The organism is Achromobacter sp. GW823-FHT04E03 (genome assembly GCF_058796095.1).
This window is the reverse complement of the sequence record NZ_JBXAIJ010000003.1, coordinates 112454-223970: the sequence shown is the minus strand read 5'-3', so window position 1 is coordinate 223970 and position 111517 is coordinate 112454. Positions and strand designations below refer to the sequence as shown.

Below are 111517 nucleotides of genomic sequence, written 5' to 3'. Positions count from 1 at the left end.
CGGCGCCTCGCTGCCGCAAGTCGTTCTATTTCGCGGATTGCCGTCGGTCATCCTGCTGCTGATCTGGGCCCGCGCCGGCCGCCAGTCCATCATCCCCGTCAGCTGGAAACTCCACCTGTGGCGCAACCTGTCCGGCGTCACCTCGATGTGGCTGGGCTTTTTCGCCATCGCCCATCTGCCCCTGGCCACCGCCACCAGCCTGAACTACACCGCGCCGCTGTTCATCGCCTGCTGGATGCTGGGCTGGGGCGGCGCGCAGCGCGACCCCGTGCGCATCGTGGCGGTGGCGCTGGGGTTCCTGGGCGTGATCGCGGTGCTGCGGCCCAGCATCAACGAGGACCAGTGGCTGGCTGCCCTGCTGGGGATGACCGCCGGCGCCATGTCGGCCATCGCCATGATGCAGATCCGCCAGTTGGGCCGGGTCGGCGAACCCGAATGGCGCACGGTGCTGTTCTTCTCCGTGGCCGTTTGCGTGTCCAGCCTGGCCGGACTGTTGTTCGAGGGCTGGGGCCACGCCGACTGGACCGGCTACCTGTCGCTGCTGGGCGTGGGCGTGACGGGCCTGTTCGGCCAGTTGGCCATGACCCGCGCCTTCGGCCTGGGGTCGGCGCTGCTGACGGCGGCGCTGCAGTACAGCACCATCATCTTCGCGGCCCTGCTGGGCATGGGTTTCTGGGGCGAACAGCTGGACGCCCTGGCCTGGGCCGGCATGGGCTTGATCATTTTCGCGGGCCTGTTGTCGATCTGGCGCACCATGCGCGATCCCAAGCCGGCCTGAGCCGCGGTCGCCCAACACCCTTACAGGAGCACACCGAATGACGATGACCCTGATTTCCGCCGCCGACCTGGCCGCGCGCCTGGATGCGCCGGACGTGCGCGTGTTCGACGTGCGCCACGACCTGACCAACCATGCGGCGGGCCGTCAGGCCTATGACGCGGGCCACATCCCCGGCGCGCGCTACCTGGACCACGAAACCGAACTGGCCGCGGCCCGCACCGGCAAGAACGGCCGTCATCCGCTGCCGTCGCGCGCCGCGTTCGGCGCGCTCATGGCCGCCCACGGCGTGACGCCCAAGACCCTGGTGGTGGCCTATGACGCCAGCGGCGGCATGTACGCTGCGCACCTGTGGTGGATGCTGCGCTGGCTGGGGCATGACCAGGTGGCAGTGCTGGACGGCGGCTGGCAGGCCTGGACGGCGGCCGGTTTGCCGACCACGACCGAAGCGGGCGCCGCCGTGCGCGCGGGCCAGCCCGTCGAGCCGGGCGCCTCGCTGGCGGGTTCGGTGGATGCGCAGGCGGTGCTGGACAACATTCCCCGCCAGGCCTTCACCGTGATCGACGCGCGCGCGGCCAACCGCTACCGCGGCGAGGTCGAGCCCATGGACCCGGTCGCCGGCCACATTCCGGGCGCGCTGAACCGCCCCAACGGCGAGAACCTCCAGGCCGACGGCCGTTTCAAGCCGGCCGCGCAGTTGCGCGAGGAATTCGCCACGCTGCTGGACGGCCGCGATCCGGCTGCCATCGTGCACCAGTGCGGCTCGGGCATCACGGCTTGCCACAACCTGCTGTCCATGGAGATCGCGGGCCTGTCCGGTTCGCGCCTGTACCCGGGCTCCTGGAGCGAGTGGTGCAGCGATCCGTCCCGCCCGGTGGCTACGGGCGCTCAGTGACCCGAGGCCTGGGCCTGACGCCCGGGCCTGGACGCCCGGGCGTCGGCAAAGACCCGGGAACCCAGAAAGTCCACTAGCGCCCGGACCTTCGGCGACGGGTGCTTGCTGGCGGGCCACAGGATGTGGAAGACGTTGGTCCGCTCCGATTTTCCTTTCAGGACCTGCACCAGGCGGCCGTCCGCCAGGGGTTCGCGGATGGCGAAGTCCGGCAGGTAGGCAATCCCCAATCCTTGCAGCGCGAAGCAGGCGCGCGTCTCGATGTTGTTGCAGATCATCGAGACGGGCAACTGCAGTTCAGGCTCGTCGTCGGCTTGCCGCAGGGCCCAGGTCTCCAGCTTGCCGCTGCTGGGAAAGCGGTAGTGCAGGCAGCTGTGGCGCAGCAGGTCGGCCGGCGTTTTGGGCGTGCCGCGGCTGGCCAGGTAGGCGGGGGAGGCGACCAGCAGGATCTGGAAGGCGCCCAGGCGGCGCGCCGACAGGCGTGAGTCGGCCGGCTCGCCCGTGCGCACCACGGCATCGAAGCCTTCTTCGATCACGTCCACCATCCGGTCGGTGAAATCCAGGTCGAGTCCGATCTCGGGATACTCGCGCATGAACTCGCCCAGCACCGGCAGCACCAGCCCGCTGACCAGCGGCAGGCTGACGCGAAGGCGTCCGCGCGGCGCGGCGGCGGCCTGCGACAGCTCCAGTTCGGCCGCTTCGATCTCGGCCAGGATGCGGCGGCTGCGTTCCAGGAACAGCGCCCCCTCGGCCGTCAAGGTGACGCTGCGCGTGCTGCGGTGGAACAGGCGCACGCCCAGTTTTTCTTCCAGCCGCGCCACGCTTTTGCCGATGGCGGATGCCGACACGCCCAGCAGCCGGCCGGCGGCGACGAAGCTGCGCGTTTCGGCGACCTGCACGAATACGACAAAGCCATTGAGGCTATCCATCTGTTTCCTCGATTGCGGACATATAGTTCCGCATAAGAAGGAAATGTAGCCTACTTTTTCTTTAATCCGGGGGACTCTATCGTCTCGGCACCAAGCTTCAATCAAGGTGCCTGAGATGAAAAAAACCACGAATTCCCCGCGTCCGCGTACTGCGCCCACGCATCCCCCCGCCGGTCGCGACCGCCTGCCGCTGGGCGCCTTGCTGGCGCTGGCGATGGCCGGCTTCATCACCATCCTGACCGAGGCGCTGCCGGCCGGGCTGCTGCCGCAGATGGCGCAGGGCCTGGCCGTGTCCCAGGCCAGCATCGGCCAGACCGTCACCATCTACGCGATCGGGTCGTTGGTGGCGGCGATCCCGCTGGTCGCCGCGACCCAGGGCGTGCGGCGGCGTCCGCTGCTGCTGGCGGCGATCGCCGGGTTCGTGCTGGCCAACACGGTGACCGCGCTGTCATCCGGCTATGTGCTGACCCTGGCCGCGCGCTTCCTGGCCGGCGTGTCGGCGGGACTGTTGTGGGCGCTGCTGGCAGGTTACGCCGCGCGCATGGTGCCCGCACATCAGCAAGGGCGCGCGATCGCGGTGGCGATGCTGGGTGCGCCGCTGGCGCTGTCGCTGGGCGTTCCGGCCGGCACGTTCCTGGGCGCGCTGTGGGGCTGGCGCGCAGGCTTTGGCATCATGAGCGGGCTGGCCTTGGTCCTGATGGTCTGGGTGCGTTTGCGGGTGCCGGACTTTGCGGGACAGGCCCGGGGCCGGCAACTGCCGCTGCGGCGCGTATTCCTGCTGCCCGGCGTGCGCCCGGTGCTGTTCGCGGTGCTGGCGTTCGTCCTGGCGCACAACATTCTCTACATCTATATCGCGCCGTTCCTGGCATCGCTGGGCATGGCTGCAAACACCGAGCTGGTGCTGCTGGTGTTCGGACTCAGCTCCCTGGCCGGCATCTGGCTGATCGGGACGTTGATCGACCGTCATCTGCGGGCGCTGACTTTGGCCTGCATCGCCCTGTTCGGCCTGGCCGCGCTGGCGCTGGGTATCGCGGGCGGCATGCCGGCCATGCTTTATCTGTCGGTGGGGGCTTGGGGCGTGGCGTTCGGCGGCTCGCCGACGCTGTTCCAGACTGCGCTGGCCAAGACGTCGGGCGATGCCGCGGACGTGGCGCAGTCCATGCTGGTGACCGCGTGGAACACGGCGATTGCCGCAGGCGGGATCGTCGGCGGCGCGTTGCTCGAACGCCTGGGCGTGGCCGCGTTCGTACCGGTGCTGCTGGCGCTGTTGGCGGCGACGCTGGCGGTGGTCTGGGCCGCCAGGACGCACGGCTTTCCGGCCAGCCCTACCAGATGGCAGCCAGCTTGACCCGACCCGAGATGCTCTCGGCGATTTCCAGGAAGTGGTCCAGGGGCGGCGTTGCCAGCCCCGGAACCTTGGCCATGTCGTCCCAGCGCCTCAGGCGGATCGCATCCGGCGCGCCCGGCATGCTCGCGAATTCCACCGCCTGGCTCGCATCGAAACTGCCCCCCTGCAGCGCCAGGCTGCGTTTCGAATCCTCCGAGAGCGACGCTTCATATTGCGGTTCCACATAGCAGAGGTAGCGCTTGGCTTCCACGTGCAGCCGGATCGGGTCCAGCACCGCCGAGCTGAACAGGCCGCGCAGGAAGGGCAGGACGAAGTACTGGTGCTTGTCGTCGATGCCGCGCAGCGTCGGCGTGCCAGGCCGGTCGGCGATGAGATGGCCCAGGTCGTGCAGCAGGCTGGCGGTGATCAGGTGGGCGCCGGCGCCGTTGCGCTCGGCCAGCGCCGCGGTCTGCAGCGCATGCCGCAGGTGGCTGACGGATTCGCCGTCATAGGAGCGGTGCCCGCGCTCCAGGAAAATCTGCTCGATATCTTGCAAGGTCAAGGCCATGGTTGTCTCCTGGGTGGCCGCATAGGGGAGGGCGGCGCTCAGCCGGCGGCTGGCGCCATCTCCAGAAAGCGCGCGATCAGCTGCACCGGTTGGCGCTCGCGCAGGCAGTACAGGTATTCGTGCATCACGATGTCGGCGCCCTCGATGTCCAGGGCCGCCAGATCGGGATGGGACGGGATTTCGCGCGATGGGATCAGGCTGATCCCCAGGCCGCACAGGATGGCCTGGCGGATGGACTCGCGGCTGCCGATTTCCAGCGTGCGGCTTACCGTGACGCCGGCCGCCTGCAAGGCGTCCTCCGTCAGCTGCCGCGTCATGGAGCCGGGTTCGCGCAGCAGCAGCGCGTGTTCGGCCAGGTCGGCCAGGCGGACGTGGCCGTGGCGCGCCAAGGGATGGTCGCGATGCGCCACCACCCGGATGGGGTCGGCCGCGATCATGCGGCGGTACAGGTGCTTGTCATCCATCAGAAACGACGACGTGGCAATCTCGATGCGATAGTCATGCAGCGCCTGCAGCATGCTTTGCGAATTGCCGATAGCCAGCGTCAGGTCTATGCCCGGATAACGCTGGTTATAGGCGCGCACCGTGTCCATGATGTAGTAGGGGCCGGTGGCGCCGATGCGCAGATTGCCTTCGCGCAGGTCGCTGGCGTCGCGCAGCCGGAAGTCGATCTCGGTTTCCTGCTGGACCAGCTTTTCCACCATGGGCATCAGGCTGTGGCCGGCGTCCGACAGGCGCATGCCGCGCCCCTGGCGGTGGAACAGTTCGACGCCGTAACGCGACTCCAGCTGGCGCAATTGCCCCGTCACCGTGGGCTGGCTGACGCCCAACTGGGCGGCGGCCTTGGTGACGGTGCCGCAGCGGGCCACGGCGTAGAAGGATTTGAGTTCGGCGACAAGCACGGTGCAGGGGGCGGAATAGGGGCGCAATGCGCAAGACCGCCAGTACACCAAAATAATTTGATGTTTTTATTACTGCATTTGCGCGAAGTGTCATAAACACTCAATACGCGTCTTCCATACTGCCTTCGTTCCCAAACCGGAGGCCCCATGGCCGAACGCGATACCGCATTTCTCTCTGTCAGGCATCTGGTGAAGCGCTTTGGCAGCCACACCGCGCTGTCGGACGTCTCGCTCGACATCCGCGCCGGGGAGTTGGTGTGCCTGCTGGGCCCCTCGGGCTGCGGCAAGACCACCTTGCTGCGCGCCATCGCCGGCCTCGAGCGCCAGGACAGCGGCACCATCGTGCTGTCCGGGCGCGACATCTCGCACGCCGAACCGCAGGCGCGCGACTACGGCATCCTGTTCCAGTCGTACGCGCTGTTTCCCAACCTGACGGTGGCCCAGAACGTGGCCTACGGCCTGAGCGGCAAGCGCGCCCACCGCAACCACGTCGCCAACCGCGTCGAGGAAATGCTGACGCTGGTCGGCCTGGCGGGCGCGGCGGATAAATATCCGGGACAGATTTCCGGCGGACAGCAGCAGCGCGTGGCCCTGGCGCGCGCGCTGGCGCCATCGCCGTCCCTGCTGCTGCTGGACGAGCCCATGTCGGCGCTGGACGCCCGCGTGCGCGAGCATCTGCGCATCGAGCTGCGGGCCCTGCAGAAGCGCCTGTCCATCACCACGCTGATGGTCACGCACGACCAGGAAGAGGCCATGGTGATGGCCGACCGCATCGCCGTAATGAATGGCGGCATCATCGAGCAGTACGGCACGCCGCGGGAACTCTACCGCCAGCCCGGCTCGGCCTTCATCGCCGATTTCGTGGGCGAGGCGAACTGGCTGCCGTTCGAACGCGTGGACGCGCACCGCGCCCGCGTCGGACGCCAGGAGCTGGCCGTGGACGAGGCGCTGGACGCCGCCAGCGGCAAGCTGTTCGTGCGCCCGGAAGCGGTGCGCGTCAGCACCGCGCGCCCGGATCAGCCCAACGCCATGCTGGCCGATGTGCTGGACGGCGTGTTCCTTGGCCGCGGCTATCGCCTGGCCTTGCGCCTTGAGGGCGTGCCCGGCAGCACGGTGCATTCCATCGTGTCCCCCGAAATCGGAGACGCCCTGCTGGGCCCTCACGCCGCCAGCCGCTGCTGGGTGGAGCTGCCGCGCCATGCGATTCGCGCCTACGCTTGATCCGGCCATGAACCGTTCCTCCAACGCCGCCGCGCCGGCTGCTGGAATTATCGCAGCGCCCATGCAGGCCCCGGCGCTGGGCCGCCGCCCGCTGCCGGCCTGGGTTGGCGCCTTCGGCCTGGCCACCGGGCAGGGCGCCCTGGCGCTGGGCCTGTTGCTATTCCTGGCGCTGCCGCTGGCCGCCATCCTGCTCAAGTCTGTGACCGACAGCGATGGCGCCTGGGCCGGGTTATCGGTGCTTGCGGACATCATCGGCGGCGACGGCTTCATGGCCATGGTCGCGCGCAGCCTCGCGGTGGGCGTGGTGACGACCTTGCTGGTCGTGCCCTGCGCCTATGGATTCGCCTATGGCCTGACCCGCACGCGCCTGCCGGGCAAGGGCCTGCTGCGCACCGTCGCCTTGCTGCCGCTGCTGGCGCCGTCGCTGCTGCCGGGGATCGCGCTGGTGTACCTGCTAGGCAACCAGGGTCTGCTCAAGAGCCTGACGGGCGGCGCGACCATCTACGGTTTCTGGGGCATCGTCGTGGGCGAGGCTTTCTATACCTTCCCGCACGCGCTGATGATTCTGCTGACCGGCCTGGCCCTGGCCGACGGCCGTCTTTATGACGCCGCGCGCGCCATGGGCGCCGGCCCCTGGCGCACCTTCCTGACCGTGACCCTGCCGGGCACCCGCTACGCCGTGTTTTCGGCCTGCTGCGTGGTGTTCACGCTGACGGTGACCGACTTCGGCGTGCCCAAGGTCGTGGGCGGCGATTACAACGTGCTGGCGATGGAAGCCTACAAGGCCGTGGTCGGCCAGCAGAACTTTCCCAAGGGCGCGGCCATCGGCATCCTGCTGCTGCTTCCCGCGATCCTGACCTTCGCCCTGGACCGGCGGCTGCGCGCCCGACAAGGCGCTCAGCTGAGCGGCCGGGCCCAGCCCTATGCCGCGGGCGTCAACCGCCGCCGCGATGCCGCGTTCCTGGCGCTGGCCGGCGTGCTGGCGGCGTTCCTGCTGCTGATCATCGGCGTGGCGGTGTGGGCGTCCTTCGTGAAGATGTGGCCCTACAACCTGTCGATGTCGCTGCGTTCGTACGACTTCGACAATATGGACGGCGGCGGCTGGCTCGCCTGGCGCAACAGCCTGCAGTTGGCGTTCTGCACCGCCCTGGCCGGCACGGCCGTGGTCTTCACCGGCGCATGGATGATGGAGAAGGTGCCCGCCCGCGGCCAGCTCGCGCGCGGCCTGCGCGGCATGGTCGGCATGCTGGCGCTGATGCCCATGGCGGTGCCGGGCCTGGTGCTGGGCCTGGGCTACATCTTCTTCTTCAACAGCCTGTCGAACCCGCTGAACGTGCTGTACGGCACCATGCCGCTGCTGGTCCTGTGCACCATCGTCCACTTCTACACCAGCGCGCACCTCACGGCTGCCACCGCGCTCAATGCGCTGGACCCCGAATTCGAAGCGGCCTCCGCGTCGCTCAAGGTGCCGCGCCTGACGACCTTCCTGCGCGTGACGCTGCCGATGTGCCTGCCGGCCGCGCTGGACGTGGCCCGCTATCTGTTTGTTTCCGCCATGACCACGGTGTCCGCGGTCGTGTTTCTGTACAGCCCGTCGACGGTGCTGGCCGCGGTCGCGGTGCTGAACATGGACGACGCCGGCTTCATCGGTCCCGCCGCCGCCATGTGCACCGTGATCATGGCCAGTTCGGCCGTCGCTGCACTGGTCCTGCACCTGGCCAGCCGCGCGCTGGTGGCGCGCAGCCAGGCCTGGCGCCGCCCCGCGGCCCATTGAACGATTTTTCAAGGATGACCCTCATGACTGTTTCGCCTTTGCCCGTCCGCCTGGAGGCGGTGATCTTCGACTGGGCCGGCACGCTGGTCGACTTCGGTTCCTTCGCGCCCACCAAGGTGTTCGTGGACGCGTTCTCGCAGTTCGGCGTGGAAATGTCGCTGGCGCAGGCCCGCGGCCCGATGGGCATGGGCAAGTGGGACCACATCCGCACGCTCTGCAATGAGCCGGTCATCGCCAGCCAGTACCAGGCCCAGTTCGGTCGCCTGCCCACCGATGACGACGTGACCGCCATCTACGAGCGCTTCCTGCCGATGCAGCTGGACAAGGTTGCCCAGTATTCGGCGGCGATCCCCGGCGCGGCAGAACTGTTGCGCGCTCTGCGCCAGCACGGCCTGAAGATCGGCTCGTGCTCGGGCTACCCCGCCAGCGTCATGCGCCGCGTGGTCGAGCGCGCCGCCACCGAAGGCCTGGAGCCCGATTGCATCGTCGCCAGCGACGACGTGCCGCGCGCGCGCCCGGCGCCCGCGATGGCGCTGAAGAATGTGGTCGAACTCGGCCTGTCCGACGTGGCCGCCTGCGTCAAGGTCGACGACACCGCGCCCGGCATCGAAGAAGGACGCCGCGCCGGCATGTGGACCGTGGGCCTGCTGCTGTCGGGCAACGCCGCCGGCCTGACGCTGGAGGAATACCTGAGCCTGGACGACGCAGGCCGCCAGAAAGCGCGCACCGCCGCCAGCCTGGAGCTGTCGCCCGCCGCGCCGCACTACCTGATCGATACCGTCGCCGACCTGCCTGGCGTGATCTCCGATATCGAAGCCCGCTTGTCCGCAGGCCAACGCCCCTAACCCTCTCACCTGTCTGCACCGCTTGCCGGGGCCGGTTCGCGCCAGCCCCGGGGGCCTCCCTCAGCCTTTTTCCGCCTACCCACGGAGTACTTCATGAATCGCTACAAGCTGCTTGCACTGGCCGCCGCCCTGACGGGCGTGATGGGCGCCGCCTCCGCCGAGACCACGCTGACGGTCTACACCGCGCTCGAAGCCGACCAGATCAAGGCCTACCAGGCCGCGTTCGAGAAGGCCAATCCCGACATCAAGATCCAGTGGGTGCGCGACTCCACCGGCATCATCACCGCCAAGCTGCTGGCCGAAAAGAACAACCCCAAGGCCGACGCCATCTGGGGCCTGGCCGGCACCTCGCTGGGCCTGATGGACAAGGAAGGCATGCTGCAGCCCTACGCCCCCAAGGGCCTGGACCAGATCGCCGCCAACATGCGCGACGCCAAGGCCGAGCCCAGCTGGGTCGGCATGGACGGCTTCGCCGCCGCCATCTGCTTCAACACCATCGAAGCCGAAAAGCAGAAGCTGCCCAAGCCCACTTCGTGGCAGGACCTGACCAAGCCGGTGTACGCCGGCAAGATCGTGATGCCGAACCCGGCTTCGTCGGGCACCGGCTTCCTGGACGTCAGCGCCTGGCTGCAGATCTTCGGTGAAGAGAAGGGCTGGGCCTACATGGACGCCCTGCACAAGAACATCGGTTCGTACACGCACTCGGGCTCCAAGCCCTGCAACATGGCTGCCGCCGGCGAATTCCCGATCGGCGTGTCGTTCGACTACCGCGCCGCCAAGCTGAAGGCCGACGGCGCGCCCGTCGAAGCCGTGTTCCCCTCGGAAGGCCTGGGCTGGGAAGTGGAAGCCACCGCCATCATGAAGGGCACCAAGAACCTGGAAGCCGCCCGCAAGCTGGCCGATTTCTCCGCCAGCCGCGAAGCCAACGAACTGTACAAGGCCAACTTCGCCGTGCTGGCCATCCCGTCGATCGCCACGTCCAATCCGAACCTGCCGGCCGACCTGATGCAACGCATGATCAAGAACGACTTCACCTGGGCCGCCACCAACCGCGACCGCATCATCGCCGAGTGGACCAAGCGCTACGACGGCAAGTCCGAGCCGAAGAAGAAGTAAGTCCGTTTGACCGCGGCGGCGCCGGACGCCGCCGCGCCCCGGGGGCGCCCGCCAGGGCGGCTCCCGCCGCATTTCCCTTTGCAATGTTCCACAGATGAAAAATTTCGACGTAGTCGTGGTGGGCGCCGGCATGTTGGGCATCGCCCACGCCTGGGCCGCCGCCAAGCGCGGCCTGTCGGTGGCCGTGATCGAGCGCAGCCGCCAGGCGCATGGCGCCACCATCCGCAATTTCGGCCAGGTCATCGTGACGGGCCAGGCCCCCGGCATGATGCTGTCGCACGCCCAGCAGGCGCGCGAGCTGTGGCTGGAACTGGCGGACCGCGCGGGTTTCCATGTGCGCGCCAACGGCGCCCTGGTGCTGGCGCGCAATGCCGAAGAGGCGGACGTGCTGCAGGAATTCGCCGACACGCGCATGCGCCAGGAAGGCTATCGCGCCGACCTGCTGTCGGCCCGCGAGGTGGCCCGGTTGTACGGCGGCCAGCTCGCGCACCACTGCGCGGGCCTGCAAGGTCATGACGATCTGCAGATCTATTCGCGCGAGGCGCTGCCGGCCATCACGCGCTACCTCGCGGAATCGCTGGGTGTGCAGTTCATCACCGGCACGCTGGCGCGCGCGGTCGAGGGCGGGCTGGTGTGTACCTCGGCTGGCGAATTCAAGGGCGGACACGTGTTCGTCTGCCCCGGGCATGACTACCTGACCCTGCTGCCTGAGCGCTTTGCGCCGATGAACCTGGAGGTCACGCGCCTGCAGATGTTGCGCGCCGCGTTCGAGACTCATCCCATCGCGCTGGACCGCCCCTTGCTGACCGGCCTGTCCTGCGTGCATTACGGCGCATTCTCGGACCTGCCGTCGGCGCTGGCGTTGCGCGACGTGATCCAGGCGCGCACGCCCATGCTGCTGGAGAACGGCATCCACCTGCTGATCAGCCCCACGCCTTATGGCGAACTGATCATCGGCGATTCGCACCGCTACGGCCAGGACGCGCCGCCGTTCAACGACGAGGCGGTCGACAACGCCATGCTGGACCTGGCGACCCAGGCGCTGGGCGCGCGCCTGCGCGTGCTGGAGCGCTGGCAGGGCGTCTATGGCGCGCATGGCCCCGCGCCGTTCTCGGTCATGCCGGTGGACCCGGCCACGACGGTTGCGGTGATGCACTCGGGCGTGGGCATGACGGTGGGACTGGCCATCGGCGAGCGCACGGTGGCGGGTGTGCTGGGCCGCTGATCGCGGCAGCCGGAAAGAAGAAAGGCCTCGCATGTGCGAGGCCTTTTTGCATGGGACAGGCGCCGAAGCCAGGCTTCAGACCCGCTCCTGCATGATGCGGCGATACCATTCATGGAAGTGCTGCATGCCGTCTTCCATGGGCGACTGGTAGGGACCGGTTTCGTTCACGCCGCGCAGCATCAGCGCCTTGCGGCCCGCGTCCATGCGCTCGGCGATCTCGTCGTCCTCGATCGCCGTTTCCATGTAGGCGGCGCGCTGCGCCTCGACGAACTCGCGTTCGAAGGCGGCGATTTCCTCGGGGTAGTAGAACTCGACCACGTTCACAGTTTCCTGCGGGCCCTTCGGGTACAGCGTGGAGAGCACCAGCACATGCGGATACAGCTCGATCATGTGGGTCGGGAAGTACGTGACCCAGACCGCGCCGAAATCAGGCGCATCGCCTTCGCGGAACGCCAGCAGGCGGTCGTGCCATTGCTTGTACACGTCGGACCCCGGCTGCGCCAGGGCGTTGTGCACGCCGACCTTCTGCAGGCTGTACCAGTCGTTGAACTCCCAGCTCAGGTCGTCGCAGGTGACGAAGCGGCCCAGGCCCGGATGGAACGGACCGACGTGGTAGTCCTCGAGATAGACCTCGATGAAGGTCTTCCAGTTGTAGTTGCACTGGTGCACTTCGACGTGGTCCAGCACGTAGTCGCCGAAGTCGAATTCCGGGCGCGAGAACAGCGGCGCCATGTCGGCGGCCGGATCGCGCGGGCCTTCGAACAGCAGGCCATGGCAGTCGCGCAGGCGGAACTTCTGCAGGTTCATGCAGGGCGTGGTGGCGAACTGGGGCGCGCCCAACAACTCGCCCTGGTTGTTGTACGTCCAACGATGCAAGGGGCAGACGATATTGCCGCCGGTTGCCTTCAGATTGCCATGCGTATTGCAGTTGCCGGCCACATTGCCGGTTTCGCCGCCAAGCATCAGCGCCTGGCGGTGGCGGCAGACATTTGAGATGAGTTCGACGCCTTGCTGGTTGCGAACCAGCACGCGTCCTCCGTCTTCCTGGACCAACGTACGCCAATCCCCGATTTCGGGCACCACTTTCTGGTGGCCGACGTATTGTGAGGATTGCTTGAAAATGAGTTCTTGCTCGCGGGCAAAGAGGGCTTCGTCAAAATACGCGCTGACGGGTAGCTGGGTGCGAGCTGGCACTACATGTGCCATCCGACCGATGTCGGTCATGATTCCCCCCGCTCGGATAAAAAAGCCAGGACGGAGGGGCTTTTGCCTGGCGGCTTTGAAATCCGCAGGATGCGTTCCGTGCTGGCGCGAAGAAAAATCGGTGTCTGGCCGATCAAATAAGCCGTGAATTGTACCCCAAGCCCTTACCCCGCGCCCGTGAAGATCTGCGAAGCTTCGTGAAGTTATGCCGTAGCCGTCGTGCACGCGCTGCGCGAGGCATAACCCCTTGAAGATGTAGGCCTTTCAGACGAAGCGCCGGGTGGCCGGATGGCGTCTCATCAGCCAGCTGCTGGCCGCCGACAACATGAACACGGCCACCGCCAGCATGGGCAGCGTCCAGGCCTCGTTGCGCGCGCCCGTCAAGGCGCCGGCGCGATGCGCCACGTCCAGGAACAGTGGATGGATCAGGTAGACGCCGAAGGTCAAAGGCGCCAGCGAGGCCAGCCGCGGCAGGCGCGGCGACCCAACGATCCACTGGAATGCGGCCAGCGACATGAACGGCACCGTGAGACTGAAGTAATCGTAGAAGTAGGTATCCAGCGCGCGGTTGCTCGACATCGTGTACACGCCCAGCGCGGTCGCGGCGACGCTGGCCGCCAGCATCAGGCCCGGACGCGGGATGCGCATCTGGCCGTCGAAGATCAGGCGGCCCGCCACGAAGTAGCCCAGATAGGGCAGGAACCAGGTCAGGAAGAAGCCCGCGGGCGCGCCCAGCGCGCGGCGGTACAGCGCGTCCAGGATCGCCACGCCCAGGATGCCGACCACCCACAAGGCGCGGGCGCGCGGCGTGCTGCGCGCATACAGGACGCGCACCAGCGGCGCGAACAGATACAGGCCCACGATCATGTACAGGTACCACAGGTGGTAGTACGGCTCGCCCTGCACCAGCTTGCGCGGCCAGAACGAAAAATCGATGCGGCCGTCGTCCCACCAATCCAGCGCCGTGCGCCAGGCCAGATAGAAGAACGTCCAGAACAAGAGCGGCGCGCAGATCCGCGCCATGCGCCGGCTGTAGAACTGGCGCGCGTCCTGCGGCTTGTCGGGATCCAGCAGCAGGGCGCCGCTGACCATGACGAACACGGGCACGCACCAGCGCGCCGCCGAGTCGTACAGATTGGCCGCCAGCCACGCTCCCCCGCCGTACACCGCGGGGTTGCTTACCACCATGGCGGCGCTGTGCAGCAGCACGACGGCTACCGCCGCCAACCAGCGGGCGGCATCCAGGCGCGCATATTTCTCTTCGGCGTACGGCATCGGGCTCCCATGGCGGTGTCTACTTTTTCACCATAGCAGCGGGCAGCGTCCTGGTTCTGTATCCAGGAGTTAGAGGGCATATCGACGCGCATGAAAAACCGGCAGGGGCGCTGGAGCCCTCTGCCGGCGGACGCCGCGCGGCGCGGCGCATTACGGGCGGGCGCGGGCCCGCCTACGTTTTGTCACGAAACCAGCCGCGCCATCATTGCAGGACGATATTGGCCTGCTTGATCAGTTGCGCCACGATCGGCTGTTCGGTCTTGATCTGCTTGTCCAGTTCGGCAGCCGTGCCCGAGCGCGGGTCGATGCCCATGTCCAGCATGCGCTTCTTGATGGTCTCGTCCTGCAGGGTCTCGGCCAGGGCCTGCTGCAGCTTTTCCATCACGGGGGCGGGGGTGCCCTTGGGCGCCACGAAGCTGAACCAGGCGGTCATGTCGAACGCGGGATAGCCTTGTTCGGCCAGCGTCGCCAGCTTGGGCTGCGTCGCCAGGCGGCCCGGGCTGGTGATGGCGAAGACCTTGACCTTGCCGGCATCGGCCTGCGGCATGCCGGTGGCCACCATGTCGAAGAACAGGTCCACGTCGCCGCTGACCAGGGCGGGCAGGGCCTGGGTCGCGCCCTTGAAGGGCACGTGCAGGATGTCGATGCCCGCGCGTTCCTTGAAGAGTTCGCCCGCCAGGTGCGAGGACGTGCCCGGGCCGAAGGTGGCGAAGGTCAGCTTGCCTGGATTCTGCTTGGCGTAGGCCACCACGTCCTGGGTGCTGTTGAACGGCCGCTTGGGGCTGGACAGCAGGACCAGCGGCCCGACGCCGACCATGCCGATGCGGGCGAAGCCATCGGGATCGTAGGGCAGTTCCTTGTACAGATAGCGGTTGGTGACCAGCGTGGAGTTGGTCGCCATCAGGATGGTGTAGCCGTCCGGCGCTTCGCGCGAAACAAAGGCCGCCCCGATCGAGGTGCCGGCGCCTGCCTTGTTCTCGACGATCATGGGCTGGCCCAGCGTCTTGGCCATGCGCTCGGCCAGGATGCGGGTCAGCACGTCGGTGGCGCCGCCGGCGGGGAAGGGCGAGACCACCTTGATCGGCCGGGCCGGATAGGTTTCGGCCTGGGCGCCCAGTGCGGCGGCGCTGAGCAGCAGGGTGGCCAGCAGTTTGAAGCTAGTGCGAATCATGTTTTCCCCTTGAAATCGCGTGCATGAGTGGATGGTCGGGCCTGGCTTGGCGCTGCGGGTAGCGCTTGCCAAGTCTCCTTGGGTGCATTAAATTCCGTAAAATGGAATTTAATTTTGTTATTCGAAATAAACTATAAAAACGAAGCGAATAGAAATGCAATCTTTTTCTGACGCCAAGCGCATCGCCCATCCCGCCGCCAAACCGGACGGCAAGGTCGAACTCAGCCTGCCCGCGCGCCGCAAGCGCGCCGCCGGCGCGGGCGGGGGCGCCAACTCGCCTGATTTCATTACCGCACTGGCGCGCGGGCTGGATGTACTGCGCTGTTTTCGCCATGGCGTGACGGCCTTGGGCAATCTGGACCTGGCGCGCCTGACCGGTTTGCCCAAGCCCACCATCAGCCGCATCACCTACACCCTTACTGAATTGGGTTATCTGCGCTATCACCCGGACACCGGCAAATATTCGCCTGGCTATGGCGTGCTGGCGCTGGGCTTCGGCCTGCTGGCCGGGCTGGAGGTGCGCGAACTGGCCAAGGCCTCGATGACCGAGCTGGCGCGCGCCACCGGCGGCGCGGTGGCCCTGGGCGCCTTCGATGGCGATGCCATGACCTACGTCGAGGCCATCCATGGGTCTTCGGCGCTCTACCTGCGCCTGCCCGTCGGCTATCGCGCCAGCCTGGACAGCGCCATGGGCCGGGCCTACCTGGCCAGCCTGCCGCCCCAGGCCTGCGCCGACGCGTTGGCCCGGCTGGGCGAGACCGCGCCGGACGCGGCCGCCATGGAGCGCGCCCGCGCCGAACTGCGCGACACGGGCTGCTGCTACGCCATCGGCGAATGGCAGTCGGGGATCAATGCGGTCGCCGTGCCGTTTGCCTCCATCACGGGCGAGGGCGTCTTCGTCATGAGCTGCGGCGGGCCCGCCAGCCTCTTGCCCGAGGCGGACCTGCGTACGCGCGTGGCGCCGCTGCTGCAGGGCGCCATTGCGGGGCTGGCAGGCGCTGCGGCCTGAGACGCGCCGCGCGCGGCGGCAAGCCCGACGGCCTTGCGGGTATCTCGTACAATTCACGGATTGATCCACCCCTAGCGCCCTCGGAGACCCGTTTGGCCAAATCTTCACAAGCCGATCCGCAGATCGATGACCGTCCCTTGCCCCAGGATTTCGAAACGGCGCTGGCCGAACTCGAATCGCTGGTAGCGGCCATGGAAGACGGCTCGTTGCCGCTGGAGCAGTCGCTGGCCGCCTACCGGCGCGGCGTGGCGCTCACGCGGGTCTGCCAGGAACGCTTGGCGCAGGCCGAACAGCAGGTCAAGGTCCTGGAGGGCGACTTGCTGCGTCCGCTGGACCCGGCGGCGCTGGATGACGAATAAGAACCCGATGAAGCAAATTCAACTCGCCTTCCCGGAATGGTTGCAAGGCCGTGTCCAGCACGTCGAAGATGTCCTGGACGATCTGCTCCCCCCGGCGGACGCGTTGCCCGCGCGGCTGCATGAAGCCATGCGCTACGCCGTGCTTGGCGGCGGCAAGCGGGTGCGCGCCGCGCTGGTCTACGCGGCGGGGCAGGCCTGCCCCGTCAGCGGCAGCGTGCTGGCCGTGCAGGCCTCGCTGGACCGCGCCGCCGCGGCGGTGGAACTGATCCACGCCTATTCGCTGGTGCATGACGATCTGCCCTGCATGGACGACGACACGCTGCGCCGCGGCCGTCCCACCACCCACGTGAAGTTCGACGAAGCCACCGCCATGCTGGCGGGCGATGCGCTGCAACCGCTGGCCTTCGATCTGCTGGCTTCCATGCCGATCGCGCCCGCGCTGATCGTGCAGGCCACTCAGTCGCTGGCGCGCGCCGCCGGCAGCCAGGGCATGGCCGGCGGCCAGGCCATTGACCTGTTCAGCGTCGGCCGCGCGCTGTCGCGCGACGAGCTGCAAACCATGCACAGCATGAAGACGGGCGCCATGCTGGCTTGCAGCGTGGCCCTGGGCGGCATCGTGGCGGGCGCCAGTTCGGCCTCGCGCCAGGCGCTGGACGCCTACGCGCAGGCGGTGGGCCTGGCCTTCCAGGTGGTCGACGACATCCTGGACGTGACCGCCGACAGCGCCAGCCTGGGCAAGACGCCGGGCAAGGACGCCGCCGAGAACAAGCCCACCTATGTATCGCTTCTGGGCCTGGACGGCGCGCGCGCGTTCGCCCAGGAACTGCGTGAGGACGCGCTGGCCGCCCTGGCTCCGCTGGGCGAGGCCGGATCGCGCCTGGCTGAACTGGCCGACTTCATCGTCCTACGAGACCGCTGAACCGGGACCAGCCCGGGCTGGAGGCAGGCCGGGCCAACGAACCACATAAAAGCATGACGACAGATTTACTGGACCGCATTCAATCCCCGGCTGACCTCAAGCGCCTGGATCGCCGCGAGCTGAAGAAGCTGGCCGACGAGCTGCGCGGCTTCGTGCTGGAATCGGTGTCCAAAACGGGCGGGCACCTGTCGTCCAACCTGGGCACGGTCGAGCTCACCCTGGCCCTGCATCAGGTGTTCGACACGCCGCATGACCGCATCGTCTGGGACGTAGGCCACCAGTCCTACCCGCACAAGATCCTGACTGGCCGCCGCGCCGGCATGGCCAAGCTGCGCCAGCAGGGCGGGATTTCGGGTTTCCCCAAGCGCAGTGAATCCGAGTACGACGCCTTCGGCACCGCGCATTCGTCCACTTCCATCTCCGCGGCGCTGGGCATGGCGGTGGCCTCGCGCAACGCCGGCGTGCAGCGCCAGCACATCGCCATCATCGGCGACGGCGCGATGTCCGCCGGCATGGCCTTCGAAGCCATGAACAATGCCGGCGTCACGCCCAACATCAACCTGCTGGTGATCCTGAACGACAACGACATGTCGATCTCACCGCCAGTGGGGGCGCTGAACCGCTACCTGGCGCGCCTGATGTCGGGCCGCTTCTATGCGGCCGCCAAGAACGTCGGCCGCGCGGTGTTGCAACACGTGCCGCCGGTGCTGGAACTGGCGCGCCGCTTCGAAGAGCATGCCAAGGGCATGGTCACGCCGGCCACGCTGTTCGAGGAATTCGGCTTCAACTACGTCGGCCCGATCGACGGGCACGACCTGGACGCGCTGGTGCCCACGCTGCAGAACCTCAAGGCCCTGGAAGGCCTGCAGTTCCTGCACGTGGTCACCAAGAAGGGCCAGGGCTACAAGCTGGCCGAGGCCGACCCGGTGCTGTACCACGGTCCGGGCAAGTTCGATCCGGCCGTCGGCATCCAGCAATCGAAGGCGCCGGGCAAGCGCAGCTTCACGCAGGTGTTCGGCCAGTGGCTGTGCGACATGGCCGAACAGGATTCGCGCCTGGTCGCCATCACGCCCGCCATGCGCGAGGGCAGCGGGCTGGTGGAATTCGAAAAGCGCTTTCCGCAGCGCTACTTCGACGTGGGCATCGCCGAGCAGCACGCCGTGACGTTCGCTGCGGGCATCGCCTGCGAAGGCCAGAAGCCCGTGGTCGCGATCTACTCCACCTTCATGCAGCGCGGCTACGACCAGTTCATCCACGACGTGGCCCTGCAGAACCTGGACGTGACCTTCGCGCTGGACCGCGCCGGCCTGGTGGGCGCGGACGGCGCCACGCATGCGGGCAATTACGACATCGCCTTTCTGCGCTGCGTGCCCAACATGGTCGTGGCCACGCCCTCGGACGAAAACGAAACGCGGCTGCTGCTGTCGACCTGTTATCAGTATCCCGGCCCGGCGTCGGTGCGCTATCCGCGCGGCGCGGGCTGCGGCGCGGCTGAAGCGCCCGGCCTGGACACGGTCGAGCTCGGCCGCGGCGTGGTGCGCCGCGAGGGCCGCAAGATCGCCATCCTGGGTTTCGGCATGCTGCTTCAGGCCGCGTTGGGCGCGGCTGAAAAGCTCGATGCCACCGTGGCCGACATGCGCTTCGTCAAGCCGATCGACCGCGAACTGATCCTCGACCTGGCCAGCCGCCATGACGCCCTGGTTACGCTGGAAGACGCTTCCATCATGGGCGGCGCCGGCAGCGCGGTGCTGGAAACGCTGAGCGCGGCGGGGGTTGCGATCCCGGTCCTGCAACTGGGCCTGCCCGACGAGTTCATCGACCACGGCGAGCAGTCGGCGCTGTGGGCCGGCATCGGCCTGGACGCGGCGGGCATCGAAAGCGCGATCCGCGCCCGTTACGCCAATCTGCTGGGCTGAATCCGGCCCGATTCCGCGGGCAGGGGCCAGGCCACTGTCCGCGGCAATGAAACACACTGTTCCGGCCCCGCCAACCTACGGATAAAAGGGTTTTCCCTGGCGATCCGCGGACTATGGGCGATAATGGCCCCCTTCTCAAAGATTCCTAGGCCCGTGCGTTTTCACGACTGATTGCCTAGACAGGTAAGCCGAAATGAATTCTCCGATCGACCCCGCCATCGTGATGCCCGACGTCCAGAGTTCGGCGGACACCCGGCACATCCCGATTCAGCGCGTGGGCATCCGTGGCGTGCGCCACCCCATGTTGATTGAAAGCGGCGACGGCTCGCCCCAGGGCACCGTGGCCAACTGGACGCTCACGGTGGCGCTGCCGCCCGAAGAAAAAGGGACGCACATGTCCCGCTTCGTGGCCCTGCTGGAAAAGTACCGCAGCATCCCCATGACGCCGACCCTGTTCCGCGCCATGGCTGCCGACATGCTGCCGCTGCTGCATGCCGAGCGCGGCGACATCACCGCCGCCTTCCCGTACTTCATCAACAAGTCCGCCCCGATTTCCGGCGTGCAAAGCCTGTTGGACTACGAAGTGCAATGGATCGCCCGCGCCCAGGGCGACGAGGTCGAGTTCGAGTTGATCGTGCAGGTGCCCGTCACCAGCCTCTGTCCCTGCTCCAAGGCCATCTCCGAATACGGCGCGCACAACCAGCGCTCGCACGTCACGGTGTCGGCCATCCTGAATGCCGACATCGGCATGGACGGCGTCATCCGCCTGATCGAAGAAGAAGGCTCGTGCGAACTGTGGGGCCTGCTCAAGCGCCCGGACGAGAAGTACGTCACCGAGCGCGCCTACGACAATCCCAAGTTCGTCGAGGACCTGGTGCGCGACGTGGCTGCCCGCCTGAACGCGCATCCCGGCATCGCCCGCTACCGCGTGGAAGCCGAGAACTTCGAATCCATCCACAACCACTCGGCCTACGCCGTCGTGGAAGGCTGAGCTTTCCGTGAGCCATCCGGCGGCCAATGACTGGCCGCTCATCGCGGGGCTGCAGGAGTGGGAATCGCGGCTGGCCAGCAATCTGGCCGGCCGCGGCCGTTTTGGCGTGGCCCTTTACGAGTTCTTCCGCTTTGGCGTGAAGCAGGCCTGGGCCTGCCTTTTCGGCGGCCTGATGTGCGCGCTGCTGCTGGGCACGCACTGGTGGTATCCGAAAGACGCCGCGCTGGCCCGCTACGACTTCCTGACCCTGGCCGCGCTGGGCATCCAGGCGCTGCTGCTGGCGCTGCGCATGGAAACCTGGAGCGAAGCCCGCGTGATCCTGCTGTTCCATGTGGTGGGCACGGGCATGGAAGTGTTCAAGACCGCCGCGGGTTCGTGGATCTATCCCGAGGCCAGCGTGCTGCGCATCGGCGGCGTGCCGCTGTTCACGGGCTTCATGTACGCGGCGGTGGGCAGCTATCTCGCCCGCGTCTGGCGCCTGTTCGATTTCCGCTTCCGCGCGCATCCGCCGCTGGCGGCCTGCGTGGCGCTGTCGGTGCTGATCTACCTGAACTTCTTCGCGCACCACTACATCATGGATATCCGGTGGGCGCTGTTCGCGCTGACCGCCATCCTGTTCGCCCGCACCTGGGTGTATTTCCGCATTTGGCGAGTCTACCGCCGCATGCCGCTGCTGCTGGGTTTCGTGCTGGTGGCCCTGTTCATCTGGTTCGCCGAGAACATCGGCACCTTCGCCAACGCCTGGCGCTATCCAAACCAGTCGCAGGGCTGGCAACTCGTGTCCATCGCCAAGCTGGGCTCATGGTTCCTGCTGATGATCATCAGCTACGTGATGGTCGGCGTGGTCAACCGTCCCCAGGAAATCGATGTTGCCGATTTGCCTCGGCAGGCGGGGCAGGGCGATGGAAATAGTCCGTCCCTTATTTCCTGACCTGCCTCTGGCTTGCGTCTGACCGCTCAATCGGTGATAATCGAGAGCTTTCTTGCTCGACCGCCCATGGTTTTTGGGTAGCGGGCTGCCCCTTGCGGGCCACTGTTCAAGATGCATATTGCGATCCGCCCCTGATGGAAAGCGGGGGCGCAGGACGGTCGGCCAGCGAGACATCCTCAAGGAGTTTTACTCATGCGTCACTACGAAGTGGTGTTTATCGTTCACCCCGACCAAAGCGAGCAAGTGCCCGCCATGGTCGAGCGTTACCAAGCGCTGGTCACGGGCCAAGGCGGCTCGGTTCACCGCCTGGAAGACTGGGGTCGCCGTCAACTGGCCTACCCGATCCAGAAGCTCGTCAAGGCTCACTACGTCTGCCTGAACATCGAGTGCGGCCAAGCCACGCTGGATGAGCTGGAACACTCGTTCCGCTACAACGACGCCGTTCTGCGCCACCTGGTCATCAAGACCAAGAAGGCTCAAGCCACGCCCTCGATCATGATGAAGTCGGTCGAACGCGAAGAAGCCCGCAAGGCTTCGGCTGAAGCAGCAGCGCCGGCTCAGGCCGAGTAAGCAGGGCTCACGCAGAGCTCATCCCATGAAGTCCCCTCGGTGCCTGGCAGGATGAACAAGCTGGAACTCAGCGCCCGCGTTCTCGAATGCGAGCCTTTGCGCCACACTCCCGCCGGTTTGCCCGCACTGGAAATGGTGCTGGCGCACGAGTCCGAAGTCATCGAAGCAGGCCACCCGCGCCGCGTCGAACTGACTATCGCGGCCGTGGCACTGGGCGATCTGGCGTTGCTGCTGAAGGACACCGCGCTAGGGTCCGAATTGCTGGTGCAGGGGTTTCTGGCTCCCACCCGCAAGGACTCGGTGAAGGTCAAGCTGCATTTGCAGCAGGCACGCAGGATCAGCGGCAGCGCAGGGCGCGATCCGCTGGTGGCTTGAAGGGAATTGGGCAAGAGGCGCGATGAGCGCCTTCTGATTACGGATAGGTTATGGGGGTTTGGGCCCGTTTTGGGTAGAACCCGGCCCCCTCAAACAAAGAGGCACATATCATGGCTTTCTTCGGAAAACGCAAGGAAAAACGCAAATTCACGCAGCAGAACCCGCTCTTCAAGCGTCGTAAGTTCTGCCGCTTCACCGCTGCCGGCGTGGAAGAGATCGACTACAAGGATCTGGACACCCTGCGCGACTTCGTGCAAGAAAACGGCAAGATCATCCCGGCTCGCCTGACCGGCACCAAGGCAATCTACCAGCGTCAGCTGGACACCGCCATCAAGCGCGCGCGCTTCCTGGCCCTGTTGCCTTACACCGACAACCACAACTAATCCGGGGCACTGAAATGCAAGTTATTCTGCTCGAAAAAGTCGTCAACCTGGGTAACCTCGGCGAAGTCGTCCGCGTGCGTGATGGCTACGCTCGCAACTTCCTGATCCCCCAGCGCAAGGCCCGTCGCGCAACCGACGCCGCCCTGAAGGAATTCGAAGCGCGCCGCGCCGAACTGGAAAAGGCCCAGGCTGAAAAGCTGGCCGCCGCCCAGGCTCTGGGCGAGCGCGTCGCCGGCTTCCAGCTGAAGATCGTCCAGAAGGCTGGCGTCGACGGCCGTCTGTTCGGCTCGGTCACCAACGCCGACATCGCTGAAGGCCTGCGCAAGGCCGGCTTCGAAGCCGTGGAAAAGGCGCAAATCCGCCTGCCCAACGGCCAGCTGAAGTCGATCGGCGAGTTCCCGGCCCAGGTTGCCCTGCACGCCGACGTTCTGGTCGACGTGACGATCCTGGTCGAAGGCGAACTGTCCTAAGCCGGTACCCGCAGTAAAAAAGAAGCCGGCCCGCGCGCCGGCTTTTTTTCTTTTTGTCCATCGCGTATTGCGTGTAGTCTTCGGACTCCACGATCCAGGCCCCGCGCCGCATTCCTCAGAGGACGTCTTGACTCAGCCCCCCGTTCACCACAACGCGCCCCCCGGCCTGCGAGCCTGGTTGGATAGCGTGGATGCGTCGCGTGAACCTTCGGTGAGGGATGTGACGATAGATGGCGTGCGCTGCATCATCAAGCGCCGCCGTCCCGGCATCGGTCAGGGCGTGAGCTACGCGCTGCGCTATGTGCGCGCCCTGTTCCTGGGCGTGGGATGCAAGATTTTCCTCGGCGAGTTTCCACGTCCGGGCGTGTTGCTGCGCAACGGCCTGACGCACGAGTCGCAGCGCCTGGCGCAACTGCTCAAGGCCGGTTGCCGCGTGCCCGAGGTCTGGTGGCAGGAGCAAGGCCTGCTGGTGCTGGAATACGTGGGCGAAGACCTGGCCGACCTGATCCGCAACGAGGACACGACGTCCCGCTTGTGGCTGGCGCGCGCCGCGGCAGCAGATCTGGCCGCTTTCCATGCCCGCGGCATGTGGCATGGCGGCGCCCAGATCCGCAACATCACCCTGCAGGACGGCGAGCTGTGGCGCATCGATTTCGAAGAGAACATCGGTTCGACCCTGTCGCGCCCGCTGGCCCAGGCCTATGACCTGTTCCAGATGCTGGCCTCTCTGGTGTCTTTGCGTAAATTGCCGGACGACGTGGCCCGCACGCTGGGTAAACTGGCGTTCGAAGTCTATTTCGAAAGCAACCCCGACCCCGAGGTCCGAGCCCGCCTGACGCGCCTGGCGCGCGTGCTCTGCGGCATTGCCGCGCCCTTGCGCGTGGTGCTGGGCCGATTGCCCTCGCGCGATATCCAGGGATTCTTCCGCGTCGCGGACATCCTGCAGCCGTTACTATTGAAGTCATGAATACACCTGCCGACTCCCAGCTCGAATACCTGCGCGTTCCCCCCCATTCCATCGAGGCGGAACAGTCGGTTCTGGGCGGCCTGCTGCTGGACAACGCAGCCTGGGACCGCATCGCCGACGTGCTGGTCGAAGAGGATTTCTACCGGCACGACCACCGGCTTATCTGGCACCATATTGCCCGCCTGATCGGGCTGGCGCGCCCGGCGGACGTCATCACCGTCCACGAGTCGCTGGTCAGCGCCGGCAAGGCCGAGGATGCCGGCGGCCTGGCCTATTTGAACGCGCTGGCCCACAACACGCCGTCGGCCGCCAACATCCGCCGTTATGGCGAGATCGTGCGCGAGCGCGCCATGCTGCGCAAGCTGGTCGCGATCGCCGACGAGATCTCCGCGGCCGCCATGAGCCCGCAGGGCAAGGAAGCGCGCCAACTGCTGGACGAGGCCGAGTCCAAGGTGTTCCAGATCGCCCAGGAAGGCGCACGCGGCGCCGCGGGCTTCCAGGAAATCCAGCCGCTGCTGACGCAGGTGGTGGAGCGCATCGACGAGCTCTATCACCGCGAGAGCACCTCCGACGTGACCGGCGTGCCCACGGGCTTCACCGATCTGGACAAGATGACCTCGGGCATGCAGGGCGGCGACCTGATCATCGTGGCCGGCCGCCCGTCCATGGGCAAGACCTCGTTCTCGATGAACATCGGCGAACACGTCGCCATCGAGGAAGGGCTGCCGGTGGCGGTGTTCTCCATGGAAATGGGCGCGGTCCAGCTGGCCATGCGTATGCTGGGCTCCGTGGGCCTGCTGGACCAGCATCGCATGCGGACCGGCAAGCTGATCGCCGAGGACTGGCCACGCGTGACCCACGCAGTCCAGCTGATGCAGGACGCGCAGGTCTACATCGACGAATCGCCGGCGCTCAGCCCGATGGAAGTGCGGGCGCGCGCGCGCCGCCTGGCGCGCCAATGCGGCCAGCTCGGCCTGATCATCATCGACTACCTGCAGCTCATGTCGGGCAATGGCTCGGGCGAAAACCGGGCCACCGAAGTGTCGGAAATCAGCCGCTCGCTCAAGGGTCTGGCCAAGGAACTGAACTGCCCGCTGATCGCGCTGTCGCAGCTGAACCGAAGCCTGGAACAGCGTCCCAACAAGCGCCCCGTGATGAGCGACCTGCGCGAATCCGGCGCTATCGAACAGGACGCGGACGTGATCCTGTTCATTTACCGCGACGAAGTCTACAACCCCGATTCGCCGGACAAGGGCACCGCCGAGATCATCATCGGCAAGCAGCGTAACGGTCCCATTGGTTCCGTGCGTTTGACCTTCCAGGGCTCCAGCACGCGCTTCCTGAACTTCTCGGGCGCGCAGCCGCGCGACATGTACTGAACCTGTCCGCTCCAAGAAAAAACCGCGCCTCGGCGCGGTTGTTCATTGCGGCTGCGAACCCGCTTCAGGCTTGCGCCTCGGGGCGCTTGCCGAAGCGCGCGGCCAGCACGCCGCACACCATCAGCTGGATCTGGTGGAACAGCATCAGCGGCAGCACGATCGCGCCCACGGCGTGGCCGGCGAACAGCACCTGCGCCATCGGAATGCCGCTGGCCAGGCTTTTCTTCGAGCCGCAGAACAGCAGCGTGATGCGGTCTTCGACATTGAAGCCGAATACGCGGCCGGCAAGGGCCGACAGACCCAGCGCCAGCGCCAGGATGACGGCGCAAGCCACCACCAGGCCGGCCAGCGCGGGGATCGGGGTCGAACTCCACAGGCCTTCGTTGATGGCTTCAGAAAACGCCGTGTAGACCACCAGCAGGATGGAGCCCTGGTCGACGAACTTCAGCATGGCCTTGCGCTTGTGCACCCAGGCGCCGATCCAGCGACGGGCGAACTGGCCCAGCACGAAGGGCAACAGCAGTTGCAGCATGATCTTGCCGACGGCGTCGAACGAGATCGGCGCGCTGCCCGCGTTGGCGACCACCGTGCCCACCAGCAGCGGGGTGATGAAGATGCCGAGCAGGCTGGAGGCGGAGGCGCTGCACACGGCAGCCGGCACGTTGCCGCGCGCCATCGAGGTGAAGGCGATGGCCGATTGCACCGTGGCGGGCAGGCAGCACAGGAACAGGATGCCCAGATAGAGTTCGGGCGTGACCAGCGGTTCCAGCACCGGCTTGAGCGCCAGGCCCAGCAGCGGGAACATGAGGAAGGTCGCGGAGAAGATCGTGAGGTGCAGCTTCCAGTGCGTCAGGCCGGCGATGATGGCCTCGCGCGACAGGCGCGCGCCGTGCAGGAAGAACAGCAGGCCGACCGCGATGTTGGTGATCCAGCCGAACACCACCACGCCTTGCCCATGAGCGGGCACGATGCTGGCGATGATGACGGTGCAGATCAGATAGAGGGTGAAGCGATCGGGAAGAAGGCGGGCAAGGCGTGACATGAGGGATGGAAGGGGGAGGGCGGACGGAAAGCGCCGCGGGCGCCGTAAACGGGCAGTATTGTAGTCCCCGGGACGTCTTGCTTCCTGACAGCCAGTTGTCAGCGCTGCAGGTCGCAGCAGCGCCGCAGCGCGGCGCTCAGGGCGTCATGGCCAGCGCCAGGTCGAACGCCGCGACCAGCGAGGCATGGTCGGCCAGGCCCTTGCCCGCGATGTCGAAGGCAGTGCCGTGGTCCACGCTGGTACGCACGAAAGGCAGGCCTACCGTCACGTTCACGCCGTGGTCCAGGCCCAGGTACTTGACCGGAATGAGTCCCTGGTCGTGGTATTGCGCCACCACGATATCGAACTCGCCGCGCCGGGCGCGCATGAAGATCGTGTCGCCGGGCCAGGGCCCGCTCGCGTCTATGCCTTGCGCGCGGGCAGCGGCGATTGCGGGCTCGATGATGTCGATGTCTTCGCGGCCGAACTTGCCGCCTTCGCCCGCGTGCGGATTCAGGCCCGCGACCGCGACGCGCGGCTGGGCGATGCCCATCTGGCGGCAGGCCTGGTCGGCCAGCCGCATGGCAGTCAGTTCCGCCTGCGGCGTGATGCGCGGGATCACGTCGGCCAGCGCCACGTGTATGGTCACCAGCAGCACGCGCAACTCGTCGTTGGCCAGCATCATCGCGAAGTCTTGCGTATCCGAGCGTTCCGCGAGGATCTCGGTGTGGCCGGGATAGTCGATGCCGGCGGCATGCATGGATTTCTTGTTCAGCGGCGCGGTGACGATGGCGCGGATGCGGCCGGCCTGCGCGTCGTCGATGGCGGCGCAGACATAATCGTAGGCGCCGCGTCCCGCGGCCGCGCTGATCTGCCCCAGGGGCAGGTCGGCGGGCAGGGCGGGGCTGCAGGCGATGACGTTGATGTGGTCCGCGCCCGGCGCTGCCTGGCCGACGTCGGCGACCTCGACGATCTCCAGCCTTGCGCCCAGCTGGGCGGCGGCGCGGCGCAGCGCGCCCGCATCGCCATACACCACGCAAGGCGCGTTCAGGCCTTGCGCGTAGGCCTTGACGACGATTTCGGGACCGATGCCGGCGGCATCGCCCATGGTGATGCCTACGGGCAGGGAGGTGTTCACGATGCGGGGACTGAGGTTGTGTTGCGGATCTGGGTGGGCCGCCGCCTTACTTCGAGGAATTCTTGGGCGGCTCGATGACGCCGCATTCGAAGGTCACGGTGGCGCGCTTGGGGCCCAGGCCGGTCGCGTGGTTGGAGGTGATCTTGGGCTTGACCAGCTTGCGGTCGATCGACTGGCAATACTGTTCGGCCCGCAGCAGGGCCTGGTTCTTGATTTCCACCCAGGTCATCATCTGCGAGCCGGAGCTGTGGGTGACGCTGTAGGTGTCCTTGCCGGCGGGCGTGACCTCGCTCATGCTGGAACAGGCGGTCAGCAGGGCAAGCAATACGGCGGCGGGGGCAAGGCGTGCAAACATGAGGCGTCCTGGAATGGCGATTACCTCAATTACACCATCATTTCATGGTGCGGCCACGGCGCTGCGGCGATCGAGCTTGCGGCTCAGGACGATGGAAGTCTGGGTCTGCTTGACCCCGTCGATCAGGCCGATGCGGTCCAGCAGTTCGTCCAGCTGTTCGTGGGTTTCGCAGCGCAGGAAGATGAGGTAATCGTAGGGGCCGCTGACCGAGGAGACCTCCTCGACTTCGGGCATCTTCTCCAGTTCGCGTATGACCGCGGCGGGAGTCTTGGGCAGCACGCTGATGAAGCAATAGGCGCGCACCGCCGCTTCTTCCAGCAAGCGCCCCAGGCGCACGCCATAGCCCGCCACGATGTGCTCGCGTTCGAGCCGCGCAATGCGCGCCACCACCGTGGTACGGGCCAGGCCGAGCTTGCGCGCCAGGATGGCCGCGGGTTCGCGCGCATTGGCTTGCAGCAGGCTGAGCAGTTGCCGGTCGATGGCGTCGAGTCGTTCGTTCATACGGAAATGGGCGGCATGGAGCGAGAGGGCGCGAGTGCCGACGGTACAGGCCCGGGCCTGCCCGCGTCAATGCGCAGCCGGCCCTCGCACGCCAGCATGGCGCCAGGCGCTAGCCATCGGATTCGGGTGGAATGCCGCCTTGATAGATGCGCCCGTCGAACTCGAAGCGCGTGATGGTCTTGCGCGCAGCATCGAAGATGCGATCGCGGCTGGCATCGTCCAGGCCGTCGTGGTCGGCGAAGCTGAAGCGGCACAGATCGATGTCGCTATCGTAGAAGGCCGAATGCACATAGCGGCTGACATCGGCCTCGTGCGCGAAATGCGCGAATTCGCGCAACTGCTCCATTTCGTGGAAGGAGCCGTTACGGCTGACCAGCAACATGCCGAACTTGCGCTCTTCGTCGGCGACGGGTTCCGGCGCGGGCAGGGCGTCGGGATGCCGGGTGTCCTGATAATCGAAACGCGCGCCCAGGTCATGCATGGCGGCCAGCACGCGCTGCCATTGCGCTTCGTCCAAGGTGAGGCGGGCCGCCACGTAGAACAGGCGCTGGCGGCCCAGCGAGCGCGGTTCGGGGCCGCCGATGAAACTGTGCCAGGGAATGGCTGCGTCGAGTCCGGCCAGCTCCGCCATGCGCGCGTCGCTGTATCCCAGCCGGTCCTGCAGGCGCCGCATGGACTGGGCGTCCGGCGCAACGTAGTTCTGGATCGTCTTCATCGGAGGCCTCCGGTTGCACCGGATGCTCGCGGGCGCGCAGCCCTGGAGACGGAGCCGGTGACGTGCGCCGCCGTGCCTCTGCGGCTACGCTTCATGCTAGCGCGGCGCGCAGGGCTTGCCTAGCATGGGCCGGCGTGGCGCCGTGCTAGGATTTGCGCCGACTTCAATGCCAGGAGGCTTACACATGGACATCCAGGAACAAATCGCCGTCATCGTGCATACCATTTCGCATCAAGGCGGCCGCATCGATGCGCTGAATTCGACCGTGCTGTCGATGCTGCATCTGGCCAAGGCTTCGCCCGGCCTGCGCGAGGCCATCGAAGCCCAGCTCGAACAGAACTATTCCAGCCTGCTGGCCCGCTCCGAGAATCCGCAGTACGTGGCCGGTTTCGAGAGCGTGCGCGACATGATTCTGGGCGCCTTGAAATAGGCTGGCTTGCGGGTCCAGGCTTGCGGGAGTTACCCACAACTTCTGTGGACAAGCCTTGGGATAGTGCGGGCATAGATGTTCATTTTCCTTTAATTACAAAGGCTTGCATGGAGCGGTCAAAGCTGGCTCCATTTGCTCGCTGCGGCAGCGCTTGCTGCACGCTGCCGCAGGTCACGCAAGCCGGGTAATATGCGGCCCCATGCGGAATCAGTATTCATTGGAATGCCGGGGCGGATCGATCGCGATGCGCGTCTCGGAAGCAGCAAAGCTGGCGGCGTTCGACCCCGGCAAACTTTCCCCCGAGGCGCGCCAGAGCTGGGAGCGCATGGGGCATGGCTTCAAGGCCTGGCACGACTTCGACCAGCGCCACCCCATCCTGCGCCGCCTGGCGCGCTTGCCCCTGGTGGGCCGCTGGTACCGCAACGCGCGGCGCCGTTATGTGCTGCGCGCCAGCGGCAAGCTGGTGGTCTGAGCGCAGTTATTTGCGGCGCCTGCCCAGCAGGTGATAAGCCATCCAGATGAGCACGCCGATCGCGATGGCCACGGCCAGCTTGGTCTCGACGCCGTGCAGGCGTCCCAGCATGGATTCGATCGTCTGGCCGAACAGATAGCCCAGGGTGCTGAAGCACACCGCCCAGATGGCGGCGGCGATGGCGTTGAGCACCAGGAAGCGCAGCGGCGGCACATTCGACACGCCCAGCGCCACTGGCCCCACCGTGCGCAGGCCGTACAGGAAACGCAGGCTCAGGATGAAGCCGTGCGGATAGCGGTCCACCGCGGCCAAGGCCTTTTCGAAAGCGGGCTTCTCGCGGATGCGCCGGACATAGCGATGATCGCGATAGCGGCGGCCCAGCAGGAACAGGGCCTGGTCCGCAAGGAATGAACCGGCGAACGCGCACAGCACCACATAGGGCAGGTGCAGCAGGTGCTGGTGTGCGAGGAAGCCGGCGAAAACGACCACGCTTTCGCCTTCGAGCAGCGTGCCGGCCAGCACCGCCCACAGGCCGTAGTCGACGATGAACTGGTGCAGGGCGGGATTCATCTGGGCCGCTCGCCCACGATGCGCGCGAGCGTTTGCAGCGCAGCGGTGATCTCGGGCGTGGTGCGTTGTCCGCAGCTGATGCGCAGGAAATGGTTGTAGCGTGTGCCATTGGAGAACATGGCGCCCGGCGCGACCCGTATGCCTTGCCGGAGCGCGGCTTCGAACACGTCCATGCCCGAGCGTCCGTCGGGCATCTCCACCCAAAGCAGCATGCCGCCCTGCGGCACGCTCAGGCGGGTGCCGGAAGGGAAGTGCGCAGCGATGGTCTCGGCCGTCTGGTCGCGCTGCATCTTCAGGTGCCGGCGCAGGCGCGACAGATGGCGGTCGTAGGCGCGCGAGCCCATGAACTCGGCCACGGCAATTTGCGCCAATGGTTCGTTGGGCCGGCTCTGGGCGAACTTCAGCATGGCGATGCGGGCCTTCCAGCGGCCGCCCAGCAGCCAGCCCAGGCGCATGCCTGGCGCCAGCGTCTTGTGCATGGACGAACAATAGATGACGTTGCCGGTCGCGTCCCAGGACTTGGCGGCGGCCAGCGGCGTGTCGTCGTCCGTCAGCGCGCCGTAGGTGTCGTCTTCGATCAGGGGCACCTGCTGGCGTTCGCACAGCGCAACCAGCCGCGCCTTTTCCGCGTCGGGCATGACGCAGCCCAGCGGGTTCTGGAAATTGGGCACCACCACCACGGCGCGGATGTTGCCGTGGGTCTGGAACGCCAGGTCCAGCGCTTCGATCGACAGGCCGTGCTGCGGGCTGGTGGGAATCTCCAGCGCCCGCATGCCCAGGCTTTCCAGGATCTGCAGCAGGCCGAAGTAGGCGGGCGATTCGACCGCAATCGTGTCGCCGGGGCGCGCCACCGCGCGCAGCGCCAGGTTCAGCGCTTCTATGCAGCCATGCGTGACGATGACGTCGTCCGGCGTGGCGTTGATGCCGTTGGCCAGTGCGCGGCGGGCGAGCACGGTGCGCAGGTCCGGATGCCCCTGCGGCGGAACCGGGCTGACCAGCACCTGCGGCGACTGGCGCAGAGCGCGGATCATGGCCTGCTTAAGTTCTTCCAGCGGATAGGCTTCGGGCACTGCCGCGGCCAGGGCGAAGTTGGCGCTGACCGGATGCGCTTCGCACTTGGCCACGAAGTCCGAGACCCGATCGTGGATGCCCACGTATTGCGCCGCGCCCAGTGCCTGGCGGATGTCCGGCTCGTCCACGGGCGGGATGGTGTTGCGGCGGGGCTTGAGCACGAAGTAGCCCGAGCGGGGCCGCGCTTCGATCAGGCCGTCGTCTTCCAGCTGGCGGCAGGCCTGCAAGGCCGTGGACAGGCTGACGTGGTGGGTGCGCACCAGCGTGCGGACCGAGGGCATGCGCTGGGCGGGCGCCAGCACGCCGGTCTGGATGGCGCGCCGGTAATGGTTGGCCAGGCGTAGATAGAGCGGTTGCGGATCCATGCGCCGATCATGCTCCCCGAGGTTGGTGTGAGACTAGGCACAGATTCAAGCAAAGTACACCATAACAGCGACGAAATCGAGGATCTGCATCGGTACAGAAACCTCAGGGGTGTGACTGTTGCGCATAGCAGGGCGCGCGTAGTCTGTAGTTGTCCCACAGGAGACGACGATGATTGCGACTTACACCCCAGATGCCCAGGCCCGCCGCCTGGAACTTGCCGCCGGCGCCAGCCGGAAACTGGTCCTGCGCGCCGGCGCCACGCTGGTGTGCGTCAGCGGCAGCGTGCGGATCGAGGAACCCGTGAATGGCCCGGAAGCCGCGGGCGGACTGCCTCGCGCGGTATCGGTGCGCATTAATGCGGGTGAGGGGCATGGCCTGGGCTACGGCGGCGTGGCGCAGGTCACGGCCATCGGCCAGGCCGAGGTGATATGCATGGACGTACCGGGCTATGCGCAGCGTTTTTTTCAGGCAGCGACCGCATTTTTTCGGCTGGATTTGGCCAGAAGCCGAAAAAATTCCCTCGGTGCGCTGCACAAGATTTCAAAATGATGTATGATTCACACATCAGACGCGGGGTGGAGCAGTCTGGCAGCTCGTCGGGCTCATAACCCGAAGGTCGTAGGTTCAAATCCTGCCCCCGCAACCAGTTTCAAGCAGAAGAAAGCCGCGATACTAATCGCGGCTTTTTTTCGTCTTGCGGCAGGATTTCCCGCGCCGCTTGCTCTGCGTCAAACCTTTGTTCCAGTCCGGACTTTCCCTGGTGTTCACGGCCGCACAGGCCCGCAGCCCTGCGCTACCATGGGTCACGCGCGCTAGGTTGCCGCACTCGAGGAGGGTCCATGGGAACAGCAAAATACGATCATCCCGGCTATGTCGCCGATACGGGCGCTGACGGCAAGTACCACGTGGGCATCTGGTGCCCCCATGGCTATCCCGCCCATATCCATATCGGCAGGCCCGCCGAACGTGGCGATCCCCAGGCGATGCTGCGCCTGCGCATACCGGACGGGGTGTTCCAGTCCTTGCCCGACGATCCTGAAACCCTTTGCCGCCGTGCGCTGGGGCAGGCGCTGGGCGCGGGCCTGTTGCCGTCCGTCTCGGTGGATGGCGAATACCAGGAACTGCGTTTCCAGATCGACGCCGAACCCTGGTCCGGCCCGATGCAGTCGGCCGCCCACGCCTGAATCCTGGCCGCGAGCCCAGGTTGAATTACCCACAGCAACTGTGGACAAGCCTTGGGATAGCCTCTGCGCATTTCGGGTTTTCCCTGCCAGAACAATGACTTGGTAACGCCGGTCAATAAACGCCCCACTGGGGCGTTTATTGCTTCCCTCCTGCACGACGGTCCGGCTATGCGACAATCTTTTCCCTCCCTGGCGTGCCCGCCCCTGTTTTGCCATTCCCTCCCGGTCCGTTCCCCATGCTTAGTGCTACGCGTATCCATTCCTGCGGCCTGAAGGCGCCGACGCCATGAGTCCAGCTGTCGCGCGCGTCGCCGTCATCGGCGGCGGTCCCGCCGGTCTGATGGCCGCCGAGCGCCTGAGCGCGCAAGGCGTGCAGGTGGATGTGTTCGATGCGATGCCATCGGTCGGCCGCAAGTTCCTGATGGCGGGGCGGGGCGGCCTGAATCTGACCCACAGCGAGCCGGCCGAGCCGTTCCTGGCGCGTTACGGCGACCGCGCGTCCCATGTCGCGCCTTGGCTGCAGGTGCTGGACGCGGACGGATTGCGGGAATGGACCCACGGACTGGGCATCCAGACCTTCGTGGGTTCGTCCGGCCGGGTTTTTCCCCAGGAGATGAAGGCGGCGCCCCTGTTACGGGCCTGGCTGGCCAGGCTGCGCGCCGGCGGCGTGCGCCTGCACATGCGGCACCGCTGGCTGGGATGGCCGGCGGGTTCCCGGCCTGGCCCGGGCGCGCTGCGCTTTGATACGCCCGAGGGCGAGCAGTGCTACGCGGCTGACGCCGTGGTGCTGGCGCTGGGCGGAGGCAGCTGGGCCAAATTGGGATCGGATGGCGCCTGGGTCGACGGCCTGCAAGCGCACGGCGTTGCGGTCGCGCCGCTGCGGCCGGCCAATTGCGGATTCGACGTGGCGTGGTCGGATCATTTTCGCGAACGCTATGCGGGACAGCCCGTGAAATCCGTGGCCATGGCCTGCGAAACCGCAGCCGGCGTGGCTCCCGCCCGTCAGGGAGAGTTCGTCGTGTCGGAAACCGGCATAGAAGGCAGCCTGGTGTATGCCCTGTCCGCGCCGCTGCGCGACCGTATCGATGCCCAAGGCCATGCCGTCGCCATGCTGGATCTGGCTCCGGACTGGTCGCTGGAGAAAGTGATGGCTGCCGTGACGCACCCGCGCGGCTCGCGGTCAATGTCCAGCCATCTGCAAAGCCGGTTGGGGCTGACCGGGGTCAAGGCGGGGTTGCTGCGCGAATGCGCCTCGGCGGAAGATTTCCGCGCCCCCGAACTGCTGGGCCTGCGCATCAAGGCCTTGCCGCTGCGTCTGCTGCGTGCGCGGCCTATCGACGAAGCGATCAGTACCGCAGGCGGCGTGTCGTTCGCCGCGCTGGATTCCGGCCTGATGCTGCGCGAAATCCCTGGCGTGTTCTGCGCAGGGGAAATGCTGGATTGGGAGGCGCCGACAGGCGGCTATCTGCTGACGGCCTGCATGGCGAGCGGCGTGGCCGCCGCGGCCGGGGCGATTGAATTCTTGCGATCGGGTGGGCGCGGCCAGGCGGATGCCTGAAGCCGCATGAGCTCAGGAGCCCGAGGAATAGGGCGCCAGGCCCAGCGGCGCGCGCGGCGCCAGATCGCCGACGACGTGGCCCACGACGGGTTCGCCCCCTTCCGGTTGCGTGACGATGCCGATGACGCGGGTAATCGCGCTGGCCGGAATGTCCGTGCCGTGCGCGGGATCCTGCACCAGTTGCCAGATGGTGGCTTCTTCGGGGACTGCGGTCTGTTCGGTCAGGTCGGAGCTGTCCAGGCAGCTGCGGGCAAAGGCCGACCAGTCCGATGCGTTGCAAGGCAAGCCGTGAGCGGTGGCCAGGCGGGCCAGGGCCAGCGGCGCGTCTGCCTGGCTGGCCGCATGCTGGGCGGCGGCTCCCAGGGAGACATCCAGCGACAGCAGGCGCAGGAACTCTACGACGTTGTCGGTATTCTTCATTGTGCGGTCTCCTGTGGTGACTGTTCTGGTTATGGCCCTGAGCCTGCAGGCAAGCCGGGCGGCGTTTCAGGCCGGGCCTTGGCCCAGCATCGATACCAATGACTTTTTCAGGCGTGCCGAAAAAATCGGTACCGTATGGGACACCCCATCGCGGTCGACGCCCTCTTTGAGTTCGACCGATTGGCCGAGGAAAATATCCGGTGCGGCGCCAATTTCGTTGTAGCGGGCCAGCAATTCGTTCACGTTCTGCTGCGCGTCGGCGAGCGTGCTGCTTTCAGCCAGCTTGCCAGCGGCATGCGCCTGCAAAATGCGATGGAGATCGTCGATGAAGAGCGCCAAAGCCGCCTGCCCGCGGCACTGCGGCTGTTCCCAGCCCCAGCCCTGGTGGGCCGAGCCGGCGCTTTGCGATGTGTGTTTCTTGGTCATGTCCGCATCCTAATCGATTGGCGCTAAATGCGCGACAGGCGAACGCAAGCCTTTCCAACGGCGTTTGATCCCGGCTCAGCCTCCCATAGGGGAGCCGCCGCGAGCCGGTCCGGTCGATGCGCAAATGAGGGTCTTTGGGGTATGCTGGCTTCACTTTCCAAGCCCAGACAGGAGATGTCTATGAAGAACAAAGTCTTTCTCGTCATGTTGCTTTCGATCGCCGCGCTCTCGGCCGGTTGCAACACCGTAGCGGGGGCAGGCAAGGACATCCAGCGGGGCGGCGAGAAGATAGAGGGCGCCGCCACCAAGTAGGCCCGCGCCCTGCGCCGCAATCCGGCCTGGAAGCCGCGAGACATGCCTTGGCATCCCTCTCGCGGCTTTTTTGTTGGCGCGCACGTAGGGAGGGGCTGCAAGCGGGAGGCGGTGCGAGGGCTTTCCCCCTGGCATAATTCGCGGAGTTGAATTCGATCGTGGGAAGTGTCATGCGCAAGTCTTTGTGGTTGGGAATGGCGTTTGCGGCCTTGTTGGCCGGCTGCGCGAGCAAAGGGGTCTACGAATCCGATGCCGTCGTCACGGAGACCTTCACCGTCAATACCAACTACGAAGCGGCTTTCCGCCGGGCCGGCGAGTACGTGCGGACCTGCCACGTGCAAGTGCAGCACGCCTATAACGTCGCCTATGCCTGGCGCCACGTGAAGGGCGAAAAGGGTGCGCCGGACGAAGTGCAGCTCTATAAGGTGACGGAACCCGCCAAGGTGCTGGAACTGATTGCCGCCGAAAGCGCCAGCCCCTCCACCGCCAAGGTAACCATCACGGTCTTGGGCGAAGGGCGTTGGGACGCTGCTGAAATCGCCGCTGCCCGCGCCTCCATCCAGAGCGCAACGCCGGTCTGCCGCAAGGGCGGCGAAGGCTGATCCATGGATGCCCGCGCCCAGCAGATCCGTGCTAGCGGCCTGTCGTTCTCGCTGCTGGCGGGGGCGTTCCGCTTCCTGGGCTGGCTCAATGGGGGCGCGGCGCTGGTCCTGACGGGGTTTTCGCTGGGCGTGGTCGGCGGCGATATCGCCGCGCCGGATCTGCAACTGCCGCTGGCGCTGCTGCTGGGCGGCCTGCTGGCCGCCTGCCTGGGAATTCTGTTTGCCTACCTGGCGCAGGTCAGCCTGTTGCGCCAGGGCTACACCGGACATCTGACGCGTGCCCACTGGCCCGCGCAGCTTCTGGCCATGGTTTGTTATCTGATCAGTGCGCTTGCCTTCTGCGCCGCCTGCTGGCTGGCGGCTGGACAGGCGGTCACGGATGCGCCTCAGACGACGACCGCCTATGCGAGGCGGTAGTTGCGGGTAAACCCGTGTGCGCAAAAGTGTTGGACTTGAATTTGCGTTGAGAATAATATGCGCAGTGCGTATATAAATCTCCTGTTCGGGGCCCGTCATGACCATTTCCCAGCAAGCCTTCCTGCGCGACGCCATGCGGCGCCTGAATCTCACCCGCGACGTGTTCGCGACCCGCATCGGCGTCAAACGCCGGGCGCTTGATACCTGGTTGCTGCCCGAGGGCTCGCAGGAATTCCGCGCCATGCCGGAAGTGGTGCAGCGCTTCGTGAGCGAAATCGTCCAGAACGGTGTTTTGCTGGAAAAATATACGCAAAGCGTACAAGAAGGTCCGCTGCGTGACCGCATCGCCGTGGAAGGCAAGCACCAACTGCTGTCGGTGGACCAGTTCACCCGTGAATCGGTCGAGGACCTGTTCCGCGTGGCCGACATGATGCAGCCCATCGCCCGCCGCCAGAAAGTGTCGCGCGTGCTGGAAGGCGCGGTGCTGGGCAACCTGTTCTTCGAGGCCAGCACCCGTACCCGCGTGAGCTTCGGTTCGGCATTCTGCCGCCTGGGCGGCTCGGTCTGCGACACCACCGGCTTCACGTTCTCGTCCATGGCCAAGGGCGAGTCGATCTACGACACCAGCCGCGTCATGAGCGGCTACGTCGACGCCATGGTCATCCGCCATCCGGACCAGGGTTCGGTCGCGGAATTCGCGCGCGCCACCAACATCCCCGTGGTCAACGGCGGCGACGGCCCGGGCGAACACCCTAGCCAGGCCCTGCTGGACCTGTACACGATCCTGACCGAGTTCTCGCGCCTGGGCAAACTGCTGGACGGCGCGCACATCGCCATGGTCGGCGACCTGAAGTACGGCCGCACCGTGCACTCGCTCATCAAGCTGATGGCGCTTTACAAGAACGTGAAGTTCTCGCTGGTGTCGCCCAAGGGCCTGGAAATGCCGGCCTACATCATCGAGCAGGCCAGCCGCAACGGCAACATCATCGAGCAGAAGAGCACGCTGGCCGAAGGCCTGGCCGGCGCCGACGTGATCTACGCGACGCGCGTGCAGAAAGAGCGCTTCGCCAACGAAGAAAACGAAGGCTACACGCCGGATTTCCAGATCAGCCGCGCCATCATCGACGCCTACTGCGGCCCCGATACCATCGTGATGCACCCGCTGCCGCGCGACAGCCGTCCCGGCGCCAACGACCTGAGCGTGGACCTGAACCACGATCCGCGCCTGGCCATCTTCCGCCAGACCGACAACGGCATTCCCATCCGCATGGCGATCTTCGCAGTGCTGCTGGGCGTGGAGGGCCTGGTGCAGCACTCCTTGCGCGACGTGACCTGGCAGCATCCGTCGCACGTGGGTCCGGACGATTCCGCTTTCCACGGACTCGAATAAGCGCGCGGCGGCGGGTCGAATACCCCTTGGACTCCAGCCGCTACGCGGCCTGGAGCCGGGGTTTTCAAGCATAATCCGCGCTGGCTTTTTCTGTCGCGTGTCGTTTCCGGACACGCCGTAGGGCCTACGGACGGATTATCTATGTCTACTAGCAGTGTTGGCGTCGTGCCATCTTCCGATCGGCACGCCGGCGCATCCGGCCAGGCGTGCTACCTGAGCGCATCCGACGAGCAGGCCTGGATAGCGGTCTACCAGTCGGTTGACGCCTATACGCGCGGGCAGGTCGCCGCAGTGGTGGGCGACAGCCTGTCCGCCCTGGTCGACGCCTTTTATTCCACGCTGCTGGCAGACGCCGAAGCCGGCCCCCGCCTGTCCCACGACATCGTATCCAGCCGCCTGCATGCGGGCATGACCCGCTGGCTCAAGGGGCTGCTGTGCGTGCGCGACCAGGGCGACATCGCCGTCCTGATGGCTACGCAGAAAAAAGTGGGCGAGGTGCACGCCCGCGTCCACATTCCGATCCATCTGGTGATGGCGGGCGCCCGCATCCTGAAGAACGAGATCGCGCTGCGCCTGCGCGCCAGCGACCTGGACGGCATGGCCGCATCGGTCGCCACCCAGTACGTGTGCAATCTGTTCGACCTGGCGGTCGAGCAGATGAGCCGCGCCTTCATGCGCGACATCAGCCGCGGTGCCCGCAACGACGAGGCCTATCGCCTTTTCGCCCTGGGCCAGAACATTTCCACGGAACGCGAACGCCAGCGCGCCGCCTTGCTGGAATGGAGCCAGGCGGTGCTGATCGGCTTGCATTACCGTGCGCCAGGGCAAAGCCTGCCGCGGCTGGCGGCCTCGGAATTCGGGCTGTGGCTGCAGCACAAGGGCGGGGCGATGTTCGAAAGCGCTCCGGGCCTGCAGCAGATCACGGACGCCGTCGCGCAGTTGGACTCGGTAGTGCTGCCGCAATTGATGCGGGGCGAAGAACAGGGGCTCGCCGCCTCGATGCCGGACCACGTGCGCGAATTGCAGGAACTGGTGGCGCGCATCAAGCATCTGCTCAACGGCCTGTTCGACATGGTGGCCGAGATCGAGAGCGGCAGCGATCCCCTGACCAATGTGCTGAACCGGCGCTTCCTGCCCTCGGTGGTCGGGCGCGAAATCTCGATCGCGCGGCGCCAGCGCAGCGCATTCTCCGTCCTGTTGCTGGACATCGACCATTTCAAGGCCATCAACGACCAGCACGGCCATTCGGGCGGCGACCAGGTGTTGCGCCAGTTTGCGGAAGTGCTGCACCAATCGTGCCGCTCCAGCGATTTCGTGTTCCGCTACGGCGGCGAGGAATTCCTCGTGGTGCTGGTGGATGCGCAGCAGGAGGCCGCGCTGGCGACGGCCGAGAAGCTGGGCGCGGAGATCCGCCGCCATGTGTTCAACATCCCCGAGGCGGGGCCGCTGCATATCACGGCCAGCATCGGCGTGGCGACCTTCGACGGCCACCCGGACTATGCCTATCTGATCGACCGCGCCGACCAGGCGCTCTACCAGGCCAAGCAGGCCGGCCGCGACCGCGCCGTGGCGGCCTGAGGCCCGGCGCGCGCATGAAAAAGGCCGCCCGGTCAGGGGCGGCCCGCGGTTTGCCTGGCGCCATGGCGCCCGCGGCTTACACCTTCTTTTCGCCGCCGAGCGCGTCGACCAGTTCGGCCATCATCTTGGCCAATTCGCCCGTCATCAGCATCATGTCGGAATCGAACTTCTCGTCGTCGTTGGCGGCCACGCCTTCGTTGCCTTCCTTCAGCACGTCCAGGGGCGCGACGCGCTTGACGTCCAGGCCTTCGGTCAGCACGAACGAAATGCGGTCGGCCCAGGTCATGGCCAGGCGGGTGCACTGCTTGCCCGACTGGATATGGCGGCGCACGTCATCGGCGTCGATCGAATGCTTGACGTAGCGGATCGCTGCGCCGCTTTCGCCCGACGAACGCAGCTCGGTGTCCTGGTCGATCGAGAAGTTGGCCGGAGCCTCGTCCTCGGCCAGCCAGCCGGTCATGGCCGAAGCCGGCGACTGCGCCACGTACAGGTTTTCGAGCGGGAACGGATCCACGCACTTGGCCAGGAGGCCGATGACTTCGTCGGCCTTGGCCGAGGCGGCCGCGTCGATCACCAGCCAATGGTTCTGCGGATCGATCCAGACGCGCGTGTCGCGGTACACGCTGAAGGCGCGCGGCAGGAGCTCGTCGGTGACGCGTTCCTTGATTTCCTTCATTTGCTTGCGGCCCGGCTTGTAGCCTTGCTGCTCTTCGATTTCCTGGGCGCGGGCCTTGGCGACCTGGTTCACCACGGTGCCAGGCAGCAGCTTCTTTTCGGCGCGCAGGCTCAGCAGGATCTGGCCGTTGACCACATGCGCCAGGCCGCCGTTCTCGCGCGGAGGAACCCAGCCCAGGCTTTGCATTTCGAGGTTGTTGCCGCTTTGGTAGGCATGCCGCGCGAGCGTTTCTTCAAGCTGGTCGCCGACCAGCGTCCACGGCGAGGAGAGGCGATAAATCTTGAGATTCTTGAACCACATGAGCGTCGGCCAAAAGGGTTGATTCTATACGACCCGGCCGCTTTGCCGAAGTGCGGCAATACCGCAGCGTGACGCGACACCTTCTGTCACTGACAGCGGCGGGCCGATGCGCTACTGTCCGCGCAGCAAGTCGAACTGGAGATAAAAAATGAAGATCATCGGCGCCATTCTGATCGTCCTGGGTATCGCCGCCCTGGCCTACAAGGGCTTCAACTACAAGTCCGAGGAGACCGTGCTGCAGATCGGTTCGGTGAAGGCCACCGCCGAGACCGAGAAGTCGGTGGCGATTCCGGCCTGGGCCGGCATTGCGGCCATCGTGGCCGGCGTGGTGGCGATCGGCGTCGGCATGCGCCGCTGACTGCGGGCTGTCTGCAAGATCCGCCGATGGCGACCGCAGGGTCGCCATTTTTTCGCGCGCAGGCAAAAAAAAAGCGGCCCGGCTCATTGAGGGCCGGGCCGGTACGGGAGCACGCAATACCGCGTCATAAAAGGCTCGCGGGGAACGCGGTATCGGTGTCAGAACACTGGCCCTGCAATCGGCCGACAGGGGGATCAATCGTCGGTCAATCTGGCGCAAGGCCGTAATCTGAGCGCCCAGTCTAATGGCGCGGGTCTGACATGGTCCTGAAAGTGCGGACTCAATTGCGATGGAGCGACATAGGCGAATTCGGACCGGGCCTATCGTCGGCGACCTTGGTCTGGGACTGGGCTGATTTTCCGCCTCGGGTCGAAAAAATACACTTTTCTCTCGCTATCGAGGTTTGTCGATGCCGGTCTTCGGTACTCAGAACTCGTACTTTTCGGCGAGGTGATGCGTGATGCGAGGTGAAACATGAAGAAAGCAGTCCGGCTCCTGGCTGCGGCTGGCGCAATTGTCCTGTCGCACTTGTTTGCAAACGACAGCTCGGCGGCAATTTGTACGAATCCGTACGCGTTCACGCTTCAAGGTCCCGCTTCTATTGCCTTCGACCCTGCGCTTACTGTCGGCGCCACGCTTTGGAGCGGTTCTGTCAATGCATCCAGTGGCGGTAGCGGTGGCTGCAGTTCCGGTACGTTCAGGATTGATTTCGTGGGTTCGAAGACCTACCAGGGAAACAATCTCTACGATTCTGGGATTTCGGGGATCGGCTACAGGCTGAAGTTCACAAGCTCGGGATCTTGCACCAAAGTCTGGTGGCCGTCTTCGTGCACCGACTCATGGTCGGGCACGATGGGTACTCACAGCCTTCTGGTCGAACTGGTGAAGACCGGGCCGATCACAACCGGCGGAACGTTGAGCGGGATATTCGCGGAATGGAAGGTCGGCGCTGAACAGTACTTGCGCTACAGTTGGCGGGGCAGTGTCACCGTCAAGCCGGTGATCCCTACCTGCAAAGTCGCCACGCCGTCCATTCCCGTCCCGCTCGGCACCATTCCAGCCAGCAAGTTCTCTGGGGTGGGAAGCACTTCGAAGTCCGAGAGCTTCAACATCGCATTGCAGTGCTCGGGTGGCGACGCCGGCCGCACCACCGACATCCATCTGACCTTGACCGACCAGACTGCGCCTTCCAACCGCACGGCCGTGCTGTCGCTGACCTCGGGGTCAACGGCGCAGGGTTTAGGCATTCAGGTCAAGAGCGGGACGACGCTTATCAGCTATGGCCCCGACTCGGCTGCGCAGGACAACCCCAATCGTTGGTACGCGGGGGCGGCCGCCAATGGCACGTTCCTGATCCCGCTGTCGGCGAGCTACGTGCAAACCGGGGCCACGGTCAAGGGTGGATCGGCCAATGGCCGGGCGACGTTCACGATGAGCTATCCATAGCCCCCAATGCGCGCGCAAAAAAAAAGCTCCATAAGGAGCTTTTGAAAGGCCGGGCGGGCGCAGCAGTCCCGTCCGGCGGGGGATGGCCTTTTAAGCGTTGATGTCGTTGTCCTTGGATTCGCGCACGAACAGCGTGCCGATGACCAGGGTCATGACTGCAATGATGATCGGATACCACAAGCCGTCGTAGATGTTGCCGGTGGCGGCGACCACGGCGAAGGCGACCGGGGGCAGGAAGCCGCCGAACCAGCCGTTGCCGATGTGGTAAGGCAAGCTCATCGACGTGTAGCGGATGCGCGTCGGGAACATTTCCACCAGCATGGCGGCGATCGGGCCGTAGACCATGGTCACGTAGATCACCAGGATGGTCAGCAGCACCACGACCATGACGTTGTTGCTCTGGGCCGGATCAGCCTTGGCGGGGTAGCCGTGGCTGCGGATGGCGGTGGTGAGCGACTTGTCCAGTTCGGCGGCCTTGGCCTTGAAGTCGGCGGGCGCCAGGGCCTTGCCGTCGAACGAGGCGAACTCGTCGTTGCCGATCTTGACCTTGGCGACCGAGCCGGCCGGGGCCGCTTCGTTCTTGTAGTTCACCGAGTTGCGGGCCATGAACGACTTGACCACGTCGCAAGAGCTGGTGAACGAGGCGGTGCCCACGGGGTTGAACTGGAACGAGCAGGTGGCCGGGTCCGCGATCACGGTGACCGGCGCCGAAGCCTGGGCCTTTTCCAGCGCCGGGTTGGCGAAGTGCGTGATGCCCTGGAAGATCGGGAAGTACGTCGCCGCGGCGATCAGGCAGCCGGCCATGATGATGGGCTTGCGGCCGATCTTGTCGGACAGCGCGCCGAAGATCACGAAGAAGGGCGTGCCGATCAGGAGCGCGATCGCGATCATGATGTTGGCGGTGTTGGCGTCGACCTTCAGGGTCTGCGTCAGGAAGAACAGGGCATAGAACTGGCCCGTGTACCAGACCACGGCCTGGCCGGCGGTCAAGCCCAGCAGCGCCAGGATCACGACCTTCAGGTTCTTCCACTGGCCGAACGATTCGGCGATCGGCGCCTTGGAACCCTTGCCTTCGTCCTTCATGCGCTGGAAGGTCGGCGATTCGTTCAACTGCAACCGGATCCACACCGAGATGCCCAGCAGGACGACCGAGATCAGGAACGGAATGCGCCAGCCCCAGGCCTTGAAGTCGTCTTCGCCCATGAACGTGCGGATGCCGAGGATGACCAGCAGCGACAGGAACAGGCCCAGGGTCGCGGTGGTCTGGATCCAGGACGTGTAGAAGCCACGGCGGCCATGCGGCGCGTGTTCGGCGACATAGGTCGCCGCACCGCCGTATTCACCGCCCAGCGCCAGGCCTTGCAGCAGGCGCAGGACGATCAGGATGGCGGGAGCGGCCAGGCCGATGCTGGCGTAGCTGGGCAGCACGCCCACGAGGAACGTGGACAGGCCCATGATCACGATCGTGACCAGGAAGGTGTACTTGCGTCCGACCAGGTCGCCCAGTCGGCCGAACACCAGTGCGCCGAACGGACGCACGGCGAAACCGGCGGCGAACGCCAGCAGGGCGAAGATGAAGCCCGCGGTGGGGTTCACGCCCGAGAAGAAGTGTTGCGCGATGATGGCGGCTAGCGAGCCGTACAGGTAGAAGTCGTACCACTCGAAAACCGTGCCCAGCGACGACGCAAAGATGACGCGGCGTTCATCCTTGGTCATCGGGCGCGGATCCGCGGATGGACCGCGGCCTGCCATGGTTGTTGTGCTCATGATGTCTCCTCGGTTTTATGGCCGGCGGTGGTCCGCCGTGCTGCGCCCGCCGCCGGCGAGCCGACATTGAGCTATATGCAACATTGGGGGGTGAGGCTGACGAGGTTCTGACGGGATACTTACTTGAGTCTTAAAATTGAAACTGAAAGTAACTACTCCCTGGGAGGCTAGGGATAGTCCTAGGAGACGTCGGAGAGGTCTGACAACTCGGCGTAAAGCGGAAAGATCACCCGAATCCGCATACCGGGGAGGTTCGAATACGTCGTGGGGTGATCGCTGATTTCGACGCTGGCCTGGTGCTTCTGGGCGATCTCGCGCACGATGGCCAGGCCCAGGCCGCTGCCGTCGGACTGGGTGCCCAGCACGCGGTAGAAGCGGTCGAACACCCGTTCGCGCTCTTCAGGCGGGATGCCGGGGCCGGAATCCTCTACCTCCAACACCGCATGCGCACCCAGGATCTGCGTGCGCACCGTGATGTGGCCGCCGCGCGGCGTGTAGCGCAGCGCGTTGTCCACCAGGTTGTTGAGCAGTTCGGCCAGCAGCAGCGGGTTGCCGTTGATCTCGACCGGGTGGTCCGAGCCTTCGAAGCCCAGGTCGGTACTCAGCGAGAGCGCCTGCGGCACCCAATGCATGGCCTGTTCGTAGGCGATGGCGTTGATGTCCGTGCGGGTCATGCCGATGGCGCTGGGGTTTTCGGCCCGGGCCAGCAACAGCAACTGGTTCACCAGGCGCGTGGCGCGCTCGGAACCGGTCACGAGCTGGCGCAGGCTGGACTGCATTTCCTCGGGGCTGGCGTCGCGCAGGGCCAGTTCGGCCTGGGTGCGCAGGCCGGCCAGCGGGGTTTTCAGCTGGTGCGCGGCGTCCGCGACGAAGCGGCGCTGCGCCTGCACGTTGGACGAAAGCCGGTCCAGCAGGTCGTTCATCGCTGCCACCAGGGGCGCGATCTCGGTGGGGGCGGCGCGCTCGTCGATGGGCGACAGGTCGTCGGGCCGGCGGGCCCGCAGGCGCTGCTGCAATGCATTCAAAGGCGCCACCCCGCGCGACAGCCCGAACCACACCAGCAGCACGGCGACAGGCAGCACCACGAACTGCGGAATGATCACGCCCTTGATGATGTCGTTGGCCAGCTGGGTGCGCTTTTCGACGGTCTCGGCCGCGATCAGCAGCGCCGGCTGGGTATCGGGCAGATGCAGGTCCACCCAGGTGAACGCCAGCCGGACCCCGAAGCCGCGCAAGGTCGCGTCCTCGTACTGCACTTCGCCGGGCCGGGGCTGGCCCACGGTGGAAGGCAGGGGCAGGGCGCGGTCGCCGCCCAGGTATTCGCCGCGGCTGCCCAGCGCCAGCCAGAACACGCTATCGGTCTCGTCGGCGTGCAGTACTTCCCGCGCGGTGTTGGTCATCTTCAGCACGGCCCGGCCGTCCTGCGCATGTACCTGCAGCGTCAGCACATGAAGATTATTGGCCAGCGCACGGTCGTAGGGCACGTTGGCGATGTTCTGCGCCACCACATAGGTGATGGCCACGCTCATCGGCCACAGCAGGAATAGCGGCGCCAGCATCCAGTCCAGGATTTCGCCCAGCAGGGAGCGCTGCGGCGGCGCGAAGCTGGGGCCCTTGGCCCCCGCCCGCATGACATCCAGTGCTTCCTGGTTCAGCGCTTCCGGCGGCGCCGCTTCAGCTTGCGAGGTACGCCGCACCCTGGTCCCGCTCAAGACAGTAGCCCAGGCCGCGCACGGTCACGATCTTCACGCCGCTGGGCTCCAGCTTCTTGCGCAGGCGATGGACGTAGACCTCGATGGCATTGGTGCTGACCTCTTCGCCCCATTCGCACAGGTGGTCGACCAGCTGGGTCTTGCTGACCATGCGGCCGCTGCGGGTCAGGAGGATCTCGAGCAGGCTGACTTCGCGCGCCGACAGGTCCAGGGTCTGGTCGTCGACCATGGCGACGCGGCCGGTCTGGTCGAACAGCAGGCGGCCATGCTTGATCATGGTGGCGCCGCCGCCCGCGCCGCGCCGGGTCAGGGCCCGCACGCGGGCCTCGAGCTCGGACAGCGCGAAAGGCTTGGCCATGTAATCGTCGGCGCCCAGGTCCAGGCCCTTGACGCGCTGTTCGATGCTGTCGGCAGCCGTCAGGATGAGCACCGGCAGGGCGGAATTGCGGGCGCGCAGGCGGCGCAGCACTTCCAGTCCGGCCAGTTGCGGCAGGCCCAGGTCGAGGATGAGCAGGTCGAATGCCTGGGCCGCCAGCGCCGAGTCGGCCGCCAGTCCGTCGCGCACCGCATCCACGGCATAGCCGTTGTGGCGCAACGAACGGGACAGGCCGTCGGCCAGGATGCTGTCGTCTTCGGCGATCAGGATACGCATGGGCTACAGTGAGAAAAGGCCCCGCGGCGCAAAGGGGACAAAACGCCGGGTTCGTCTGGCATTCTGGCATAGGGCGCCATGCTTGCCACTCAGGGTATACGTGCAAAACACTGGCACACTGGTTTTATGTACAGTATAATCCGATGCCATAATCTGACCCGTTGCTCAAAGCACCCGCCTAACCCTGCGGCACTTCCCTAGACACCAGATACGTTACAGACAGGACTCTACATGGACGACAAAACCACCAAGGCCGCCGCATCGGAAAAGGCCAAGGCGCTTGCCGCCGCGCTTTCGCAGATCGAAAAGCAGTTCGGCAAGGGCTCGATCATGCGCTACGGCGACAACGAGGTGTCGCACGACATCCAGGTGGTTTCCACGGGCTCCCTGGGCCTGGACATCGCGCTGGGCGTCGGCGGCCTGCCGCGAGGCCGCGTGGTCGAAATCTACGGTCCGGAATCCTCGGGCAAGACCACGCTGACGCTGCAGGTGGTCGCTGAAATGCAAAAGCTGGGCGGCACCTGCGCCTTCGTCGACGCCGAACACGCGCTCGACGTGCAATACGCCTCCAAGCTGGGCGTGAACCTGGCCGACCTGCTGATCTCGCAGCCGGACACGGGTGAACAGGCGCTGGAAATCACCGACGCGCTGGTGCGCTCCGGCTCGGTCGACCTGATCGTGGTCGACTCGGTGGCCGCGCTGGTCCCCAAGGCCGAAATCGAAGGCGAAATGGGCGATTCCCTGCCCGGCCTGCAAGCCCGCCTGATGAGCCAGGCGCTGCGCAAGCTCACCGCCACCATCAAGAAGACCAATTGCATGGTCATCTTCATCAACCAGATCCGCATGAAGATCGGTGTGATGTTCGGCAACCCCGAAACCACCACCGGCGGCAACGCGCTCAAGTTCTACGCCTCCGTGCGCCTGGACATCCGCCGCATCGGCTCCATCAAGAAGGGCGACGAGGTCGTCGGCAACGAAACCCGCGTCAAGGTCGTGAAGAACAAGGTCGCGCCGCCGTTCAAGCAGGCCGAATTCGACATCATGTATGGTGCCGGCATCTCGCGCGAAGGCGAAATCATCGACCTGGGCGTGGCCGCGAACGTGGTCGACAAGTCCGGTGCCTGGTACAGCTACAACGGCAACCGCATCGGCCAGGGCAAGGACAATGTCCGCGAGTACCTGAAAGAGCACAAGGAACTGGCCATCGAAATCGAGAACCGCGTTCGCGAAAACCAGGGCATCGTCAGCCGCGCGGCAGAATTCGTGCCCACCGCGGAAGATACCTCCGAAGAGTAATCGGATTGGTGGCGGGCCTGGCGCGGCGCAATTCAGGTTCGCCGCAAACGGACCGCCTATCGCGTCGGGGCAGCCCGAACAGTTGCGGCAGGCGCCAGGACGGGCCTGCCGTTATGCATACTAAGCAGGAAACGCATGAGCTGGAAATCGCCGCCCGCTTCAGCCGAGCGCCTACGCGCCAAGCTGGACGATGAATTCGAAACCGTGGCCAAGCCCCAGGGCTTGCGCCGCACTTCGGATGCGCGCCGCGATCAGGAAGCGGAATCCAGCGATGCGCCGGAGCAATGGAGCCGCAGCTCGGAAGCCGGCAATGTGCGCCGAGGCCGGCGCGCCGCCGCTGCCGAGGACGGCCCGGACGCGGACGGCCAGTCCGCCCGCAAGGGGCCATCGCTGAAGATGCGGGCCGTGGGCTATCTGTCGCGGCGCGAGCATGCCCGCGAAGAGTTGGCGCGCAAGCTTGCCGCCTACGCCGAGGACTCGGGCGAAGTCGAGGCCGTGCTGGATGCCCTGGAAAAAGAAGGCTGGCTGTCCACCGAACGTTTTGCGCAAAGCCTGGTGCACCGCCGCGCGTCGCGCCAAGGGGCGGCGCGCATCGTGCAGGAATTGCGGCAACATGGCGTGGACGACAACCAGGTCGCCGAATTGCGCGAACAACTGCGCGCCACCGAGTACGACCGCGCGCTGGAAGTCTGGAAGAAGCGCTTCAGCGCCAAGCCGGAAGACCGCGCGGCCTATGCCAAGCAGGCCCGCTTTCTGGCCAGCCGCGGCTTCGCGCATGACGTTATCCGCCGCATCCTGGGTGCAGGCGGCGACGAGGACTGAGCGCTACGCCCGAAGCGCCTGGCCTCTTACTTTGCCGACTTGATCCCCGACAGCGTCTTGAAGCAGACATCCCGGGTAATGGTCAGGAACTCATCGATGTACGACGCGTCCGTGTCTTCGCTACGCACCGTCGCGTACAGCGTGCGCCATACGCCTTGCGGGCCCAGCCGGCACAGCCGCAGCCAACCCTGATTCATGTATTCCGTCAGCGCCCAGTTGGGCAGCGCGGCCACGCCGCGGTTGCTGGCTACCAGTTGCGCGATGATGGGAGTGAGTTCCGCGCGGCGGACGGCGGCCGGTTCCACGTCGGCGGGGTCGAGGAAGGCCGTGAAAATGTCCAGGCGCTGCTTGTCCACGGGATAGGTGATGAGCGTCTGGTCGGCCAATTGCTCCGGCATGACGAACTTGCTGCCTGCCAGCGGATTGGATTCCGACACGGCCAGCACCAGCTCGTACTTGAACAGCGGCAGGTATTCCACCGCCTCCAGCGGTTGGGGATCTGACGTGATGACCAGGTCCAGGTCGCCGCGCACCAGAGCGGGCAGGGGGGCGAAGGAAAACGCCGCCGACAGGTCCAGCGCCACGTCCGGCCATTGCACGCGGAAGGCATCCAGGGCCGGCATCAGCCACTGGAAGCAGGAATGGCAGTCGATGGCCAAATGCAGCCGGCCGGTGCGGCCCGCGGCCAGCCGCTGCAGGTCCCGTTCCGTCGCGCGGATGCGCGGCAGCACGTCATCCGCCAGCGCCAGCACCCGCAGTCCCGCCGTCGTCAGCCGAGCCGGCCGCGTGCGGCGGTTCAGCAACGGCGTGCCCAGCCGGGTTTCCAGGTCGCGCAACTGATGCGACAGGGCCGACTGGGTCAGGTGCAGGCGCTCGGCGGCTTCCTGCAGGCTGCCGCCGTCGCGGATGGCGGAAAGCGTTTCAAGGTGGCGGATTTCAAGCATGGGTGACTGCAGGATTTGGGAATAAGCTCATATTCTATGAGATTTGCTCATTTTATGAATGTAGACATTGATTTTGATTCATTTTGATTTGGCCTCAGAATGGCTGTCACTTGAACAAATTTTGTCTAACGGTGGTGATCCATGACTACGATTCATAATTTGGGGTTCCCCCGCATCGGCGCCCAGCGTGAACTGAAGCGCGCAGTCGAAGCTTATTGGGCCGGCAGGCAAACCGCCGAGGAACTGGAACAGACGGGCCGCGAGCTGCGCGCCAGGCATTGGAAGCTGCAGGCCGCCGCCGGCCTGAAGTTCGTGCCGGTGGGCGACTTCGCCTGGTACGACCAGATCCTGGAATGGAGCACGCTGCTGGGCGCCGTGCCTGCCCGCTTCGGCCAGCACGACAACGAACCCGTCACGCTGGACACGCTGTTCCGCATGGGCCGTGGACGCGCGCCGTCGGGCAAGCCCGCCGCCGCCTGCGAAATGACCAAGTGGTTCGATACCAACTATCACTACATCGTGCCGGAACTGGCGCCGGGCCAGACCTTCCGCATCGCCCGCGAATCGCTGTTCGAACAGGTCCAGGAGGCGCAGGCCCAGGGGTACGCCGTGAAGCCCGTGATCCCTGGCCCGCTGACCTGGCTGTACCAAGGCAAGGGCGACGCCTTTGCCGCCGGCGCCGCCGATGAGGGCAAGCTGCAATTGCTGGCCGCGCTGCTGCCGGTCTACCAGGAAGTGCTGGCGCGCTTCGCCAAGCTGGGCGTGCAGTGGGTGCAGATCGATGAACCCATCCTGGCGCTGGATCTGCCGCAAGCCTGGCGCCGCGCGTTCAAGCAGGCCTACGACCAGCTGTCCTCCAGCCCGGTCAAGCTGTTGGTGGCCACCTACTTCGACGGCCTGAAGGACAACCTGCCGACCGCCCTGGGCCTGCCCGTGGCCGGCCTGCATGTGGATCTGGTCCGCGCACCCGAGCAACTGGCGGAAGTGGTTGCGGGCCTGGGCTCCGGGCAGGTGCTGTCCGCCGGCATCATCAACGGCCGCAACATCTGGCGCACCGACCTGGATTCGGCCATTGCCACGCTGGCCCCGATCAAGCAGCAATTGGGCGACCGCCTGTGGCTGGCGCCGTCGTGCTCGCTGCTGCACGTGCCGGTGGACCTGGCGCATGAAACCGAGCTGGACGCGGAACTCAAGAGCTGGTTGTCGTTTGCCGCGCAGAAGCTCGAAGAACTGAGCCTGCTGGGCCGCGCCCTGGACGGCGCCACGCAAGCGGCCGCGCAGGAAGGCCTGGCCAGGCAGCGCGCCGCGCTCGCCGCCCGCCGCGCTTCGACCCGCATCCACAATCCGGCCGTCGCCCAGCGCATGGCCGGCGCTGCGGCCGTGTCGCGCGATCGCGCGCCGTTTGCCGGCCGCATCGCCCGCCAGCAGGAACAGCTGGGCTTGCCCGCCTACCCGACGACGACCATCGGCTCCTTCCCGCAGACCGCGGAAATCCGCGCCTTGCGCCGCGACTGGAAGTCGGGCGCGTTGACGGACTCGGGCTACGAGACCGCCATCCGCAAGGAGATCGAGGAAGTCATCCGCTTCCAGGAAAAGGTAGGCCTGGACGTGCTGGTGCACGGCGAACCCGAGCGCAACGACATGGTGGAGTACTTCGGCGAGCTGCTGGCCGGCTTCGCCTTCACCAAGAACGGCTGGGTTCAGAGCTATGGCTCGCGCTGCGTCAAGCCGCCCGTCATTTTTGGCGACGTTGCGCGCCCGGCGCCGATGACGGTGGGCTGGTCGTCGTACGCGCAGTCGCTGACCGACAAGCCGGTCAAGGGCATGCTGACCGGGCCGGTCACCATCCTGCAATGGTCGTTCGTGCGCGACGACCAGCCGCGCGAGCAGACCTGCCGCCAATTGGCGCTGGCGCTGCGTGACGAAGTGGTGGACCTGGAAGCCGCCGGCATCAGCGTCATCCAGATTGACGAACCCGCCATCCGCGAAGGCCTGCCGCTGCGCCGCGCCGATTGGCAGGCCTACCTGGACTGGGCCGTGGATTGCTTCCGCCTGTCGACCGCCGGCGTGCGCGACGAAACGCAGATCCACACCCATATGTGCTATTCGGAGTTCAACGACATCATCGAGTCCATCGCCGCCATGGACGCGGACGTGATCACGATCGAAACCTCGCGCTCCAACATGGAGCTGCTCAAGGCGTTCGAGGACTTCCGCTATCCGAACGATATCGGCCCCGGCGTGTACGACATCCATTCGCCGAACGTGCCCGAAGTGGACTGGATGGTCGGCCTGATGCAGAAGGCCGCGGCCCGCCTGCCCAAGGAGCGCCTGTGGGTCAATCCTGACTGCGGCCTGAAGACGCGCGCCTGGCCTGAAACCGAAGCTGCGCTGCTTGGTATGGTGCAGGCGGCCCGAGCCTTGCGCCAGGCGGCCTGAGCAAGCAGCTTGCCCTGACGCCGCCGGGATCCCAAGGGTCCGGCGCCAGCCCTGATCCGTGCATGTCGCGCGCGGAGCAGGGCTTTTTCCTTGCAGCCGCAAGGTCCTTCTGATGGCTGCAAGCCACAGCCTGCGCGCAGCGTGGATGTTTTTTTTCAAACTTGCTTGAACGAAATTTCGCGGCGGGGGTCAATACGCAAAAATCCCATTGCTGGATCCTTGTCGTTCCTATGATTCTCCAAGGCCCCTGTCGGCCCGACCTGCTGCTCGCAGAGACGCTGCCCGACATTCTGGAAGCCACGATCCGCCGGCATCCCGCCGCCGTCGCCATTCATTGGCTGGATCACACTCTCACCTACGACATGCTCGGCCAGCGCGCCGATCTGGCCGCGCATCATCTGATGCAGGCCGGCGTGCGGCCTGGCGATATCGTGGGCCTGTGCCTGCCGCGCGGCGCCGACCTGCTGGTGATGCAGGCGGCCATCGCGAAGGCGGGCGCGGCCTGGCTGCCGTTCGAGTCCGACACGCCGGCGGACCGCATGCTGGTCTGCCTGCAGGACGCGGGCGCTCGCGGGCTGATCGCGGGCGCCGAGGTCCGGCTGGACGGCATGGCCACCTGGACCACCTGGGCCTTGTCGGAGCCGGTCGAAGGCGCTTTGCGCAGGCGGGAAGGGCTGCTGGCCGAGCATCCCGCCTACGTCATCTACACCTCGGGCTCCACCGGCAAGCCCAAGGGCGTGCCTGTCAGCCATGCCAGCATCTGCCACTTCCTGCGCAGCGAAAACGCGGTGCTGGGCGTGCGCCACGAAGACAAGGTCTACCAGGGCTTCTCGGTAGCCTTCGACATGTCGTTCGAAGAGATCTGGATCAGCTATCTGGTCGGCGCGTCCCTGTGGGTGGCGCCCAAGATGCTGACCACGGACCCCGAAGGCCTGCCGGACGCGCTGGTGCGGGAAGGCATTACCGTGTTGCACGCCGTGCCGACCTTGCTGGCGCTGTTCGCGCGCGACGTGCCGGGATTGCGCATCGTCAACCTGGGCGGCGAGGTCTGTCCGGACTTCCTGGTGCCGCGCTGGGCCACGCCCGGCCGGCGCCTGTTCAATACCTACGGCCCCACCGAGACCACGGTGTCCGCCAGCCTGGCCGAACTGCTGCCCGGCCAGCCCGTGACCATAGGCACGCCGCTGCCCAACTACGGCATGCTGGTGCGCGGCGAGGATGGCGCGGTGCTGCCGCAAGGGCAGGTGGGCGAGCTGTGCATCACAGGCCCCGGCGTGGCTGGCGGCTATCTGGGCAGGCCCGAGCTGACGGCCGAGAAATTCCTGGCCAATCCGCGTCCGGCCGGCGATCACGACACGCGCATGTACCGCAGCGGCGACCTGGCGCGCATCGACGAGCACGGGCAGATCCACTGCCTGGGCCGCAGCGACGACCAGGTCAAGGTGCGGGGGTTCCGGGTCGAACTCGGGGAAATCGAGGCCGCGCTTTACCGCCTGCCGGGCGTGGGCGCGGCCGCCGTGGTGCTGCGCGATCTCGCGGGCATCGAGCAGCTGGTGGCTTTCCTCAAGCCCGAGGGCGAGGCGCGGCTGGACCCGCATGGGATGCGCGCCGCGCTGGGCGCGGACCTGCCCGCCTACATGATTCCGGCGCGCTTCGAACTGGTGGCCGATGTTCCCCGTTTGACCTCGGGCAAGATCGACCGCAAGGCGCTGAAGGCGCGCGAACTGGTGGCCGTGTCCGAGCCCGGCGGCGAAGACGACGAACCCGTCACGCCGGGCGAGCGGGCCTTGTTCGACGCCTTGCGTCCGCTGTTCCCGGGACAGCCGCTGCGGCTGGCCAGCGACTTCTTCCGCGACCTGGGCGGCCATTCGCTGCTGGCCGCGCGCCTGGTGTCGTCGCTGCGCAAGCATCCGCATTTTTCCGCGCTGACCATGCACGAGCTTTACCAGCATCCTGTGCTGGCGACGCTTGCGGCCCGGCTGGACGCGCTGGCTTCGGCCGAGAGCGACGCGGCCCAAGCGGCGGGCGTCGCCGGCATTGGCGCCGATCCCGCGCCCGCGCCCGAGTGGCGCCGCTGGACCTGCGGCCTGGCGCAGTTGGCGGCCTTGCCGCTGCTGATCGGCGTACGCATGCTGATCTGGCTGACGCCGTTCTTCACGTATCACTATTGGACGGGCGACGAAGGCGACTCCGTCTGGCGTGCGGTGGTCCTGTCCATCGCCAGCTATCTGGCCTGCAATCTGTTGAGCTTCGGCGTGGCCGTGGCCTGCAAGTGGGGCATTCTTGGCCGGCTCAAGCCCGGCAGCTATCCGATGTACGGCTGGCTGTTCTACCGCTGGTGGCTGGTGGACCGGGTGATGGACATTCCGCCCGCGCATCTGCTTGCGGGATCCCCGTTGCAGGTCTGGTACCTGCGGGCGCTGGGCGCGCGCATCGGCCGCGACGCTGCCATCAGCCGGGTGTCCGTGCGTGCGCCCGATCTGCTGTCGGTGGGCAACGGCGTGAGCATCGGCGCGGCGGTCAACCTGGAGAATTTCTCGGTGCGCGGCGGCGAGTGGGCTGTGGCGCCGATCACGTTGGCGGACAACACCTACATCGGTTCCTATTCGGTGCTGCAAGGCGACGTGGCGATGGGCGAGGGCGCACGGCTGGACGGACTGTCTGCGCTGGCGCAGGGCGCCCGCGTGCCTGCGGGCCAGATCTGGAGCGGGGCGCCAGCGCGCCACGATCCGCAGGCCCGCGCTCCCGAATTGCCGCCGCGGCCGCAACGCCACGGCATCTGGAGCCGGCTCGACTGCATGGCCTATGCGGCCGGCGGTACGCTGATCGCCGCGCTGTTCTTCATGCCGGTGTTCCCGAGCTTTGTGCTGATCGACTGGATCGACGCGCGCTGGCTGGACCTGATGGGCGCGCGAGTGCCCTGGCCTCAAGCTTTCCTGAGCTATCTGCTGCTGGCCTTGCCTGCCAGCGCATTGCTGTTGATGCTGACGGTGCTGGTATCGGCGTTGCTGCGATGGACGCTGTTGCCGCGTCTGGCCAGCGGCCGCTGGCCTGTATACGGCCAGATCTACCTGCGGCGCTGGTTGACGAACCAGATCCAGGAATCGAGCCTGAGCGTGCTGCACGGCCTGTACGCGTCGATCTACGCGGGCAACTGGTATCGCCTGCTGGGCGCGAAGGTCGGGCGCGGCACCGAAATTTCCACCGCCATGGGCGTGGTGCCCGACATGCTGACCCTCGGCCGAGACAGCTTCATCGCCGACGGCGTCATGCTGGGCGACGAGGAAATCGACGCCGGCTGGATGACCTTGCGGCCCACCGTCATCGGCAACCGCAGCTTCGTCGGCAACGGCGCCTATGTGCCGGACGGCTCGGTACTGCCCGACGACGTCCTGATCGGCGTGCAGAGCCGCGCGCCGGCCAATGCCCGCATGGCCAGCGGCCAGACCTGGCTGGGCAATCCGCCGCTGGCGCTGCCGGCGCGCGAACAGACCGCGGGCTTTCCGGCGCACCTGACCTTCCGCCCCAGCCTGGGGCGCAAGATCCTGCGCGGCGGCGTCGAGGGCATGCGCATGGTCCTGCCGCTGGCCGTGGTGATCGCGGTGGGCTATCTGACCGTGATGAAAGTCATCCCCATGGCCGCCCGCGAAGGCTTTGTCTCCGCTTTCGACGAGCTGATGCTGGCCGGCGTGTTGTACGGCGTCGGCGCGTTCCTGTTCCTGGTGGCGCTGAAATGGGCCTTGATCGGCCGCTACAAGCCGCGCGCCGAGCCCATGTGGACGCCGTTCGTCTGGAAGAGCGAAGCGGTCACCAGCCTGTATGAATCCATAGCGGTGCCCAACTTCTTCAACTTCCTGCGGGCCACGCCCTGGCTGCCGCTGGCCCTGCGCTGCATGGGCGCCCGCATCGGCAAGCGCGTCTTCATGGACACCACCGACATCACCGAGTACGACTGCGTGTCGATCGGCGACGACGCGGTGCTGCACGCCTGGTCCGGACCGCAGACCCATCTGTTCGAAGACCGCGTGATGAAGATCGGCATGGTCCGCATCGGCGATGCCGTCAACGTCGGGCCGCGCAGCACCATCCTGTATGACACTCGGGTCGAAGCGGGCGCGCGCCTGGGGCCGCTGACGCTGGTGCTCAAGGGCGAGGCCATTCCGGCGGACCAGGCCTGGATCGGCAGTCCGGCCACGCCTTGGGAGCAGCGGTGACCGGACCCCGGAGGCTGACCGGGGAGGGCGCCCCGGTCGAATTGTGGCTGCTGCACCTGCCTGCCTCCCGCCACAGGCAACGGGAGGCAGCCCGGAATTGGCTGGCCACGGAATTGGCGCGGCGCGATCCGCAAGCCGCGCCCGGCTGGACGGAAACGCCCAAGGGTCCGCAAATGCCCGCAGGCGCGCGCTGGAACAGTTCCTTCTCTTACTATGGCCCCTATATTCTCTGCGGCCTGTCCCGGCTGGGCCTGCCGGGCGTGGACCTGACCGGCTCGCAGGCCTGGGCGGGCGATGCGGACGTGATCCGCCTCTATTGCGGCCCGCAGGCCGCCGCCGAACTGGCCGCCAGTCCGCCGGCCGCCCGGGCGGACGCCTTCGCCCGCGCCTGGAGCGCGCTGGAGGCGCGCCTGAAAGCCTGCCGGCGGGGACTGGAGGAATACTCCCCCGAGCGCGAGCGGCACCTGGCCGCTGCCCGCATCACCTGCCAGCTCCGGCACCAGGGCCTATGGGCGGCAGCCGCACTCTGCGGCGGCGCGTCAGGCGCCAGTCAGGGGGCTTGATCGCAGGCCGCCTGCGCTATACTTTGAAGGTTTTGTTGCCGCGCACCATGCGCAGGCATCTCGCCCCGCAGGCCCCCAGCATGCCCTTGCCACCGCCGGACTATCCTCGCCAACCATTGCACACGCGTTCCATACGCGTGCAGTCGTATGCGCGCGAAGACGGGCACTGGGACCTGGAAGCCGAGCTGATCGACGTCAAGGCGTACGATTTCCCCAAGCGCGACGGCGAGATGTTCAAGGCCGGACAACCCATCCACCACATGCATCTGCGCATCACCATCGACGAGAACTTCTCGATCGTGGCGGCGCAGGCCGTCTATGACGCCGCTCCCTACGGCGAGCATTGCATGGCCATCGAACCGGCTTACACTGATCTGATCGGAATGAACCTGCTCAAGGGGTTCCGCCGGCAGGTCAAGGAGCGGTTCGGGCACGTGGAGGGCTGTACGCACATGACCGAACTGTCGCAGGTGCTACCCACCGCGGCGGTGCAGACCATGGCCAACCGCCGGCGGCAGGAAAACAACCCGAACCGGCGTCCATTCCAACTGGACGGCTGCCACGCGCTAAGCACCAGCGGCCCGGTGGTGGCTGAGCACTATCCCAAGTGGTACACCGGGGGTAGCGCTGAGGCATCGGCCGATTCGTCCTCCGATTCACCTTCTTTTTCTCATACGTCCTGACAGGTAACACATGAAAATCCACGAGTATCAAGGCAAGGAACTGCTGAAGCAATTTGGCGTCCCCGTGCCGCGCGGGATTCCCGCTCTTTCCGTCGACGAGGCCGTGGCTGCCGCTGAAAAGCTGGGTGGACCGGTTTGGGTCGTCAAGGCACAAATTCACGCGGGCGGCCGCGGCAAGGGCGGCGGCGTGAAGCTGGCGCGCTCGCTGGACGACGTCCGCAAGCTGGCCTCGGAAATCCTGGGCATGCAGCTGATCACGCACCAGACCGGCCCGGAAGGCCAGAAGGTCCGCCGCCTGTACATCGAAGACGGCGCCGACATCCAGAAGGAATACTACGTGTCGCTGGTCACCGACCGCGCCACCCAGAAGGTTGCCTTCATCGCCTCCAGCGAAGGCGGCATGGACATCGAGGAAGTGGCCCACTCCACTCCCGAGAAGATCATCACCGAATACATCGACCCGCTGACCGGCCTGTCGGCCGAGCAAGCCACCAAGATCGCCAACGCGATCGGCCTGCCCGCTGACTCCACCGCCCAGGCCGTGGACGTGTTCCAGAAGCTCTACAAGTGCTACATGGACACCGACGCCTCCCTGGTCGAAATCAACCCGCTGAACCGCGACAGCAAGGGCAACATCATCGCCCTGGACGCCAAGTTCAACTTCGACTCCAACGCCCTGTTCCGTCACCCGGAAATCGTCGCCTACCGCGACCTGGACGAAGAAGATCCGGCTGAAATCGAAGCCAGCAAGTTCGACCTGGCCTACATCCAGCTCGACGGCAACATCGGCTGCCTGGTGAACGGCGCCGGCCTGGCCATGGCCACCATGGACACCATCAAGCTGTTCGGCGGCGAGCCGGCCAACTTCCTGGACGTCGGCGGCGGCGCCACGGCCGAGAAGGTCACGGAAGCCTTCAAGATCATGCTCAAGAACAAGGGCGTGAAGGCCATCCTGGTCAACATCTTCGGCGGCATCATGCGCTGCGACGTCATCGCCGAAGGCGTGATCGCTGCTTGCAAGGCCGTCAACCTGAACGTGCCGCTGGTCGTCCGCATGAAGGGCACCAACGAAGAACTCGGCAAGAAGATGCTGGCTGACTCCGGTCTGCCGATCATCAGCGCCGACACGATGGCCGAAGCCGCCACCCGCGTCGTAGCCGCCGTCAAGTAAAGAAAAATCCAAGGATTCACAAATGTCGATTCTGATCAACAAGGACACCAAGGTCATCACCCAGGGCATCACGGGCAAGACGGGCCAGTTCCACACCCGCATGTGCCGTGAGTACGCCAATGGCAAGGCCGCTTTCGTGGCCGGCGTGAACCCCAAGAAGGCGGGTGAAGACTTCGAAGGCGTGCCGATCTTCGCTTCGGTGAAGGACGCCAAGGCTGACACCGGCGCCACCGTGTCCGTCATTTACGTGCCGCCCGCGGGCGCCGCTGCCGCCATCTGGGAAGCCGTCGAGGCCGAACTGGATCTGGTGATCTGCATCACCGAAGGCATCCCGGTCCGTGACATGCTGGAAGTCAAGAACCGCATGAAGGCCAAGGGCAGCAAGACCCTGCTGCTGGGCCCGAACTGCCCGGGTCTGATCACCCCCGACGAAATCAAGATCGGCATCATGCCCGGTCACATCCACCGCAAGGGCCGCATCGGCATCGTCAGCCGTTCGGGCACCCTGACGTACGAAGCCGTGGCGCAAGTCACCGAGCTGGGCCTGGGTCAATCCAGCGCCGTCGGCATCGGTGGCGACCCCATCAACGGCCTGAAGCACGTCGACGTGCTGAAGATGTTCAATGACGATCCCGACACCGACGCCGTCATCATGATCGGCGAAATCGGCGGACCCGACGAAGTCAACGCTGCCGAGTGGGCCAAGGACAACATGAAGAAGCCGGTCGTCGGCTTCATCGCTGGTGTCACCGCTCCTCCCGGAAAGCGCATGGGCCACGCCGGCGCGCTGATCTCCGGCGGCGCCGACACTGCCGACGCCAAGCTGGAAGTCATGGAAGCCTGCGGCATCCGCACCACGCGCAACCCGTCCGAAATGGGCAAGCTGCTCAAGTCGGTGCTGTAAAAAGCGCCTGGCCGCGCGTCCGGACGCTGCTTGCGTCCGGCGCCCGCGGCCTGCTGGCGGAAGTCCCGCTTCCGGCGTCAAACCCCTGGCTCCCGGCAACTGGCATCCGCCAATCGAAGCCCGCTCCGGCGGGCTTTTTTTCGTCTTTTTTTCCGTAATCCTAGGGAAATCCCGCGTCCACGTCGCGGCCTGGCAAACATACGGAAAGCTGAACGAAACTATAATGAAAGAAATTCTGCACGTACCCAGCAAGAATGCCGTCGGGCTCGCACCAAGACGGCCAGTACGTTTTTTTTCGTCTTATTTCACCCATTCATTTGGTTTGTCCTAGGGGGATCACACCTAGGAAAGAGAGGCATGGAACTCAGTTCAGCGGCATTCTGGATAGCATTGCTCCAGATCATTTGGGTCAACATTCTGCTATCGGGCGACAACGCCGTGGTTATTGCGCTGGCGGCGCGTTCGCTGCCTCCGGCCCAACAGAAAAAAGCGATCGTGGTCGGCTCCGCCGCGGCGATCATCATGCGTATCGTGCTGACGCTGGTAGCGGCCAAGCTGCTCCTGCTGCCCTGGCTCAAGCTCATCGGCGCGCTGCTCCTGGTCTATATCGGCGTGACGCTGCTGTTGCCCGAGGGCGAGGAAGACGGAGCCGGCAAGACGCAAGGCAATCTGCTGACCGCAATCCGCACTATCATGATTGCCGACCTGGTCATGAGCCTGGACAATGTGGTGGCCGTTGCCGCCGCCGCCATGGGCGACACGACCTTGCTGGTGTTGGGTCTGGCCATCAGTATTCCGCTGGTCATCTTTGGCAGTACGCTGCTCCTGAAGGTCATCGAGCGCTTCCCGGTCATCGTCTGGGTGGGGGCGGCGCTGCTGGGTTTCATCGCGGGCGAACTGCTGGTGGGCGATCCGGCCTTGCAGGAACCGGTGGCGCGCATCGACGCTGCCCTGGGCGTGACGCAGCACAGTTTTGCGCTGATGACAGGCGCGTTGGGCGCGGTGCTGGTGCTGGCTATCGGCAAAGTTTTGCTGATGCGCCAGAAAGCTGACTGAAAGCTGAATTATACTAATACGTTGTACTGAATAAGCCCGCCGCGTCGCGCGCGGCGGGCTTTGCCGGACCGGGACCGGCCACTCTTTTCATAAATGCCTTCGGGGGTTCATAGTGCTTGAGTTTTTCCAGACGCTGAGTTGGACAGCGGTATTCCAGATCATCCTCATCGACATCCTGCTCGGCGGCGACAACGCCGTCGTGATCGCGTTGGCCTGCCGCAATCTGGCGCCCAAGCAGCGCATGCAAGGCATTCTGTGGGGTACCGCGGGCGCCATCATCCTGCGCGTGGTCCTGATCGCCTTCGCCCTGACGCTGTTGTCGATCCCCTTCCTGAAGGTCGTGGGCGGGCTGCTGCTGGTCTGGATCGGCGTCAAGCTGCTGATTCCCGAGGACGATGCCCATGGCAACATCAAGGGCGGCACATCCATCGCCGCCGCGATCAAGACCATCATCATCGCCGACTTCGTGATGAGCCTGGACAACGTGATCGCCATTGCCGGCGCGGCCCAGAACGCCCACGCCGACCACCAGATCGGCCTGGTCGCCTTCGGCCTGATCGTCAGCGTGCCCATCATCATCTGGGGCAGCACCCTGGTGCTCAAGCTCATCGATCGCTATCCGCTGGTCGTCACCTTCGGCGCGGCCTTGCTGGGCTGGATCGCCGGCGGCATGCTGATCACCGACGTGGTTGTCGAGCGTCAATTCGGCGTGCAGCCCACTGCGGTTAAAATCGGCGCAGAAATCATTGGCGCCTTGCTCGTTGTTGTCCTTGGACGGTGGCTGGCAAGCCGCAAAACCGCTTCCAAGGAATCAGCACATGAGTCTGCGTAGATCCACCGATCCCCAGCAATCCGAATCGGGCCTGAGCCTCCTTCAGGGCCTTTTCGTGCTGGCCATCCTCGGGGTGGTCGCGACGGTCATCGTCTCCAATTTCGTTTGATGCCGTCTCGTGTCTCTACCGCAACGCCTGGTCATCGCGACCCGCGCCAGCCGGCTTGCCCTGTGGCAAGCCGAGCATGTGCGCGACCGGCTGCGCACGCTGTACCCGGCGTGCGCGGTTGAGCTACTCACCCTGACGACCCGAGGCGATCAGATCCTCGACCGCACGCTCTCCAAGGTGGGCGGCAAGGGTCTCTTCGTCAAGGAACTCGAAAACGCGCTGCTCGACGGCCGCGCCGATCTGGCCGTGCACTCCTTGAAGGACGTGCCGGTCGATCTGCAGGCGCCGTTCGAGCTTTGCGCTGTCCTCGATCGCGCGGATCCGCGCGATGCCTTCGTCTCCAATACCCATGGCTCGCTGGCCGACCTGCCCGCGGGCGCCGTCGTCGGCACGTCCAGCCTGCGCCGCGAATCCCAGATCCGTGCGCGCTATCCCGAGCTGGTCGTGAAGCCGCTGCGCGGCAATCTCGATACGCGCCTGGGCAAGCTGGACAAGGGCGAATATGACGCCATCGTGCTGGCCGCTGCCGGCCTGGAGCGGCTGGGCCTGGGCTCGCGCATCCGCAGCCTGCTCGAACCGGAAGACAGCCTGCCGGCGGCCGGGCAGGGCGCCTTGGGCATCGAGATCCGCGACGACCGCGACGACATGCGCGCCTGGCTGGCCCCCTTGGTCAGCGCCGACACCACGTCCTGTGTGGTGGCCGAGCGCGCCGTGTCCCGCAAGCTGGGCGGATCCTGCCAGGTGCCCCTGGCGGCGTACGCTGAAATTGCCGGCGGCACCTTGTCGTTGCGCGCCTTGGTGGCGTCGCCCGACGGCGTGCGCATGGTCCATACGGCCCGCAGCGGTCCGGTGGCCGAGGCCCAGGCCATCGGCGAGGCCGCGGCGCAGGCGCTGCTGGACGCAGGCGCCCAGGACATCCTGCGCGAACTGCTGCAAGACCCGCCCAGGGCCGACTGATGGTCATGGCGTCCGCAGCCGCCGAACCGCCGCGGGTCGCCATCCTGACGCGGCCCGACGGCCGCAACGAGGCCCTGGCAGGCCGCCTGCAGAGCGCCGGCTGGACGCCCTGCATTCTTCCCGCCCTGGAAATCCAGGTTTTGCCGGCCGCGACCGGCGGGCCGCCGCGTCCGTCCGACTACGACATGGTCGTGTTCGTCAGCGGCAATGCGGCCAAGCTGTACCTGGAACAATGGGCGCAGGCGGACGGGCCGGCTCCCTGGCCGGCGGGCGTCATCGCCGCCACAGTCGGGCCGGCCAGTGCGCAGGTCTTGCGCCTGTCCCCCTGCTTTGGCGCGAATACAACAGTTTTGCATCCCCCTGAAAGCGCGCCCAGCCACGATTCCGAGGCGCTCTGGGCGGTTTTGCTGGGGCTGCCGCAAATGCCCGCGCGCGTGCTGCTGGTGCGCGGCACGCAGGGCCGCGACTGGCTTGGTGACAAGCTCGAGGCGCACGGCGCGGCCGTGACGCGCCATGCTGCCTACCTGCGGCGCCCCGCGAGCTGGGGCGCCGATCAGGTCGCCAGCCTGCGGCGCTGGGCGGACGCGGGCATTCCGGCCACTTGGCTGATCACCAGCGGCGAGGGCGCGGATGCGTTGCGGGCGGGCCTGGAGGCGGCTGGCCTGGCGGACTGGTGGGCGCGGTGCAGCTTTGTGCTGACGCATCCCTCCCTGGAGCGCCGGCTGCCACAGCCCTGTCATGAAGGCGGGGCGCGGCCGATGGTAAAAATCTGCTTGCCCAACGACGAGTCGATATTCCAGGCTTTTGTTGCTGCTTGATTCGTTGCATCGGACTGACACCGAATACAATCGCGTCATGACAGACAAGACTCCCGCTACCGATCCGGTCGTTCCGACGGCCGCCCCGGGTGCAAGCGCGCCCGCGTCGGCCCCGGCCGATTCCGTCAAGGCCCGCCCGGCCAAGCGCCGCAGTGGCCCGCTGGTCCCCGCCCTCATCATCCTGATCCTGTTGGCCGCCGGCCTGGGTTACGCCCTCTGGATGCAGCGCACCCAGTTCGTGTCCGCCGGCCGCGAGGTCGCCACGCGCCTCGAAACGCTGACCACCGATCTGGCGCAAGCCCGCAAGGACACCCGCGAGGCCCTGGCCCTGGCCCAAGCCCAGGCCGGCCGCGTCGGCGAACTTGAAGACACCGTGCGCGAAACCCAAAGCCAGTACAACGCCTTGCAGCTGGCTTGGCAGAACTTCAACGACAGCGCCAGCGACGAACTGCTTGCCAACGACGTCGAGCGCCTGTTGACCATTGCCAACCAGCAACTGCGCCTGGCCGGCAATGTCTCCAACGCGATCGTGGCGCTGGAAACGGCGCAATCGCGCCTGGCGCGCGCCGACCGCCCGCGCTTCTCCAGCCTGCAGCAAGCCATCAACGGCGACCTGGACCGCTTGCGCGCCGTGTCCACCGTGGATATCCCTGCCCAGTCGGCCCGCATCGACCGCCTCGTGGCGCTGATCGGCAAGGCGCCGCTGCTGGTGCCGGACGCTGCCGCCCCGGGTGTGGCGCCTGCCGGCGAAGCCGCGCCGGCGGCCGCACCCGCCCCCGCGGTCGATCCGCTGGCGGGCTTGCCGGCCGACGCGCCCTGGTGGCAGCGCTGGCGCGCCGAGATGGCCTCCTGGCCCGGCCGCGCCGGCTCCGCGCTGGCGCATGAACTGGGCGGCCTGATCACGATCCAGCGCGTGGACGAGCCGGCTGCCTTGCTGCTGTCGCCCGACCAGGCCGACCAGGTGCGCGGCACGCTGCGCCAACGCCTGCTGACGGCGCAACTGGCCATGCTGATGCGCCAGCCCGCCGTCTGGAAGAGCGAACTCGACAACGTCGGCGTCACGCTCGCCAAGTATTTCGACGGCCGGTCCCCCGACACCGTCGCGGCCCAGACCCTGGCACGCGAACTGGCGCAGACCGACATTGCCGTGCGCATGCCGGAAGTGGCCGACAGCCTGAACGCCGTGGCCGCGCTGCGCGCCGCGGGCTTCAAGACCAGCGGACAGGACTGAGGCTTATGCGTACCTGGTTCTGGACACTGCTGCTCGCCGTCGTCGCCGTCGCCCTGGCGGTGGTGCTGCGTTCGCACTCCGGCAACGTGCTGTTGCTGGTCTGGCCGTGGCGCATCAGCATGTCGCTGACGTTGGCGGTCCTGCTGATCGTCGCGGCCTTCATCGTGCTGTACGTGGGCCTGCGCCTGCTGGCGTGGCTGCTGGCCATTCCCGACCGCGTGCGGGCCTGGCGCGGCAAGCGCGCCCAGGCGCGCGACCACGAATTGCTGGAGCGCGGCTGGATCGGCCTGCTGGAAGGGCGTTACACCACCGCCGAAAAAGACCTGACCAAGCTGCTGGACCAGACCAAGGTCCAGACGCGCCGCGTGCTGGCGGCCTTGTCCGCCGCCCGCGCCACGCATGGCCTGGGCGAGTTCGACCGCCGCGACCGCCTGCTGGCGATCGCGCAGGAGCAAGCCGGCACGGATGCCGGCCTGATCGAAGCCACTGCCACCGTGTCGGCCGACATGCTGCTGGACCAGGGCCGCGCCGAGCGCGCGCTGGCCGTGCTGGAGCCGCTGGCCGACGGCGGCGCGCGCCATCTGCACACCATGCGCCTGCTGCTGCGTGCGCACACCGCCCTGCATCATGACGAACAGGTGTTCACGCTGGCGCGGGGCCTGGTGCGCCGCAATGCGCTGGCCCGTTCCGAAGCCGATCAATTGATCGACGCTTCGGGCGCGGCGCGGTTGCGCGCCGCCGCCGCAGGTGGCAGCGACGCCTGGCGCGCCATCTGGAAGGATCTCAAGGCCGAGGAGCGCCTCCTGCCGGAAATCGCGCTGGCGGGCGCGGCGGCGTTCGAGGCCGCCGGCGAAGCCAGCGAGGCCGCACGCGTGCTGGAAGCCGCAGTCGCCGTGAAGTTCAATCCCGCCCTGGTGGCGGCCTACGCCCGCTGCGAGGCCGAGCAGGTGTCGCGCCGGCTGGCCCGTGCCGAAACCTGGCTGCAACAGCGTCCCACCGATCCGGACCTGCTTACCGCGCTGGGCATGCTGTGCCTGAACGGCCAGCTCTGGGGCCAGGCCGAACGCTATCTGTTGCGCAGCCTGAGCCGCCGCAGCGATGCGCAGACGCATGCGCTGCTGGGCAGCCTGTACGACCGCCTGGACCGTCCCGCCGACGCAGTGCGCCACTGGCGCCTGGCAACGGCGGCCAGCATGGCGCTGCCGGTGCTGGCGGCGGATGCCGCCTTGCCGGCCGCGGACACCGGTTCGGATCCTTACCGCGTGGACGCCGAAGGCGGCTATGCGGTGGGCCTGTCCGACGTCGACAGCGACACCGAACTTGGCGGCGATTACCCAGCGCTGCCGCCGGCCGTGGCGGCGTCGGCCTCCGACTACGTGCTGGATCCGGACGCTCGCGAGAACAAAGAACAGCGCGAGCGTGCGCTGGCTCCCGAGGATGCCCCGCTGGCCGGCGGCGGCACCTCCGACATCGACGAGTACTTCGACAGCGCCCCCATCCCGGCGGCGGCTTTCGATGATCCCGTGCCCACGTACGCTCCGGCTACGCCCGCCGGGTCCAAGCCCGCGCCTGCCGCCGCGCCCGTGCCGGCTACCAAGCCGCCGTTCAAGGACGACGGCTCGATTTGAACAATCCTTCAGACACACAACAAGGTTGAATCATGAGTCTTGATCGCGTCTCCCCTGGCAAGAAGCTGCCGGAAGACTTCAACGTCATCATCGAAATCCCCATGAACGCCGACCCGGTGAAGTACGAGGTCGACAAGGACACGGGCGCGATTTTCGTTGACCGCTTCATGCTGACTGCCATGCACTACCCGTGCAACTACGGCTACATCCCGCAAACCCTGTCCGAAGACGGCGACCCCGCCGACGTGCTGGTGCTGACCCCGTTCCCGATCCAGATCGGCGCGGTCGTGCGCTGCCGCGCCATCGGCGTGCTGGAAATGGACGACGAGTCGGGCGGCGACGCCAAGCTGTTGGCCGTGCCGATCGAAAAGCTGTACCCCCCGTACCGCAACATCAAGTCCTACGAAGATCTGCCGGCGGAAGACATCTCCCGCATCCAGCATTTCTTCGAGCACTACAAGGACCTGGAAAAGGGCAAGTGGGTTAAGGTCAAGGGCTGGAAGGGCCTGGACGCCGCGCACGAGGAAATCGTCCGCAGCGCCGAGCGCTACAACAAGGCCTGATTACGGCTTCCTGGATTTGGCCGGCGCAGCGCCGCCGGCTGACGTCTTGATGCGGCGCGGCCGCGACGGCATGATGCCGATCGCCGCCGCGCCGTTGCTTTGCGGAGCCTGCAGATTGCGCGACACCTGCGCGGCCGCGATCTGGATGCGCGCCTGCAGTACCTCCAGCCGCTCGGCCGAGGTGCGCGCTTCCGCGGCGATGAACACCAGGCTGCCCACGACTTTCTGTTCGGCGCTGAAGATGGCCGAGCCTATGCCTATCAGCCCAGGGTCGACCTCGCCGTGCGACACGTAGACGCCGGCTGCGCGCAGGCGCTTGAGGTTGGCGCGGAATTCGTCCCAATCCTCCCCCAGCCCGGCTTCGCGGATTTCCGCGGCGTGCCACAGCATCAGGTTGCGCAGCTGGTACGGCGGAAGGTTGGCCAGGATGGGCTTGGCGGTGGCGCCATGGAACATGGTGTAGGGACGGCCGCGCGCGTAGCTCGATTCGATCGAATCATCGGTCCAGTAGCGGTCCACGCACATGACCTTGTCGCCGTAGTAGTTGCACAGCATCAGATTGGCGTGCAGCTCGTCGCCGGTGGCTCGCATGACCTCGCGCGCCGCGCGCATCAGCGGATCGTGCTGGCGAAGATGGCGGTCCAGCTCGATGATGCGCGACCCCAGCACGTAGGCGCCGCCCGAGGTGGGCGCCAGCAGCCCGCTTTCGGTCAGCGACTTGAGGTAGCGGTAAGCCGTGGCGCGCGAGCAGTCCAGATGCGCCATGACGTCTTCCTGGAACGCGGCGGTGGTGTCGTCGCGAAAGAGGTCGAGGATGGACAACATGCGGTCTGGAGTGCTCATTGCGGGAGGGCGCGCCTAGTGAATGTGGAAGCCGCCATTGACGTCGACCACGATGCCGGTTGAGTAGGAGGACAGGTCCGAGGCCAGGAAAAGTATGGCCTGGGCGACTTCGGCGGGCGAGCCGAAACGCTGTAGCGGAATGCCCTGTTTGAGTTCTTGTTCCCAATTTTCGCCGAATTTTCCCAGCGTCATGTCCGTTTCGATGATGCCGGGCGCCACGCAATTGGCGCGCACCCCGCGCGGACCGAGCTCGCGCGCCAGCGCCTTGGTGAAGCTGATGACGCCGCCCTTGGATGCGGCGTAATGCGAGCCGCCCAGCAGGCCGCCGCCGCGCAAGGCGGCGGTGGAGCCCAGATTGACGATGGCCGGACGCCGCGCGCTTTGCAGCAATTCCGGCAGCGCCGCATGCGTGACGTTGTAGGTGCCGGTCAGGTTCACCTCCACCATGCGGCGGAACTCGTCCTCGGGCAGGTCCCAGATGCGCGTGGCCGCGACGATGCCGGCGTTGTTGACCAGCACGTCGATGCCGCCGAGCGCCTCGCGGGCGCGGGCAATCGCCGCCTCGCAGGAGGCCGAACGGGACACGTCGCAGTGCAGGTCGATGCGGCTCGCGGCCAGCGCCGCGCCGGCGCCTTCCGGATAGGCCTGGTCCAACACCGCGACCGTGGCGCCCTGGGCGATGAAGAGCTCGACGATGGCGGCGCCTATGCCACGGGGGTTGGCGCCCCCCGTGACAATGGCGCGCTTGCCGGCCAGCAGTCCAAGCGCGCCGTCCATCACGATTTCACCAGCGGGCAGGCGCCGTCCTTGAGCGGACGGAAGGCCTGTTCGGCCGGAATCTTGCGCACCAGGTTGTAGTAGTCCCAGTCGCGCTTGGATTCCGAGGGCTTCTTGACCTGGAACAGATAGAGATCGCGCATGATGCGGCCGTCCTCGCGGATGCGGCCGTTCTCGGTCATGAAGTCGTTGATGGGCGTCTCGTGCATCTTCTTCAGCACCGGCTCGGACGCGTCCGTGCCCGCCGCCTTGACGGCGTTCAGGTAGTGCATGGCGGCGCTGTAGTTGCTGGCCTGGACCATGGACGGCATGCGGCCGGTGCGTTTGAAATAACGCTCGGACCATTGCCGCGACTTGTCGTCCAGGTCCCAGTAGAAGGGTTCCACCAGGTTCAGGCCCTGCGCGTATTCCAGCCCCACGCTGCGCACGTCCACGATGCTCATGAAGAGGGCGGCCACGCGCTGCTTGCTGCCCATGATGCCGAACTCGAACGCCTGCTTGATGCTGTTGATGGTGTCGCCGCTGCCGTTGGCCAGGCCGATCACCTGGGCCTTGGAGGCCTGCGCCTGCAGCAGGAACGAGGAGAAGTCCGCGCTGGCGATCGGGTGGCGCACGCTGCCTACGACCTGGCCACCTTTGGCCTTGACCACCGCCATGGCGTCGCGCTCCAGCGAATGGCCGAAGGCGTAATCGGAAGTGATGAAGTACCAGCTCTCGCCGCCGTCTTCCATGACGCCGTTGGCCACGCCGGTGGCATAGGCATAGGTGTCGTAGGTCCAGTGCATGCCGTTGGGCGAGCAGGCCTTGCCCGTCAGGTCGGCGGAGCCTGCGCTGGTGAAGATCACCACGCGCTTCATCTGGCGGGTCAGGTCCTGCACCGCCAGTGCGATCGCGGAGTTGGGCACGTCCAGGATCAGGTCCACCTTGTCATTCTCGTACCAGCGGCGCGCGGTCGCCACGCCGATGTCGACCTTGTTCTGGTGGTCGGCCGAGATCACTTCGATGGGCTTGCCCAGCACGGTGCCGCCGAAATCCTCGACGGCCATCTTCACGGCTTCCACGCCAAACTTGCCGGACAGGTCGGCCATCATGCCGGACTGGTCGCCGAGCACGCCGATCTTCACGACGTCATCGGATACCTGGGCTTGGGCGGATACGGACAGGGCGCCCAGCACGCAGGCGGCCAGGCTGTTCTTCAAACGGGTCTTCATGGGTATGTCTCCTCGGGGGCTAGTTTCTTTGCGCGCCGTCCTGTGCCGGATGGTCGCGCCGGGGCCGCTTACTCCAGCGTCTGGCCGGCGTAGGCGTCGATGAACATATTGGGTTTCAGGAAGAAGCTCAGCACCAGGGCGCCATTGGGCGCGCGCGCCACGTGCCGGTTGCCGCGCGGACGCCACACGTAGTCGCCAGCGCAGACCTCGCCTTCGGCGTCGACGATCGAGCCTTCCAGCACGAAGGTCTGTTCGACCTCCACGTGCTCATGCAGCGGCAGCTCGGTGCCGGGCTGCCAGCGGAACAGGGCGGTCAGCAAGCCGGTCTCCTTGTCCTGCATCAGCACCTTCATGTCTATGCCTTCCACTTGCGTCGGTTTCCACGGCAGATCGGCAACTTTGAGGAAGCGTGAAGCCAGGGGCGGCAAGGCGTTGGCTGCGGGGCAGCCGGGAGTTTCCAGGGCCATGATGTCTCCTACCAGAACTCTTTATGAGAGATAAAGAAAAAATCTTGTTATTGAGTGTTTAAAAATAGTCGCGTATATTGAGATTTATGTCAATCATGTTTTTGCCCGGCGCAAGCATGCAGCGACACAGGCCGGGCCAAGAAATCCGGCGCATATAAGACCAAGGAGACAAGCTTGAAACACGACTATCTGGACCGCACGTTCGGTCTGGCGGGGCGCGTCGCGCTGGTGACGGGCGCAGCAAGGGGACTGGGCTACGCCATCGCGCGGGCATTGGGCCAGGCTGGCGCCCAGGTGGTAATCAACGATCTTTCCGGCGAGGCCTGCGCGGCCGCCTGCGAGCGCCTGGCGGCCGAAGGCATCAAGGCCCACGGGGCGCCTTTCGATGTCGCCGACGAAAAGGCCGTGGCCGATGCCGTCGCGCAACTGGATAACGCAGGGCTGGCGGTCGACGTACTGGTCAGCAATGCCGGCAACCAGAACCGCAAGCCCGTGGTGGAGATGAGCTCCGCCGAATGGCAGGCCTTGCAGAACGTGCACGTCAACGGCGCCTTCCATTGCGCGCGGGCCGTGCTGCCCGGCATGGGCAAGCGCGGCTTCGGCCGCATCGTGCTGATGTCGTCCGTGGCAGGGCAGGCCACCATGCCCAACATCGCCGCCTACGCCACGGCCAAGGGCGCGATCGCGGCCTTCACGCGCGCGCTGGCGGTCGAATACGGCGCCAGCGGCATCACCTGCAATGCGCTTGCGCCCGGTTTCGTGCGCACCGATTTCACGCAGGGGCTGCAGGACAATCCGCAGTTCCAGTCCTTCCTGGCCACGGCGGTGCCCGCCGGCCGCTGGGCCGCGCCGGAAGACATTGCACCCGCGGTGGTCTACCTGGCCTCGCCGGGCGCCGCGTTCGTCAACGGACACGTCCTGGCGATCGACGGCGGCCTGCTGGCCCGCATGTAGGAGCGCGCCCATGAACACCCCAGCGGTCCTGTCCGCCCAGGGATTGGTCAAGCGGTTCGGCGGCTTCAATGCCGTCGACGGCGTGTCCCTGTCCCTGCGCGAAGGCTCCATCCATGCTTTGATCGGCCCCAATGGCGCAGGCAAAACCACCTGCTTCAACCTGCTGACCAAGTTCCTCACGCCCGACGCGGGCGTCATCCACTATCGCGGCCGCGACATCACGGCGCTGGCGCCCGAGCAGATCGCGCGCCTGGGCATCGTCCGCTCGTTCCAGATATCCGCCGTGTTCCTGGGCCTGACGGCGCTGCAGAACATGCGCGTGGCGCTGATGCGCCAGCACGGCGATGGCTGGCGCTTCTGGCGCAGCCGCAGCAGCATCGACCGCCTGAACGGCCGCGCCATGGAACTGCTGGACGCGGTCGGCCTCTCCGGCCTGGCGCACACCACCGCGGCGCTGCTGCCATATGGACGCAAGCGCGCACTGGAAATCGCGATGACTCTGGCGCTGGAGCCGGAAATCATGTTGCTGGACGAGCCCATGGCGGGCCTGGGCCAGGAGGACGTGACCCGCATCGCCGCGCTGATCCGGCGCGCGTCCGCCAACCGCAGCATCCTGATGGTCGAACACAACCTGTCGGTAGTCGCGGATCTGTCCGACACCATCACGGTGCTGGCGCGCGGCGCGGTGCTGGCCGAGGGCGACTACGCCACCGTGTCGAGCGACGAGCGCGTCATCACGGCCTACATGGGCTCCGACGAGGAGGCGCACTGAGATGCTGGTTATCAAGGACCTCAACGCCTGGTACGGCGAATCCCACGTGCTGCACGGCGTGGACATGGAAGTCAGGCGCGGCGAACTCGTCACCATCCTGGGCCGCAACGGCGCGGGCAAGACCACCACGCTGCGCGCCATCATGGGCATCATGGACAAGCGGCGCGGTTCCATCCGCTTGAACGGCCAGGAGACCGTGGGCATGGCGGCGCACCGCATTCCGCGGTTGGGCGTGGTGTATTGCCCCGAAGAACGGGCCGTGTTCCGCAGCCTGGACGTGACCGAAAACCTGATGCTGCCGCCGCGCCTGGCCGATGGCGGCATGTCGCTGGACGAAATCTACACGCTGTTTCCCAACCTGCGCGAACGCAGCGCCAGTTCCGGCGGCAACCTGTCGGGCGGCGAACAGCAGATGCTGGCGATCGCGCGCATCCTGCGCACCGGCGCCCAGCTCATCCTGCTGGACGAACCCACCGAGGGCCTCGCGCCCGTCATCGTGCAGCAGATCGGGCATGCCATCCGCACCCTGAAGGAGCGGGGCTTCACCATCGTGCTGGTCGAGCAGAACTTCCGTTTCGCGACCAAGGTGGCTGACCGCCACTACGTCATGGAGCACGGCTGCGTCGTCGACCAGCTGTCGGCAGAAGAAGCGCGCAACGATCCCGAGCGGATCAAGCGCCGCCTGGGCGTCTGAGGGGAGAATCCACGTGTTCGAAATATTCGGCGTGCCGTCCACGGCACTATTCGGCCAACTGCTGCTCGGCCTGATCAACGGTTCGTTCTACGCACTGCTGTCGATCGGGCTGGCGGTGATCTTCGGCCTGTTGAACATCATCAACTTCGCCCATGGCGCGCAGTACACGGCGGGCGCATTCCTGGCCTGGATGCTGCTGAACTATCTGGGCGTGAACTACTGGGCAGCGCTGGTGCTGGTGCCGCTCATCATGGCCGTGTTCGCCATCGTGGTCGAGCGCCTGTTGATCTCGCGCACCTACCGCATGGATCACTTGTACGGGCTGTTGCTGACCTTTGGCATCGCGCTGCTGATCGAAGGCGGCTTGCGTCAGGCCTATGGCGTATCGGGGTTGCCCTACACGATACCCAAGGCGTTGTCTGGCGGCGTCAACCTGGGCTTCATGTTCCTGCCCTGGTATCGCGGCTGGGCGGTGGCGGTGTCGCTGGTGCTGTGCCTGGCCGTGTGGGTGCTGATCGAGAAGACCCGCGTGGGCGCGATGCTGCGCGCGGCCACCGAGAATCCGACGGTGGTGCGCTCCTTCGGCATCAACGTGCCGCTGCTCATCACGCTGACCTACGCGCTGGGCGTGGCGCTGGCGTCGGTGGCGGGCGTGATCGCCGCGCCGATCTACCAGGTTAGTCCGATGATGGGCTCCAACCTCGTGGTGGTGGTGTTCGCGGTGGTGGTGATCGGCGGCATGGGCTCCATCATGGGCGCCATCATCAGTGGTTTCGGGCTGGGCATCATCGAAGGCCTGACCAAGGTGTTCTATCCCGAGGCCGCCAACCTGGCGATCTTCATCATCATGGTGCTGGTGCTGCTGTGCAAGCCCGCGGGCCTGTTCGGCAAGCCGCTGCAGGTGCAGAACGTGCTGGCCGCCGAGGCCACGCGCGAGCCGGTGCAGCTGAGCCGCCGCGGCATGCGCGTGGCGATGGCGGCGCTGGCCGTGGCCGCCATCGCCGCGCCCTGGTTCATCTATCCGACCTTTCTGATGAAGGTGTTGTGCTTCGCGCTGTTTGCCGCGGCCTTCAATCTGCTGGTGGGCTACGTGGGCCTGCTGTCGTTCGGCCATGCCGCGTTCTTCGGCGCGGCCGCCTACGCGACCGGCATCGTGATGAAGCTGCTGAGCGCCACGCCCGAACTCGGCCTACTGGCCGGGGTGCTGACGGGGGGGCTGCTGGGTCTGGCGTTTGGCGCCGTCGCGATCCGGCGCCAGGGCATCTACTTCGCGATGATCACGCTGGCGTTGTCGCAACTGGTCTATTTCATCGCGGTCCAGGCGGGCTTTACCGGCGGCGAGGACGGGCTGCAGAGTGTGCCGCGCGGCAAGCTGTTCGGCATCTTCGATCTTGAAGGCGTGATGCCGATGTATTACTTCACGTTGGCCGTGTTCGCGCTGGGCTATGCCTTCGTGCTGCGCGTGCTGAACTCGCCCTTTGGCGAGGTGATCCGTTCGGTGCGCGACAACGAGCAGCGCGCCCGCTCGCTGGGCTATTCCACCTCGCGCTACAAGCTGATGGCGTTCACGCTGTCGGCCTCGGTGGCGGGGCTGGCCGGCGGCCTGAAGGTGCTGGTGTTCGGCGTCGCGTCGTTGACGGACGTGCATTGGCACGCCAACGGCGAAGTGGTGCTGATGGCGCTGCTGGGCGGTATCGGCACGGTGTTCGGCCCGTTGGCCGGCGCGTTCACCTTCGTGTCGCTGCAGAACTACCTGGCGCCGCTGGGCTCCTGGGTGCTCATCGTCCAGGGCGCAATCTTCGTCCTCTGCGTCCTCCTGTTCCGCGACGGCATCATGGGATTGGTCTCGCGAGCCTGGCTGGCGCTTACCCGTACGAAAAAGGAATCCTGATGTACTTGCATGTCGTAATGCTGCAGCTGTCCGAGGCCGCCGACGCGCGCTTCCATGACCGCGTCCAGGGCTATTGCCAACGCATCCAGGCCGAATGCGAAGGCGTGGCGGGCTACGCCTTCCGGCCCAACGAAGCCAGCCGCTCGGACGGCCTGACCCACGCCGTGGTGGCGGCCTTTGCGGACAGCCCCGCGCATGACCGATACCAGGTCTCGCCCGCGCACCAGGAGATGAAGGCCTACATGGCCGGCTTCATCGAGCGCCTGGTGGTGTATGACGGGGAAATTCCTACGTTCAGCTGAATTGCCCGAACCGCGCCCGGGCTCCCGGAAAGGGATAAACTCGCGGATGACTTTTCATCGTCTGGCCGCCTGCAGGGCAGGCCGCCCGCGGTAGCGGGCGCCTCGCGGGGCTGGCTGTTTTCTATTGCCGGATTCCGGCCACGTATTCTTCATAGGTCGAGTGAACATGGACTACGTATTGCCCCCTCAGCCGCCCGTCGCGGTTCCCGTTGCCGGCAGCGCCGCGCTGTTTCCGGTGCGTCGCGTCTATTGCGTCGGCCGCAATTATGCCGAACACGCCAAGGAAATGGGCTTCACGGGCCGCGAGGATCCGTTCTTCTTCTGCAAGCCGGCCGACGCCGTGCTGAGCGTGGCCGACGGCGAAACCGGCAAGATGCCGTATCCGCCCAAGACCTCCAACCTGCACTACGAAATGGAATTGGTCGTGGTGCTGGGCAAGGGCGGCCGCGACATCCCGGTCGAACAGGCCAATGAGTGTGTGTGGGGCTATGCGCTGGGCCTGGACATGACCCGCCGCGACCTGCAAGGCGAAATGAAGAAGCAGGGCCGCCCCTGGGAAATCGGCAAGGCCTTCGACCTGTCCGCGCCGCTGGGTCCGATCCATCCGCGCAGCGTCGTCGGCACCCTGGAAAAGGGCGCCATCTGGCTGGACGTGAATGGCCAGCGCAAGCAGTCCAGCGACATTTCGCAGATGCTGTGGAACATTCCTGAGAGCATTTCCTACCTGTCCGGCCTGTTCGAACTGCAACCCGGCGACCTCATCTTCACCGGCACGCCCGAAGGCGTGGGCGCCGTGCTGCAAGGCGACGTGATCACCGGCGGCGTCGAAGGCCTGGGTGAACTGCGCGTCCAGATCGTTTAAAGTACGCCCCGGATCCGTTTTCACCACTTCAGGAGCGCCAGCATGCGCAGCAAGATCGTGCTGACCGCCTTCGTCGTGTTCGGCTTCGTTCTCGCCGGTTGCAACACCGTCGCGGGCATGGGCAAGGACATGTCGAAGGCAGGCAACGCCATTACCAACGCCGCCGACAAGTAATTGCCGGGGCGGTTTTGAGAGGGCCTGAGTTGGGAGTCACGCCCCGCTCAGGCCTTTGTACGTTCAGGCGCTAGGAAGCAAGGTGTGCTTCTGCGCCCGCTATGAAAATCCTGAGTGAGAAATCGAGTTGCTCGGGCCCGTAGGTGTCGATTCCCAATGCGACGGCCTGGCGTAGCCGTGAATAGGACTTTCCATCGACCGAATCCAGCCATTTCTGAAGCTGGCGAGGTCTGGTGCGATCGACCGCTGACCTGGCCTGCCAGATATCCTTCACATGGCCAACGCAGAGGGCGGCCAGCAGCACGGCCAGGCGCACCGCGGCCGCTTCGCTGAAGCCCGCCCGATTCAGCTGTTCGAGCAATTCCTCGGTCGGCAGCAGGTTCCAGCTCATCAGCTCGGAATCGTCAAAGCGAAGATGTTCCGCCAAGCCCCCCATGGCGACGGCGGCGTCGACCAGGTGGGTCGCGTAGGTCCTGCATGCGTCTTGCCATGTGGCCGCGTGAGCGATGTCGGCGCTGCTGAAGCTGGCCGTCAGCGTGTCCTTCGCGACAAGCGCCAGCAGCGTCTGGCGATCTTTCACGTGATAGTTGAGCGCCTTCCGGTCCACATTGAGCGCATCCGCCAGTGCCTGCATCGACAATTTGTCGTGACCGATGCGCCTTGCCGCCCGCAAGATCCGGTCCAGATCAAGGCCGGCTCGTTCTCCTCTTCCGCGCTCAACTTCCCCTAAAACGTCTTTTTTCATCGTCTTTTCGGCGTGATGTTTGGTCAACAAGCAGGCCGCCTCAAGTCTGCTTGAGCGCGGAAAGCATGGCACATCCTGAGGAAAACCCTGCTTGACCTCAGTTGATCGTAACACTAACTTCAACGCCATATTCCCGGCCGGGAATATGGCGTTGAAGAGGCGGGATGCTGATCAGAGGGTGCATGGATCGCTGCCAACAACGTCGTGACCAGCAGCAGGCTGCACGGAATGGAGGTGGTTCGCCCAGTGATCAACTTTCGACACCGGTCGGCATGAAATATCTCAATTGGCCCCAAGCCTGGAGCATCCGGGCCGGGCTATTGAGACGGCTGCGGACGCGCTATCGGGATGCCCCCCTCCCTGAATTCTTGCATCGACCATGACCTATGCGTACATGCCCGATTGTTATGTCTAAACAATCCAGATTTTTCAGAGAACAAGCGAGAAATCCGGGATTGAAGGAGGCCGCGTGCCAAACCAGATCATCAATTCGCGCCAGGTCAAAGTGCCGGCGCACTCGATCGTGTCGATCTTTACCGCCATGGGGGCGATTGCATGGGACTGCAATGCCTCTGAATCCCGAACGGGGCTCGAGCGCGGAACCGTCGCTCAGCTACGGCCCTCATCCGAGGCCTCGGTCGCGGAATCCGCGCCGCCGCCTGCGTCTGATTTTGCGTCTCTTGAGCGCCTGATGGAGCAGGGCGCGCTGGTCCGGATTCCGTCGATTCGAGACACAGTGCTGCGGGATGCCGGCGGATTTCGTTCCGACCTGGCGCGGCACGGGATAGGTTTTCAGATAGTCAGCTTGAACTCCGCGGCTTACGACCTCAAAGGCGGAAACCCGAGGACGCATCGCAAGCAGTCGTACAACGGCCAAGTTCCCACCGTCGCGGAGACACAGCAGCTTGTCCTGACTTATGACCTGGGTCAGCACGGAAACGATCAAAGCCAATTGATTTTCAGCGCCATGACGGGGCACGCGAGCTGGGCGCCGAAGGGGCCTTCGGCGGACATTGCGCTGAGCCGGCTGGCGTACTTCACCACATTCAACAACCGTCAGTGGGAGTTGAAGGCAGGCTATCTCAGCAATGCCCTGGAGTTCGTGGGCTTGTACGTTGGCGGTTCGTTGGCGGTCGGCGCGCAAGGGATGAATGCCATCATTCCCTTTCAGGTCGGCCTGTCACGCCTGCCTTTCGCCACCCCGGGCGTAAACGTGACCTACAACGGCTCTGGCGGCTTCTACAACAAGACCGGAATTCAGCGCAGCATAAGCCCCTATGGAGCAGAGGCCGAAGAGTCGGAACATCAGCATGGGCTGAAGTGGAAAACGCCGGGAAGCGGGTGGTTGGCGATCAACGAAACCGGAGTGAAGCAGCAAGCAAGTCCCGACAACCCTTCGAGATGGTTTCGGATCGGGGGGATTTTCAATACGTCCGACTACGCCAGGTTCGATTCCCGCCAGCGCAGCTCGAACAACTACGCGCTCTATGCCGCGGGAGACCAGCAGATTTCGCGGCTGACGCCCAACTCCTCGTCTGCGCAGGGATGGTACGCCGGCCTTTCCTTGCACCTTGCTCCCGCGGATCAGAATCTGTACACCAAGTTCGTGGAGGCCAGGCTATATACGATAGGGACGTTTCCATCGCGACCCTATGACATGCTATCCGCCACGGTCACCTGGTCGGATTTCAGCGATACCGCGAAGGACGCGTTCGGCAAGCGGGGCGTGGACACGGCCAACTCGAGCAGTGCGGCCATGGTGTCCTACATGGCGCGCCTCTATCCCGGCGTCTATCTGAGCACGGGACTCAGCTACATCCGATCCCCGTCATTCGTGCCCGTGGACAACAATGCCTTGAATTTTCTGGTGGGGTTCAACATGTTCATGTAAGGGGGCATTCTTCCCTTCCACCCCATGGCCATCTTTACCTATATGGGGACTGCCAAAAAAAACGCCCGATGAGATTCATCGGGCGTTCATTCCTTGGGCCAAGCCTGCGCTGGTCGCCTGCGGCAGGAGGCGCATGGGGGGCGAGGCCTACAGCACATCTCCAGCATAGTCGGCCAGGCGCGAACGCTCGCCGCGCTGCAGGGTGACGTGCCCCGAATGCGGCCAGCCCTTGAAGCGGTCGACCACGAAGGTCAGGCCGGAACTGCCTTCGGTCAGGTAGGGCGTATCGATCTGGGCAATGTTGCCCAGGCAAATCACCTTGGTGCCCGGGCCCGCGCGCGTGACCAGCGTCTTCATCTGCTTGGGCGTCAGGTTCTGCGCCTCGTCGATGATCAGGTACTTGTTCAGGAAGGTGCGGCCGCGCATGAAGTTCAGGGACTTGACCTTGATGCGCGAACGGATCAGATCCATGGTGGCGGCGCGCCCCCAGTCCCCGTTGCCTTCGCCTTCACCCATGTTCAGGACGTCCAGGTTGTCTTCCAGGGCGCCCATCCAGGGCAGCATCTTCTCTTCTTCCGTACCCGGCAGGAAACCGATGTCTTCCCCGACCGGCACCGTGACGCGGGTCATGATGATTTCGGTGTAGCGCTTGGTTTCCAGCACCTGGGTGATGCCCGCGGCCAGCGCCAGCAGCGTCTTGCCCGTGCCCGCCTGACCTAGCAGCGACACGAAGTCGCACTCCGGATTCATCAGCAGGTTCATGGCGAAGTTCTGCTCGCGGTTGCGCGCGGTGATGCCCCAGACGTTATTCTTGCCGTGGGTGTAGTCGCGCAGCGTGGCCAGCACCGCCATCTTGCCGCTGACCTCGCGCACCTGCGCGTACAGCGGCATCTGGCCTTCGAAGTAGACGAACTGGTTGACCACGAACTGCGAGCACAGCGGGCCATGGATGCGGTAGAAGGTGGTGCCGCCCTGTTGCCAGGATTCCACGTCCTTGCCGTGCTTGTTCCAGAAGTCCTCGGGCAGCTGCATCACGCCCGAGTACATCAGGTCCGAGTCCTCCATGACATGGTCGTTGAAGTAGTCTTCAGCGGCCATGCCCAGCGCGCGCGCCTTCAGGCGCATGTTGATGTCCTTGGACACCAGCACGACTTCGCGCTGCGGGTACTTTTCCTGCAGGGCGCGCACGACGCCCAGGATCTGGTTGTCGGCCTTGCCCATGGGCAGGTCGGACGGCAGCGTGCTGTGGATCGCGGTCGTCTGGAACATCAGGCGGCCGGTGGCGTCCTTGTTGCCCAGCTTGGTCAGCTCCAGGCCTTCGTCCAGCTGGGTCGCGTCCTGCACCAGCGCGTCCAGCGAACGGCTGACCTGGCGCGCGTTGCGCGCCACTTCCGACATGCCCTTCTTCTGATGGTCCAGCTCTTCGAGCGTCATCATCGGCAGGAAGATGTCGTGCTCTTCGAAGCGGAACAGGGAACTGGGATCGTGCAGCAGCACGTTGGTGTCCAGCACGAACAGCTTGCGCGGTTCGTTCTGGGCGCGGGCTTTGGTGCGCTTGGCGGGCGCCGGCTTGGCGCGGCGCGTTTCGGCGCGCGCAGCGGGAGCGGCTGGCGCCGGCGGCGGCACCTGGCGGGCGGGCGCGGGGATCTGCGCCTTGCGGGCCGGTGCGGCCAGGCCTTCAAGTTCGGGCTGGACGAGGAGCTCGTCTTCGTTGTCCTCGGCGAGGACTGCCTGGGTACTGGACCGCGCAGCGGCGGTCTTGGTGCTGCGGGCCTGCGCCCGGGCGGATTCGCCCGAGGGGAAGGTCAGGATGGCTGCGGGACGGGTGGGCAACTTCGGAAGCGGCATATTTGTCACTCTCCAGTGTGGGCCGGCTATAGCGCCTGACGGGTAAAACCTGTGCTGACGGCTAACCGATGCTCTTCGCTGCTTGCAGGACTTCCTTGGCGTGGCCCGGGACCTTCACCCCGCGCCACTCCTGCACCAGCACGCCATAGGCATCGATCAGGAAGGTGCTGCGCTCGATGCCGCGCACCTGCTTGCCGTACATGTTCTTCTGCTTGATGACGCCGAACAGATTGCAGACGGTTTCGTCGGCGTCGGAGATGAGAGGGAAGGGAAGCTCGTACTTGGCCTTGAAGTTCTCGTGCGATTTCAATGAATCGCGCGAGATGCCGATGACCACCGCGCTGGCCGCCAGGAATTCGGCGTGCAGGTCGCGGAAATCCTGGCTTTCGGTGGTGCAGCCAGGCGTGTTGTCCTTGGGATAGAAATACAGGATCACGGCGCGGCCCTGGCATTGCTCCAGGCTGATCGGACCTATGGTGCTTTCGGCGGTGAACAGCGGGGCGGGTTTGCCTATGGTCGGCGTCATTTCTGGGATTCTCCGTTGGGGGGGATGAGGGCCACGACCACGCGCCGGCCCTCCGCCATCAGGATGTTGTAGGTGCGCGAGGCGGCGTGCGTGTCCATGATCTCGACGCCGATGCCGGCCGCCAGCAGGGGGCGCAGCACCTCGGGGCGCAGGAACTGCTGGCGCGCGCCCGTGCCCACCAGCAGCACTTCCGGCGCATTCGCGGGGCGGCTGGGGCTGGCTTCCGGTTCGTCCAGAAAGTCCATGGGGTCGCGGACGGGCTCGGACAATCCGGCCGCCTGGCGCAAGAGGGTGGGGGTAATGTCGGCCGGCGACTCAACAGGCCAGTGGGTCACTTCGCCTTCGGGGCCGAACGCGACCGAGGAGGAAAAACGTACCTGGTTGACCTCGATATAGCCATCGCCATAGGCGGTGACGGTATTCAGAGCGGCCGTCGCAGGATCGGTATGCAGCTTCAATAAAAACTCCGGCTATATGGCCCGATAATAGCGCATCGGGATGACGCCATGTTGCAGGGTATCCACGAGAGAGACCCCCACGCTGCGCTCGCTTACTGCTCCCGAGGGGGCGCGTTTTGCCTCGGGGCGGCCCGGCGGAGAAACGAGGCCCCCACGCCGCACTCGCTGCGCTCGCTTGCTGCCCCCGAGGGGGCGCGTTTTGCCTTGGGGCGGCCCGGCGGCAAAACAGGGCTTCTTTGCCACGCGATTTCCCTCGGGCGGACCCTGAAATCGGCCCCTTTTTTTCCCCATTTGCCGCACGGCCCTCCTTGCGCTAGATTACAGGGTTTTGCTGCACTGCAATCCCTTGCCGGCGCAGCGTTTCGGACCCTTTTCCCCTTCGCGCATTCGCGCCCTGGTTTTTTCGCCCTTTTTATCGCCCCCTAAGGATTCCCATCATGAGGAAGTTCTCCCGCATCGAGCGTCTGCCCCCGTACGTTTTCAACATTACCGGCGAGCTCAAGATGGCGGCGCGTAGGCGTGGCGAAGACATCATCGACATGTCGATGGGCAACCCGGACGGCGCGACTCCCAAGCACATCGTCGACAAGATGGTGGAAGCGACGACCCGCCCGACCACGCACGGCTATTCCGTGTCCAAGGGCATTCCGCGCCTGCGCAAGGCGATCTGTGACTGGTACCAGCGCCGCTATGCGGTCGAGTTCGATCCGGATTCCGAAGCCATCGTCACCATCGGCTCCAAGGAAGGCCTGGCCCACCTGATGCTGGCCACGCTGGACCGCGGCGACACCGTGCTGGTACCCAACCCCAGCTATCCGATCCATATCTACGGCGCGGTCATCGCCGGCGCCAATATCCGTTCCGTGCGCATGACGCCGGGGGTGGACTTCTTCGAGGAACTGGAACGCGCCGTGCGCGAGTCCATCCCGAAGCCCAAGATGATGGTGCTGGGCTTTCCCAGCAACCCGACCGCGCAATGCGTGGACCTGTCGTTCTTCGAGCGCGTGGTGGCGCTGGCCAAGGAACACGACATCCTGGTCGTGCATGACCTGGCCTACGCCGACATCACCTTCGACGGCTACGTGGCGCCGTCCATCATGCAGGTGCCCGGCGCGCGCGATGTCGCCGTCGAGTTCTTCACGATGAGCAAGAGCTACAACATGGCGGGCTGGCGCATCGGCTACATGGTCGGCAACCGCGAGCTGGTCAACGCGCTCGCGCGCATCAAGAGCTATCACGACTACGGCACGTTCACGCCGATCCAGGTGGCGTCCATCGCCGCGCTGGACGGTCCGCAGGACTGCGTGAACGAAATCGTGGCGCAGTACCAAAGCCGCCGCGACGTGCTCGTGCGCGGCTTGCATGAAGCAGGTTGGAATGTGGAAATTCCCAAGGCGTCCATGTACATCTGGGCGCAGATCCCCGAACCCTACAGGGCGATGGGCTCTTTGGAATTTGCCAAGCGCGTCCTGTCGGATGCGAAGGTGGCCGTGTCCCCCGGGATCGGCTTTGGCGAGTATGGCGACGAATACGTGCGCTTCGCTTTGATCGAAAACGAGCAGCGCACCCGGCAAGCGGTGCGAGGCATCAAAGACATGTTCCGCAAGGACGGATTGCTGAAGTAGAGCCCCCCCCGAAGCGCTGCGCGCTTCCCCCTCAAGGGGGCATGCCTGCGGACCGGCGGAGCCGGATCCGCGGCATCCCGATAGGGGGGCACCGTATCAGGGGGCGCAGCTCTCGCACAGCAGTTATGGAGAACCGAAAATGAATTCCCCTCAACGCCCGCCTGCAGAAGGCGCCGCGATGAAACCCATGAAAGTCGGCCTGCTCGGCCTGGGCGTGGTTGGCGGAGGCACCTGGTCGGTGCTGTCGCGCAATGCTGAAGAAATCGCACGCCGCGCCGGTCGACGCATTGAAGTGACCCGCGCCGCGGTGCGCGACGTGGCCAAGGCCCGTGCGCGCGTGGGCGACGCGATCCAGGTCGATACCGATGTGCGCGCGCTGGTGCGCGATCCCGAAATCGACATCGTGGTCGAACTGATCGGCGGCGACACGCTGGCGCGCGAGCTGGTGCTGGAAGCCATCGCCAACGGCAAGCACGTCGTGACCGCCAACAAGGCGCTGCTGGCCAAGCACGGCAACGAGATCTTCGCTGCAGCCCATGAACGCGGCGTGATGGTGACCTTCGAAGCCGCCGTCGCGGGCGGCATCCCCATCATCAAGGCGATCCGCGAAGGCCTGACCGCCAACCGCATCCAGTGGGTGGCCGGCATCATCAACGGCACCACCAACTTCATCCTGTCCGAAATGCGTACGCGCGGCCTGCCGTTCGCCGACGTGCTGGCCGAGGCGCAGCGCCTGGGCTACGCCGAAGCCGACCCCACGTTCGACGTGGAAGGCGTGGACGCGGCGCACAAGCTGACCCTGCTGGCGTCGCTGGCCTTCGGCGTGCCGGTCCAGTTCGACCGCGCCTACATCGAAGGCATTTCGCAGCTGGCCGCCGAGGACATCGAGCATGCCGAACGCCTGGGCTACCGCATCAAGCTGCTGGGCGTCACCAAGCGCCGTCCGGACGGCATCGAACTGCGCGTGCATCCCGCGCTGGTGCCGGCCGAGCGCCTGCTGGCCAACGTCGAAGGCGCGATGAACGCCGTGCTGGTCAAGGGCGACGCCGTCGGCCCCACGCTGTACTACGGCCAGGGCGCGGGCGAAGAGCCCACCGCCTCGGCCGTGGTGGCCGACCTGGTCGACGTGACCCGCCTGCACACCGCCGATCCGGGCAACCGCGTGCCGCACCTGGCGTTCCAGCCGGACGCCATGTCCGATACGCCGATCCTGCCGATCGAAGATGTCAGCACCTCGTACTACCTGCGCCTGCGCGTGGACGACCAGCCGGGCGTGCTGGCCGACATCGCCCGCATCCTGGCCGACCGTTCCATCTCCATCGGTTCGATGATCCAGCAGCCGTCGCACATCGGCGGCGCCGACATCATCTTCCTGACGCATGAAGCGGTTGAAGGCAACGTCAATCAGGCGATCGAGCGCATCGAAGCCCTGCCGTTCGTGCGCTCGAAAGTGACGCGCCTGCGCGTGGAAAATTTGCTATGAAATACATCTCCACCCGCGGCGGCATGACGCCGCTGCAGTTCTCGGACATCCTGCTGGAAGGCCTGGCGCCGGACGGCGGCTTGGCCGTGCCGGAGCAACTGCCCCAGGTTTCGGCGGAAACGCTGGAGTCCTGGCGCGGCCTGCCGTATGCCGACCTGGCGTTCGAAGTGCTGTCGCTGTTCGCCACCGACATTCCGGCCGACGACCTGCGCCGCTTGACGCGCGCGGCCTACAACCAGCAGATCTTCAACAGCGAGGACATCGTCCCGCTGCGTCCGTTGGACGGCGGCCTGTCGCTGCTGGGCCTGTCCGAAGGGCCGACGCTGGCCTTCAAGGACATGGCCATGCAGTTCCTGGGCCAGGTCTTCGAATACGTGCTGGCCAAGCGCGGCACCACCCTGAACATCGTGGGCGCCACCTCCGGCGACACGGGTTCGGCGGCGGAGTACGCCTTGCGCGGCAAGAAGGGCGTGGCGGTGTTCATGCTGTCGCCCCACGGCCGCATGAGCGCCTTCCAGCGCGCGCAGATGTATTCGCTGCAGGACGAGAACATCCACAACATCGCCGTGCGCGGCGTGTTCGACGAAGCCCAGGACATCGTCAAGGCCCTGGCCGGCGATCTCGAGTTCAAGAGCAAGTACCGCCTGGGCGCGGTCAACTCCATCAACTGGGCGCGCATCGCCGCCCAGGTGGTGTACTACTTCCACGGCTGGCTGCGCGCCACCAGCAAGGCCGGCGAGCAGGTTTCGTTCGCGGTGCCCTCGGGCAATTTCGGCAACATCCTGTCCGGCCACATCGCGCGCAGCATGGGCCTGCCGATCCGCCGCCTGGTGCTGGCCACGAACGAAAACAACGTGCTGGAAGAGTTCTTCCGCACGGGCGTCTATCGTCCGCGTCCCGCCGAGCAGACCTACGCCACCTCCAGCCCGTCCATGGACATTTCGCGCGCGTCGAATTTCGAGCGCTTCGTGTTCGACCTGGTCGGCCGCGACGCGGCGCGCGTCAAGGAACTGTGGGCCGGCATGGCGCGCGACGGGTCTTTCGATCTGTCCGCCCTGAAGCCGCAGTTCGAGGAACGCTATGGCTTCGTGTCGGGCGCAAGCACGCACGAAGACCGCCTCGCGACGATCCGTTCGGTCTACGACGAAACCGGCGTGCTGATCGATCCGCACACCGCCGATGGCGTCAAGGTCGCGCGTGAATTCGTCGAGCCCGGCGTGCCCATGCTGGTCCTGGAAACCGCCTTGCCGGCGAAGTTCTCGGAAACCATTGAAGAGGCCCTGGGCCGTCCGGCCACGCCGCCGGGCAACCTGGCCGATCTTGAATCCTTGCCGCAGCGCGTCGAACTCATGGATTGCGATGCGGGCGCCGTGCGCCGTTTCATCGAGGCGAACGCCAAGGTGTAAAGGCCGCTTGCGTCTTGTATGCGTGTGCAACCCCTCGCAGGCCGGGCCTTCGAGGGGTTTCTTTCATTTTGGCGGGTCAGCGGCTTTACCTTCGCATGCATTTTGACCACAACCCGTCACGAATGCGGGGACAGTGTCAGATACAGTGAATTCACGATTCACTTTCGGAGAACACGCCCATGAAACTGAAGACCATGACGCTCGCCCTGGCCGTGACCGGATTCGGAGTGCTGGCGGGATGCTCGTCTCCGTCGGTCATTCAGCAGCGGGATGGCAGCTCGACCGTGACGCCGGACAAGCCCGAGTACGACAAGGATTCGGGCATGTACGAATACGACAAGGACGGCAAGAAGGTCCAGATCAACAAGGACGACGTGAAGTCGATCGAACAGGTGAAGTGACCGCCGTTCCGATATGCTTGTCCATGCAAAAAGCCCCGGCCGCTCAAGGCGCCGGGGCTTTTTCGTTGGCGCAGGGCGCCCGCAGCGTTACTGCTTGGCTGCGTCTTCGGCGTGGTAGCGGCCGACGCGGTCGACTTCGTTCTTCGAGCCCAGGATCACGCTGACGCGCTGGTGCAGCTTGTCAGGCTGGATCTCCATGATGCGCTGCGTGCCGTTGATCGCGGCGCCGCCGGCCTGTTCGACCAGGAAGCTCATGGGGTTGGCTTCGTACATCAGGCGCAGCTTGCCGGCCTTGCCAGGTTCGCGGGCATCCCACGGGTACATGAAGATGCCGCCGCGGGTCAGGATGCGATGCACGTCGGCCACCATGGAGGCGATCCAGCGCATGTTGTAGTCCTTGCCCAGCGGACCGGTCGTGCCGGCCAGGCAATCGTCGACGTAGCGCTTGACCGGGGCAGCCCAGTGGCGCATGTTCGACATGTTGATGGCGAATTCCTTGGTGTCCTCCGGCACGCGGATGTTCTCGTGCGTCAGCACCCACGAGCCCATTTCGCGGTCCAGCGTGAAGCCCACCACGCCATTGCCGATGGTCAGCACCAGCATCGTCTGCGGACCATAGACGGCATAGCCGGCCACGACCTGCTTGTCGCCCGGTTGCAGGAAGTCCTGCTCGCACACCGGCGCGCCCGACACGTCATGCGGGGCGTGCAGCACCGAGAAGATGGTCCCGATGGAGACGTTGACGTCGATGTTCGAAGAGCCGTCCAGGGGATCGAACAGCAGCAGGTATTCGCCCTTGGGGTAGCGGTTCGGAATCAGATGGATGGTTTCCATCTCTTCCGAGGCCATGGCCGCCAGATGGCCGCCCCATTCATTGGCTTCGAGCAGGATTTCGTTGGACAGCACGTCCAGCTTCTTCTGCACTTCGCCCTGGACATTCTCGCTTTCCAGGCTGCCGAGGACGCCGCCGAGCGCGCCCTTGCTCACCGCATGGCTGATGGCCTTGCAGGCGCGCGCGACCACTTCGATGAGCAGCCGCACTTCCGGCGCGAGGGCTTGGGCGGAGCGCTGCTGCTCCACCAGGTATTGGGTCAGTGTTTTACGTTTCAAAGGAACCTCCTATGCTGCGAATTCTAAAGCCTTGGATACGATTTCCTGCACATTGCGCGACAGGCCTTCCTGTGCGCGCACCCGCTGCAGGGCGGCCTGCATAGGCGTGCGCAGGGCGGGCACGAAGCGTGCCCAGTTGTCCAGCGCGCGCGCAAGGCGGGCGGCAATCTCGGGGTTGAGGGCATCCAGCGCCAGCACCTGCTCGGCCCAGAAGGCGTAGCCGGTGCCATCGGGGTGATGCATGCCGCGGGCGTTGTTCAGGCAGAACTGGAAGATCAGCGAGCGCGCGCGGTTCGGGTTGCGCAAGGTGAACGCGGGGTGCTGCATCAGCTCGCGCGCGGTCTGCACGGTGGTCGAGCGGGCCGCAGCCTGCAGGGCGAACCACTTGTCCACCACCAGGGCGTTGTCGCGCCATTTGTCGTAGAAAGCGGCAAGCGCCTTGTGCGGGAAGTCGCCCTGGCCGAAATTGATCAGCGCGGACAGCGCCGCCATGCTGTCGGTCATGTTGCCGGCCTTCTCGTACTGCTGCTCGGCCAGGCGCTGGGCATCCGGTTCGCCCGCCGCCATCAGGTGGCTGAGCGCCAGGTTCTTCAAGGCGCGCCTGCCGGCCGGAACCGGCGCCGGACTGTATTCGCCCGGGGTCTGGTTGTCGTCGAATGCCTGGCGGAATTCGGCGGACAACTGGCGTCCCAGTTCGGCGCGCAGGAAGTCGCGCGCGACCGCGAGGGCCGGCGGGTCCACCTGCTGCATGCGTTCTGCCAGGGTCTTTTCGGACGGCAGGGCCAGGGCGCGGGCGCGATAGGCGGCGTCCAGCGCCGGATCGGTCAGCAACGCGCGCCAGGTCTCGATGAAGGCGGCGTCGGCATGCAGGGTCTTGCCGGCCTGGCGGGCCTCGGCCAGCGCCAGGATCTGGCGGGTGGCGAATTCCTGGCCGGCCTCCCAACGCGCGAAGGGATTGCCGTCGTGCGCCGACAGCAGGGCCAGTTCTTCGTTGGTCCAGTCGTAGTCCACGATGACCGGGGCCGAGAAGTCGCGCAATAGCGACGGCACGGGACGCTCGGCGATATCCTCGAATACCCATTGCTGGCTTTGCTGCGTCAGTTCCAGCAGCGCGGTGTCCAGGACCGCGCCAGCATGGCGCAGCGGCAGCGCGCGGCCGTCGCGGTCCAGCAAGCCGATGGCGAACGGGATGTGGAAGGGGGCCTTGACGTAGTCGGCGCCGGCCTTCTTCTCCACGCCGACCGGCGGGCATTCCTGGGTGAGCGTCACGGTGCAGCGGCGCGCGGCGGCGTCGTGGTCGAGCTTGACGGTCACGCGCGGCGTGCCGGCCTGGCGGTACCAGCGGCGGAACACGGACAGGTCGCGGTCCGGATGCTGGCGCACGTAGACGGATTCCATGGCGGCGACGAAGTCGTCGCAGGTCACGGCCTGGCCGTCATGGCGGCGGAAGTACTCGTCCATGCCGGCGCGAAAGCCTTCCTCGCCCAGCAGAGTGTGCTGCATGCGGATGACTTCGGCGCCTTTTTCGTACACGGTGGCCGTGTAGAAGTTGCCGATCTCCTGGTAACTTTCAGGCCGGATCGGATGGGCCATGGGACCGGCGTCTTCCGGAAACTGGGCGGCGCGCAACGCCACAACGTCGTCGATGCGCTTGACCGCGCGGGCGCTCGCGGCCTCGGCGGCATCCATGCCGTGGGCCATCATGTCGGCGCTGAATTCCTGGTCGCGAAAGACGGTCAGGCCTTCCTTCAGGCTCAGCTGGAACCAGTCGCGGCAGGTGACGCGGTTGCCGGTCCAGTTGTGGAAGTACTCGTGTCCGATGACGGATTCGATGCCTTCATAGTTGGCGTCCGTGGCCGTATCCGCATCCGCCAGCACGTAGGCGGCGTTGAAGATGTTCAAGCCCTTGTTTTCCATCGCGCCCATGTTGAAGTCATGGACGGCCACGATCATGAAACGGTCCAGGTCCAGCTCCAGGCCGAAGCGGCTTTCGTCCCAGCGCAGCGCGCGCACCAGCGAATCCAGCGCCCATTCGGTCTTGGATTCCGAGCCCGGGTCGCTGTAGACCTGCAGCAGCACGTCGCGGCCGCTGGACGTCTTCACGGTGGTTTCGCGGTGGGTGAGCTTGCCTGCCACCAGCGCGAACAGGTAGCAGGGCTTGGGGAAGGGATCTTCCCATTCGACTTCGTTGCGGCCGTCGGGCAACTGGCGCGTGGCCAGCAGGTTGCCGTTGGACAGCAGCACCGGATACTCGGGCTGGGCGCGCAAGGTCACGCGGTAGCGCGACATCACGTCGGGCCGGTCGGCGAACCAGGTGATGCGGCGAAAACCTTCGGCTTCGCATTGGGTGAAGAAGTTGCCGCCCGAGACGTACAGGCCCATCAGCGTGGAATTGGCCGACGGTTTGCATCGGCTGACGATTTCCACCGTGGCGGCGGGGGGCAGGCCGTAAAGGGCCAGGCTGTGTTCGGAAAGGCGGTAACTGTCGGCGGGCAGGGCCGTGCCATTCACGCCTACCGAGACGAGTTCCAGGTCTTCGCCGTCCAGGATCAGGGCGGCGTCGGCGCTGGCCCCGGCCTTGCGTTGCACTTGCATCGTGCAGCGCACTTCGGTCGCGTCCGGCGCGAGGTCGAAGGCGAGGGCGACTTCGGGAATGTCGTAGGGGTAGGGCTGGTAATCCTTGCGATATACGGTTACGGGCGTGTCTGTGCGCATGGGATTGCAGTCCTGTATGAACGAGGGTTCTATTGTAGTGGCTGGGCAAGACGCGCCGACCTGGGCCGTTTGGCGTACCGTAAACTTTTTGTAGCGGTCTGAGTCAAAGTCAGTATCATGGCGCCGTCGCGCGCCAGAGGGGTGTCAAATGTCGAGGTTGTCCATGTTCAATATGCGCCGCTGGGCCGGTCTGCTGGCGGTGGCGGGGGCGTTTGCCCTGACGGGTTGTGCCGCGCCCACGGTTTCCGCGCGGGTCACTTCCTTTCAGCAATGGCCCGCAGGCGTGGAGGGGCAAACCTACCAGTTCATTGCCGCCGACGCCTCGCAAAACAATAATCTCGAATATCAGTCCTATCAGGACATGGTGCGGGCCGGCATAGGCGCAACCGGCCTGGTCGAGGCCAGGCCTGGCGCCAAGGGTCGTTTCGACGTGTCGTTCAACTACGGCACCTCGCAGACCCAGATAATGGTGCAGCGTCCGTACGACCCATATTTCTACGGCGGCTACGGCTACGGAGGTTTCTACGGTCCGCGTCCGTGGGGAGCGGGATATGGCTACTGGGGGCCGGACTGGGTGGACGTGCCCATGGTCGTGCAGCGCAATACCCTCACCCTGCATATCTACGACACGCAGCGCAGCGGCGCCGAGGTATACCGTTCCAGCGCTTTCATATTGAGCGAGCGCGACGATTTCCTGCGTACCATGCCGTACCTGGTGCGCGCAATATTTGATAATTTTCCCGGGAATAATGGCGCGGAACGCGAAATCCGCTTCCCCGTGCAATGAAATCGGCGTGGCTTTTCGGTCCCGCCTTTAAATAAAATCGGCGCACCAAAATGGTGCGCCGATTTTTTCTTACTGGCGAATAGGTTCTTATTCTTTGATAAGAAAACTGTCGCGGGTCGCGCCTGCGGCTTCTTCCGCGGCGAGCCAGCGGGGAGCCTTGCCACGGCCGCTCCACGTTTCCCCTGTTTGAGGATGGCGGTACTTGGGCGCAACGGCGCGTTTGGCGGCGTTGGCCGGACGGGCAGCGGCGCCAGCCTTGCGGCGGCCGCCGGTGGCGGCGCGGGCGGGTTTGCCGGCGCCATAGGCTGCGACGATTTCTTCAGGCGTGATGTCGTACTCGCGCATCGACGTGATGATCTGCGTGATCACGGGCTTGCGACGCTTGGTTTGCAGGACTTCAGCCTTCTTTTGTAGCTTGTTGATTTCCTTTTCGATCTTTGCTTGCAGTGCTGCGTAGGATTCTCGGGCCATGGTTTATTCCTGATTATGGAACTGCTGTAATCGCCGGCGAAGTTATTGTGTAATTGTTGTGCCTCGCATAATACAGAAGTTACGGCTTGACTTCCTGGTTTCTGAAGCAATTACTTTGTATCAAAAGAGTCCGATACCGTTTTCAGGCGCGCGAGTGCCCGCGACGAGCCAAGTATTGGGAAGGATATTCTCGAATTTGGGACAACTTGAAACAATAGGGGTATTGGTTCACGAGGCGGACGAATAGCCGCGCGTGCCCTTGCATCTGCCCGATTTGTCTCGCAAAGCGCGCAAATGCGGGGCTTCCAGGCTTGGCGCCTGCCTCGAGCAAGCGGTGTGCGAGGCGTTCCCAGAAGTCTGATGACGTGATGGCGGGAACGAATGAATTGTCTAGCAGTCTGATATTGGTCCAACCTGATCAGATGGGGTCCTCGCGCTGCGAGCCCTGCGAGCTGTTTGGCATATTTCATTTTGATGTCAGGTTGTATGACGAGTTTGGCCCGAGATGTCTGAATCCCTTTGCCTATATGCCAGGTGGCTGCAAATGCTCCATGGCGACCAGGAAAAAGGGGCGCATCGAACATCGTTTGAGCTCGTCAATTCAACTTGATATGTAATATTCCGGCCCCATGCATACCTCCGCAGATAATGCCCGCGGTATTTTTGGCCGCCGACGCGTACCTTCCGGAGATCCGTGGCTGGCGCCATGTCGCCGGGCCGCGCCAGCGTTACGATATGATCTCGAGTATCACCGCGAGCGCGCGCCAGCGCGCCGCCGTCTCCTGTACAGAGCCCCATGAAAATCATCGATCCCGCCATTGCTTCCCTCGCCACCGCCAAATCCCTGCTGCTCGACCCCTGGGGCCTGACCGAGGCGGACATGGCGCGCGCGCTGGGTGAGATCTTCACGCACAAGGTCGACTACGCCGATCTGTATTTCCAGTACACGCGCAGCGAGGGCTGGAGCCTGGAAGAGGGCATCGTCAAGACCGGCAGTTTTTCGATCAGCCAGGGTGTCGGGGTACGCGCCGTGAGCGGCGAGAAAACCGCCTTCGCCTATTCGGATTCGCTGTCGCCCGAAGCGCTGTTGTCGTCCGCGCACGCGGTTCGCGGCATTGCGCGCCGCGGCGCTGGCAAGGTAAAGGTGGCGGCGCAGGTCGAAGCCGAGATCGGCCGCAGCCTGTATGCCGATATCGATCCGGTTGCCACCTTGAGCGCTCCCGAGAAGGTCGCGCTGCTGGAACGCGTGGAGCGCATGGCGCGCGCGCGCGATCCGCACGTGATCCAGGTCATGGCGGGGCTGGGCGCCGAATATGACGTGGTGCTGGTGGCCGGCAGCGACGGCCGCCTGGCCGCCGACGTGCGTCCGCTGGTGCGCCTGTCGCTGACTGTCATTGCCGAACGCAATGGGCGCCGCGAAATGGGTCACGCGGGCGGCGGCGGCCGCCTGGGCCTGGCCTATTTCACGGACGAAATGCTGCAGGGTTATGTCGAGCGCGCGGTGCACGAGGCCATGGTGAACCTGGAAGCGCGCCCGGCGCCAGCGGGTGAAATGACCGTCGTGCTGGGTTCGGGCTGGCCCGGCATTCTGCTGCACGAGGCCGTCGGCCACGGGCTGGAAGGCGACTTCAACCGCAAGGGCTCCAGCGTGTTCTCCGGCCGCATCGGTGAGCGCGTGGCCTCCAAGGGCGTGACCGTGGTCGACGACGGCACGATCCCGGATCGCCGCGGCTCGCTCAATATCGACGACGAAGGCAATGCCACCCAGCGCAACGTGCTGATCGAGGACGGTATCCTGCGCGGCTACATGCAGGACACGCTGAACGCGCGCCTCATGAAGACCGCCGCCACCGGTAACGGCCGCCGCGAATCGTTCGCGCATCTGCCCATGCCGCGCATGACCAATACCTACATGCTGGCGGGCGACAAACCGGCCGAGGAAATCGTGTCTTCCGTCAAGCGCGGCTTGTACGCGGTCAACTTCGGCGGCGGCCAGGTCGACATCACCAACGGCAAGTTCGTGTTCTCGGCGTCCGAAGCCTACATGATCGAAAACGGCAAGGTGACCTATCCGGTCAAGGGCGCCACCCTGATCGGCAACGGTCCGGACGCCATGAACCGCGTCACCATGATCGGCAACGACCTGCAGCTGGATTCCGGCGTGGGCACTTGCGGCAAGGATGGCCAGAGCGTGCCCGTGGGCGTGGGCATGCCCACGGTCCGCATGGAAGGCCTGACCGTCGGCGGCACCGCCTGACTCAAAAACACGGATGACGGCTCGAAAAAATTGTGCTAGAGTCAATCCCCATGAAATTCGCGTCCCCCGCTTTTTATTTTTATTTTTATGGTTTTCTGAAGCCGCTGGCGGAGGAAGGGACGCGCTCAATCTGAAGTTTGGAAAGAATCCCCCCAAAAAAGCCGCCAGCGAACTGGCGGCTTTTTTTGCGCCGCCAGTTGAGGAAACCATCTCGGGAGCATCCCCGCGGCGGGCAACCCAGGAGCAGTACCGTGTCACACAATACCGATGACCTTCGCATTCGAGAAATCAAAGAGCTGAACCCGCCCGCGCATGTCATGCGCGAGTTCGCCTGCACCAAGGAGGCGTCCGACACCGTGTTCGCCGCCCGCCAGGGGATGCACCGCATCCTGCACGGCATGGATGACCGGATGATCGTCGTGATCGGCCCTTGCTCCATCCATGACACCCGCGCGGCTATCGAATATGCGAAGCGCCTGAAGCCCGTGCGCGACCGGCTGAGCGCTGACCTGGAAATCGTGATGCGCGTGTACTTCGAGAAGCCACGCACCACCGTGGGCTGGAAGGGCCTGATCAACGATCCGGACCTGGACGGCAGCTTCGACATCAACAAGGGCGTGCGCGTCGCCCGCGAACTGCTGCTGGACATCAACAGCATGGGACTGCCGGCGGGTTGCGAGTTCCTGGACATGATTACGCCGCAATACATCGCGGATCTGGTCTCCTGGGGGGCGATCGGGGCTCGGACGACGGAAAGCCAGGTGCATCGCGAGCTGGCATCGGGACTGTCGTGTCCGGTGGGGTTCAAGAACGGCACCGACGGCAATGTGAAGATCGCGGTCGACGCGATCAAGGCGGCGTCGCAGCCGCACCATTTCCTGTCGGTGACCAAGGGTGGGCATTCCGCCATCGTGTCGACGGCCGGCAACGAGGACTGCCACGTCATCCTGCGCGGCGGCAAGACGCCGAACTACGATGCGGCCAGCATCGAGGCGGCCTGCCAGGACATGTCCAAGGCAGGCCTGGCGCAGCGCATCATGATCGACGCCAGCCACGCCAACAGCAGCAAGAAGCCCGAGAACCAGCCGTTGGTCATCGAAGACGTGGCGCGTCAGATGGAAGCGGGCGACAGCCGCCTGGTGGGCGTCATGGTTGAAAGCCACCTGCTGGGCGGCCGCCAGGACATGGTGCCGGGTACGCCGCTGGTCTACGGCCAGAGCATCACCGACGGCTGCATCGACTGGGACGCCTCGGTCGCCGTGCTTGAACGCCTGGCCCATGCCGTGCGCGAACGCCGCCGCGTCGCCCTGACTTCCGGCAAATAAGCCCCTGGCAGCGCCGTGGATCGCCAAGGCCTGGCGGTTTGCGGCGCGGTGCGCGCGGCGGCGTAGAATAATCAGGTTAACGAACCCGAGATCACGCTGACCATGAACGCTCCCTTGCACGCAGAATCGTTGCGCCGCCCGGTGCCGGCCGCTTGTCTGGATGCCTTGCGCGCCCGCTTTGGCGACCGCCTGTCCGAATCCTCCGCCATGCGCGACCATCATGGCCGCGATGAATCTCCCTATCCGGCCATGCCGCCGGACGCCGTGGTCTTCGCGCACACGACCGAAGAAGTGGCCGAGATCGCCAAGCTGTGCAACGAGCATCGCGTGCCGCTGATTCCCTATGGCGCCGGCTCTTCGCTCGAAGGCCATATTCTGGCGATCCAGGGGGGCATCAGCCTGGACCTGTCGCAGATGAACAAGGTGTTGGCGGTCAACGCCGAGGATCTGACCGCCACCGTGCAGGCAGGCGTGCTGCGCAAGCAGCTCAACGAGGAAATCCGCGACACCGGCCTGTTCTTCCCGATCGATCCGGGCGCCGACGCGAGCCTGGGCGGCATGGCGGCCACGCGCGCTTCCGGCACCAACGCCGTGCGCTACGGCACCATGCGCGAGAACGTCATGTCGTTGACCGTGGTGACGGCGGACGGGCGCATCATCCGCACAGCGGGCCGCGCCCGCAAGTCCTCGGCCGGCTATGACCTGACGCGCATCTTCGTCGGCAGCGAAGGCACCCTGGGCATCATCACCGAAGTGACGGTGCGCCTGTATCCCCAGCCTGAAGCAGTGTCGGCCGCGGTCTGCAATTTCCCCACGCTGGATTCGGCGGTGCAGAGCGTGATCGAAATCATCCAGATGGGAGTGCCGGTCGCGCGCGTCGAGTTCATGGACGCGGCCAGCGTGCGCGCGGTGAACCTGCACAGCAAGCTGACCCTGCGCGAAACGCCGCTGCTGGTGTTCGAGTTCCACGGCAGTCCCGCCGGCGTGCAGGAGCAAGCCGAAACCGTGCAAGCGATCACGGCAGACCATGGCGGCATGGACTTCGAATGGGCAGAGCGTCCCGAAGACCGCAGCCGCCTGTGGACCGCGCGCCACAATGCCTACTTCGCCGGCCTGCAACTGCGCCCCGGCTGCCGCGCCAGCACTACCGACGTCTGCGTGCCGATCTCGCGCCTGGCCGATTGCGTGCGCGACACGGTCGAAGAACTCGACCGCGCAAGCTTCCCCTACACGATCGTGGGCCACGTTGGCGACGGCAACTTCCATGTGCTGATGCTGCTCGATGCGGACAGCGCCAAGGAATGGGAAGAATCCGAAACCATCAACCACAACCTGGTGCGCCGCGCGATCGCCGCCGACGGCACCTGCACGGGCGAGCACGGCGTGGGCCTGCACAAGATGCAGTTCATGGCCGAAGAGCATGGCGAGGACGCCCTGGATCTGATGCGCAGCCTGAAGCACGCGTTTGATCCGAACAACATTCTCAATCCTGGCAAGATCGTGTCCTGGTAAGCCTGCTTCGGCAGCGCAGCCGATATCCGAAGCCGACGGCGCGCCGTCGGCTTTTTTCTTGCCGTCCTCAGGCGCGAACGAGGAGGGCGGCTTTCCCGGTGCGGCAGGCGATTACGGCTGGTTACTTATCTGGCGTGCCATAGGTGCACGGATGCGGGTAAATCCCGGTCTGCTAGTGACGGGCGCTCGCGCTATTGTTGCGCTCATGAATTCATTGGTCGAAACCGGCCTGGCACAAGTGCAGGCGCCTTATTCCTTGCAGCAGCTCATCGAGGCGTTGTCGGCCGTGTTGCCCGCGCACTGCGTGTTGTTCCGCGAAGAAGATACGCGTCCCTACGAGTGCGACGGCCTCTCCCTGTATCGCGCGCTGCCTGCGGTCGTCGCCCTTCCAGAAACGGAAGAGCAGGTGCAGGCCGTCATGCGCATCTGCAAACGCCTGAATGCGCCCGTGGTCGCGCGCGGCGCCGGCACCGGCTTGTCCGGCGGCGCCATGCCGCATAGCCGCGGCGTGTTGCTCGGCTTGTCCAAATTCAATCGCATCAAGCACATAGACCTGGCCAGCGCCACGGCCATCGTGCAGCCGGGCGTACGCAATCTGGCGATCTCGGAGGCGGCCGCGCCTTACGGGCTGTATTACGCGCCTGACCCTTCCAGCCAGATAGCCTGTTCCATCGGCGGCAACGTGGCGGAGAATTCCGGCGGCGTGCATTGCCTGAAGTACGGACTGACCGTGCACAACGTGCTGCGCGTGCGGGTCGTGACGATCGATGGCGATGTGGTTGAACTGGGTTCCGAAGCGCCCGATGCGCCGGGCCTGGACTTGCTGTCCGTCTTCATCGGTTCGGAAGGCATGCTGGGCGTGGTCACGGAAGTGACGGTCAAGCTCATTCCCAAGCCGGCCTGCGCGCAGGTCGTCATGGCCAGTTTTTCCAGCGTGGAAGCAGCGGGCAATGCGGTCACCCAGGTGATCGCGGCCGGCATGATACCCGCGGGCCTGGAGATGATGGACCGCCGCGCGACCCACATGGTCGAACCCTTTGTGCGCGCCGGCTACGACATGGATGCGCAAGCCATCCTGCTGTGCGAATCCGACGGCACGCCTGAAGAGGTGGAGCACGAGATCGCGCGCATGGAGGCCGTGTTCCGCGAGGCCGGAGCCACGCGCTGCCAGGTCTCGTCGTCAGAGGCCGAACGCCTGAAGTTCTGGGCCGGCCGCAAGAATGCCTTCCCGGCCGCGGGGCGCGTATCGCCCGATTACTATTGCATGGACGGCACGATACCGCGCCGCCATCTGGCGCGCGTGCTGGGCGCCATCGAACAGATGGAAGACGAATTCAGCCTGCGCTGCGCCAACGTCTTTCACGCAGGCGACGGCAACCTGCATCCGTTGATCCTGTTCGATTCAAACAAGCCGGACGAGGTGGAGCGCGCCGAGAAATTCGGCGCCGCCATACTCGAGCTGTGCGTGCAGGTAGGAGGGACCGTGACCGGAGAGCACGGTGTGGGTATGGAGAAAATAAATCAAATGTGCGTGCAATTCTCTCGCGAAGAACTCGACGCGTTCCTGGCGGTCAAGCGGGCCTTCGATCCGCCCTGCCTGCTCAATCCTGAAAAAGTCATCCCTACGCTGGCCCGCTGCGCCGAATACGGCAAGATGCACGTCCACGCGGGAGAGTTGCGCTTCCCCGATCTCGCCCGTTTCTAGGACCTGTCCTTATGGATTTCGTCCTGTCGGAATTGTGCGACCAGGTCATGACGGCCCGTGCCGGCCACAAACCCCTGTTTGTGATGGGCGGGGGCAGCAAGGCGTTCTATGGCAATTACCGCCCGGTGACGCCGCAGGACGGCCACTGCCTGCTGGACATGACTCCCTATCGCGGCATCGTCAGCTACCACCCGTCGGAGCTGGTGGTGACGGTGCGCGCGGGTACGCCGCTCGCCGAACTTGAAGCCGCGCTGGCCGAGAACGGACAGATGCTGGCCTTCGAGCCGCCGCATTTCTCGGCGTCCGCCACGGTGGGCGGATGTGTCGCGGCGGGGCTGTCAGGCCCGCGCCGCATGAGCGTCGGCGCGCTCAAGGATTTTGTCCTGGGCGCGCAACTGCTGGATTCGGAAGGCCGCATCCTCTCGTTCGGCGGCGAGGTCATGAAGAACGTGGCGGGCTATGACGTGTCGCGCCTGTTGGCCGGTTCGCATGGCATCTTCGGCGCCATACTCGAAGTCTCCCTCAAGGTCGTGCCGCGGCCGATGGAAGAGATCACCCTGGCGTTGCCCGCGACGCAGGCGCAGGCCTTGGCCAGCTTCGCCCTGTGGCGCGGCAAGCCGTTGCCGATCTCGGCCACCAGCTGGAGCGGTGACGAGGCGGGCGCCGAAGGCCAGATGGCCGTGCGCCTGTCGGGCGCGCCGCCCGCGATCGCCAGCGCCCGCCAACTGATAGGCGGCGCGCCGATGGCGCCCGAGGCCGCGCAGGCCTGGTGGCGGTCGCTGCGCGAGCAGACGCATTCCTTCTTCGCGCCGGGCCGGCCCTTGTGGCGCCTGGCGTTGCCGCCCACCGCCGCCGCGTTGGCGCTGGGGCCAACCTTGCTGGAATGGGGCGGAGGCCAGCGCTGGCTGTCGGGCGAGCAAGACGCCGCCGCGCTGCGCGAGACCGCAGAGCGGCTGGGCGGCCACGCCACGCTGTTCCGCACCGGGCAGGGCAAGCCGCCTGCCGACGGCGTATTCCATCCGCTGGCGCCCGGGATCGCCTCGATCACGCGCCGCCTCAAACAAGAGCTCGATCCGGCCGGCCTGTTCAATCCCGGCCGCCTGGTCCTGGATCTATAGGGCATCATGCAAACCAATCTTGCATCCTGGGCACGCGATACCGATCTGGGCAAGGAGGCCGACGCCATCCTGCGGCGGTGCGTGCACTGCGGTTTCTGCACCGCTACCTGTCCGACGTATCAGGTGCTGGGCGACGAGCTGGACAGCCCGCGTGGGCGCATTTATCTGATCAAGCAAGTGTTGGAGGGCGCCGAGCCCACGCAATCCACGCAGCAGCACCTGGACCGCTGCCTGACTTGTCGCAATTGCGAAACCACTTGTCCGTCCGGCGTCCAGTATGGCCATCTGGTGGATATCGGCCGCAAGATCGTGGAAGAGCGCGTGCCGCGCAGCTGGGCCGACAAGACCAAACGCGCCTTGTTGCGCAAGACCATGCTGTCGCCGCTGTTCGCGCCCGCGATGCGGCTGGGGCAGGCGGTGCGCGGCATGCTGCCGGAGGCGCTCAAGCGCAAGGTGCCGGAACGCCGCGCGGCGGGGCCGCTGCCGCAGGTGGCGGGCCATGCGCGGCAGGTGCTGATGCTGGCGGGATGTGTGCAGCCCGCCATGATGCCAACCATCGATGCGGCCACCATCCGCGTGCTGGACGCGGTGGGCATAGGCGCGCGCATCGCGCCCGGCGCCGGCTGTTGCGGCGCGGCCAGTTTCCACCTGGACGCGCAGGAAGAGGCCTTGGTGCAGATGCGCGCCAACGTCGATGCCTGGTGGCCGCTGCTGCAGGATGGCAAGGTCGAGGCCATCGTGATGAACGCGTCGGGCTGCGGCGCCATGGTCAAGGAGTATGCGCATCACCTGCGGCACGATCCGGCCTACGCGCAAAAGGCCGCGGACATCGTGGCGCTGGTGAAGGATGTGGCCGAGATCGTCGCGCCGCATGCGGCGCAATTGCGCGCGCGGCTGCCTGCGGGCACGCGCGCGGCATTCCATCCGCCATGCACGCTGCAGCATTGGCAGGGCCTGCGGCCGCTGTCGGAACAATTGCTGGCGGATCTGGGTTTTGCGTTGCAGCCGTTCGCCGACAAGCACTTGTGCTGCGGTTCGGCGGGCGCCTATTCGGTATTGAATCCAGAGATTGCGCTGGAACTGCGCGACCGCAAGCTGGGCGCGATCGCGGCGGGCGGACCGGACGTGATCCTGTCAGCCAACATCGGCTGCATCGGCCATTTGCAAAGCGGCACCGACACGCCGGTGCGGCATTGGATCGAAGTGGTTGACGAGCAATTGCGCCAGCCTGCGGGCCAGCGCGGCGCGTAGGCGCCGGACGCCTGGCGGCATCCGGCGCCGGGCGTCTTACTCCACGGCCTTGACCATGTCTTCAAGCACCTTCTTGGCGTCGCCGAAAACCATCATCGTGCGGTCCATGTAGAAGAGCTCATTGTCCAGGCCCGCGTAGCCCGATGCCATGGACCGCTTGTTCACGATCACGGTGCGGGCCTTGTAGGCTTCCAGGATGGGCATGCCGGCAATGGGCGACTTCGGGTCGTTCTTGGCGGCCGGGTTGACCACGTCGTTCGCGCCCAGCACCAGCACCACGTCGGTCTGGCCGAACTCGCTGTTGATGTCTTCCATTTCGAAGACCTGGTCGTAGGGCACCTCGGCCTCGGCCAGCAGCACGTTCATGTGGCCGGGCATGCGTCCCGCCACCGGGTGGATGGCGTACTTGACCGTCACGCCGCGCTCGGTGAGCTTTTCCGCCAGTTCCTTCAGCGCGTGCTGCGCGCGCGCCACCGCCAGGCCGTAGCCGGGAACGATGGTCACGCTTTCGGCGTTGGTCATCAGGAAGGCGGCGTCGTCGGGACTGCCCGACTTGACGCTGCGCTGCTGCGCATCGCCCGCCGCAGCGGCGCCGCCAGCCTGGCCTCCGAAGCCGCCCAGGATCACGTTGAAGAACGAACGGTTCATCGCCTTGCACATGATGTAGGACAGGATCGCGCCTGAGGAACCCACCAGCGAACCGGCGATGATCAGCATGGGGTTGTTCAGCGAGAAACCGATGCCGGCCGCCGCCCAACCCGAGTAGCTGTTCAGCATGGACACCACCACCGGCATGTCGGCGCCGCCGATCGGGATGATGATCAGCACGCCCAGCACGAAGGCGATGAGCGTCATGATGATGAAGGGCGTCCATTCCTGCGTGAGCATGAACCAGATGCCGCAAGCCAGCATCAGCAGCGCCAGCGCCAGGTTCAGCATGTGCTGGCCCGAGAACACCACCGGCGCGCCCTGGAACAGGCGGAACTTGTACTTGCCCGACAGTTTTCCGAAGGCAATGACCGACCCCGAGAACGTAATGGCGCCGACGAAAGTGCCGATGAACAGCTCGAAGCGGTTGCCGGTGGGAATCGGCACGCCGACGGGCACGATGCCGAAGGCATGCGGCTCCGCCACCACGGCCACCGCGATGGCGACCGCCGCCAGGCCGATCATGCTGTGCATGAAGGCGACCAGCTCGGGCATCTTGGTCATCTCGACGCGCTTGGCCATCAGCGTGCCGATGGAGCCGCCAACCAGCAGGCCCAGGACGACCCAGCCCAGGCCGATGGTGGCGGAGCCGTCGCGCGCCAGGCCGACGATGAGCGCGGCCGTGGTCAGCACGGCGATCGCCATGCCGGCCATGCCGAACGCATTGCCGAGTCGCGACGTGGTCGGATGCGACAGGCCCTTGAGCGCCTGGATGAAGCAGACCGAGGCGATCAGGTACAGCAGGGTGACGAGGTTCAGCGAGATCATTTCGCTTCCTCCTTGCCCGCCTTGCGGTCCTTTTTCTTGAACATTTCCAGCATGCGCCGGGTCACGAGAAAGCCGCCGAACACGTTGACCGCGGCCAGCGCCACGGCGAACACGCCCATGCCGCGCGCCAGTCCGCCTTCGGTCAGCGCGGCCGCCAGCATGGCGCCCACGATGATGATGGCGGAGATGGCGTTGGTGACTGCCATCAAGGGCGTGTGCAGGGCGGGGGTGACGTTCCACACGACGTGGTAGCCGACATAGATGGCCAGCACGAAGATGATGAGATTCATCAGGGTGGGGTTGATCGCTTCCATGCTGTTAGTTCCTCCGCGCCACGTTGCCGCCTTCGCACACCAGGCAGGCCGCGACGATCTCGTCGTCGCGCTGGATCGCCAGCGCGCCGTCCGCATTGATGATGAGCTTCAGGAAATCCTGGATGTTGCGCGCATACAGCGCCGAAGCGTCGGTCGCGACCAGGCCGGGCAGATTGGTCAGCCCGATGATCGTCACGCCATGCTTTTCCACCACCAGGCCTTTCTCGGACAACGGGCAATTGCCGCCGCGCTCGACCGCCAGGTCCACCAGCACCGAGCCCGGCTTCATGGCCGCGACGGTTTCCGCGGACACCAGTGTGGGGGCGGGGCGGCCGGGAATCAGCGCGGTGGTGATGACGATGTCGGCCTGCTTGCAGCGTTCGGACACGAGCGCGGCCTGCCGAGCCATCCAGGCGGGCGGCATGGGCCGGGCGTAGCCGCCCGTGCCTTGCGCGATCTCGCGTTCTTCGTCCGTTTCGAAAGGGACGTCGATGAACTTGGCGCCCAGCGATTCCACCTGTTCGCGCGCGGCGGGACGCACGTCCGAGGCTTCGACCACCGCGCCCAGCCGCTTGGCGGTGGCGATGGCCTGCAGCCCGGCCACGCCGGTGCCCAGCACGACGGCGCGGGCGGCCTTCAGCGTGCCCGCGGCGGTCATCATCATGGGTATCAGGCGGCCGTAGTGGTGCGCCGCCAGCAGCACGGCCTTGTAGCCGGCCAGGTTGGCCTGCGAGGACAGCACGTCCAGGCTTTGGGCCCGCGTGATGCGGGGCGCGGCTTCCAGCGCGAATCCGGTGAGTCCGGCGGCCGCGATCTGCTGGATGCCTTCGGCGTCGAAGGGATCCAGCATGCCGACCACGACGGCGCCGGATTTCATCTGGGGCAGTTCCGCGGCAGAAGGCGCGCGCACCTTCATGACGAGTTCTGCCCCCAACGCGTCCTGGGCGCTGCCGAGCGTTGCGCCCGCTGCCTCATAGGCTTCGTCGAGATAGCGGGCGGCAGTGCCTGCCCCGCGCTCCACGATGACGGTGTGTTTTCCGCCTACGTACTTCTTGACGGTCTCCGGTGTTGCTGCGACACGAGTTTCCCCGTCTCGGGTTTCTTTTGGTATCCCGATGTGCATCTACGCCTCTCCTCATTAGTTGGCATCAGTTATACACGGGAAAGTGAAAGGAAAGGTGTCGCGCCCCTGGGAAGTGAGGGAGAAGAACCAAGGTTGCATCGGCCCGCCGATGCCCGGCGGCGGGCCGAAAAAAAGCCCCATGGCGAACCATGGGGCTGGGGTCTTGCAACCCAACTGCTCCGGCCAGTCTGACTTTTGCGCTGGCCGGCACCTGCGCGCAAACGTCCGGCGTCAAGCCGTTTGCGCGCGAGTCCAGGTGATCAGCGCGGCGGTGAGTTCGCGCAGATCGGCCTTCAGGCGGCCGTAGTTTTCGGAAGGACGCAGCGAAACTTCGTCCATGTAGAGTTTGCGGTTGATCTCGATCTGCAGACTGTGGCGGCCTTCTTCGGGGCGGCCGAAGGCGCGCACCAGCTCCACGCCCTTGTAGGGATCGTTGACGGTCACGTTGTAGCCGCGTTCGCGCAGCCAGGCGGCGATGAATTCACGGAAGGCCGGGTCGCTGGTGCTGCCGTCGCGGTCGCCCAGCACGAAGTCGGGGTGGACCAGGCCCGGGCGGTCGGTGGCGTAGGCGCCGGCGACGCTGGGCATGGAGTGGCAGTTGATGTGCCAGACCTTGCCGAACTTCTTGTGGGCTGCGTCCAGCACCTGGCCCAGCGCGGCGTGGTAGGGCTTCCAGCAGGCGTCGATGCGGTGGCGCACTTCCGCGACCGTGAGCTTGCGGTTGTAGAGCGGCGTGCCGTCGTCCAGCATGCGCCAGATCAGGCCCTTGCCCAGCTTGACCTTGGGCGAGGCGTTGATGGCGTCGGGCCAGGCGGCGTCCAGCAGCAATTCGTCGATTTCGTCGGGCGAGCGGTTGGCGTCGATGTAGGCGCGCGGGAACGCGGCGGCAATCATCGGCACGCCCATTTCGATGGCGTCGCCCCACAGGTCGTCAACCCAGGTGTCCTCGGCGGTGCGCAATGCGCCAAAGTCCACCGCAGCCGCGAAATCGGGGGGGTAGGCGGTGCCGCTGTGCGGGGAGTCCAGCACGAGGGGAGCCGAGGAGTCCGAATCAGGATATTGCTGCGGGAGGTCGAGCCGGTAAGACAGGGGTTGGGTAATTCGCATAAGGGGGTGTTGCGTTCGTTAATCGGAGGTCCTCGCGCACCGGCGGGCGCGCGAGGACCGAAGATCGCTTAGTCGATCTTCACGTTGGCTTCTTTGGCGATGCGCTTGTTCTTGGCGATTTCAGCCGAGATCTGCGCCGCGAATTCGGCCGGAGTGTTGGCGGCCGGCGCGGCGCCCAGGGCTTCCAGGCGGGTCTTGACGTCGGCTTCGGCGCTGACCTTCTGCACGGCTGCGTTCAGCTTGTCCAGCACGGGCTGGGGCAGCTTGGCGGGAGCCACCAGGCCGAACCAGGACGCGTCGTTCACGGCCGGCAGGCCGGCTTCGGCGAACGTGGGCACGTCGGGCAGGGCGGCCACGCGCTTGGGCGAGGCCACGGCCATGGCGATCAGGCGGCCGGATTGCACGTGCGGCAGCGAGGAGGGCAGGTTGTCATACATGACGTCGACCTGGCCGGCCAGCGCGTCGTTCAGCGCCGGGCCCACGCCGCGGTACGGCACGTGCATCAGGTTGGTGCCCGAAGCCATCTTGAACAGTTCGCCCATCATGTGCGAGACCGAACCGTTGCCGGCCGACGCGTAGGTCAGCTTGCCCGGCTCGCTCTTGGCCAGCTTGATGAAGTCGGCGATGTTCTTGGCCTGGACCTTCGGGTTGATGGTCATGATGTTGGGCACGGCCGCCAGGTTCGAGATGGGCGTGAAGTCCTTCTCGCCATCGAACGGCAGGTTCGGGTAGATGGCCGGGTTGATGCCGTGCGTGCTCACGGTGGCGATGCCCAGGGTGTAGCCGTCCGGCGCGCTGCTGGCGACGAAGGCGCTGCCGATCGAACCGCCGGCGCCGCCGCGGTTTTCCACCACGACGGTCTGGCCCAGCTCCTTGCCCAGCTTGTCGGCGAACAGGCGACCGACGATGTCGGTGGTGCCGCCGGGCGGGAAGGGAACGATCAGGCGGATGGGCTTGGTCGGATACGCGTCTTCAGCGTGCGCGATACCCGAGGTCAGCGGCGCGGCGAGGGTCGCGGCGGCGACGCACAGGCCCAGTACTACGTTACGGCGTTGCATGGATTCCCCTAATGAATTGGAAAGCGGATGCGCAAAGGCAGACGCAAACGCAACGATTCTTTCCTGGCGGTCCGGTTTGCGCAAACGAAAGTTTCTCCGTAAGCTATGACTTTTTTTCATGCCTCTTTTCGCGGCGGCCCGGAACAGGGCCGTTTTCGTTGCGCGGCCTGAAACAATTTGCGTACCTTATCCATGCGGCGATTCTGTCCCTCACTCACGGATCTCCAGGCGTTCGAAGTCGCCGCGAGACATAGCAGTTTCACGCGCGCGGCGCAGGAATTGTGTGTCACGCAGGGCGCGGTCAGTAAGCAGGTGAAACATCTGGAGGAGTTCGTCGGCATCGAACTATTCCTGCGAATCAGGCAAGGCCTGGTCCTGACCGAGGCCGGACGCAGTTACCTGACCAAGATCCAGGCCGGGCTGGGCCAGATCGAAGCCGCCACCGTGGAACTGATCGCGCACCAGGGGCAGGGCGGCACGCTCAACCTGACCTGTATGCCGACTTTCGGGGCGCGCTGGCTGATCCCGCGCCTGACCGCCTTCATGCGCCTGCGGCCGGACATCCACGTCGAATTCCTGCCTCACCGCCAGGGCTATGATTTCTCCACCCCTGAACTGGACGCTGCCGTGCGCTTCGGCGAAGGCATCTGGCCGGGCAGCGGGGCGGACTACATCGTCGGCCGCGAAATCCTGCCGGTCTGCAGCCCGCGCCTGATCCCGGGCGGCTGTGCGGCGCCCGCGGACCTGCTGGCCTATCCGCTGCTGCACCATACCTCGGCGCTGGAAGGCTGGCGCGACTGGTTCGAGCAGGCTGGATGCGATACCCGGCGCAGCCTGGAAGGCGCGCGCTTCGACCAGTACGCGCTGCTGTCGCAGGCGGCCGCGGCCGGCTTCGGCGTGGCGCTGATTCCGCGCTGCCTGATCGAGGACGAGCTGCGCGACGGCAAGCTGGCCGTCGCCATCCAGCTGCCGATACGGGCGCGCATGGGGTACTACCTGTGCTATCCGGAGCAGAAGGCCAACCTGCCCACCCTGCAGGCTTTCCGTACCTGGCTGATGGAAGTGTCGCGGGCGGCCGAGCCGCAGCCGCAGGAAGATGTACGGACCGATCTAAAATAGACCCATCATGAGTCAAAAACTTACCAAGAAAGGCCGCGTTGTCGTCGGCATGTCCGGCGGGGTCGATTCTTCGGTCACCGCCTGGCTGCTCAAGCAGCAAGGCTACGAGGTCGTCGGCCTGTTCATGAAGAACTGGGAAGACGACGACGATTCCGAATACTGTTCCACCCGCCAGGACCTGCTGGACGCCGCCAGCGTCGCGGATCTGGTAGGGGTCGAGTTCGAGTTCGTCAATTTCGCCGCCGAATACAAGGACCGCGTGTTCGCGGAGTTCCTGCGCGAGTACTCCGCGGGCCGCACGCCCAACCCGGACGTGCTGTGCAATGCCGAGATCAAGTTCAAGGCCTTCCTCGACCATGCCATGGCGCTGGGCGCCGAGCATATCGCCACCGGCCACTACGCGCGGGTGCGCGAGGTGCCGGCCGAAGGCGGCGGCACGCAGTTCCAGCTGCTCAAGGCGCTGGATGCGTCCAAGGACCAGAGCTACTTCCTGCACCGCCTGAATCAGGCGCAGTTGTCGCGCACCATGTTCCCGCTGGGCGAGATCCACAAGACCGAGGTGCGGCGTATCGCGCACGAGATCGGCCTGCATAACGCCGCCAAGAAGGATTCCACGGGTATCTGCTTCATCGGCGAGCGGCCGTTCCGCGAGTTCCTGAATCGCTACCTGCCGACCGAGCCGGGTCCGATCATGACGCCGGAAGGTCAGAAGGTAGGCCGTCACGAAGGGCTGTCGTTCTATACGCTGGGCCAGCGCAAGGGCCTGGGCGTGGGCGGGGTGAAGGGGCGCCAGCGCGAGGACGGCACGGCCGAAGCCTGGTACGTGGCGCGCAAGGACCTGGAGCGCAATGTGCTCTACGTGGTGCAGGGGCATGACCATCCCTGGCTGCTGTCGGGCGAGCTGCGGGCGCAAGACGCGAGCTGGGTCGCCGGCCACGCGCCAGCCCCGGGCGCCTATGGCGCCAAGACGCGCTACCGCCAGGCCGATGCCGCGTGCAGTCTGGCTGGCGCTGCCGACGGCACCTTCAGCCTGAGCTTTACCGAACCGCAGTGGGCGGTCACGCCCGGACAGTCCGCCGTGCTTTACGATGGCGAGGTTTGCCTGGGCGGCGGCATCATCCTGTAGGTATGGGCGCCGCGCCGGCATCCGCCGCGTGGCGAGCACGGATTTCAATCAAAGCCCCTCGGGCGCGGCCCTTGGGGCTTTGTTCATTACCAAGAAGAAAGAGGAGACAGTTGTGGATGTAACGATGGTGATTTGCCTGCTGGTGCTGGGCGGCGTGGTGGGTTTCGCCGCGGGCCTGCTGGGCATAGGCGGAGGCATGTTGCTGGTGCCTTTCCTGACGATGCTGTTCGCGTGGAAGGGCATGCCCGCCGACCTGGTTGTTCATGCCGCCATCGCCACGTCGATGACCTCGATCCTGTTTACTTCCATTTCCAGCGTGCGGGCGCACCAGCAGCGCGGCACGATCAAATGGAACATCGTCTGGGCGATGGCGCCGGGCATCATCATCGGCGGCCTCCTTTCGGGCGGCGCGGTCTTTGCCGCGCTCAGCACGCTGTGGCTGTCGCTGTTCTTCGCGCTGTTCGTCGGCTATTCCGGCTGGAGCATGCTGCAGAACAAGAAGCCCAAGCCCAGCCGCCAGATGCCGGGCGTGGTGGGCACCAGCGCGGCTGGCGCGGGCATCGGCTTTCTGTCTGGCCTGGTGGGCGCGGGCGGCGGTTTCCTGTCGGTGCCTTTCATGGTCTGGTGCAACGTGGCCCTGCACAACGCGGTGTCGACTTCGGCCGCGCTGGGCTTTCCCATCGCGCTGGCCAATAGCGTCGGTTACGTGGTGTCGGGCCTGAACTCGGGCGAAACGCGTCCGGGCATGCTGGGCTATATCTACTGGCCCGCCTTGATCGCGCTAGTCTGCACCAGCGTGCTGACGGCCCCGCTGGGCGCGCGCATGGCCCACCGCCTGCCGGTGCAGACCCTGAAGCGCGTGTTCGCCTGCCTGCTGTTCGCGCTGGCCGCGTACATGCTGTTCAAGGCCTGGCAGACGTTCAACGCCTGAGCCAGGTAGGGCTGCGCCGATAGAAAGGCGCAGCTCACGCAAAAGCGCCGCCGATGCAGAAGCACAGGCGGCGCAGAGGCAAAGGCAGAACGGAAGCGCGGGCGGAGCAGGGGCGAGGCCAAGTAGAAGCCGGGCCGCACGGATCCGGCTCCGCCGGTCCGTAGCGGCGCCCCCTGGGGGGGAGGCGCGCAGCGCCTCGGGGGGGGCTTATCCTGGAACGGTATCGATGAAGGACTGGCGCTGCGACAGCTTGTCGTACAGGCGGGCCAGGTTCTGGTGGTTGGTGCGCCAGTCGAGCGCGGCGAAGCGCAGGTCCAGATAGCCCAGCGCGCAGCCGACTGCGATGTCGGCCAGGCTGTAGTTGATGCCCATGCAGTGGGCGTTGTCGCCCAGGCTCTTGTTCATCGCGTCAAGGCTGGCATGGATCTTGGAATACTGGCGCTCGATCCATTCGGGGCTGCGCTGAGCCTCGGGACGCTGGTTTTCCTTGACGATGGTCACGCAGGCGTCCAGGAGGCCATCGGCGATGGCTTCCCAGCACTTGACCGCGGCGCGATCGCGCCCCGGCTGAGGAATCAGGCGGGCAACAGGGGACAGGGTGTCGACGTATTCGACGATGACGCGCGAATCGAAGAGGGCGCCGCCATCTTCCATGACCAGGCAAGGTACCTTGCCCAGCGGGTTGTACGTTTGGATCTGCGTGTCGGCGGACCAGACGTTTTCGAGTTCAAGCCGGTAGTCCAGCTTTTTCTCGGCCATGACGATACGCACTTTGCGCACGTAAGGACTGGTAAGCGAGCCGATCAGTTTCATGGAGTCACAAGCGGAGTCGGAAAGCGGCCGAAGTATAGCAGGCCGCATGACGGCAAGACGGCCAAAAGGCCGGAATCTTCGTCAGTTTGCCACAATGTTGCGCGCTTCCGGATGATAAAATCGCCCGATTCGCTCATTCCCCGCTTTTTCTCTTCCAGACCATGCAAATCGCCGATCAGCTCAGCCAACTCAACGCCCTTTCGCCACTGGATGGCCGGTACGCTTCCCGGGGCGACGCGCTGCGCGGCCTGCTCTCCGAAGCCGGTTTCATGGCGCACCGCGTCGAGGTCGAGGTGGCCTGGCTGGTCGCGCTGTCCGACGCCGGCCTGCCGGAGCTGCCCGCCTTCTCCGAAGCCGCCCGCGCCCGCCTGCAACAATTGGTGCGCGACTTCTCCGAGGCCGACGCCGCCCGCATCAAGGACATCGAACGCGTCACCAACCATGACGTCAAGGCCGTCGAGTACTGGCTGAAGGAAAAAGTGGCCGATGACGCCGAGCTGGCCCGCGCCGCCGAGTTCATCCACTTCGCCTGCACCTCCGAGGACATCAACAACACCTCGCACGCGCTGATGCTGACGCGCGCCCGCAACGAGGTCGTGGTGCCGCGCCTGCGCGAACTCGCCGCCAAGCTGAACGACATGGCGGTGGCCCAGGCCGATCAGCCCATGCTGTCGCGTACCCACGGCCAGCCCGCCAGCCCGACGACGCTGGGCAAGGAATTCGCCAACGTGGCCGCGCGCCTGAACCGCGCCATCGCCGCGGTCGAGGCCGTCGAACCGCTGGCCAAGCTGAACGGCGCCACCGGCAACTACAACGCGCACCTGTCGGCCTACCCCGAAATCGACTGGCCCGCCTTCAGCCAGCGCGTGCTGGCCGGCCTGGGCCTGACCCAGAACCGCCACACCATCCAGATCGAACCGCATGACTGGATGTCGGCCCTGTTCGACGCCATCACGCGCGCCAACATCATCGTGCTGGACCTGGATCGCGACGTCTGGGGTTACGTGGCGCTGGGCTATTTCAAGCAGCGCCTGAAGGAAGGCGAGGTCGGTTCCTCCACCATGCCGCACAAGGTCAACCCGATCGACTTCGAAAACTCCGAAGGCAACCTTGGCCTGGCCAACGCCGTGCTGCGCCACCTCGCGGACAAGCTGCCGATCTCCCGCTGGCAGCGCGACCTGACCGACTCCACCGTCCTGCGCAACCTGGGCGTGGGCCTGGGCTACTGCCTGGTGGCTTGGGATGCCTGCATGCGCGGCCTGGGCAAGCTTGAAGTCAACACCGTCGCCATCGACGCCGACATCGACGCCTGCTGGGAAGTGCTGGCCGAGCCGGTGCAGACCGTCATGCGCCGCTATGGCCTGCCGCAGCCGTACGAACAGCTCAAGGCCTTGACGCGCGGCAAGGGCATCACCGAGGAAGGCCTGCGAGAATTCATCCAGGGCCTGGCCCTGCCCGAAGAGCCCAAGGCGCGCCTGTTGGCGATGACCCCGCGCTCCTACATCGGGCTGGCCGCTGACTTGGCCCGGGCGGTATAGTCGCCTTGCCGCGCGCCCGGGGTGCGCGGCTTCTGTTGACCTTACGGGAGATTGCAATGAAGAAGTTGTCCACGCTCGCCGCGTTGGCCTGTATGACGGTTGGGCCCCTGCTGGCGACGAGCGCGTCCGCGCAGTTCGCCAAGCCCGAGGACGCCATCAAGTACCGCCAGTC

The 111517-nt window shown here is 65.7% G+C and carries 109 protein-coding genes and 1 tRNA gene (2 of these 110 cut by a window edge); 73 read left to right on the top strand and 37 right to left on the bottom strand.

What is annotated here, in order from left to right:
- Positions 1 to 778, top strand: partial view of a DMT family transporter gene (locus AC1RHV_RS20670; RefSeq protein ID WP_054451009.1) — the 3' portion only. 77 nt of this gene lie to the left of the window's left edge; the window shows 778 of its 855 coding nt (coding positions 78-855); the start codon falls outside the window, past its left edge; it ends in the stop codon at positions 776 to 778.
- A 37-nt stretch (positions 779 to 815) separates the two neighbouring features.
- Positions 816 to 1670 carry a sulfurtransferase gene (locus AC1RHV_RS20665; protein ID WP_054451010.1) on the top strand — a complete coding sequence of 285 codons (855 nt, stop codon included), beginning with the start codon at positions 816 to 818 and terminating at the stop codon, positions 1668 to 1670.
- Here AC1RHV_RS20665 and AC1RHV_RS20660 read toward each other — a convergent pair.
- Positions 1664 to 2596, bottom strand: coding sequence for a LysR family transcriptional regulator (locus AC1RHV_RS20660; protein ID WP_492301872.1), 933 nt, complete (start codon positions 2594 to 2596; stop codon positions 1664 to 1666). The genes AC1RHV_RS20665 and AC1RHV_RS20660 overlap by 7 nt on opposite strands.
- A gap of 115 nt (positions 2597 to 2711) precedes the next feature.
- Between AC1RHV_RS20660 and AC1RHV_RS20655 the strand changes: the two genes are divergently transcribed.
- Complete coding sequence (locus AC1RHV_RS20655) at positions 2712 to 3944, top strand: MFS transporter (protein ID WP_370539854.1); 1233 nt, start codon at positions 2712 to 2714, stop codon at positions 3942 to 3944.
- Here AC1RHV_RS20655 and AC1RHV_RS20650 read toward each other — a convergent pair.
- Both AC1RHV_RS20650 and AC1RHV_RS20645 read right to left on the bottom strand, forming a co-directional pair.
- Complete coding sequence (locus tag AC1RHV_RS20650; RefSeq protein ID WP_054451012.1) at positions 3922 to 4491, bottom strand: phosphonate degradation HD-domain oxygenase; 570 nt, start codon at positions 4489 to 4491, stop codon at positions 3922 to 3924. The two genes, AC1RHV_RS20655 and AC1RHV_RS20650, sit on opposite strands and share 23 nt — an antisense overlap.
- Positions 4492 to 4529: 38 nt before the next feature.
- A complete protein-coding gene (locus tag AC1RHV_RS20645; protein WP_054451329.1) occupies positions 4530 to 5393 on the bottom strand; it encodes a LysR family transcriptional regulator in 864 nt (287 codons plus the stop codon).
- Between the two features lie 147 nt (positions 5394 to 5540).
- On the opposite strand from AC1RHV_RS20645, the gene AC1RHV_RS20640 reads away from it, so the two are divergent.
- The 5 genes from AC1RHV_RS20640 to AC1RHV_RS20620 all read left to right on the top strand — a co-directional run bounded on the left by AC1RHV_RS20640 (position 5541) and on the right by AC1RHV_RS20620 (position 11574).
- Positions 5541 to 6614 carry a putative 2-aminoethylphosphonate ABC transporter ATP-binding protein gene (locus AC1RHV_RS20640; RefSeq protein ID WP_054451013.1) on the top strand — a complete coding sequence of 358 codons (1074 nt, stop codon included), beginning with the start codon at positions 5541 to 5543 and terminating at the stop codon, positions 6612 to 6614.
- Between the two features lie 7 nt (positions 6615 to 6621).
- A complete protein-coding gene (locus AC1RHV_RS20635; RefSeq protein ID WP_244958689.1) occupies positions 6622 to 8388 on the top strand; it encodes a putative 2-aminoethylphosphonate ABC transporter permease subunit in 1767 nt (588 codons plus the stop codon).
- A gap of 23 nt (positions 8389 to 8411) precedes the next feature.
- Positions 8412 to 9233: a phosphonoacetaldehyde hydrolase gene (phnX, locus tag AC1RHV_RS20630; RefSeq protein WP_054451015.1), complete on the top strand. Its 822-nt coding sequence runs from the start codon at positions 8412 to 8414 to the stop codon at positions 9231 to 9233.
- Positions 9234 to 9326: 93 nt separating this feature from the next.
- Positions 9327 to 10349 carry a putative 2-aminoethylphosphonate ABC transporter substrate-binding protein gene (locus AC1RHV_RS20625; RefSeq protein WP_054451016.1) on the top strand — a complete coding sequence of 341 codons (1023 nt, stop codon included), beginning with the start codon at positions 9327 to 9329 and terminating at the stop codon, positions 10347 to 10349.
- 94 nt (positions 10350 to 10443) lie between these two features.
- Positions 10444 to 11574, top strand: a complete 1131-nt coding sequence (locus AC1RHV_RS20620) for a TIGR03364 family FAD-dependent oxidoreductase (RefSeq protein ID WP_119450560.1) — start codon at positions 10444 to 10446, stop codon at positions 11572 to 11574.
- A 75-nt stretch (positions 11575 to 11649) separates the two neighbouring features.
- Here the strand turns inward: AC1RHV_RS20620 and AC1RHV_RS20615 are convergent, their stop codons facing one another.
- From AC1RHV_RS20615 to AC1RHV_RS20605, 3 genes are all read right to left on the bottom strand, one after another.
- Positions 11650 to 12798 carry an aromatic ring-hydroxylating oxygenase subunit alpha gene (locus AC1RHV_RS20615; RefSeq protein WP_054451018.1) on the bottom strand — a complete coding sequence of 383 codons (1149 nt, stop codon included), beginning with the start codon at positions 12796 to 12798 and terminating at the stop codon, positions 11650 to 11652.
- A 243-nt stretch (positions 12799 to 13041) separates the two neighbouring features.
- Complete coding sequence (locus AC1RHV_RS20610) at positions 13042 to 14052, bottom strand: acyltransferase (protein ID WP_054451019.1); 1011 nt, start codon at positions 14050 to 14052, stop codon at positions 13042 to 13044.
- Positions 14053 to 14254: 202 nt separating this feature from the next.
- Positions 14255 to 15223, bottom strand: coding sequence for a Bug family tripartite tricarboxylate transporter substrate binding protein (locus AC1RHV_RS20605; protein ID WP_054451020.1), 969 nt, complete (start codon positions 15221 to 15223; stop codon positions 14255 to 14257).
- 154 nt (positions 15224 to 15377) lie between these two features.
- Here AC1RHV_RS20605 and AC1RHV_RS20600 point away from each other — a divergent pair, with 154 nt between their 5' ends.
- The 12 genes from AC1RHV_RS20600 to AC1RHV_RS20545 all read left to right on the top strand — a co-directional run bounded on the left by AC1RHV_RS20600 (position 15378) and on the right by AC1RHV_RS20545 (position 25492).
- The gene (locus AC1RHV_RS20600) at positions 15378 to 16232 is read left to right on the top strand and encodes an IclR family transcriptional regulator (RefSeq protein ID WP_054451021.1); all 855 of its coding nucleotides are present in this window, start codon (positions 15378 to 15380) and stop codon (positions 16230 to 16232) included.
- A 92-nt stretch (positions 16233 to 16324) separates the two neighbouring features.
- Complete coding sequence (locus AC1RHV_RS20595; protein ID WP_054451022.1) at positions 16325 to 16591, top strand: exodeoxyribonuclease VII small subunit; 267 nt, start codon at positions 16325 to 16327, stop codon at positions 16589 to 16591.
- Between the two features lie 7 nt (positions 16592 to 16598).
- Positions 16599 to 17510, top strand: a complete 912-nt coding sequence (locus AC1RHV_RS20590; RefSeq protein ID WP_054451023.1) for a polyprenyl synthetase family protein — start codon at positions 16599 to 16601, stop codon at positions 17508 to 17510.
- Positions 17511 to 17563: 53 nt separating this feature from the next.
- Positions 17564 to 19426: a 1-deoxy-D-xylulose-5-phosphate synthase gene (gene dxs / locus AC1RHV_RS20585; protein ID WP_175162470.1), complete on the top strand. Its 1863-nt coding sequence runs from the start codon at positions 17564 to 17566 to the stop codon at positions 19424 to 19426.
- A 193-nt stretch (positions 19427 to 19619) separates the two neighbouring features.
- The gene (folE2, locus tag AC1RHV_RS20580) at positions 19620 to 20417 is read left to right on the top strand and encodes a GTP cyclohydrolase FolE2 (RefSeq protein WP_054451025.1); all 798 of its coding nucleotides are present in this window, start codon (positions 19620 to 19622) and stop codon (positions 20415 to 20417) included.
- A gap of 7 nt (positions 20418 to 20424) precedes the next feature.
- A complete protein-coding gene (locus AC1RHV_RS20575; protein ID WP_119450556.1) occupies positions 20425 to 21348 on the top strand; it encodes a DUF817 domain-containing protein in 924 nt (307 codons plus the stop codon).
- 192 nt (positions 21349 to 21540) lie between these two features.
- On the top strand, positions 21541 to 21918 hold the full coding sequence (gene rpsF / locus AC1RHV_RS20570; protein ID WP_013392507.1) for a 30S ribosomal protein S6: 378 nt from the start codon (positions 21541 to 21543) through the stop codon (positions 21916 to 21918).
- 51 nt (positions 21919 to 21969) lie between these two features.
- Positions 21970 to 22293, top strand: a complete 324-nt coding sequence (priB, locus tag AC1RHV_RS20565; protein ID WP_054451027.1) for a primosomal replication protein N — start codon at positions 21970 to 21972, stop codon at positions 22291 to 22293.
- A 110-nt stretch (positions 22294 to 22403) separates the two neighbouring features.
- Positions 22404 to 22676, top strand: coding sequence for a 30S ribosomal protein S18 (gene rpsR, locus AC1RHV_RS20560; RefSeq protein WP_006218308.1), 273 nt, complete (start codon positions 22404 to 22406; stop codon positions 22674 to 22676).
- A 14-nt stretch (positions 22677 to 22690) separates the two neighbouring features.
- The gene (gene rplI / locus AC1RHV_RS20555; protein WP_054451028.1) at positions 22691 to 23146 is read left to right on the top strand and encodes a 50S ribosomal protein L9; all 456 of its coding nucleotides are present in this window, start codon (positions 22691 to 22693) and stop codon (positions 23144 to 23146) included.
- Positions 23147 to 23273: 127 nt separating this feature from the next.
- Positions 23274 to 24113, top strand: coding sequence for a BUD32 family EKC/KEOPS complex subunit (locus tag AC1RHV_RS20550; protein ID WP_054451029.1), 840 nt, complete (start codon positions 23274 to 23276; stop codon positions 24111 to 24113).
- Positions 24110 to 25492, top strand: a complete 1383-nt coding sequence (locus AC1RHV_RS20545) for a replicative DNA helicase (protein ID WP_054451030.1) — start codon at positions 24110 to 24112, stop codon at positions 25490 to 25492. The genes AC1RHV_RS20550 and AC1RHV_RS20545 overlap by 4 nt, the downstream gene beginning before the upstream one ends.
- Positions 25493 to 25556: 64 nt before the next feature.
- Here the strand turns inward: AC1RHV_RS20545 and AC1RHV_RS20540 are convergent, their stop codons facing one another.
- The 5 genes from AC1RHV_RS20540 to AC1RHV_RS20520 all read right to left on the bottom strand — a co-directional run bounded on the left by AC1RHV_RS20540 (position 25557) and on the right by AC1RHV_RS20520 (position 29222).
- Positions 25557 to 26534: a bile acid:sodium symporter family protein gene (locus AC1RHV_RS20540; RefSeq protein ID WP_054451031.1), complete on the bottom strand. Its 978-nt coding sequence runs from the start codon at positions 26532 to 26534 to the stop codon at positions 25557 to 25559.
- A 136-nt stretch (positions 26535 to 26670) separates the two neighbouring features.
- Positions 26671 to 27651 carry a 4-hydroxythreonine-4-phosphate dehydrogenase PdxA gene (gene pdxA / locus AC1RHV_RS20535; RefSeq protein ID WP_175214011.1) on the bottom strand — a complete coding sequence of 327 codons (981 nt, stop codon included), beginning with the start codon at positions 27649 to 27651 and terminating at the stop codon, positions 26671 to 26673.
- A 46-nt stretch (positions 27652 to 27697) separates the two neighbouring features.
- Positions 27698 to 28006 carry a hypothetical protein gene (locus AC1RHV_RS20530; RefSeq protein ID WP_054451033.1) on the bottom strand — a complete coding sequence of 103 codons (309 nt, stop codon included), beginning with the start codon at positions 28004 to 28006 and terminating at the stop codon, positions 27698 to 27700.
- Positions 28007 to 28048: 42 nt separating this feature from the next.
- Positions 28049 to 28507 (bottom strand): Lrp/AsnC family transcriptional regulator, encoded by a 459-nt coding sequence (locus tag AC1RHV_RS20525; protein ID WP_054451034.1) that lies wholly within the window; start codon positions 28505 to 28507, stop codon positions 28049 to 28051.
- Between the two features lie 109 nt (positions 28508 to 28616).
- Positions 28617 to 29222, bottom strand: coding sequence for a hypothetical protein (locus tag AC1RHV_RS20520; RefSeq protein WP_054451035.1), 606 nt, complete (start codon positions 29220 to 29222; stop codon positions 28617 to 28619).
- 184 nt (positions 29223 to 29406) lie between these two features.
- Between AC1RHV_RS20520 and AC1RHV_RS20515 the strand changes: the two genes are divergently transcribed.
- Both AC1RHV_RS20515 and AC1RHV_RS20510 read left to right on the top strand, forming a co-directional pair.
- Positions 29407 to 29652: a hypothetical protein gene (locus AC1RHV_RS20515; RefSeq protein ID WP_054451036.1), complete on the top strand. Its 246-nt coding sequence runs from the start codon at positions 29407 to 29409 to the stop codon at positions 29650 to 29652.
- A 244-nt stretch (positions 29653 to 29896) separates the two neighbouring features.
- Positions 29897 to 30124, top strand: coding sequence for a hypothetical protein (locus tag AC1RHV_RS20510; RefSeq protein WP_223283424.1), 228 nt, complete (start codon positions 29897 to 29899; stop codon positions 30122 to 30124).
- 6 nt (positions 30125 to 30130) lie between these two features.
- Here the strand turns inward: AC1RHV_RS20510 and AC1RHV_RS20505 are convergent, their stop codons facing one another.
- Together AC1RHV_RS20505 and AC1RHV_RS20500 are read right to left on the bottom strand one after the other, a co-directional pair.
- On the bottom strand, positions 30131 to 30694 hold the full coding sequence (locus AC1RHV_RS20505) for a DedA family protein (protein ID WP_492301864.1): 564 nt from the start codon (positions 30692 to 30694) through the stop codon (positions 30131 to 30133).
- Positions 30691 to 32130: an aminotransferase-like domain-containing protein gene (locus AC1RHV_RS20500; RefSeq protein ID WP_054451039.1), complete on the bottom strand. Its 1440-nt coding sequence runs from the start codon at positions 32128 to 32130 to the stop codon at positions 30691 to 30693. Before AC1RHV_RS20500 ends, AC1RHV_RS20505 begins: the two co-directional genes overlap by 4 nt.
- 169 nt (positions 32131 to 32299) lie before the next feature.
- On the opposite strand from AC1RHV_RS20500, the gene AC1RHV_RS20495 reads away from it, so the two are divergent.
- The 4 genes from AC1RHV_RS20495 (at position 32300) to AC1RHV_RS20480 (ending at position 34873) form a co-directional block, all read left to right on the top strand.
- Complete coding sequence (locus tag AC1RHV_RS20495; RefSeq protein ID WP_125470894.1) at positions 32300 to 32680, top strand: hypothetical protein; 381 nt, start codon at positions 32300 to 32302, stop codon at positions 32678 to 32680.
- 20 nt (positions 32681 to 32700) lie between these two features.
- Positions 32701 to 32777 (top strand) — tRNA-Met (locus AC1RHV_RS20490).
- 193 nt (positions 32778 to 32970) lie between these two features.
- Entirely contained in the window at positions 32971 to 33315 is a 345-nt protein-coding gene (locus AC1RHV_RS20485; RefSeq protein WP_054451041.1) for a hypothetical protein, read from the top strand.
- Between the two features lie 286 nt (positions 33316 to 33601).
- On the top strand, positions 33602 to 34873 hold the full coding sequence (locus AC1RHV_RS20480; protein WP_492301861.1) for a TIGR03862 family flavoprotein: 1272 nt from the start codon (positions 33602 to 33604) through the stop codon (positions 34871 to 34873).
- A gap of 12 nt (positions 34874 to 34885) precedes the next feature.
- Here AC1RHV_RS20480 and AC1RHV_RS20475 read toward each other — a convergent pair whose 3' ends face one another.
- Both AC1RHV_RS20475 and AC1RHV_RS20470 read right to left on the bottom strand, forming a co-directional pair.
- Complete coding sequence (locus AC1RHV_RS20475) at positions 34886 to 35293, bottom strand: hypothetical protein (RefSeq protein ID WP_054451043.1); 408 nt, start codon at positions 35291 to 35293, stop codon at positions 34886 to 34888.
- 66 nt (positions 35294 to 35359) lie between these two features.
- Positions 35360 to 35719 (bottom strand): hypothetical protein, encoded by a 360-nt coding sequence (locus tag AC1RHV_RS20470; protein ID WP_054451044.1) that lies wholly within the window; start codon positions 35717 to 35719, stop codon positions 35360 to 35362.
- 180 nt (positions 35720 to 35899) lie between these two features.
- Here AC1RHV_RS20470 and AC1RHV_RS20465 point away from each other — a divergent pair, with 180 nt between their 5' ends.
- The 5 genes from AC1RHV_RS20465 to AC1RHV_RS20445 all read left to right on the top strand — a co-directional run bounded on the left by AC1RHV_RS20465 (position 35900) and on the right by AC1RHV_RS20445 (position 40018).
- Positions 35900 to 36031, top strand: coding sequence for an entericidin A/B family lipoprotein (locus AC1RHV_RS20465; protein WP_042792633.1), 132 nt, complete (start codon positions 35900 to 35902; stop codon positions 36029 to 36031).
- 170 nt (positions 36032 to 36201) lie between these two features.
- Complete coding sequence (locus AC1RHV_RS20460; RefSeq protein ID WP_054451045.1) at positions 36202 to 36633, top strand: BPTD_2524 family lipoprotein; 432 nt, start codon at positions 36202 to 36204, stop codon at positions 36631 to 36633.
- Between the two features lie 3 nt (positions 36634 to 36636).
- Positions 36637 to 37050, top strand: coding sequence for a hypothetical protein (locus tag AC1RHV_RS20455; protein ID WP_054451046.1), 414 nt, complete (start codon positions 36637 to 36639; stop codon positions 37048 to 37050).
- 97 nt (positions 37051 to 37147) lie between these two features.
- Positions 37148 to 38440, top strand: coding sequence for an aspartate carbamoyltransferase (locus AC1RHV_RS20450; protein WP_054451047.1), 1293 nt, complete (start codon positions 37148 to 37150; stop codon positions 38438 to 38440).
- A 141-nt stretch (positions 38441 to 38581) separates the two neighbouring features.
- On the top strand, positions 38582 to 40018 hold the full coding sequence (locus AC1RHV_RS20445) for a diguanylate cyclase (protein WP_175181702.1): 1437 nt from the start codon (positions 38582 to 38584) through the stop codon (positions 40016 to 40018).
- Between the two features lie 76 nt (positions 40019 to 40094).
- On the opposite strand, the gene AC1RHV_RS20440 is transcribed toward AC1RHV_RS20445, so the two are convergent.
- On the bottom strand, positions 40095 to 40994 hold the full coding sequence (locus AC1RHV_RS20440; protein WP_054451049.1) for a recombination-associated protein RdgC: 900 nt from the start codon (positions 40992 to 40994) through the stop codon (positions 40095 to 40097).
- 148 nt (positions 40995 to 41142) lie between these two features.
- Here AC1RHV_RS20440 and AC1RHV_RS20435 point away from each other — a divergent pair, with 148 nt between their 5' ends.
- Both AC1RHV_RS20435 and AC1RHV_RS20430 read left to right on the top strand, forming a co-directional pair.
- The gene (locus tag AC1RHV_RS20435; protein WP_059379226.1) at positions 41143 to 41352 is read left to right on the top strand and encodes a hypothetical protein; all 210 of its coding nucleotides are present in this window, start codon (positions 41143 to 41145) and stop codon (positions 41350 to 41352) included.
- Positions 41353 to 41826: 474 nt separating this feature from the next.
- Positions 41827 to 42798, top strand: a complete 972-nt coding sequence (locus tag AC1RHV_RS20430; RefSeq protein WP_082400689.1) for a fimbrial protein — start codon at positions 41827 to 41829, stop codon at positions 42796 to 42798.
- Between the two features lie 90 nt (positions 42799 to 42888).
- Here the strand turns inward: AC1RHV_RS20430 and AC1RHV_RS20425 are convergent, their stop codons facing one another.
- The 3 genes from AC1RHV_RS20425 to AC1RHV_RS20415 form a co-directional block, all read right to left on the bottom strand.
- Positions 42889 to 44550: an MFS transporter gene (locus tag AC1RHV_RS20425; protein WP_054451052.1), complete on the bottom strand. Its 1662-nt coding sequence runs from the start codon at positions 44548 to 44550 to the stop codon at positions 42889 to 42891.
- 194 nt (positions 44551 to 44744) lie between these two features.
- Positions 44745 to 46124, bottom strand: a complete 1380-nt coding sequence (locus tag AC1RHV_RS20420; RefSeq protein WP_156337320.1) for a sensor histidine kinase — start codon at positions 46122 to 46124, stop codon at positions 44745 to 44747.
- A gap of 115 nt (positions 46125 to 46239) precedes the next feature.
- Positions 46240 to 46929, bottom strand: a complete 690-nt coding sequence (locus AC1RHV_RS20415; RefSeq protein ID WP_013392535.1) for a response regulator transcription factor — start codon at positions 46927 to 46929, stop codon at positions 46240 to 46242.
- Positions 46930 to 47160: 231 nt separating this feature from the next.
- On the opposite strand from AC1RHV_RS20415, the gene recA reads away from it, so the two are divergent.
- Both recA and recX read left to right on the top strand, forming a co-directional pair.
- Positions 47161 to 48225: a recombinase RecA gene (gene recA / locus AC1RHV_RS20410; protein ID WP_054451054.1), complete on the top strand. Its 1065-nt coding sequence runs from the start codon at positions 47161 to 47163 to the stop codon at positions 48223 to 48225.
- A 135-nt stretch (positions 48226 to 48360) separates the two neighbouring features.
- Entirely contained in the window at positions 48361 to 49047 is a 687-nt protein-coding gene (gene recX / locus AC1RHV_RS20405; RefSeq protein WP_119450546.1) for a recombination regulator RecX, read from the top strand.
- Between the two features lie 26 nt (positions 49048 to 49073).
- Here the strand turns inward: recX and AC1RHV_RS20400 are convergent, their stop codons facing one another.
- On the bottom strand, positions 49074 to 49991 hold the full coding sequence (locus tag AC1RHV_RS20400) for a LysR family transcriptional regulator (protein ID WP_054451055.1): 918 nt from the start codon (positions 49989 to 49991) through the stop codon (positions 49074 to 49076).
- Between the two features lie 141 nt (positions 49992 to 50132).
- Here AC1RHV_RS20400 and metE point away from each other — a divergent pair, with 141 nt between their 5' ends.
- From metE to ppa, 14 genes are all read left to right on the top strand, one after another.
- A complete protein-coding gene (gene metE / locus AC1RHV_RS20395) occupies positions 50133 to 52430 on the top strand; it encodes a 5-methyltetrahydropteroyltriglutamate--homocysteine S-methyltransferase (protein WP_175181700.1) in 2298 nt (765 codons plus the stop codon).
- 230 nt (positions 52431 to 52660) lie between these two features.
- Positions 52661 to 56644, top strand: a complete 3984-nt coding sequence (locus AC1RHV_RS20390; protein ID WP_175181699.1) for a Pls/PosA family non-ribosomal peptide synthetase — start codon at positions 52661 to 52663, stop codon at positions 56642 to 56644.
- Positions 56641 to 57207 carry a 4'-phosphopantetheinyl transferase superfamily protein gene (locus AC1RHV_RS20385; RefSeq protein ID WP_175181698.1) on the top strand — a complete coding sequence of 189 codons (567 nt, stop codon included), beginning with the start codon at positions 56641 to 56643 and terminating at the stop codon, positions 57205 to 57207. Before AC1RHV_RS20390 ends, AC1RHV_RS20385 begins: the two co-directional genes overlap by 4 nt.
- An 80-nt stretch (positions 57208 to 57287) precedes the next feature.
- On the top strand, positions 57288 to 57890 hold the full coding sequence (locus tag AC1RHV_RS20380; RefSeq protein ID WP_054451331.1) for a DUF2889 domain-containing protein: 603 nt from the start codon (positions 57288 to 57290) through the stop codon (positions 57888 to 57890).
- 10 nt (positions 57891 to 57900) lie between these two features.
- Positions 57901 to 59061, top strand: coding sequence for an ADP-forming succinate--CoA ligase subunit beta (gene sucC / locus AC1RHV_RS20375; RefSeq protein ID WP_054451059.1), 1161 nt, complete (start codon positions 57901 to 57903; stop codon positions 59059 to 59061).
- A 22-nt stretch (positions 59062 to 59083) separates the two neighbouring features.
- Positions 59084 to 59965 (top strand): succinate--CoA ligase subunit alpha, encoded by an 882-nt coding sequence (sucD, locus tag AC1RHV_RS20370; protein ID WP_013392545.1) that lies wholly within the window; start codon positions 59084 to 59086, stop codon positions 59963 to 59965.
- Positions 59966 to 60322: 357 nt separating this feature from the next.
- Entirely contained in the window at positions 60323 to 61021 is a 699-nt protein-coding gene (locus tag AC1RHV_RS20365; RefSeq protein WP_054451060.1) for a TerC family protein, read from the top strand.
- A gap of 112 nt (positions 61022 to 61133) precedes the next feature.
- A complete protein-coding gene (locus tag AC1RHV_RS20360; protein WP_054451061.1) occupies positions 61134 to 61853 on the top strand; it encodes a TerC family protein in 720 nt (239 codons plus the stop codon).
- Positions 61840 to 61962 carry a hypothetical protein gene (locus AC1RHV_RS20355; protein WP_042792647.1) on the top strand — a complete coding sequence of 41 codons (123 nt, stop codon included), beginning with the start codon at positions 61840 to 61842 and terminating at the stop codon, positions 61960 to 61962. Before AC1RHV_RS20360 ends, AC1RHV_RS20355 begins: the two co-directional genes overlap by 14 nt.
- 9 nt (positions 61963 to 61971) lie before the next feature.
- A complete protein-coding gene (gene hemC / locus AC1RHV_RS20350; RefSeq protein ID WP_119450542.1) occupies positions 61972 to 62919 on the top strand; it encodes a hydroxymethylbilane synthase in 948 nt (315 codons plus the stop codon).
- Positions 62919 to 63737: a uroporphyrinogen-III synthase gene (locus tag AC1RHV_RS20345; protein WP_175181697.1), complete on the top strand. Its 819-nt coding sequence runs from the start codon at positions 62919 to 62921 to the stop codon at positions 63735 to 63737. The genes hemC and AC1RHV_RS20345 overlap by 1 nt, the downstream gene beginning before the upstream one ends.
- 37 nt (positions 63738 to 63774) lie before the next feature.
- Positions 63775 to 64968 (top strand): uroporphyrinogen-III C-methyltransferase, encoded by a 1194-nt coding sequence (locus AC1RHV_RS20340; protein WP_054451064.1) that lies wholly within the window; start codon positions 63775 to 63777, stop codon positions 64966 to 64968.
- A 5-nt stretch (positions 64969 to 64973) separates the two neighbouring features.
- On the top strand, positions 64974 to 66596 hold the full coding sequence (locus tag AC1RHV_RS20335) for a heme biosynthesis HemY N-terminal domain-containing protein (protein ID WP_119450539.1): 1623 nt from the start codon (positions 64974 to 64976) through the stop codon (positions 66594 to 66596).
- Between the two features lie 32 nt (positions 66597 to 66628).
- Complete coding sequence (gene ppa, locus AC1RHV_RS20330) at positions 66629 to 67159, top strand: inorganic diphosphatase (protein WP_013392552.1); 531 nt, start codon at positions 66629 to 66631, stop codon at positions 67157 to 67159.
- On the opposite strand, the gene AC1RHV_RS20325 is transcribed toward ppa, so the two are convergent.
- From AC1RHV_RS20325 to AC1RHV_RS20310, 4 genes are all read right to left on the bottom strand, one after another.
- Entirely contained in the window at positions 67160 to 68002 is an 843-nt protein-coding gene (locus tag AC1RHV_RS20325; RefSeq protein ID WP_054451066.1) for an IclR family transcriptional regulator, read from the bottom strand.
- A 15-nt stretch (positions 68003 to 68017) separates the two neighbouring features.
- A complete protein-coding gene (locus AC1RHV_RS20320) occupies positions 68018 to 68779 on the bottom strand; it encodes an SDR family oxidoreductase (protein WP_054451067.1) in 762 nt (253 codons plus the stop codon).
- The gene (locus tag AC1RHV_RS20315; RefSeq protein ID WP_492301856.1) at positions 68779 to 69990 is read right to left on the bottom strand and encodes an ABC transporter substrate-binding protein; all 1212 of its coding nucleotides are present in this window, start codon (positions 69988 to 69990) and stop codon (positions 68779 to 68781) included. The genes AC1RHV_RS20320 and AC1RHV_RS20315 overlap by 1 nt, the downstream gene beginning before the upstream one ends.
- A 68-nt stretch (positions 69991 to 70058) precedes the next feature.
- Positions 70059 to 70457: a cupin domain-containing protein gene (locus AC1RHV_RS20310; protein ID WP_054451069.1), complete on the bottom strand. Its 399-nt coding sequence runs from the start codon at positions 70455 to 70457 to the stop codon at positions 70059 to 70061.
- A 174-nt stretch (positions 70458 to 70631) separates the two neighbouring features.
- Between AC1RHV_RS20310 and AC1RHV_RS20305 the strand changes: the two genes are divergently transcribed.
- The 7 genes from AC1RHV_RS20305 to AC1RHV_RS20275 all read left to right on the top strand — a co-directional run bounded on the left by AC1RHV_RS20305 (position 70632) and on the right by AC1RHV_RS20275 (position 76106).
- Positions 70632 to 71411, top strand: coding sequence for an SDR family NAD(P)-dependent oxidoreductase (locus tag AC1RHV_RS20305; protein ID WP_054451070.1), 780 nt, complete (start codon positions 70632 to 70634; stop codon positions 71409 to 71411).
- A 10-nt stretch (positions 71412 to 71421) separates the two neighbouring features.
- Entirely contained in the window at positions 71422 to 72183 is a 762-nt protein-coding gene (locus tag AC1RHV_RS20300) for an ABC transporter ATP-binding protein (protein WP_054451071.1), read from the top strand.
- A gap of 1 nt (position 72184) precedes the next feature.
- Complete coding sequence (locus tag AC1RHV_RS20295) at positions 72185 to 72877, top strand: ABC transporter ATP-binding protein (protein ID WP_054451072.1); 693 nt, start codon at positions 72185 to 72187, stop codon at positions 72875 to 72877.
- 13 nt (positions 72878 to 72890) lie between these two features.
- Entirely contained in the window at positions 72891 to 74768 is a 1878-nt protein-coding gene (locus AC1RHV_RS20290) for an ABC transporter permease (RefSeq protein ID WP_119450536.1), read from the top strand.
- A complete protein-coding gene (locus tag AC1RHV_RS20285; RefSeq protein ID WP_192330052.1) occupies positions 74768 to 75070 on the top strand; it encodes a Dabb family protein in 303 nt (100 codons plus the stop codon). Before AC1RHV_RS20290 ends, AC1RHV_RS20285 begins: the two co-directional genes overlap by 1 nt.
- Positions 75071 to 75236: 166 nt before the next feature.
- Positions 75237 to 75932: a fumarylacetoacetate hydrolase family protein gene (locus AC1RHV_RS20280; RefSeq protein WP_054451075.1), complete on the top strand. Its 696-nt coding sequence runs from the start codon at positions 75237 to 75239 to the stop codon at positions 75930 to 75932.
- A gap of 42 nt (positions 75933 to 75974) precedes the next feature.
- Complete coding sequence (locus AC1RHV_RS20275) at positions 75975 to 76106, top strand: entericidin A/B family lipoprotein (RefSeq protein WP_042792660.1); 132 nt, start codon at positions 75975 to 75977, stop codon at positions 76104 to 76106.
- A 70-nt stretch (positions 76107 to 76176) separates the two neighbouring features.
- Here the strand turns inward: AC1RHV_RS20275 and AC1RHV_RS20270 are convergent, their stop codons facing one another.
- On the bottom strand, positions 76177 to 76881 hold the full coding sequence (locus tag AC1RHV_RS20270; RefSeq protein WP_119450535.1) for a TetR/AcrR family transcriptional regulator C-terminal domain-containing protein: 705 nt from the start codon (positions 76879 to 76881) through the stop codon (positions 76177 to 76179).
- A gap of 439 nt (positions 76882 to 77320) precedes the next feature.
- On the opposite strand from AC1RHV_RS20270, the gene AC1RHV_RS20265 reads away from it, so the two are divergent.
- On the top strand, positions 77321 to 78742 hold the full coding sequence (locus AC1RHV_RS20265; RefSeq protein WP_125470877.1) for a carbohydrate porin: 1422 nt from the start codon (positions 77321 to 77323) through the stop codon (positions 78740 to 78742).
- Between the two features lie 147 nt (positions 78743 to 78889).
- Here AC1RHV_RS20265 and AC1RHV_RS20260 read toward each other — a convergent pair whose 3' ends face one another.
- The 3 genes from AC1RHV_RS20260 to AC1RHV_RS20250 form a co-directional block, all read right to left on the bottom strand.
- Entirely contained in the window at positions 78890 to 80590 is a 1701-nt protein-coding gene (locus tag AC1RHV_RS20260; protein ID WP_054451078.1) for a PhoH family protein, read from the bottom strand.
- Positions 80591 to 80651: 61 nt separating this feature from the next.
- Positions 80652 to 81116 carry a peroxiredoxin gene (locus AC1RHV_RS20255; RefSeq protein ID WP_054451079.1) on the bottom strand — a complete coding sequence of 155 codons (465 nt, stop codon included), beginning with the start codon at positions 81114 to 81116 and terminating at the stop codon, positions 80652 to 80654.
- Positions 81113 to 81574: an Mth938-like domain-containing protein gene (locus tag AC1RHV_RS20250; protein WP_119450533.1), complete on the bottom strand. Its 462-nt coding sequence runs from the start codon at positions 81572 to 81574 to the stop codon at positions 81113 to 81115. The genes AC1RHV_RS20255 and AC1RHV_RS20250 overlap by 4 nt, the downstream gene beginning before the upstream one ends.
- 437 nt (positions 81575 to 82011) lie before the next feature.
- Here AC1RHV_RS20250 and alaC point away from each other — a divergent pair, with 437 nt between their 5' ends.
- The 4 genes from alaC to AC1RHV_RS20230 all read left to right on the top strand — a co-directional run bounded on the left by alaC (position 82012) and on the right by AC1RHV_RS20230 (position 86489).
- Positions 82012 to 83199 (top strand): alanine transaminase, encoded by a 1188-nt coding sequence (gene alaC / locus AC1RHV_RS20245; RefSeq protein WP_008164319.1) that lies wholly within the window; start codon positions 82012 to 82014, stop codon positions 83197 to 83199.
- A gap of 178 nt (positions 83200 to 83377) precedes the next feature.
- Positions 83378 to 84682 (top strand): homoserine dehydrogenase, encoded by a 1305-nt coding sequence (locus AC1RHV_RS20240; protein WP_346545326.1) that lies wholly within the window; start codon positions 83378 to 83380, stop codon positions 84680 to 84682.
- Positions 84679 to 86088 (top strand): threonine synthase, encoded by a 1410-nt coding sequence (gene thrC / locus AC1RHV_RS20235; RefSeq protein WP_054451083.1) that lies wholly within the window; start codon positions 84679 to 84681, stop codon positions 86086 to 86088. Before AC1RHV_RS20240 ends, thrC begins: the two co-directional genes overlap by 4 nt.
- Positions 86089 to 86267: 179 nt before the next feature.
- Positions 86268 to 86489 (top strand): YgdI/YgdR family lipoprotein, encoded by a 222-nt coding sequence (locus AC1RHV_RS20230; protein WP_054451084.1) that lies wholly within the window; start codon positions 86268 to 86270, stop codon positions 86487 to 86489.
- An 87-nt stretch (positions 86490 to 86576) separates the two neighbouring features.
- Here the strand turns inward: AC1RHV_RS20230 and AC1RHV_RS20225 are convergent, their stop codons facing one another.
- Positions 86577 to 87599, bottom strand: a complete 1023-nt coding sequence (locus AC1RHV_RS20225) for a class 1 fructose-bisphosphatase (protein WP_054451085.1) — start codon at positions 87597 to 87599, stop codon at positions 86577 to 86579.
- 9 nt (positions 87600 to 87608) lie between these two features.
- Positions 87609 to 90314: an aminopeptidase N gene (pepN, locus tag AC1RHV_RS20220; protein ID WP_175163229.1), complete on the bottom strand. Its 2706-nt coding sequence runs from the start codon at positions 90312 to 90314 to the stop codon at positions 87609 to 87611.
- Between the two features lie 148 nt (positions 90315 to 90462).
- Here pepN and AC1RHV_RS20215 point away from each other — a divergent pair, with 148 nt between their 5' ends.
- Positions 90463 to 91101: a DUF4136 domain-containing protein gene (locus AC1RHV_RS20215; RefSeq protein ID WP_082400691.1), complete on the top strand. Its 639-nt coding sequence runs from the start codon at positions 90463 to 90465 to the stop codon at positions 91099 to 91101.
- Between the two features lie 87 nt (positions 91102 to 91188).
- On the opposite strand, the gene AC1RHV_RS20210 is transcribed toward AC1RHV_RS20215, so the two are convergent.
- Positions 91189 to 91572, bottom strand: coding sequence for an H-NS histone family protein (locus tag AC1RHV_RS20210; protein ID WP_054451087.1), 384 nt, complete (start codon positions 91570 to 91572; stop codon positions 91189 to 91191).
- Positions 91573 to 92368: 796 nt separating this feature from the next.
- Here AC1RHV_RS20210 and tldD point away from each other — a divergent pair.
- The 6 genes from tldD to glcF all read left to right on the top strand — a co-directional run bounded on the left by tldD (position 92369) and on the right by glcF (position 100740).
- Complete coding sequence (gene tldD / locus AC1RHV_RS20205) at positions 92369 to 93829, top strand: metalloprotease TldD (RefSeq protein ID WP_013392574.1); 1461 nt, start codon at positions 92369 to 92371, stop codon at positions 93827 to 93829.
- A 251-nt stretch (positions 93830 to 94080) separates the two neighbouring features.
- Complete coding sequence (gene aroG / locus AC1RHV_RS20200) at positions 94081 to 95154, top strand: 3-deoxy-7-phosphoheptulonate synthase AroG (RefSeq protein WP_054451088.1); 1074 nt, start codon at positions 94081 to 94083, stop codon at positions 95152 to 95154.
- Between the two features lie 102 nt (positions 95155 to 95256).
- Positions 95257 to 96666 carry an FAD-binding oxidoreductase gene (locus AC1RHV_RS20195; RefSeq protein WP_119450530.1) on the top strand — a complete coding sequence of 470 codons (1410 nt, stop codon included), beginning with the start codon at positions 95257 to 95259 and terminating at the stop codon, positions 96664 to 96666.
- A 205-nt stretch (positions 96667 to 96871) separates the two neighbouring features.
- Positions 96872 to 98371: an FAD-linked oxidase C-terminal domain-containing protein gene (locus tag AC1RHV_RS20190; protein WP_054451090.1), complete on the top strand. Its 1500-nt coding sequence runs from the start codon at positions 96872 to 96874 to the stop codon at positions 98369 to 98371.
- 11 nt (positions 98372 to 98382) lie between these two features.
- Positions 98383 to 99489, top strand: coding sequence for a glycolate oxidase subunit GlcE (gene glcE, locus AC1RHV_RS20185; RefSeq protein ID WP_492301850.1), 1107 nt, complete (start codon positions 98383 to 98385; stop codon positions 99487 to 99489).
- A gap of 6 nt (positions 99490 to 99495) precedes the next feature.
- Complete coding sequence (gene glcF, locus AC1RHV_RS20180) at positions 99496 to 100740, top strand: glycolate oxidase subunit GlcF (RefSeq protein WP_175214023.1); 1245 nt, start codon at positions 99496 to 99498, stop codon at positions 100738 to 100740.
- A 36-nt stretch (positions 100741 to 100776) separates the two neighbouring features.
- Here the strand turns inward: glcF and AC1RHV_RS20175 are convergent, their stop codons facing one another.
- The 5 genes from AC1RHV_RS20175 to AC1RHV_RS20155 form a co-directional block, all read right to left on the bottom strand.
- On the bottom strand, positions 100777 to 102216 hold the full coding sequence (locus AC1RHV_RS20175) for an NAD(P)(+) transhydrogenase (Re/Si-specific) subunit beta (RefSeq protein WP_119450528.1): 1440 nt from the start codon (positions 102214 to 102216) through the stop codon (positions 100777 to 100779).
- A complete protein-coding gene (locus AC1RHV_RS20170; protein ID WP_013392581.1) occupies positions 102213 to 102530 on the bottom strand; it encodes an NAD(P) transhydrogenase subunit alpha part 2 in 318 nt (105 codons plus the stop codon). Before AC1RHV_RS20170 ends, AC1RHV_RS20175 begins: the two co-directional genes overlap by 4 nt.
- Before the next feature lie 4 nt (positions 102531 to 102534).
- Positions 102535 to 103653: a Re/Si-specific NAD(P)(+) transhydrogenase subunit alpha gene (locus AC1RHV_RS20165; RefSeq protein WP_054451094.1), complete on the bottom strand. Its 1119-nt coding sequence runs from the start codon at positions 103651 to 103653 to the stop codon at positions 102535 to 102537.
- Positions 103654 to 103884: 231 nt separating this feature from the next.
- Positions 103885 to 104760 (bottom strand): N-formylglutamate amidohydrolase, encoded by an 876-nt coding sequence (locus tag AC1RHV_RS20160; RefSeq protein ID WP_054451095.1) that lies wholly within the window; start codon positions 104758 to 104760, stop codon positions 103885 to 103887.
- 68 nt (positions 104761 to 104828) lie between these two features.
- A complete protein-coding gene (locus tag AC1RHV_RS20155; RefSeq protein WP_054451096.1) occupies positions 104829 to 105818 on the bottom strand; it encodes a Bug family tripartite tricarboxylate transporter substrate binding protein in 990 nt (329 codons plus the stop codon).
- Between the two features lie 192 nt (positions 105819 to 106010).
- On the opposite strand from AC1RHV_RS20155, the gene gcvA reads away from it, so the two are divergent.
- From gcvA to AC1RHV_RS20140, 3 genes are all read left to right on the top strand, one after another.
- Complete coding sequence (gene gcvA / locus AC1RHV_RS20150; protein ID WP_054451097.1) at positions 106011 to 106937, top strand: transcriptional regulator GcvA; 927 nt, start codon at positions 106011 to 106013, stop codon at positions 106935 to 106937.
- A 7-nt stretch (positions 106938 to 106944) separates the two neighbouring features.
- Positions 106945 to 108063 carry a tRNA 2-thiouridine(34) synthase MnmA gene (gene mnmA / locus AC1RHV_RS20145; protein ID WP_054451098.1) on the top strand — a complete coding sequence of 373 codons (1119 nt, stop codon included), beginning with the start codon at positions 106945 to 106947 and terminating at the stop codon, positions 108061 to 108063.
- Positions 108064 to 108175: 112 nt separating this feature from the next.
- Positions 108176 to 108994, top strand: coding sequence for a sulfite exporter TauE/SafE family protein (locus tag AC1RHV_RS20140; protein WP_054451099.1), 819 nt, complete (start codon positions 108176 to 108178; stop codon positions 108992 to 108994).
- Between the two features lie 207 nt (positions 108995 to 109201).
- On the opposite strand, the gene AC1RHV_RS20135 is transcribed toward AC1RHV_RS20140, so the two are convergent.
- A complete protein-coding gene (locus AC1RHV_RS20135) occupies positions 109202 to 109807 on the bottom strand; it encodes a glutathione S-transferase (protein ID WP_054451100.1) in 606 nt (201 codons plus the stop codon).
- A 161-nt stretch (positions 109808 to 109968) separates the two neighbouring features.
- On the opposite strand from AC1RHV_RS20135, the gene purB reads away from it, so the two are divergent.
- Together purB and AC1RHV_RS20125 are read left to right on the top strand one after the other, a co-directional pair.
- Entirely contained in the window at positions 109969 to 111345 is a 1377-nt protein-coding gene (purB, locus tag AC1RHV_RS20130) for an adenylosuccinate lyase (RefSeq protein ID WP_054451101.1), read from the top strand.
- Between the two features lie 56 nt (positions 111346 to 111401).
- A protein-coding gene (locus AC1RHV_RS20125; protein ID WP_054451102.1) for a c-type cytochrome crosses the window boundary here: on the top strand, positions 111402 to 111517 show its 5' end (the start). The gene runs 343 nt beyond the window's last position; the window shows 116 of its 459 coding nt (coding positions 1-116); the start codon lies at positions 111402 to 111404; its stop codon lies off the right edge, out of view.

What these genes read in the sequence shown, in the direction of transcription:
- AC1RHV_RS20665 (WP_054451010.1), top strand. Translation starts at nt 816, where the DNA reads ATGACGATGACCCTGATTTCCGCCGCCGACCTGGCCGCGCGCCTGGAT.
- AC1RHV_RS20660 (WP_492301872.1), bottom strand. Translation starts at nt 2,596, where the DNA reads ATGGATAGCCTCAATGGCTTTGTCGTATTCGTGCAGGTCGCCGAAACG.
- AC1RHV_RS20655 (WP_370539854.1), top strand. Translation starts at nt 2,712, where the DNA reads ATGAAAAAAACCACGAATTCCCCGCGTCCGCGTACTGCGCCCACGCAT.
- AC1RHV_RS20650 (WP_054451012.1), bottom strand. Translation starts at nt 4,491, where the DNA reads ATGGCCTTGACCTTGCAAGATATCGAGCAGATTTTCCTGGAGCGCGGG.
- AC1RHV_RS20640 (WP_054451013.1), top strand. Translation starts at nt 5,541, where the DNA reads ATGGCCGAACGCGATACCGCATTTCTCTCTGTCAGGCATCTGGTGAAG.
- AC1RHV_RS20635 (WP_244958689.1), top strand. Translation starts at nt 6,622, where the DNA reads ATGAACCGTTCCTCCAACGCCGCCGCGCCGGCTGCTGGAATTATCGCA.
- phnX (WP_054451015.1), top strand. Translation starts at nt 8,412, where the DNA reads ATGACTGTTTCGCCTTTGCCCGTCCGCCTGGAGGCGGTGATCTTCGAC.
- AC1RHV_RS20625 (WP_054451016.1), top strand. Translation starts at nt 9,327, where the DNA reads ATGAATCGCTACAAGCTGCTTGCACTGGCCGCCGCCCTGACGGGCGTG.
- AC1RHV_RS20620 (WP_119450560.1), top strand. Translation starts at nt 10,444, where the DNA reads ATGAAAAATTTCGACGTAGTCGTGGTGGGCGCCGGCATGTTGGGCATC.
- AC1RHV_RS20615 (WP_054451018.1), bottom strand. Translation starts at nt 12,798, where the DNA reads ATGACCGACATCGGTCGGATGGCACATGTAGTGCCAGCTCGCACCCAG.
- AC1RHV_RS20610 (WP_054451019.1), bottom strand. Translation starts at nt 14,052, where the DNA reads ATGCCGTACGCCGAAGAGAAATATGCGCGCCTGGATGCCGCCCGCTGG.
- AC1RHV_RS20605 (WP_054451020.1), bottom strand. Translation starts at nt 15,223, where the DNA reads ATGATTCGCACTAGCTTCAAACTGCTGGCCACCCTGCTGCTCAGCGCC.
- AC1RHV_RS20600 (WP_054451021.1), top strand. Translation starts at nt 15,378, where the DNA reads ATGCAATCTTTTTCTGACGCCAAGCGCATCGCCCATCCCGCCGCCAAA.
- AC1RHV_RS20590 (WP_054451023.1), top strand. Translation starts at nt 16,599, where the DNA reads ATGAAGCAAATTCAACTCGCCTTCCCGGAATGGTTGCAAGGCCGTGTC.
- dxs (WP_175162470.1), top strand. Translation starts at nt 17,564, where the DNA reads ATGACGACAGATTTACTGGACCGCATTCAATCCCCGGCTGACCTCAAG.
- folE2 (WP_054451025.1), top strand. Translation starts at nt 19,620, where the DNA reads ATGAATTCTCCGATCGACCCCGCCATCGTGATGCCCGACGTCCAGAGT.
- rpsF (WP_013392507.1), top strand. Translation starts at nt 21,541, where the DNA reads ATGCGTCACTACGAAGTGGTGTTTATCGTTCACCCCGACCAAAGCGAG.
- priB (WP_054451027.1), top strand. Translation starts at nt 21,970, where the DNA reads ATGAACAAGCTGGAACTCAGCGCCCGCGTTCTCGAATGCGAGCCTTTG.
- rpsR (WP_006218308.1), top strand. Translation starts at nt 22,404, where the DNA reads ATGGCTTTCTTCGGAAAACGCAAGGAAAAACGCAAATTCACGCAGCAG.
- rplI (WP_054451028.1), top strand. Translation starts at nt 22,691, where the DNA reads ATGCAAGTTATTCTGCTCGAAAAAGTCGTCAACCTGGGTAACCTCGGC.
- AC1RHV_RS20545 (WP_054451030.1), top strand. Translation starts at nt 24,110, where the DNA reads ATGAATACACCTGCCGACTCCCAGCTCGAATACCTGCGCGTTCCCCCC.
- AC1RHV_RS20540 (WP_054451031.1), bottom strand. Translation starts at nt 26,534, where the DNA reads ATGTCACGCCTTGCCCGCCTTCTTCCCGATCGCTTCACCCTCTATCTG.
- AC1RHV_RS20530 (WP_054451033.1), bottom strand. Translation starts at nt 28,006, where the DNA reads ATGTTTGCACGCCTTGCCCCCGCCGCCGTATTGCTTGCCCTGCTGACC.
- AC1RHV_RS20525 (WP_054451034.1), bottom strand. Translation starts at nt 28,507, where the DNA reads ATGAACGAACGACTCGACGCCATCGACCGGCAACTGCTCAGCCTGCTG.
- AC1RHV_RS20520 (WP_054451035.1), bottom strand. Translation starts at nt 29,222, where the DNA reads ATGAAGACGATCCAGAACTACGTTGCGCCGGACGCCCAGTCCATGCGG.
- AC1RHV_RS20515 (WP_054451036.1), top strand. Translation starts at nt 29,407, where the DNA reads ATGGACATCCAGGAACAAATCGCCGTCATCGTGCATACCATTTCGCAT.
- AC1RHV_RS20510 (WP_223283424.1), top strand. Translation starts at nt 29,897, where the DNA reads ATGCGCGTCTCGGAAGCAGCAAAGCTGGCGGCGTTCGACCCCGGCAAA.
- AC1RHV_RS20505 (WP_492301864.1), bottom strand. Translation starts at nt 30,694, where the DNA reads ATGAATCCCGCCCTGCACCAGTTCATCGTCGACTACGGCCTGTGGGCG.
- AC1RHV_RS20500 (WP_054451039.1), bottom strand. Translation starts at nt 32,130, where the DNA reads ATGGATCCGCAACCGCTCTATCTACGCCTGGCCAACCATTACCGGCGC.
- AC1RHV_RS20495 (WP_125470894.1), top strand. Translation starts at nt 32,300, where the DNA reads ATGATTGCGACTTACACCCCAGATGCCCAGGCCCGCCGCCTGGAACTT.
- AC1RHV_RS20485 (WP_054451041.1), top strand. Translation starts at nt 32,971, where the DNA reads ATGGGAACAGCAAAATACGATCATCCCGGCTATGTCGCCGATACGGGC.
- AC1RHV_RS20480 (WP_492301861.1), top strand. Translation starts at nt 33,602, where the DNA reads ATGAGTCCAGCTGTCGCGCGCGTCGCCGTCATCGGCGGCGGTCCCGCC.
- AC1RHV_RS20475 (WP_054451043.1), bottom strand. Translation starts at nt 35,293, where the DNA reads ATGAAGAATACCGACAACGTCGTAGAGTTCCTGCGCCTGCTGTCGCTG.
- AC1RHV_RS20470 (WP_054451044.1), bottom strand. Translation starts at nt 35,719, where the DNA reads ATGACCAAGAAACACACATCGCAAAGCGCCGGCTCGGCCCACCAGGGC.
- AC1RHV_RS20465 (WP_042792633.1), top strand. Translation starts at nt 35,900, where the DNA reads ATGAAGAACAAAGTCTTTCTCGTCATGTTGCTTTCGATCGCCGCGCTC.
- AC1RHV_RS20460 (WP_054451045.1), top strand. Translation starts at nt 36,202, where the DNA reads ATGCGCAAGTCTTTGTGGTTGGGAATGGCGTTTGCGGCCTTGTTGGCC.
- AC1RHV_RS20455 (WP_054451046.1), top strand. Translation starts at nt 36,637, where the DNA reads ATGGATGCCCGCGCCCAGCAGATCCGTGCTAGCGGCCTGTCGTTCTCG.
- AC1RHV_RS20450 (WP_054451047.1), top strand. Translation starts at nt 37,148, where the DNA reads ATGACCATTTCCCAGCAAGCCTTCCTGCGCGACGCCATGCGGCGCCTG.
- AC1RHV_RS20445 (WP_175181702.1), top strand. Translation starts at nt 38,582, where the DNA reads ATGTCTACTAGCAGTGTTGGCGTCGTGCCATCTTCCGATCGGCACGCC.
- AC1RHV_RS20440 (WP_054451049.1), bottom strand. Translation starts at nt 40,994, where the DNA reads ATGTGGTTCAAGAATCTCAAGATTTATCGCCTCTCCTCGCCGTGGACG.
- AC1RHV_RS20435 (WP_059379226.1), top strand. Translation starts at nt 41,143, where the DNA reads ATGAAGATCATCGGCGCCATTCTGATCGTCCTGGGTATCGCCGCCCTG.
- AC1RHV_RS20430 (WP_082400689.1), top strand. Translation starts at nt 41,827, where the DNA reads ATGAAGAAAGCAGTCCGGCTCCTGGCTGCGGCTGGCGCAATTGTCCTG.
- AC1RHV_RS20425 (WP_054451052.1), bottom strand. Translation starts at nt 44,550, where the DNA reads ATGGCAGGCCGCGGTCCATCCGCGGATCCGCGCCCGATGACCAAGGAT.
- AC1RHV_RS20420 (WP_156337320.1), bottom strand. Translation starts at nt 46,124, where the DNA reads ATGCTGGCGCCGCTATTCCTGCTGTGGCCGATGAGCGTGGCCATCACC.
- AC1RHV_RS20415 (WP_013392535.1), bottom strand. Translation starts at nt 46,929, where the DNA reads ATGCGTATCCTGATCGCCGAAGACGACAGCATCCTGGCCGACGGCCTG.
- recA (WP_054451054.1), top strand. Translation starts at nt 47,161, where the DNA reads ATGGACGACAAAACCACCAAGGCCGCCGCATCGGAAAAGGCCAAGGCG.
- recX (WP_119450546.1), top strand. Translation starts at nt 48,361, where the DNA reads ATGAGCTGGAAATCGCCGCCCGCTTCAGCCGAGCGCCTACGCGCCAAG.
- AC1RHV_RS20400 (WP_054451055.1), bottom strand. Translation starts at nt 49,991, where the DNA reads ATGCTTGAAATCCGCCACCTTGAAACGCTTTCCGCCATCCGCGACGGC.
- metE (WP_175181700.1), top strand. Translation starts at nt 50,133, where the DNA reads ATGACTACGATTCATAATTTGGGGTTCCCCCGCATCGGCGCCCAGCGT.
- AC1RHV_RS20390 (WP_175181699.1), top strand. Translation starts at nt 52,661, where the DNA reads ATGATTCTCCAAGGCCCCTGTCGGCCCGACCTGCTGCTCGCAGAGACG.
- AC1RHV_RS20380 (WP_054451331.1), top strand. Translation starts at nt 57,288, where the DNA reads ATGCCCTTGCCACCGCCGGACTATCCTCGCCAACCATTGCACACGCGT.
- sucC (WP_054451059.1), top strand. Translation starts at nt 57,901, where the DNA reads ATGAAAATCCACGAGTATCAAGGCAAGGAACTGCTGAAGCAATTTGGC.
- sucD (WP_013392545.1), top strand. Translation starts at nt 59,084, where the DNA reads ATGTCGATTCTGATCAACAAGGACACCAAGGTCATCACCCAGGGCATC.
- AC1RHV_RS20365 (WP_054451060.1), top strand. Translation starts at nt 60,323, where the DNA reads ATGGAACTCAGTTCAGCGGCATTCTGGATAGCATTGCTCCAGATCATT.
- AC1RHV_RS20355 (WP_042792647.1), top strand. Translation starts at nt 61,840, where the DNA reads ATGAGTCTGCGTAGATCCACCGATCCCCAGCAATCCGAATCGGGCCTG.
- AC1RHV_RS20345 (WP_175181697.1), top strand. Translation starts at nt 62,919, where the DNA reads ATGGTCATGGCGTCCGCAGCCGCCGAACCGCCGCGGGTCGCCATCCTG.
- AC1RHV_RS20340 (WP_054451064.1), top strand. Translation starts at nt 63,775, where the DNA reads ATGACAGACAAGACTCCCGCTACCGATCCGGTCGTTCCGACGGCCGCC.
- AC1RHV_RS20335 (WP_119450539.1), top strand. Translation starts at nt 64,974, where the DNA reads ATGCGTACCTGGTTCTGGACACTGCTGCTCGCCGTCGTCGCCGTCGCC.
- ppa (WP_013392552.1), top strand. Translation starts at nt 66,629, where the DNA reads ATGAGTCTTGATCGCGTCTCCCCTGGCAAGAAGCTGCCGGAAGACTTC.
- AC1RHV_RS20325 (WP_054451066.1), bottom strand. Translation starts at nt 68,002, where the DNA reads ATGAGCACTCCAGACCGCATGTTGTCCATCCTCGACCTCTTTCGCGAC.
- AC1RHV_RS20320 (WP_054451067.1), bottom strand. Translation starts at nt 68,779, where the DNA reads ATGGACGGCGCGCTTGGACTGCTGGCCGGCAAGCGCGCCATTGTCACG.
- AC1RHV_RS20315 (WP_492301856.1), bottom strand. Translation starts at nt 69,990, where the DNA reads ATGAAGACCCGTTTGAAGAACAGCCTGGCCGCCTGCGTGCTGGGCGCC.
- AC1RHV_RS20310 (WP_054451069.1), bottom strand. Translation starts at nt 70,457, where the DNA reads ATGGCCCTGGAAACTCCCGGCTGCCCCGCAGCCAACGCCTTGCCGCCC.
- AC1RHV_RS20300 (WP_054451071.1), top strand. Translation starts at nt 71,422, where the DNA reads ATGAACACCCCAGCGGTCCTGTCCGCCCAGGGATTGGTCAAGCGGTTC.
- AC1RHV_RS20295 (WP_054451072.1), top strand. Translation starts at nt 72,185, where the DNA reads ATGCTGGTTATCAAGGACCTCAACGCCTGGTACGGCGAATCCCACGTG.
- AC1RHV_RS20285 (WP_192330052.1), top strand. Translation starts at nt 74,768, where the DNA reads ATGTACTTGCATGTCGTAATGCTGCAGCTGTCCGAGGCCGCCGACGCG.
- AC1RHV_RS20280 (WP_054451075.1), top strand. Translation starts at nt 75,237, where the DNA reads ATGGACTACGTATTGCCCCCTCAGCCGCCCGTCGCGGTTCCCGTTGCC.
- AC1RHV_RS20275 (WP_042792660.1), top strand. Translation starts at nt 75,975, where the DNA reads ATGCGCAGCAAGATCGTGCTGACCGCCTTCGTCGTGTTCGGCTTCGTT.
- AC1RHV_RS20260 (WP_054451078.1), bottom strand. Translation starts at nt 80,590, where the DNA reads ATGCCGCTTCCGAAGTTGCCCACCCGTCCCGCAGCCATCCTGACCTTC.
- AC1RHV_RS20255 (WP_054451079.1), bottom strand. Translation starts at nt 81,116, where the DNA reads ATGACGCCGACCATAGGCAAACCCGCCCCGCTGTTCACCGCCGAAAGC.
- alaC (WP_008164319.1), top strand. Translation starts at nt 82,012, where the DNA reads ATGAGGAAGTTCTCCCGCATCGAGCGTCTGCCCCCGTACGTTTTCAAC.
- AC1RHV_RS20240 (WP_346545326.1), top strand. Translation starts at nt 83,378, where the DNA reads ATGAAACCCATGAAAGTCGGCCTGCTCGGCCTGGGCGTGGTTGGCGGA.
- thrC (WP_054451083.1), top strand. Translation starts at nt 84,679, where the DNA reads ATGAAATACATCTCCACCCGCGGCGGCATGACGCCGCTGCAGTTCTCG.
- AC1RHV_RS20230 (WP_054451084.1), top strand. Translation starts at nt 86,268, where the DNA reads ATGAAACTGAAGACCATGACGCTCGCCCTGGCCGTGACCGGATTCGGA.
- pepN (WP_175163229.1), bottom strand. Translation starts at nt 90,314, where the DNA reads ATGCGCACAGACACGCCCGTAACCGTATATCGCAAGGATTACCAGCCC.
- AC1RHV_RS20215 (WP_082400691.1), top strand. Translation starts at nt 90,463, where the DNA reads ATGTCGAGGTTGTCCATGTTCAATATGCGCCGCTGGGCCGGTCTGCTG.
- AC1RHV_RS20210 (WP_054451087.1), bottom strand. Translation starts at nt 91,572, where the DNA reads ATGGCCCGAGAATCCTACGCAGCACTGCAAGCAAAGATCGAAAAGGAA.
- tldD (WP_013392574.1), top strand. Translation starts at nt 92,369, where the DNA reads ATGAAAATCATCGATCCCGCCATTGCTTCCCTCGCCACCGCCAAATCC.
- AC1RHV_RS20195 (WP_119450530.1), top strand. Translation starts at nt 95,257, where the DNA reads ATGAACGCTCCCTTGCACGCAGAATCGTTGCGCCGCCCGGTGCCGGCC.
- AC1RHV_RS20190 (WP_054451090.1), top strand. Translation starts at nt 96,872, where the DNA reads ATGAATTCATTGGTCGAAACCGGCCTGGCACAAGTGCAGGCGCCTTAT.
- glcE (WP_492301850.1), top strand. Translation starts at nt 98,383, where the DNA reads ATGGATTTCGTCCTGTCGGAATTGTGCGACCAGGTCATGACGGCCCGT.
- glcF (WP_175214023.1), top strand. Translation starts at nt 99,496, where the DNA reads ATGCAAACCAATCTTGCATCCTGGGCACGCGATACCGATCTGGGCAAG.
- AC1RHV_RS20175 (WP_119450528.1), bottom strand. Translation starts at nt 102,216, where the DNA reads ATGATCTCGCTGAACCTCGTCACCCTGCTGTACCTGATCGCCTCGGTC.
- AC1RHV_RS20170 (WP_013392581.1), bottom strand. Translation starts at nt 102,530, where the DNA reads ATGGAAGCGATCAACCCCACCCTGATGAATCTCATCATCTTCGTGCTG.
- AC1RHV_RS20165 (WP_054451094.1), bottom strand. Translation starts at nt 103,653, where the DNA reads ATGCACATCGGGATACCAAAAGAAACCCGAGACGGGGAAACTCGTGTC.
- AC1RHV_RS20160 (WP_054451095.1), bottom strand. Translation starts at nt 104,760, where the DNA reads ATGCGAATTACCCAACCCCTGTCTTACCGGCTCGACCTCCCGCAGCAA.
- AC1RHV_RS20155 (WP_054451096.1), bottom strand. Translation starts at nt 105,818, where the DNA reads ATGCAACGCCGTAACGTAGTACTGGGCCTGTGCGTCGCCGCCGCGACC.
- gcvA (WP_054451097.1), top strand. Translation starts at nt 106,011, where the DNA reads ATGCGGCGATTCTGTCCCTCACTCACGGATCTCCAGGCGTTCGAAGTC.
- mnmA (WP_054451098.1), top strand. Translation starts at nt 106,945, where the DNA reads ATGAGTCAAAAACTTACCAAGAAAGGCCGCGTTGTCGTCGGCATGTCC.
- AC1RHV_RS20135 (WP_054451100.1), bottom strand. Translation starts at nt 109,807, where the DNA reads ATGAAACTGATCGGCTCGCTTACCAGTCCTTACGTGCGCAAAGTGCGT.
- purB (WP_054451101.1), top strand. Translation starts at nt 109,969, where the DNA reads ATGCAAATCGCCGATCAGCTCAGCCAACTCAACGCCCTTTCGCCACTG.